Origin of the sequence: Pseudomonas sp. Q12-87 (assembly GCF_001269755.1) — a bacterium.
GTDB classification, from domain to species: domain Bacteria; phylum Pseudomonadota; class Gammaproteobacteria; order Pseudomonadales; family Pseudomonadaceae; genus Aquipseudomonas; species Aquipseudomonas fluorescens_S.
Map to the genome: position 1 here is coordinate 114,494 of NZ_LHVI01000034.1, position 115,343 is coordinate 229,836.

At 61.7% G+C, this 115,343-nt stretch carries 98 protein-coding genes, 2 tRNA genes, 1 pseudogene and 1 riboswitch (1 of these 102 cut by a window edge); of the genes and pseudogenes, 28 read left to right on the forward strand and 73 right to left on the reverse strand.

Features of this window, described 5'->3' with window-relative positions; translation table 11 throughout:
* The first annotated feature begins 174 nt into the window (after nt 1–174).
* The 5 genes from ureE to AD663_RS24995 all read left to right on the forward strand — a co-directional run bounded on the left by ureE (nt 175) and on the right by AD663_RS24995 (nt 3,924).
* Nucleotides 175–675, forward strand: a complete 501-nt coding sequence (gene ureE, locus AD663_RS24975; protein WP_003186336.1) for an urease accessory protein UreE — start codon at nt 175–177, stop codon at nt 673–675.
* Complete coding sequence (locus tag AD663_RS24980) at nt 672–1,346, forward strand: urease accessory protein UreF (protein ID WP_003186338.1); 675 nt, start codon at nt 672–674, stop codon at nt 1,344–1,346. The genes ureE and AD663_RS24980 overlap by 4 nt, the downstream gene beginning before the upstream one ends.
* A gap of 9 nt (nt 1,347–1,355) precedes the next feature.
* On the forward strand, nt 1,356–1,970 hold the full coding sequence (ureG, locus tag AD663_RS24985; RefSeq protein ID WP_003186339.1) for an urease accessory protein UreG: 615 nt from the start codon (nt 1,356–1,358) through the stop codon (nt 1,968–1,970).
* Between the two features lie 32 nt (nt 1,971–2,002).
* Complete coding sequence (locus AD663_RS24990; RefSeq protein ID WP_003186341.1) at nt 2,003–2,575, forward strand: HupE/UreJ family protein; 573 nt, start codon at nt 2,003–2,005, stop codon at nt 2,573–2,575.
* 173 nt (nt 2,576–2,748) lie between these two features.
* Complete coding sequence (locus AD663_RS24995) at nt 2,749–3,924, forward strand: AGE family epimerase/isomerase (RefSeq protein WP_003186344.1); 1,176 nt, start codon at nt 2,749–2,751, stop codon at nt 3,922–3,924.
* A gap of 54 nt (nt 3,925–3,978) precedes the next feature.
* Here the strand turns inward: AD663_RS24995 and AD663_RS25000 are convergent, their stop codons facing one another.
* The 8 genes from AD663_RS25000 to AD663_RS25035 form a co-directional block, all read right to left on the reverse strand.
* Nucleotides 3,979–4,743, reverse strand: a complete 765-nt coding sequence (locus tag AD663_RS25000; protein ID WP_003186346.1) for an SDR family oxidoreductase — start codon at nt 4,741–4,743, stop codon at nt 3,979–3,981.
* A gap of 783 nt (nt 4,744–5,526) precedes the next feature.
* Nucleotides 5,527–6,243: an ABC transporter ATP-binding protein gene (locus AD663_RS25005; protein ID WP_003186348.1), complete on the reverse strand. Its 717-nt coding sequence runs from the start codon at nt 6,241–6,243 to the stop codon at nt 5,527–5,529.
* Nucleotides 6,240–7,112, reverse strand: a complete 873-nt coding sequence (locus tag AD663_RS25010; protein ID WP_003186350.1) for an ABC transporter ATP-binding protein — start codon at nt 7,110–7,112, stop codon at nt 6,240–6,242. The genes AD663_RS25005 and AD663_RS25010 overlap by 4 nt, the downstream gene beginning before the upstream one ends.
* Nucleotides 7,109–8,392 carry a high-affinity branched-chain amino acid ABC transporter permease LivM gene (gene livM, locus AD663_RS25015; RefSeq protein WP_003186352.1) on the reverse strand — a complete coding sequence of 428 codons (1,284 nt, stop codon included), beginning with the start codon at nt 8,390–8,392 and terminating at the stop codon, nt 7,109–7,111. The genes AD663_RS25010 and livM overlap by 4 nt, the downstream gene beginning before the upstream one ends.
* Before the next feature lie 3 nt (nt 8,393–8,395).
* Entirely contained in the window at nt 8,396–9,310 is a 915-nt protein-coding gene (locus tag AD663_RS25020) for a branched-chain amino acid ABC transporter permease (RefSeq protein WP_003186354.1), read from the reverse strand.
* 222 nt (nt 9,311–9,532) lie between these two features.
* A complete protein-coding gene (locus tag AD663_RS25025) occupies nt 9,533–10,666 on the reverse strand; it encodes a branched-chain amino acid ABC transporter substrate-binding protein (protein ID WP_003186356.1) in 1,134 nt (377 codons plus the stop codon).
* A gap of 370 nt (nt 10,667–11,036) precedes the next feature.
* Nucleotides 11,037–12,320, reverse strand: coding sequence for an FAD-binding oxidoreductase (locus tag AD663_RS25030; protein ID WP_003186358.1), 1,284 nt, complete (start codon nt 12,318–12,320; stop codon nt 11,037–11,039).
* 157 nt (nt 12,321–12,477) lie between these two features.
* The gene (locus tag AD663_RS25035) at nt 12,478–13,968 is read right to left on the reverse strand and encodes an aldehyde dehydrogenase family protein (protein WP_003186360.1); all 1,491 of its coding nucleotides are present in this window, start codon (nt 13,966–13,968) and stop codon (nt 12,478–12,480) included.
* A gap of 175 nt (nt 13,969–14,143) precedes the next feature.
* Here AD663_RS25035 and AD663_RS25040 point away from each other — a divergent pair, with 175 nt between their 5' ends.
* The 3 genes from AD663_RS25040 to nadE all read left to right on the forward strand — a co-directional run bounded on the left by AD663_RS25040 (nt 14,144) and on the right by nadE (nt 17,342).
* A complete protein-coding gene (locus tag AD663_RS25040) occupies nt 14,144–15,049 on the forward strand; it encodes a LysR family transcriptional regulator (protein ID WP_003186362.1) in 906 nt (301 codons plus the stop codon).
* A 234-nt stretch (nt 15,050–15,283) separates the two neighbouring features.
* The gene (pncB, locus tag AD663_RS25045) at nt 15,284–16,510 is read left to right on the forward strand and encodes a nicotinate phosphoribosyltransferase (RefSeq protein WP_003186363.1); all 1,227 of its coding nucleotides are present in this window, start codon (nt 15,284–15,286) and stop codon (nt 16,508–16,510) included.
* 4 nt (nt 16,511–16,514) lie between these two features.
* Nucleotides 16,515–17,342 (forward strand): ammonia-dependent NAD(+) synthetase, encoded by an 828-nt coding sequence (nadE, locus tag AD663_RS25050; RefSeq protein ID WP_003186365.1) that lies wholly within the window; start codon nt 16,515–16,517, stop codon nt 17,340–17,342.
* A 170-nt stretch (nt 17,343–17,512) separates the two neighbouring features.
* Here nadE and azu read toward each other — a convergent pair whose 3' ends face one another.
* A complete protein-coding gene (gene azu / locus AD663_RS25055; protein WP_003186366.1) occupies nt 17,513–17,959 on the reverse strand; it encodes an azurin in 447 nt (148 codons plus the stop codon).
* 341 nt (nt 17,960–18,300) lie between these two features.
* Between azu and AD663_RS25060 the strand changes: the two genes are divergently transcribed.
* Together AD663_RS25060 and AD663_RS25065 are read left to right on the forward strand one after the other, a co-directional pair.
* Nucleotides 18,301–18,888 (forward strand): TIGR00730 family Rossman fold protein, encoded by a 588-nt coding sequence (locus AD663_RS25060; RefSeq protein WP_003186369.1) that lies wholly within the window; start codon nt 18,301–18,303, stop codon nt 18,886–18,888.
* 68 nt (nt 18,889–18,956) lie between these two features.
* Nucleotides 18,957–19,145: a hypothetical protein gene (locus AD663_RS25065; RefSeq protein WP_003186370.1), complete on the forward strand. Its 189-nt coding sequence runs from the start codon at nt 18,957–18,959 to the stop codon at nt 19,143–19,145.
* Nucleotides 19,146–19,218: 73 nt separating this feature from the next.
* Here AD663_RS25065 and AD663_RS25070 read toward each other — a convergent pair whose 3' ends face one another.
* The 14 genes from AD663_RS25070 to rnr all read right to left on the reverse strand — a co-directional run bounded on the left by AD663_RS25070 (nt 19,219) and on the right by rnr (nt 38,087).
* Nucleotides 19,219–19,596: an NUDIX domain-containing protein gene (locus AD663_RS25070; RefSeq protein WP_003186372.1), complete on the reverse strand. Its 378-nt coding sequence runs from the start codon at nt 19,594–19,596 to the stop codon at nt 19,219–19,221.
* Nucleotides 19,597–19,728: 132 nt separating this feature from the next.
* Nucleotides 19,729–20,622, reverse strand: a complete 894-nt coding sequence (locus AD663_RS25075; RefSeq protein ID WP_053214724.1) for a transglutaminase family protein — start codon at nt 20,620–20,622, stop codon at nt 19,729–19,731.
* On the reverse strand, nt 20,622–23,108 hold the full coding sequence (locus AD663_RS25080; RefSeq protein ID WP_003186375.1) for a circularly permuted type 2 ATP-grasp protein: 2,487 nt from the start codon (nt 23,106–23,108) through the stop codon (nt 20,622–20,624). The genes AD663_RS25075 and AD663_RS25080 overlap by 1 nt, the downstream gene beginning before the upstream one ends.
* A gap of 122 nt (nt 23,109–23,230) precedes the next feature.
* Complete coding sequence (locus AD663_RS25085) at nt 23,231–26,524, reverse strand: DUF2126 domain-containing protein (RefSeq protein WP_003186377.1); 3,294 nt, start codon at nt 26,522–26,524, stop codon at nt 23,231–23,233.
* Between the two features lie 175 nt (nt 26,525–26,699).
* Nucleotides 26,700–27,161 carry a hypothetical protein gene (locus tag AD663_RS25090; RefSeq protein WP_003186378.1) on the reverse strand — a complete coding sequence of 154 codons (462 nt, stop codon included), beginning with the start codon at nt 27,159–27,161 and terminating at the stop codon, nt 26,700–26,702.
* The gene (locus tag AD663_RS25095; protein WP_003186380.1) at nt 27,158–28,087 is read right to left on the reverse strand and encodes a hypothetical protein; all 930 of its coding nucleotides are present in this window, start codon (nt 28,085–28,087) and stop codon (nt 27,158–27,160) included. Before AD663_RS25095 ends, AD663_RS25090 begins: the two co-directional genes overlap by 4 nt.
* Before the next feature lie 178 nt (nt 28,088–28,265).
* On the reverse strand, nt 28,266–30,566 hold the full coding sequence (locus tag AD663_RS25100) for a YgiQ family radical SAM protein (protein ID WP_003186382.1): 2,301 nt from the start codon (nt 30,564–30,566) through the stop codon (nt 28,266–28,268).
* A 205-nt stretch (nt 30,567–30,771) separates the two neighbouring features.
* The gene (dnaB, locus tag AD663_RS25105) at nt 30,772–32,169 is read right to left on the reverse strand and encodes a replicative DNA helicase (protein ID WP_003186384.1); all 1,398 of its coding nucleotides are present in this window, start codon (nt 32,167–32,169) and stop codon (nt 30,772–30,774) included.
* Nucleotides 32,170–32,305: 136 nt separating this feature from the next.
* On the reverse strand, nt 32,306–32,752 hold the full coding sequence (rplI, locus tag AD663_RS25110) for a 50S ribosomal protein L9 (protein WP_003186385.1): 447 nt from the start codon (nt 32,750–32,752) through the stop codon (nt 32,306–32,308).
* 18 nt (nt 32,753–32,770) lie between these two features.
* Nucleotides 32,771–33,661, reverse strand: a complete 891-nt coding sequence (locus AD663_RS25115) for a hypothetical protein (protein ID WP_003186386.1) — start codon at nt 33,659–33,661, stop codon at nt 32,771–32,773.
* Nucleotides 33,662–33,697: 36 nt separating this feature from the next.
* Complete coding sequence (gene rpsR, locus AD663_RS25120; RefSeq protein WP_002551829.1) at nt 33,698–33,928, reverse strand: 30S ribosomal protein S18; 231 nt, start codon at nt 33,926–33,928, stop codon at nt 33,698–33,700.
* A gap of 28 nt (nt 33,929–33,956) precedes the next feature.
* On the reverse strand, nt 33,957–34,385 hold the full coding sequence (rpsF, locus tag AD663_RS25125; RefSeq protein ID WP_003186395.1) for a 30S ribosomal protein S6: 429 nt from the start codon (nt 34,383–34,385) through the stop codon (nt 33,957–33,959).
* Between the two features lie 307 nt (nt 34,386–34,692).
* Nucleotides 34,693–35,454 carry a 23S rRNA (guanosine(2251)-2'-O)-methyltransferase RlmB gene (rlmB, locus tag AD663_RS25130; protein WP_003186397.1) on the reverse strand — a complete coding sequence of 254 codons (762 nt, stop codon included), beginning with the start codon at nt 35,452–35,454 and terminating at the stop codon, nt 34,693–34,695.
* Nucleotides 35,451–38,087 (reverse strand): ribonuclease R, encoded by a 2,637-nt coding sequence (gene rnr, locus AD663_RS25135; protein ID WP_003186399.1) that lies wholly within the window; start codon nt 38,085–38,087, stop codon nt 35,451–35,453. Before rnr ends, rlmB begins: the two co-directional genes overlap by 4 nt.
* A 226-nt stretch (nt 38,088–38,313) precedes the next feature.
* Here rnr and AD663_RS25140 point away from each other — a divergent pair.
* The 4 genes from AD663_RS25140 to AD663_RS25155 all read left to right on the forward strand — a co-directional run bounded on the left by AD663_RS25140 (nt 38,314) and on the right by AD663_RS25155 (nt 41,437).
* Nucleotides 38,314–38,400 (forward strand) — tRNA-Leu (locus tag AD663_RS25140).
* A gap of 176 nt (nt 38,401–38,576) precedes the next feature.
* Nucleotides 38,577–38,663: transfer RNA gene (locus tag AD663_RS25145), tRNA-Leu, on the forward strand.
* Nucleotides 38,664–38,861: 198 nt separating this feature from the next.
* Nucleotides 38,862–39,872 carry an iron ABC transporter substrate-binding protein gene (locus AD663_RS25150; RefSeq protein ID WP_003186401.1) on the forward strand — a complete coding sequence of 337 codons (1,011 nt, stop codon included), beginning with the start codon at nt 38,862–38,864 and terminating at the stop codon, nt 39,870–39,872.
* Entirely contained in the window at nt 39,872–41,437 is a 1,566-nt protein-coding gene (locus AD663_RS25155) for an iron ABC transporter permease (protein ID WP_003186402.1), read from the forward strand. Before AD663_RS25150 ends, AD663_RS25155 begins: the two co-directional genes overlap by 1 nt.
* Nucleotides 41,438–41,536: 99 nt before the next feature.
* Here the strand turns inward: AD663_RS25155 and AD663_RS29730 are convergent, their stop codons facing one another.
* The 13 genes and pseudogenes from AD663_RS29730 to AD663_RS25215 all read right to left on the reverse strand — a co-directional run bounded on the left by AD663_RS29730 (nt 41,537) and on the right by AD663_RS25215 (nt 56,544).
* Nucleotides 41,537–42,421, reverse strand: a complete 885-nt coding sequence (locus tag AD663_RS29730; protein WP_371261245.1) for a methyl-accepting chemotaxis protein — start codon at nt 42,419–42,421, stop codon at nt 41,537–41,539.
* Between the two features lie 21 nt (nt 42,422–42,442).
* Nucleotides 42,443–43,135, reverse strand: a pseudogene (locus AD663_RS29735) (methyl-accepting chemotaxis protein); the annotation flags it as partial.
* 486 nt (nt 43,136–43,621) lie between these two features.
* The gene (locus AD663_RS25165; protein WP_003186407.1) at nt 43,622–44,914 is read right to left on the reverse strand and encodes an adenylosuccinate synthase; all 1,293 of its coding nucleotides are present in this window, start codon (nt 44,912–44,914) and stop codon (nt 43,622–43,624) included.
* 54 nt (nt 44,915–44,968) lie between these two features.
* A complete protein-coding gene (locus AD663_RS25170; RefSeq protein WP_003186409.1) occupies nt 44,969–46,156 on the reverse strand; it encodes an ATP phosphoribosyltransferase regulatory subunit in 1,188 nt (395 codons plus the stop codon).
* Between the two features lie 325 nt (nt 46,157–46,481).
* On the reverse strand, nt 46,482–47,351 hold the full coding sequence (gene hflC / locus AD663_RS25175; protein ID WP_003186411.1) for a protease modulator HflC: 870 nt from the start codon (nt 47,349–47,351) through the stop codon (nt 46,482–46,484).
* The gene (gene hflK, locus AD663_RS25180; RefSeq protein ID WP_003186413.1) at nt 47,351–48,523 is read right to left on the reverse strand and encodes an FtsH protease activity modulator HflK; all 1,173 of its coding nucleotides are present in this window, start codon (nt 48,521–48,523) and stop codon (nt 47,351–47,353) included. Before hflK ends, hflC begins: the two co-directional genes overlap by 1 nt.
* Before the next feature lie 85 nt (nt 48,524–48,608).
* Complete coding sequence (gene hflX / locus AD663_RS25185; RefSeq protein ID WP_003186415.1) at nt 48,609–49,910, reverse strand: ribosome rescue GTPase HflX; 1,302 nt, start codon at nt 49,908–49,910, stop codon at nt 48,609–48,611.
* Nucleotides 49,911–49,922: 12 nt separating this feature from the next.
* The gene (gene hfq / locus AD663_RS25190; RefSeq protein ID WP_003186419.1) at nt 49,923–50,183 is read right to left on the reverse strand and encodes an RNA chaperone Hfq; all 261 of its coding nucleotides are present in this window, start codon (nt 50,181–50,183) and stop codon (nt 49,923–49,925) included.
* A gap of 91 nt (nt 50,184–50,274) precedes the next feature.
* The gene (gene miaA, locus AD663_RS25195; protein WP_003186420.1) at nt 50,275–51,246 is read right to left on the reverse strand and encodes a tRNA (adenosine(37)-N6)-dimethylallyltransferase MiaA; all 972 of its coding nucleotides are present in this window, start codon (nt 51,244–51,246) and stop codon (nt 50,275–50,277) included.
* Nucleotides 51,246–53,159, reverse strand: a complete 1,914-nt coding sequence (gene mutL / locus AD663_RS25200) for a DNA mismatch repair endonuclease MutL (RefSeq protein ID WP_003186422.1) — start codon at nt 53,157–53,159, stop codon at nt 51,246–51,248. Before mutL ends, miaA begins: the two co-directional genes overlap by 1 nt.
* The gene (locus AD663_RS25205; protein WP_033046319.1) at nt 53,156–54,586 is read right to left on the reverse strand and encodes an N-acetylmuramoyl-L-alanine amidase; all 1,431 of its coding nucleotides are present in this window, start codon (nt 54,584–54,586) and stop codon (nt 53,156–53,158) included. The genes mutL and AD663_RS25205 overlap by 4 nt, the downstream gene beginning before the upstream one ends.
* 3 nt (nt 54,587–54,589) lie before the next feature.
* Nucleotides 54,590–55,057, reverse strand: coding sequence for a tRNA (adenosine(37)-N6)-threonylcarbamoyltransferase complex ATPase subunit type 1 TsaE (gene tsaE, locus AD663_RS25210; protein WP_003186426.1), 468 nt, complete (start codon nt 55,055–55,057; stop codon nt 54,590–54,592).
* Nucleotides 55,045–56,544, reverse strand: coding sequence for a bifunctional ADP-dependent NAD(P)H-hydrate dehydratase/NAD(P)H-hydrate epimerase (locus AD663_RS25215; protein WP_003186427.1), 1,500 nt, complete (start codon nt 56,542–56,544; stop codon nt 55,045–55,047). The genes tsaE and AD663_RS25215 overlap by 13 nt, the downstream gene beginning before the upstream one ends.
* A 63-nt stretch (nt 56,545–56,607) precedes the next feature.
* Between AD663_RS25215 and queG the strand changes: the two genes are divergently transcribed.
* Nucleotides 56,608–57,687: a tRNA epoxyqueuosine(34) reductase QueG gene (gene queG, locus AD663_RS25220; RefSeq protein ID WP_003186430.1), complete on the forward strand. Its 1,080-nt coding sequence runs from the start codon at nt 56,608–56,610 to the stop codon at nt 57,685–57,687.
* Here the strand turns inward: queG and AD663_RS25225 are convergent.
* A complete protein-coding gene (locus AD663_RS25225; RefSeq protein WP_003186433.1) occupies nt 57,669–58,280 on the reverse strand; it encodes a trimeric intracellular cation channel family protein in 612 nt (203 codons plus the stop codon). The genes queG and AD663_RS25225 overlap by 19 nt on opposite strands.
* A 139-nt stretch (nt 58,281–58,419) precedes the next feature.
* Nucleotides 58,420–58,962, reverse strand: a complete 543-nt coding sequence (gene orn / locus AD663_RS25230; protein ID WP_003186435.1) for an oligoribonuclease — start codon at nt 58,960–58,962, stop codon at nt 58,420–58,422.
* Between the two features lie 106 nt (nt 58,963–59,068).
* Between orn and rsgA the strand changes: the two genes are divergently transcribed.
* Nucleotides 59,069–60,100 (forward strand): small ribosomal subunit biogenesis GTPase RsgA, encoded by a 1,032-nt coding sequence (gene rsgA, locus AD663_RS25235; protein WP_003186437.1) that lies wholly within the window; start codon nt 59,069–59,071, stop codon nt 60,098–60,100.
* A 229-nt stretch (nt 60,101–60,329) separates the two neighbouring features.
* Here rsgA and motB read toward each other — a convergent pair whose 3' ends face one another.
* Nucleotides 60,330–61,367 (reverse strand): flagellar motor protein MotB, encoded by a 1,038-nt coding sequence (motB, locus tag AD663_RS25240; RefSeq protein ID WP_003186440.1) that lies wholly within the window; start codon nt 61,365–61,367, stop codon nt 60,330–60,332.
* 3 nt (nt 61,368–61,370) lie between these two features.
* Nucleotides 61,371–62,222, reverse strand: a complete 852-nt coding sequence (motA, locus tag AD663_RS25245; RefSeq protein ID WP_003186442.1) for a flagellar motor stator protein MotA — start codon at nt 62,220–62,222, stop codon at nt 61,371–61,373.
* Nucleotides 62,223–62,388: 166 nt separating this feature from the next.
* Between motA and AD663_RS25250 the strand changes: the two genes are divergently transcribed.
* From AD663_RS25250 to AD663_RS25265, 4 genes are all read left to right on the forward strand, one after another.
* Complete coding sequence (locus tag AD663_RS25250; protein ID WP_003186444.1) at nt 62,389–63,927, forward strand: HDOD domain-containing protein; 1,539 nt, start codon at nt 62,389–62,391, stop codon at nt 63,925–63,927.
* 42 nt (nt 63,928–63,969) lie between these two features.
* The gene (locus AD663_RS25255; protein ID WP_003186446.1) at nt 63,970–64,785 is read left to right on the forward strand and encodes a rhodanese-like domain-containing protein; all 816 of its coding nucleotides are present in this window, start codon (nt 63,970–63,972) and stop codon (nt 64,783–64,785) included.
* Nucleotides 64,786–64,804: 19 nt separating this feature from the next.
* Entirely contained in the window at nt 64,805–65,665 is an 861-nt protein-coding gene (asd, locus tag AD663_RS25260) for an archaetidylserine decarboxylase (RefSeq protein WP_003186449.1), read from the forward strand.
* Between the two features lie 142 nt (nt 65,666–65,807).
* Nucleotides 65,808–67,568, forward strand: coding sequence for a hypothetical protein (locus AD663_RS25265; RefSeq protein WP_003186451.1), 1,761 nt, complete (start codon nt 65,808–65,810; stop codon nt 67,566–67,568).
* A 168-nt stretch (nt 67,569–67,736) separates the two neighbouring features.
* Here the strand turns inward: AD663_RS25265 and serB are convergent, their stop codons facing one another.
* A complete protein-coding gene (serB, locus tag AD663_RS25270) occupies nt 67,737–68,951 on the reverse strand; it encodes a phosphoserine phosphatase SerB (RefSeq protein ID WP_003186453.1) in 1,215 nt (404 codons plus the stop codon).
* Nucleotides 68,952–69,084: 133 nt separating this feature from the next.
* Here serB and AD663_RS25275 point away from each other — a divergent pair, with 133 nt between their 5' ends.
* Entirely contained in the window at nt 69,085–70,602 is a 1,518-nt protein-coding gene (locus AD663_RS25275) for an AhpA/YtjB family protein (RefSeq protein WP_003186454.1), read from the forward strand.
* Nucleotides 70,603–70,859: 257 nt separating this feature from the next.
* Here the strand turns inward: AD663_RS25275 and AD663_RS25280 are convergent, their stop codons facing one another.
* From AD663_RS25280 to AD663_RS25325, 10 genes are all read right to left on the reverse strand, one after another.
* The gene (locus AD663_RS25280) at nt 70,860–71,564 is read right to left on the reverse strand and encodes a membrane integrity-associated transporter subunit PqiC (RefSeq protein ID WP_003186455.1); all 705 of its coding nucleotides are present in this window, start codon (nt 71,562–71,564) and stop codon (nt 70,860–70,862) included.
* A gap of 178 nt (nt 71,565–71,742) precedes the next feature.
* Nucleotides 71,743–74,007, reverse strand: coding sequence for a DNA topoisomerase IV subunit A (parC, locus tag AD663_RS25285; RefSeq protein WP_003186456.1), 2,265 nt, complete (start codon nt 74,005–74,007; stop codon nt 71,743–71,745).
* 10 nt (nt 74,008–74,017) lie between these two features.
* Nucleotides 74,018–74,497 carry a TIGR02281 family clan AA aspartic protease gene (locus AD663_RS25290; protein WP_050551608.1) on the reverse strand — a complete coding sequence of 160 codons (480 nt, stop codon included), beginning with the start codon at nt 74,495–74,497 and terminating at the stop codon, nt 74,018–74,020.
* Nucleotides 74,498–74,532: 35 nt separating this feature from the next.
* Entirely contained in the window at nt 74,533–75,519 is a 987-nt protein-coding gene (locus AD663_RS25295; protein ID WP_003186461.1) for an esterase-like activity of phytase family protein, read from the reverse strand.
* Nucleotides 75,519–77,423, reverse strand: a complete 1,905-nt coding sequence (parE, locus tag AD663_RS25300) for a DNA topoisomerase IV subunit B (RefSeq protein ID WP_003186463.1) — start codon at nt 77,421–77,423, stop codon at nt 75,519–75,521. Before parE ends, AD663_RS25295 begins: the two co-directional genes overlap by 1 nt.
* 41 nt (nt 77,424–77,464) lie before the next feature.
* Nucleotides 77,465–78,073: a YqiA/YcfP family alpha/beta fold hydrolase gene (locus AD663_RS25305; protein ID WP_003186465.1), complete on the reverse strand. Its 609-nt coding sequence runs from the start codon at nt 78,071–78,073 to the stop codon at nt 77,465–77,467.
* A 515-nt stretch (nt 78,074–78,588) separates the two neighbouring features.
* Entirely contained in the window at nt 78,589–78,948 is a 360-nt protein-coding gene (locus tag AD663_RS25310; protein WP_003186467.1) for a DUF6124 family protein, read from the reverse strand.
* Nucleotides 78,949–80,139: 1,191 nt separating this feature from the next.
* A complete protein-coding gene (cpdA, locus tag AD663_RS25315) occupies nt 80,140–80,955 on the reverse strand; it encodes a 3',5'-cyclic-AMP phosphodiesterase (RefSeq protein ID WP_003186469.1) in 816 nt (271 codons plus the stop codon).
* A gap of 123 nt (nt 80,956–81,078) precedes the next feature.
* The gene (locus AD663_RS25320; protein ID WP_003186471.1) at nt 81,079–81,531 is read right to left on the reverse strand and encodes a DUF1249 domain-containing protein; all 453 of its coding nucleotides are present in this window, start codon (nt 81,529–81,531) and stop codon (nt 81,079–81,081) included.
* A complete protein-coding gene (locus tag AD663_RS25325) occupies nt 81,522–82,139 on the reverse strand; it encodes an NUDIX domain-containing protein (protein ID WP_003186473.1) in 618 nt (205 codons plus the stop codon). The genes AD663_RS25320 and AD663_RS25325 overlap by 10 nt, the downstream gene beginning before the upstream one ends.
* 213 nt (nt 82,140–82,352) lie before the next feature.
* On the opposite strand from AD663_RS25325, the gene AD663_RS25330 reads away from it, so the two are divergent.
* Nucleotides 82,353–83,099 (forward strand): DUF3298 domain-containing protein, encoded by a 747-nt coding sequence (locus AD663_RS25330; RefSeq protein WP_003186475.1) that lies wholly within the window; start codon nt 82,353–82,355, stop codon nt 83,097–83,099.
* On the opposite strand, the gene cytX is transcribed toward AD663_RS25330, so the two are convergent.
* A complete protein-coding gene (gene cytX, locus AD663_RS25335; protein WP_053214725.1) occupies nt 83,068–84,360 on the reverse strand; it encodes a putative hydroxymethylpyrimidine transporter CytX in 1,293 nt (430 codons plus the stop codon). The two genes, AD663_RS25330 and cytX, sit on opposite strands and share 32 nt — an antisense overlap.
* Nucleotides 84,361–84,531: 171 nt before the next feature.
* The gene (gene thiC / locus AD663_RS25340; protein WP_053214726.1) at nt 84,532–86,421 is read right to left on the reverse strand and encodes a phosphomethylpyrimidine synthase ThiC; all 1,890 of its coding nucleotides are present in this window, start codon (nt 86,419–86,421) and stop codon (nt 84,532–84,534) included.
* A gap of 175 nt (nt 86,422–86,596) precedes the next feature.
* A riboswitch (TPP riboswitch) is annotated at nt 86,597–86,702 on the reverse strand.
* Between the two features lie 157 nt (nt 86,703–86,859).
* Between thiC and AD663_RS25345 the strand changes: the two genes are divergently transcribed.
* Nucleotides 86,860–88,299 carry a TolC family outer membrane protein gene (locus AD663_RS25345; protein ID WP_003186483.1) on the forward strand — a complete coding sequence of 480 codons (1,440 nt, stop codon included), beginning with the start codon at nt 86,860–86,862 and terminating at the stop codon, nt 88,297–88,299.
* Nucleotides 88,300–88,446: 147 nt separating this feature from the next.
* On the opposite strand, the gene waaA is transcribed toward AD663_RS25345, so the two are convergent.
* A complete protein-coding gene (waaA, locus tag AD663_RS25350) occupies nt 88,447–89,721 on the reverse strand; it encodes a lipid IV(A) 3-deoxy-D-manno-octulosonic acid transferase (protein WP_003186485.1) in 1,275 nt (424 codons plus the stop codon).
* 22 nt (nt 89,722–89,743) lie between these two features.
* Nucleotides 89,744–90,634, reverse strand: coding sequence for a LysR family transcriptional regulator (locus AD663_RS25355; protein ID WP_003186486.1), 891 nt, complete (start codon nt 90,632–90,634; stop codon nt 89,744–89,746).
* Nucleotides 90,635–90,737: 103 nt separating this feature from the next.
* Here AD663_RS25355 and AD663_RS25360 point away from each other — a divergent pair, with 103 nt between their 5' ends.
* From AD663_RS25360 to AD663_RS25375, 4 genes are all read left to right on the forward strand, one after another.
* Complete coding sequence (locus AD663_RS25360) at nt 90,738–91,070, forward strand: multidrug efflux SMR transporter (protein WP_053214727.1); 333 nt, start codon at nt 90,738–90,740, stop codon at nt 91,068–91,070.
* Between the two features lie 221 nt (nt 91,071–91,291).
* A complete protein-coding gene (locus tag AD663_RS25365; RefSeq protein ID WP_053214728.1) occupies nt 91,292–92,467 on the forward strand; it encodes an FAD-binding oxidoreductase in 1,176 nt (391 codons plus the stop codon).
* On the forward strand, nt 92,464–93,276 hold the full coding sequence (locus AD663_RS25370) for an aldo/keto reductase (protein ID WP_003186491.1): 813 nt from the start codon (nt 92,464–92,466) through the stop codon (nt 93,274–93,276). Before AD663_RS25365 ends, AD663_RS25370 begins: the two co-directional genes overlap by 4 nt.
* Before the next feature lie 34 nt (nt 93,277–93,310).
* Nucleotides 93,311–94,276, forward strand: coding sequence for a hypothetical protein (locus AD663_RS25375; protein ID WP_003186493.1), 966 nt, complete (start codon nt 93,311–93,313; stop codon nt 94,274–94,276).
* Nucleotides 94,277–94,413: 137 nt separating this feature from the next.
* Here AD663_RS25375 and hldE read toward each other — a convergent pair whose 3' ends face one another.
* The 4 genes from hldE to AD663_RS25395 all read right to left on the reverse strand — a co-directional run bounded on the left by hldE (nt 94,414) and on the right by AD663_RS25395 (nt 99,627).
* Complete coding sequence (gene hldE / locus AD663_RS25380; protein ID WP_003186495.1) at nt 94,414–95,835, reverse strand: bifunctional D-glycero-beta-D-manno-heptose-7-phosphate kinase/D-glycero-beta-D-manno-heptose 1-phosphate adenylyltransferase HldE; 1,422 nt, start codon at nt 95,833–95,835, stop codon at nt 94,414–94,416.
* 99 nt (nt 95,836–95,934) lie between these two features.
* The gene (gene cysC, locus AD663_RS25385) at nt 95,935–96,543 is read right to left on the reverse strand and encodes an adenylyl-sulfate kinase (protein WP_003186497.1); all 609 of its coding nucleotides are present in this window, start codon (nt 96,541–96,543) and stop codon (nt 95,935–95,937) included.
* Between the two features lie 90 nt (nt 96,544–96,633).
* Nucleotides 96,634–98,439, reverse strand: a complete 1,806-nt coding sequence (gene msbA, locus AD663_RS25390) for a lipid A export permease/ATP-binding protein MsbA (protein WP_003186500.1) — start codon at nt 98,437–98,439, stop codon at nt 96,634–96,636.
* A 15-nt stretch (nt 98,440–98,454) separates the two neighbouring features.
* Complete coding sequence (locus tag AD663_RS25395) at nt 98,455–99,627, reverse strand: O-antigen ligase (RefSeq protein ID WP_003186502.1); 1,173 nt, start codon at nt 99,625–99,627, stop codon at nt 98,455–98,457.
* Between the two features lie 107 nt (nt 99,628–99,734).
* Here AD663_RS25395 and AD663_RS25400 point away from each other — a divergent pair, with 107 nt between their 5' ends.
* Nucleotides 99,735–100,340, forward strand: a complete 606-nt coding sequence (locus tag AD663_RS25400; RefSeq protein WP_003186504.1) for a hypothetical protein — start codon at nt 99,735–99,737, stop codon at nt 100,338–100,340.
* Here the strand turns inward: AD663_RS25400 and AD663_RS25405 are convergent.
* The 14 genes from AD663_RS25405 to waaF all read right to left on the reverse strand — a co-directional run.
* A complete protein-coding gene (locus tag AD663_RS25405) occupies nt 100,326–101,429 on the reverse strand; it encodes a glycosyltransferase (RefSeq protein WP_003186506.1) in 1,104 nt (367 codons plus the stop codon). The two genes, AD663_RS25400 and AD663_RS25405, sit on opposite strands and share 15 nt — an antisense overlap.
* 48 nt (nt 101,430–101,477) lie before the next feature.
* On the reverse strand, nt 101,478–102,242 hold the full coding sequence (locus AD663_RS25410) for a hypothetical protein (RefSeq protein ID WP_003186509.1): 765 nt from the start codon (nt 102,240–102,242) through the stop codon (nt 101,478–101,480).
* 57 nt (nt 102,243–102,299) lie between these two features.
* Entirely contained in the window at nt 102,300–103,256 is a 957-nt protein-coding gene (locus AD663_RS25415; protein ID WP_003186512.1) for a glycosyltransferase, read from the reverse strand.
* Nucleotides 103,257–103,340: 84 nt separating this feature from the next.
* Complete coding sequence (locus AD663_RS25420; RefSeq protein ID WP_053214745.1) at nt 103,341–104,744, reverse strand: PIG-L deacetylase family protein; 1,404 nt, start codon at nt 104,742–104,744, stop codon at nt 103,341–103,343.
* Between the two features lie 8 nt (nt 104,745–104,752).
* Entirely contained in the window at nt 104,753–105,649 is an 897-nt protein-coding gene (locus tag AD663_RS25425; protein ID WP_003186516.1) for an antimicrobial resistance protein Mig-14, read from the reverse strand.
* Nucleotides 105,649–106,779 (reverse strand): glycosyltransferase, encoded by a 1,131-nt coding sequence (locus AD663_RS25430; RefSeq protein ID WP_053214729.1) that lies wholly within the window; start codon nt 106,777–106,779, stop codon nt 105,649–105,651. The genes AD663_RS25425 and AD663_RS25430 overlap by 1 nt, the downstream gene beginning before the upstream one ends.
* Nucleotides 106,763–108,520 carry a carbamoyltransferase gene (locus AD663_RS25435; protein WP_053214730.1) on the reverse strand — a complete coding sequence of 586 codons (1,758 nt, stop codon included), beginning with the start codon at nt 108,518–108,520 and terminating at the stop codon, nt 106,763–106,765. The genes AD663_RS25430 and AD663_RS25435 overlap by 17 nt, the downstream gene beginning before the upstream one ends.
* Before the next feature lie 345 nt (nt 108,521–108,865).
* The gene (locus AD663_RS25440) at nt 108,866–110,314 is read right to left on the reverse strand and encodes a lipopolysaccharide kinase InaA family protein (RefSeq protein ID WP_053214731.1); all 1,449 of its coding nucleotides are present in this window, start codon (nt 110,312–110,314) and stop codon (nt 108,866–108,868) included.
* Entirely contained in the window at nt 110,314–111,066 is a 753-nt protein-coding gene (locus AD663_RS25445) for a lipopolysaccharide kinase InaA family protein (protein WP_003186523.1), read from the reverse strand. The genes AD663_RS25440 and AD663_RS25445 overlap by 1 nt, the downstream gene beginning before the upstream one ends.
* The gene (locus AD663_RS25450) at nt 111,063–111,797 is read right to left on the reverse strand and encodes a lipopolysaccharide kinase InaA family protein (RefSeq protein ID WP_003186524.1); all 735 of its coding nucleotides are present in this window, start codon (nt 111,795–111,797) and stop codon (nt 111,063–111,065) included. The genes AD663_RS25445 and AD663_RS25450 overlap by 4 nt, the downstream gene beginning before the upstream one ends.
* Nucleotides 111,797–112,603, reverse strand: coding sequence for a lipopolysaccharide core heptose(I) kinase RfaP (rfaP, locus tag AD663_RS25455; RefSeq protein WP_003186525.1), 807 nt, complete (start codon nt 112,601–112,603; stop codon nt 111,797–111,799). The genes AD663_RS25450 and rfaP overlap by 1 nt, the downstream gene beginning before the upstream one ends.
* The gene (locus tag AD663_RS25460) at nt 112,600–113,724 is read right to left on the reverse strand and encodes a glycosyltransferase family 4 protein (RefSeq protein ID WP_003186526.1); all 1,125 of its coding nucleotides are present in this window, start codon (nt 113,722–113,724) and stop codon (nt 112,600–112,602) included. Before AD663_RS25460 ends, rfaP begins: the two co-directional genes overlap by 4 nt.
* Nucleotides 113,724–114,782, reverse strand: coding sequence for a lipopolysaccharide heptosyltransferase I (waaC, locus tag AD663_RS25465; protein ID WP_053214732.1), 1,059 nt, complete (start codon nt 114,780–114,782; stop codon nt 113,724–113,726). Before waaC ends, AD663_RS25460 begins: the two co-directional genes overlap by 1 nt.
* A gap of 1 nt (nt 114,783) precedes the next feature.
* On the reverse strand, nt 114,784–115,343 hold the 3' portion of the coding sequence (gene waaF / locus AD663_RS25470; protein WP_053214733.1) for a lipopolysaccharide heptosyltransferase II. Its footprint extends 475 nt past the window's final position; only the last 560 of its 1,035 coding nucleotides appear in the window; its start codon lies off the right edge, out of view — the gene reads right to left on this strand; the stop codon is at nt 114,784–114,786.

The following is a 115,343-nucleotide window of genomic DNA, read 5'->3' on the forward strand; positions in this document are numbered from 1 at the left end:
TTTTTCAACAGACACAAAACAGTGCGCAGCGTTGTGACGCGCACCAAAGTGGGACGCGACATCTCACTTCTGCTAAACACTTTTCACAGCATTCCCACCGCTATTCCTACATCCCCTTCGATTGGCAAGCCCCTTGCTCTAAACACAGCACCGTTTATTGCTGGAAGCACTCCGATGCTGGTGATTCATCGCAGAATCGACACTCAACCCCGCTGGGACGCCGAGCTGCACCTGACCTTCGACGCCCGCAGCAAAAGCCGCCTGCGCTGTTTCAGTGCCGAAGGTGAAGACGTGGGGTTGTTTCTGGAGCGAGGCCAACCCCCCTTGCATGACGGCGAATGCCTGCAGGCCGAAGACGGTCGCATCGTGCGTATCTGCGCCCGCCCCGAACAATTGCTGCATGTCACCTGCACCAATGCTTTCGAACTGACTCGCGCCGCCTATCACCTGGGCAATCGCCACGTCGCCCTGCAAGTGGGCGATGGCTGGTTGCGCCTGCTGGACGACTACGTGCTCAAGGCCATGCTCGAACAACTGGGCGCCCGCGCCGAATCCATCGAAGCCCCGTTCCAACCAGAACACGGCGCTTATGGCGGGGGGCACCACCATTCCCGGCACGGCGAGGAAGCTTTCAACTATGCGCCGCGCCTGCATCAATTCGGCGTGCGCACATGAACCCGGCCTGGGCGCTGCTGCGCCTGGCCAGCCCGCAGTTGCCGATTGGCGGCTACAGCTATTCCCAAGGGCTGGAAATGGCGGTGGACAACGGCCAGGTGAAAAATCCCGACGACGCGCGGCGCTGGATCAGCGATCAACTCCTGCTGAACCTGGCACGCTTCGAAGCGCCCCTGCTATTGGCCCATTGCAGCGCCGCCGCCTCGGACGACTGGGACGCCCTGCTACAACATTGCGAAGCACATCGCGCCAGCAGGGAAACCCGCGAGCTGTACCAGGAGAGCCGGCAGATGGGCTATTCGTTGCAGCAATTACTCGCTGGCCTGCCGGAACTCGACAGCGCCGCACGGGAATTTCTCACCGAGCGCAGCGAACCGCACTTGGCCCTGGGCTGGGCCCTGGCCGCCCGCGCCTGGCACATCGCGCCTCAGGATGCCCTCGCCGCCTGGCTATGGAGTTGGCTGGAAAATCAATTGGCGGTGCTGATGAAAACCCTGCCCCTGGGCCAGCAAGCCGCCCAGCGCCTGACCAGCGAACTGCTGCCGCTGCTGCAACAGGCCCAGCACAACGCCTCGAATATCGACCCCGATCATCACGGCAGCGCCGCGTTTGGCCTGTCCTTGGCGTGCATGGCCCATGAGCGCCAGTACAGCCGTCTGTTCCGTTCCTAGGAGACACACATGAATACACAACCTTTGCGCGTCGGTATTGGGGGCCCGGTGGGCTCCGGCAAGACCGCCCTGACCCTGGCCCTGTGCCTGGCCCTGCGCGAGCGCTACAACCTGGCGGTGGTCACCAATGACATCTACACCCGCGAAGATGCCGACTTCCTCGTGCGCAACGAGGCCCTGGCGCCGGAGCGGATCATCGGCGTGGAAACCGGCGGCTGCCCACACACCGCGATTCGCGAAGACGCCTCCATAAACCTTGAGGCGGTGGACCAGTTGAACCGGCGTTTCCCGGGGCTCGACCTGATCCTGGTGGAGTCGGGTGGCGACAACCTCTCCGCGACCTTCAGCCCGGAGCTGTCGGACCTGACCCTCTATGTGATCGACGTCTCGGCCGGTGACAAGCTGCCGCGCAAGGGCGGGCCGGGCATCTGCAAATCCGACCTGCTGGTAATCAACAAGATCGACCTGGCGCCGCTGGTGGGCGCGTCCCTGGAACTAATGGACAGCGACACCCGGCGGATGCGCAACGGCAAGCCCTTCGTATTCAGCAACCAGAAGACCGGCCAGGGCCTGGAGGAGATCATCGCCTTCATCGAGCGTCAGGGCCTGCTGACTGCTGCCTGATTTTTCTGACTTTCAACAAGGAAGCTTATCCAATGACATCTAAACGCATCCTGGGCGTGCTCGCCCTGCTGCTGGCCCCGGCTGTAGCCTTCGCCCACCCCGGTCATGGTGACAATGGCTTGATCGCCGGCCTCGGTCACCCTATCGGCGGGCTCGATCATTTGCTGGCAATGCTGGCGGTCGGCTTGTGGGCTGCGCAACAGCAAGGCGCGGCACGTTGGGCGCTGCCGTGCACCTTCGTCGGTACGATGTTGCTCGGCGGCTTGCTGGGTTTCGAAGGCCTGGACCTGCCCGCACTGGAAAGCGGGATCGCCGCCTCGGTATTGGCCCTGGGGCTGGCGGTGGCGCTGGCGGTGCGTCCGCCCTTGAGCCTGGCGGTTGGCGCGACGGCATTGTTTGCGCTGTTCCATGGCGTGGCCCATGGCCTGGAACTGCCGGACATGTCGAGTCCGTGGGCTTATGCGGCCGGGTTTGTCGCGGCCACGGCGGCGCTGCATGGTGCCGGTTTTGCGCTGGTGCGTGTGCTGCCACGAGCGGCGGCGCCGTTGGTGCGGTTGGCCGGGGCGGCTTCGGCGGCGGCTGGGGTGTGGTTGTTGGCGGGTTGATTCTTTAGCGCCTTCAATGACCCCTTCGCGAGCAAGCCCGCTCCCACAGTTTGATTGATCCCTGTGGGAACGGGCTTGCTCGCGAAGGCGGCCTGTCAGCCGCCCCATCTCCCCAGGCCTGCCACTCTGCTACCATGTCGCGCAATCGCCCCCAGCCGTGACGACGTCCGCCAATGCCTGATGCTTCCCGCCCCGCCCCCCAGCCAGAATTGACCGCCCTGTTCGCAGCGGTGCGCCAGCATTTTCACGACGTGATCGTGCCGATGTGGCAAGGCCCGGGCTGGAACACCGAACTGGCGTTGCCTTATGAGTCCCTGGATGCCGGACATACGCCACTGCCGCCCCAGCGCTACCGCGCCATGGCCTGCGCCCGGCAGTTGTACGTTTTCGCCAGCCTGATCGGCCAAGTGCCTCAGGCCGAAGAGCGGGCCAGCGCTTTGTTCCGTTCGTTACAGCGGCATTTTCACGATGCCGAACACGGCGGCTGGTTCTACAGCATCGACCCTCAAGGCGCACCGCTGGACACCGGCAAGGACCTCTATACCCACGCCTTCATCCTGTTCGCCTGCGCCCATTATTGGGAGAAGGTCCGCGAACCGCTGGTGGAATCGGTGCTCAATGCTGCCTTGGAAGTCATCGCCCGACGCTTTGCCACGGGCGATGGCCTCTATGAAGCCAGCCTCAAGCGCGATTGGTCGACGCTCGGATCCGGCCCGCTGCAGAACCCTTTGATGCACCTGGCCGAAGCCTTCCTCGCCACCCTCTCGGTGCGCGAAGACGCCCACGTCCGCCAGGCGCTGTTGAGCCTGTGCGACGGCATGTTCCAGCGCTTCATCGACCCGCAGCGCGGCGTCATGCTGGAGAAACCACTCAAGGCTGTGGATAACTGGTTCGAACCGGGGCACCAGTTCGAGTGGTACTTCCTGCTGGCGAGCTCCCCCCTGCTGCGCAACGGCAAGTTGCACACGGCGCTGGAGCGAAGCTTCGGTTATACCGAGCAACAGGGCGTAGCCCCGCAGTCCGGCGCGGTGTGCGCCATGCGGGTCCTGGAACCGCAGGCAGCCCCACGGGACGCGACCCAGCGCATCTGGGCCCAGGCCGAGTACCTGCGGGCGCTGACCTTGCGCCCAGGGAGTGAGCAGCTCTTGCTGCGCCAGTTGCAGGCGCTGCAGCAACATTTCCTGCACGACAAAGGCTGGAACGAATGCCTGGACGCCGAAGGCACCGTCAGCCGTCGGGACATGCCATCCACCACGCCGTATCACCTGCTGACTTGCTACCGCGGGCTGGCCGATTATGTGGCGAGGGAGCTTGCTCCCGCTGGGTCGCGCAGCGGCCCCCAAAGCTAGCGACTGCTTCGCAGCCGAACGGGAGCAAGCTCCCTCGCCACGGGATGTCAGTCATCAAGTCTTGTTGCGCTCGATGGCAAACCCTGCCCAGGTCTGGCTCACCGGCATCAGTTCCAGGCTGTTGATGTTGATGTGCGCCGGCGTGTTGAGCACCCAGAAGATGGTATCGGCGATGTCCTGTGGCTGGATCGGCTCGGCCCCGGCGTAAGTCGCGTTGTAGCGCTCCTGATCGCCGCCGAAACGCACCAGGGAGAACTCACTCTCGCACAGGCCTGGCTCGATGTTAGTGACCCGCACACCGGTGCCTTGCAGGTCGCAGCGCAGGTTCAGCGAGAATTGTCTGACGAATGCCTTGCTCGCGCCGTACACGTGGCTGCCCGGGTACGGGTAGTTACCGGCGATGGAGCCCAAATTGATGATCCCGGCCCCACGACCATGGGCGATCAGGCGCGGCAGCAGCAGCCGGGTGCTGTAAAGCAGACCTTTGACGTTGGTATCGACCATGGTGTCCCAGTCATCGAGGTCGCATTTGGGGGCCGGGTCGACGCCCAGGGCCAGGCCGGCATTGTTGATCAGCCCTCGCAGCTTGGCGAAGGACGGCGGCAGATTGGCGATGGCCTCTTCCATGGCCTTGCGATCACGCACATCCAACACCAGGCCATGGACCTCGGTCTGCTTCGACAACTCGGCACACAGGGCATTGAGGCGCTCTTCACGACGACCGGTCAGCACCAGCTTCCAACCAGCCTCGGCAAAACGACGGGCGCAGGCTTCACCAAAACCGGACGTCGCGCCGGTGATAAACAGGGTGTTGGACATCGTGTTCTCCTTGCTAAAGCTTGAAACAACCATTAATGGAAATCGGCCAACAGCATGCCCGGCCTGGTACGGCAGGGGCAAGGCCCCTGGCGCAGGCTTTCGCCTGAACACTGCTCATAAAACAACCAATCTGCCCCAGGCCTTGCGGAACAAGGCTCGCAGCCGGTTGCCCGCACCTTATCCACAGGCGCGTCCACAGTAATCGGGGGCAAGTACAAACAGCGCAGGCCGCTGTGTATAAGGCTTTGCGAGGTTTTTCGGAATTTTTTTTGCTTGACCGCGCAAGTGACCTTGTGCAGATCAAATCCTCTGCTATAAGCCGACGCCCACAGAGCGATGGCGCCAAGCCAGCAACGACGGCCCTCAGCGCGGTCTTTCCAGAGTTTAGTCACAGACTTATCCACAGGCTTAGCCCCTGGATTTCCAGCCTTGGATAAACCTCATCAAGGGCTTGACAACCACCGCTCACACTTGACCTGAAACGCCTGATCAAAAATTGATCACCCTCGTAGAGGCCACGTATTTAAAGGCTTGCAGCCAGCTACACCCACGTTACCCACAGCCAGTTCCACAGCAAACGGGGACAACTCAAAACCGAGACAAAACAACTGTTTGCGGCGACTTTATGTCGCGGTTTCACAGAGGGCTGGGATTGTTGTCCACAATTCTGGAGCCCCTGCAAAACCCCGGTGAGAGCGAGCTCGCTCCCACCAAGGGACAGTGGTGTTCCGGAGAGAAAAAAACCGGCGATCACTCGCCGGTTTTCTTATTGCTGCAGCCGCCTCAATGCCCGCCCAGATACGCGTTGCGCACCTCTTCGTTGGCGAGCAGTTCCTTGCCGGTGCCGGTCAGGCGGATTTCACCGTTGACCATCACATAGGCCCGGTCCGACAACTTGAGGGCGTGGTTGGCGTTCTGTTCCACCAGGAAGATCGTCATCCCGGTGGATGCCAACTCGCGCAGGGTAGCGAAGATCTGTTTCACCACGATCGGCGCCAAGCCCAGGCTCGGCTCATCGAGCAGCAACAGCTTGGGACGGCTCATCAATGCCCGGGCGATGGCGAGCATTTGCTGCTCGCCGCCGGACATGGTCATGGCCCGCTGGTTGCGCCGCTCCTTGAGCCGGGGAAACAGATCGAACATGCGCTGCATGTCTTCGCCGGCGAACTTGTCGCCGATGGGAATGGTGCCCATCAGCAGGTTTTCCTCGACCGTCATGTCGGGGAATACCCGCCGTCCTTCCGGCGACTGCGCAATGCCATTGGAGGCGATGTAGTGAGACGATTTGTGGGTAATGTCCACACCCTGGTAAAGAATCTGCCCGCCCGCTGCGCGCGGCTGGCCGAAGATCGACATCAGCAGCGTGGACTTGCCGGCACCGTTGGAGCCAATCAGGCTCACGGTCTCGCCTTCGTCAATGTGCATCGAGACTTTCTTCAGGGCCTGGATCGGCCCGTAGAACACGTCCAGCGCCTTGAGCTCGAGGATAGGCCCACTCATACCAGCTCCTCTTCATCGGCACCCAGGTAGGCCGCGATCACCTTCGGATCGTTGCGAATCGCCTCGGGACCGCCTTCGGCGATCACGTTGCCGTGGTCCAGCACCACGATGTGGTCGGAAATGCTCATTACCATGCCCATGTCGTGTTCGATCAGCACCACGGTCAGATCATGCTCGTCGCGTAGCAGCCGGATCATCGCGCTCAGCGCTTCGGTTTCCTGAGGGTTGAGGCCGGCCGCCGGTTCGTCGAGGCAGATGATCTGCGGACGGGTGCACATGGCCCGGGCAATTTCCAGGCGCCGTTGCTGGCCGTAGGAAAGCTCACCCGCCAGGCGGTTGGCACAATCCACCAGGTCCACCACTTCCAGCCAGTAGAAGGCGTGGTCCAGGGCATCGCTTTCGGCCTTGCGGTAGCCCTTGGTGTTGAGGATGCCCGCCACCAGGCTGCGGTTGACCCACATATGCTGGGCCACCAGCAGGTTTTCCAGCACCGACATTTCCTTGAACAGGCGAATGTTCTGAAAGGTACGCGCCAAACCGGCGCGGTTCACCAGGTGGGTGCCGCCAAACATCTTGTAATACAGCCGGCTGGCGAAGGATTTCGGCGACACGAAGTCGGTTGGGCGAAACGCTTCGCCCAACAGCTTGATGACGTTGGTCCGCTCGCCGCGCACGTTGAGTTCGATCTTGCCGCCGGTGGCCTTGTAGAACCCGGTCAGGCAGTTGAACACCGTGGTCTTGCCCGCACCGTTGGGGCCGATCAGGGCGAAGATCGAGTTGCGCTTGACCTGCAGGCTGACGTCGCTGAGGGCCTTGATCCCGCCGAATTGCATCATCAGGTTTTCAACCTGGAGTACGACTTCGCTCATGGCGCGACTCCTTTACGCGGCGTCACACCGGTACGGCTGATGCGAATCAGGCCGCGGGGGCGCCAGATCATCATCAACACCATCAGTATGCCGAACAGTAATACACGGTACTCGGCGAAACCGCGCAGCAGTTCCGGCGCCACGGTCAGCACGAAGGCCGCTATCACCACGCCGATGGTCGAGCCCATGCCGCCCAGCACCACGATGGCGAGGATCAGGGCCGACTCGAAGAAGGTGAACGATGTCGGGTTGACGAAACCTTGGTACGTGGCGAAGAACACGCCGGCCAGGCCGGCCGTCGAAGCGCCAATGGTGAACGCCGAGAGCTTGACCAGTACATGGTTCAGGCCCATCGAGCGGCAGGCGATTTCATCTTCGCGCAAGGCTTCCCAGGCGCGGCCGACCGGCATGCGGGTCAAGCGATGCTTGATGTACAGCACGGCCAGCACGACAAGGAACAACACGGCATAGATGAAGTAGTACTTCACGTCCGGGTTGTAGGCGATGCCGAAAAACTCATGGAAGGGGACGCCGCCATCCTTTGCCCTTTTACCGAACTCCAGACCGAAAAAGGTAGGCAATGGTGCCGGCATACCGTTCGGCCCGCCGGTCAGGCTCAGCCAGTTATTCAGGATCAGCCGGATGATTTCACCGAAACCCAGGGTCACGATCGCCAGGTAGTCGCCATGCAGGCGCAGCACCGGGAAACCGAGGATGCAACCGGCCAGCCCCGCCGTGATAGCCGCCAGGGGCAACACCGTCCAGAACCCCAGCCCCAGGTATTGATAACCGAGCGCCAGGCCATAGGCACCGATGGCGTAGAACGCCACGTAGCCCAGGTCGAGCAAGCCGGCCAGGCCGACCACGATGTTCAAGCCCAGGCCCAGCAGCACGTAGATCAGCCCAAGGATGACCACGCCCAGCAGGTACGAATTGGAAAAAAACGGGAACACCACGGCGATGACGATCACCAGGGGGATGATCCAGCGCAACCGGGTTTTGTAGTCAGGTGGCAGTACATGCACCCCGGAGCCGGTGCTTTCGAAGCCATCAAGAATCTTCAGGCCCTTGGGCGTTTGCAGGAACAGGCCCAGGGCAAAGCGACCGGCCATGACGATGGCGACAATCCATGCCACGCGGGTCGGTTGCAGGTTGAAGCCGTAGCCGTCCAGGACCACGCCGACAATCGGACCGAACACAATGAGGGCCACCAGACCGGCAAGAATCGCGTCAACCAGGCTTCTTTTGATATCAGTGGTTTTTTTAGTGGTTGAAGACATCGCTTACACCTTCGACACAAGAGGACGGCCAAGCAGGCCTTGGGGCCGAAAGACCAGAACGAGAACGAGCAGCGAGAAGCTGAAGACGTCTTTGTAGTCCGAGTTGACCAGGCCCGAGAACAGCGACTCGGAGATCCCGAGAATGATCCCGCCAAGCATCGCGCCAGGCAGTGAGCCGATCCCGCCGAGTACCGCGGCGGTGAATGCCTTGATGCCGATGATGAAGCCGGCATAGAAGTCGAACGTGCCGTAGTTCATGGTGATCAGCACGCCAGCCAGGGCTGCCATCGCTGCACCAATGATGAAGACGTAGGAAATCACCCGGTCGGTGTTGATCCCCAGGATCGAGGCCATCTTGCGGTCTTGCTGGGTCGCGCGGCACATGCGGCCGAGCTTGGTGTACTTGATGACGTAGGTCAGCAGGCCCATCCCAACAAACGCAGCGACAAGGATGAAGACCTTGGTGTAGGTCAGTTGCACGAATCCGCTGCCGACTTCGACGCGCCAGGCGCCTGTCAGCAAGGTCGGAACACCTTGTTGCTTCGCACCCTGGGCGATCTGTGCATAGTTTTGCAGGATCAGCGAAATACCGATGGCGCTGATCAGCGGTGCCAATCGGGTGGAGTTACGCAGGGGTTTGTAGGCGACACGCTCGATGACCCAGCCATACACCGCCGTAACGACGATGGTGAAGACCAGCGTGCCAAGCATCAGCAGGGGAAAGGATTCAATACCGAAGTATGCCAGCAGAGCCAGACTGATCGCCGCGAGGTACGCAGAGATCATGTAAACCTCGCCATGGGCGAAGTTGATCATGCCAATGATGCCATAGACCATTGTGTAGCCGATGGCGATCAGGCCATAGACCGACCCGAGGGTCAGGCCGTTGACCAGTTGCTGCAGGAAAATACCATCCATAACGCAATCTCACGCAGTGAGAACCTGCACACCCGTGAGTGTGCGGTTCTTCTAAGGAAAATACAGATTTACGTCGGAGCAATGTCAGTCAAAACACTACCCCCCTTATGGAGCTGGCCTGACGCGATAACGGACAGACATTCAACAACGATGTCGCCTGTCAGTCCGCCATCGCGAGCAAGCTCGCTCCCATATGGAATCGGGGGATCTAGCCGATCGCGTTTACTTCTGTTTTTCCAACTGGTGGTATTTGCCGTCCTTGTCCCACTCGTAGACCACGTAGTCGGAGACTTTCAGGTCGCCCTTGCTGTCCCAGGCTTTCTCGCCCATGACGGTCTTGACCGGGTTTTTCTTCAACCAGGCAGCGGCTTCTTCGCCTTTGTTGGACTTGGCCCCGTTGAAGGCCGCAGCCAACGTTTGCACCGACGCGTAGGCATACAGGGTGTAGCCTTCCGGCTCAGTGCCCTTGGCGCGGAACGCATCCACTACGGCCTTGCTGTCTGGCAGCAGGCGCGGGTCGGCACCGAAGGTCATCAGCACGCCGTCGACAAATTGCGGGCCGCCAGCGGTGGTGACCAATTCGTCGGTCACGATGCCGTCGTCGGACATGAACTTGACGTCCTTCAGGCCCTGCTCACGCAGTTGACGAACCAGGGGCCCGGCTTCCGGGTGCAGGCCGCCAAAGTAGACGACATCGGCGCCAGCGCCGCGGATCTTGGTAACAATGGTGCTGAAGTCTTTTTCGCCACGGGTCAGGCCTTCGTACAGCACAGGCGTCACGCCACGCTTGACGAGCTGGGCCTTGGTGGCATCCGCCAGGCCCTGGCCGTAGGTATCCTTGTCGTGCAGCACGACGACTTTCTTACCTTTGAGCACGTCGACGATGTAGTCACCGGCGACGATGCCTTGCTGGTCGTCACGACCGCACATACGAAACATGGCGCTCAAGCCGCGCTCGGTAACCTGTGGGTTGGTAGAACCCGGCGTGATCGCGATGATGCCGGCTTCGTCGTAGATCTCGGAGGCCGGGATGGTCGACGAGGAGCAGAAGTGACCGACAACGCCGGCCACTTTCTGGTTGGTCAGGTCCTTGGCTACCGTAACGGCCTGTTTCGGTTCGCAGGCGTCATCGCCCTTGACCAGCAGGATTTTTTCCCCGTTCACGCCGCCCTTGGCATTGATTTCGTCTGCCGCGGCCTGTGCACCCTTCATGTACTGCTCGCCAAATGCTGCGTTGGCGCCTGTCATGGGACCCGCCACGCCGATCTTGATGTCGGCCTGGGCAAACGCAGAAACACCCAGCGCAGCTGCCACTGCGAGGGCCAGGAAACCTTTCTTGTAAAACGTCTGGGACATGAGGTGGTGCTCCAAGGTTTTTTTTAGTTGGCACTGCGACTTCATTTCACTGAGAAGCTGAGAGCAAGGGCCGTGCCATCGGTTTTTCATTCTGAAAAAAGTCGCTGCTTTATTGTTATTTCGACTGTTTCGGGCCCTTTTTCATAGGGCGTGCAACCGTCTAAACCGCGCGAGGTGCAACCTTTTATTCGAATGGGTGAAACCCTCCATGAGCCATCATTGCAACCATCCGACGAAACGGCGTGCAACCACTCTGTAACAACCTGCGTCACCGAACTGCACACTAGCGGTGCGCGACTGCTACAACCCGCACCATAACAGGCTAGACGCTAAGCGGGAAAACGCGGCTTCCGGCAACATTTTTCAACACTCAAATGACGATGCGCAGGCACTGGCCCGCGTGATACAGCGAGAAGCCCGCCTCGTACAGGCAACTGCGCACACCCGCTGCGGCCAATGGCTGCATGGGGGCGAAGGGAATCGGCAGCGCCTTGGCATCACCATGGCACAGGTAATCGGCGAAGGCCTTGCCCACCACGGTACCGGTGGTCACGCCCCGGCCGTTGTAGCCGGTCACGGCCACCAGCCCGGGGGCAGGTTCGAACAGGCGCATCAGGTGATCGGGTGTGAAGGCAATGCACCCTGTCCAGGTGCACTCCCATTCCACCGCCTTGAGGTAGGGGAAATAGTGTTGCTGCACACGGTCCGCCCAAGCCTTGAGGAACCAGCCCGGCTTGCGGTTGCCGTTGCCAAGGCTGCCCAGCAGCAGGCGGCCGTCCTTGTCACGGCGGATGCTGCTCAACACCTGGCGGGTGTCCCATGAACCCTGCCCGCCGGGCAAAATCCGTTGAGCTGCTTCGTCCGTCAGCGGGACGGAGGCGACCTGATAGTAATAGCCAGGGAAAAAGTTGCGCCGCAGCTCGGTCCAGTCGCCCTCGGTATAGGCGTTGGAGGCAATCACCACCTGCTCGGCCAGCACCGACCCGTGGGCGGTCTGGACCGACCAGCGCTGGCCCTGGCGTTCCAGGCGCGTCACAGGCGAGTGATCGAAAAGCTGGCCGCCCAAGTCCTTGGCAGCCTTCGCCAGTCCGCTGGTGTAGGCCATCGGATTGAGGGTGCCGGCGCGTCGGTCAAGCAACGCTGCGGCAATCTTTGGGGTGCCAGTGGCGTCGAAGCAGGCCTGGCCGGTGAGCAATTCCACCGGGGCGCCGCGGCGTTTCCATTGCGCTTCGCGACTGCGCAGGTCCGCCTCGCCACGGGCGTTATGGGCCATGTGCAAGGTGCCTTCGCGGCGCAACTGGCAATCGATGTTGTATTTGTCGACGAGGCTGAACACCAAGGCCGGCGCGGCGCCCAGCATGCGATTGAGCTGGCTGCCCACCGCCTCACCGAACCCCGCCTCGATGTCATCCGGCGGGATCCACAGGCCGGCGTTGACCAGGCCGACGTTGCGTCCCGACCCACCATGCCCGGCCCGATGGGCTTCCAATACTGCAACGCGCTTGCCTTGTTCCAACAAGTGCACCGCCGCCGACAGCCCGGTGAAACCTGCGCCGATGACGCAGACATCTACCGTGATTTCTGCGCTGAGCGAGCTGTTTTCAGGCCTTTGTGGCGTCAGTTTTTCCCACAGACATTCTTCGCGTAACGGCATTGCCAGACTCCGGAAATGAAACCCAACCACTACACATTCAATTGTGGGAGCGGGCTTGCTCGCGAAAGCGGACGGTCAATCAACATTGTTGTCGCCTGATATACCGTTTTCGCGAGCAAGCCCGCTCCCACAGGGGGGTCGCCGCTTGGCTCAAGCCTTAATCAAAGGTGATGCCTTGCGCCAACGGCAATTCCAGCGAGTAGTTCACGGTGTTGGTCTGGCGACGCATGTAGCCGCGCCATGCGTCGGAGCCGGATTCGCGACCGCCGCCGGTTTCTTTCTCACCGCCAAACGCACCGCCGATTTCCGCCCCGCTCGGGCCAATGTTGACGTTGGCGATGCCACAGTCGCTGCCCACCGCCGACATGAACTGCTCGGCCTCGCGCACGTCCGTGGTAAAGATGCAGGACGACAGGCCTTGGGGCACCGAGTTGTTCAGGTGCAGGGCTTCGCTGAAGTCCTTGTAGCCAACCACGTAGAGAATCGGCGCGAAGGTCTCGTGGCGCACGACGTCGCTCTGCTCGGGCATCTCGACGATGGCTGGCGAGACGTAATAGGCATTCGGGAATTGGTCTTCGAGCTGGCGCTTGCCGCCGAATACCCGGCCACCTTCACTCAAGGCCTGCTCCAGCGCGTCCTGCATGTTGTCGAAGCTGTGTTTGTCGATCAGTGGCCCGACCAGATTGCCTTCCAGCGGATGGCCGATGCGCACTTTCGAATAGGCGGCCTTGAGGCGGGTGACGATCTCTTCTTTCACCGATTCATGGGCGATCAGGCGGCGCAGGGTGGTGCAACGCTGGCCGGCAGTGCCGACGGCGCTGAACAGGATGGCGCGCACGGCCATGTCCAGATCCGCGCTTGGCGCAAGGATCATGGCGTTGTTGCCGCCCAGTTCCAGGATGCTGCGGGCGAAACGCGCGGCGACTTTTGGCGCCACCTCACGGCCCATGCGGGTGCTGCCGGTGGCGCTGATCAAGGCCACGCGGGGATCGTCCACCAGCGCCTCGCCGGCGTCGCGACCGCCAATGATCACTTGCGTCAGGTACGGCGGCGCATCGCTGAAATTCTTCAGCACACGGTCGAACAGCGCCTGGCACGCCAGGGCGGTGAGCGGGGTCTTTTCCGACGGTTTCCAGATCACCGAGTTACCGCACACCAAGGCCAGCGTGGTGTTCCAGGCCCAGACCGCCACGGGGAAGTTGAAGGCGCTGATCACCCCGACCACACCCAGCGGATGCCAGGATTCACGCATGTGATGGCCGGGGCGCTCGGAGGCGATGGTCAGGCCGTACAGCTGACGGGACAAGCCCACGGCGAAGTCGCAGATATCGATCATCTCTTGCACTTCACCCAGGCCTTCCTGGGTGATCTTGCCCGCCTCCCATGACACCAACTCACCGAGGTCGGCCTTGTATTCGCGCAACAGGTCGCCAAATTGACGCACCAGCTCACCGCGACGCGGGGCAGGCACTTGGCGCCACAGGTCGAACGCATGCTCGGCACGACTGACCTGCTGTTCCACTTCAGCCGCGCCTTCCCAATTCACGGCGCCGATACGGCTGCCATCGATGGGCGAATGCACCGGTTGTGTGCCGTTCTGGTACAGGGTCGAGTCGACGCCCAGACGATCAAGCAATGCAGCAACCATGGAATTTTCCTCAAACGTAAGACAAGTAGTGGCAGCCGCAAATGTCGGCTGAGCAGACCTGTAGTTGTAGCTGGCCTGAGACTTGCCAACAAACGACCTTTAAGCGAGATATCATTCCGTTTATTCATGCTGGCCATGACCGGATAAGCAGCGCCACAAGAAATAAGGCCTCATCATGCTCAATAAACGCTATTTGCCGTCGATCACGGCGCTGCAATGCTTCGAAGCGGTGACCCGCCACCTGAGCTTCACCCGTGCCGCCGAAGAGCTGAACCTGACCCAGAGTGCCGTCAGCAAGCAGGTCGCGCAATTGGAGGAACTGCTGCAGCACTTATTGTTCCGGCGCGTACGTCGACGCTTGCAACTGACACCGGCCGGGGATTTGTACTTGGGGGAAGTGCGAAAAATTCTTTCCCAGGTGGAGATGTCTACCCATTACCTGCGTTCCTACGGCGGCGACACCGAAGTCCTGCGCGTTTCCACACCTCCGACGTTCGGCGCCCGCTGGCTGGTCCCACGCTTGAAGGGGTGGCGTTTGCGCCACCCCACGATTCACCTGGATCTGTGCAGTGAGCAAGAGGCCGATGACTTGGTGCAGGGGCGCAGCGACCTGGCGTTTTACTTCGGCCACGGCTCACGGCCCGGCACCGAATCCCTGAAGCTGTTCGGCGAAGAGCTGGTGCCGGTCTGCGCACCCGGCAGCCTGCCGGAACACCCCTTCACCGACCCGACCCAACTGGCCGAACTGGTGCTGCTGCAAAACGCATCGCGTCCCCAGGCCTGGCACGACTGGTTCGACAGCCAGGGCTACCACACCGAACACAGCTACCACGGGCCGCGCTTCGAAACGTTCTATATGTGCATCCGAGCCGCCCAGGTCGGCTGCGGCGTTGCCTTGCTCCCGCGCTTCCTGGTGGAAGAAGAACTGGCCGACGGCAAGCTCATCATTCCCTGGGCCCATGCGATGCCCAGCACCAGCGCCTATTACCTGGCCTACCCGGAACATTCGGCGGAAGTGCCCAAGGTCCGGCTGTTCGTGGAATGGATGCTAGAGCAGGTCGAGAACCCGGATACGCTGTAATAGCAACTGCCCACCCTGTGGCGAGGGAGCTTGCTCCCGCTCGGTTGCGCAGCAACCGCTCAAGTACCTGGGGCCGCAGCGCGACCCAGCGGGAGCAAGCTCCCTCGCCACAACGGCCTTCGGACGTTAAAAAATCACTGGCAATACCCACCCAGGTTATGCGCCACTAACCCCTTCACCCCAAACCGCTGTACGCCGCTGCCCAGCACAGCGGCCTGCCTGGAGATTCCCGCCATGAGCGAGAGTGTATTTGCCGATCGTATCGTGCAGAACCTGCTCGACACCGACTTCTACAAACTGACGATGATGCAGGCGGTGCTGCACAACTATCCCAACGTTGAAGTCGAGTGGGAATTTCGTTGCCGCAACAGTGAAGACCTGCGCCCGTACCTGGCGGAGATCCGCTTTCAGATCGAACGCCTGGCCGAGCTGAACCTGAGCGCCGACCAATTAAGTTTCCTTGAGCGCATCAGCTTTATGAAGCCGGACTTCCTGCGTTTCCTGGGCCTGTTTCGCTTCAACCTGCGCTACGTCCACACCGGCATCGACAACGGCGAGCTGTTCATCCGCCTGCGTGGGCCCTGGCTACACGTGATTCTGTTCGAAGTACCGCTGCTGGCCATCGTCAGCGAAGTGCGCAATCGCTATCGCTACCGCGAAATTGTCCTGGAACAGGCACGGGAACAGTTGTATCGCAAGTTCGACTGGCTGAGCGCCAACGCCAGCGCCGACGAATTATCCGAACTGCAGGTAGCGGACTTCGGCACCCGCCGTCGGTTTTCCTACCGAGTCCAGGAAGAAGTGGTGAACGTGCTCAAGCACGATTTCCCCGGGCGTTTTGTCGGCACCAGCAACGTGCACCTGTCCCGGGAACTGGACATGAAGCCCCTGGGCACCATGGCCCACGAGTGGATCATGGCTCACCAGCAACTGGGGCCACGACTGATCGATAGCCAGATCGCCGCCCTCGATTGCTGGGTGCGTGAATACCGGGGCCTGCTGGGGATCGCCCTGACCGATTGCATCACCATGGACGCCTTCCTGAAGGACTTCGACCTGTTCTTCGCCAAGCTCTTCGACGGTTTGCGCCATGACTCCGGCGACCCGGTGCTCTGGGCCGAAAAAGCCATCGCCCACTACCACAAGCTCGGCATCGACCCGATGAGCAAGACCCTGGTGTTCTCCGACAGTCTGACATTGCCTAAATGCCTGGAGATTTTTCGGGCATTGCGCGGTCGCATTAATGTCAGCTTCGGTATCGGCACCAACCTGACCTGTGACATACCGGGTGTAGAGCCAATGAGCATCGTGCTTAAAATGATCAGCTGTGACGGGCAACCCGTGGCCAAGATTTCAGACGAGCCCGGCAAGACCCACTGCAAGGATCCGAACTTCGTCGCCTACATGCGACATGTTTTCCAAGTACCTGCCACCCTTTCAGACACATCAAGCAAGGAGTGAATTCATGCAAGCCGTACAGCGTGAGATTGCTGAACAGCTCAAGGTCCAGCCACCGTTCGCCGATGACGCCGCCCTCAAGGCCGAAGTCGCCCGGCGCGTGAGCTTTATCCAGGATTGCCTGGTCAATTCCGGCCTCAAATCCCTGGTGCTGGGCATCAGCGGTGGCGTCGACTCGTTGACCGCCGGGCTGCTGGCCCAACGTGCCGTGCGCGAACTACGGGAAAAAACCGGCAACGCGGCCTACAAGTTCGTAGCCGTTCGCCTGCCGTATGAAACCCAGTTCGACGAGCACGAAGCACAAGCCTGCGTGGACTTCATCGAGCCGGACGAGCGCCACACCGTCAACATCGGCCCGGCGGTCAAGGCACTGGCCAAGGAAGTCCTGGCCTTCGAGGGCAAGACACCGGGCTCGCGGGATTTCGTATTGGGCAATACCAAGGCGCGCATGCGTATGGTGGCGCAGTACACCATCGCCGGAGCCGAGCAGGGCCTGGTGATCGGCACCGACCACGCGGCCGAGGCGGTCATGGGATTCTTCACCAAGTTCGGTGACGGCGCCTGCGACCTGGCCCCGCTCAGCGGTCTGGTGAAGAACCAGGTCAGGGCCATCGCCCGGGACTTCGGCGCGCCGGAATCGCTGGTGGAAAAGGTTCCCACCGCCGACCTCGAAGACCTGTCCCCCGGCAAACCCGACGAGGCCGCCCATGGCGTGACCTACGGTGAGATCGATGCCTTCCTGCATGGCCAGCCGATCCGCGAAGAAGCCGCCCGGATCATCTGCGAGACCTATCGCAAGACCGAGCACAAGCGAGTAATGCCTTACGCCCCCTGATTGGATTGCTCACCCTGTGGGAGCGGGCTTGCTCGCGAAAACGTCGGCACAGTCAACATCAATGTCGACTGGCAGACCCTCTTCGCGAGCAAGCCCGCTCCACAGGATTTAGCCATTTACGAGACAAAAAAACGCCCTGCACGAGGGCGCTTTTTTTACGCAACAAGCGATTACTTCAGGGTCACGGTGCCTTTCATCATCGAGATGTGGCCTGGGAACGAGCAGAAGAAACCGTATTTTTCCGTGGCATCAAGTTTCGACACATCGAAGGTCACCGAGTCCGTCTCGCCGGCACCGATGACTTTGGTATGGGCGATGATGCGCGCGTCACCCTCTTTCAGGTAGTTCTTGTCGATACCGGCGCCCAGGCCATCGGTGGCGATTGGCTGCATGTCTGTCTCTTTGCTCAGCACCCAGTTATGGCCCATGACGTTTTTTGGCAGGCTGCCCGAATGGGTCAGCTCAACGGTGAATGTCTTGCAGCTCTTGTCGATTTCGATGGCCTTGGTGTTGAAGGACATCTGATCGGTCGAGTCGATGGTGGTCTTGCACTCCGCTGCCATCAGTTGGCTGCTGGCCAGCGTCAACAGGGATACTGCAACAAGTTTGGCGAACATCGTGAATCTCCAAGGCATGGTTAACAAAATTCCTTAAAGGGGAAGACTGCCTGAATTTGAGACAAGTTCCTATGACCTGAATCAAAAGTTGTATACAACTTAAGGCTATCAGCCTGATGGACACAATCAACCAGCCAGACGTATGACCCTTCTCTATGATCGGCCCCATCACCTCTCTGGAGCGCCCGTCATGAACCTCAACAGCCTCTTATGCAGTCTGCTCGCCGCCTACGCCTGTGGCGCCAGCGGCACCTATGAAAAACCCCGGCGCGAGGCTTAAGTGCTTTGCGCAACCCGGGCCAGGCTTTACTCTGGAGAGGTTACTGATCACGGAGTAAAGCATGTCCATTGCGTCTGTTTGTGTATTTTGCGGCGCCAGCACCGGCACCCATCCAGCCTATCGTGAAGCGGCGCAAGCCTTGGGGCGAGCGTTGGCGGAGCGAGAGCTGACCTTGGTCTATGGCGGTGGTGCGGTGGGCCTGATGGGCATCGTTGCCGACGCGGCCCTGGCGGCCGGCGGCGAGGTCATTGGCATCATCCCGCAAAGCTTGAAAGACAAGGAAATCGGCCACAGCGGCCTGACACGCCTGGAAGTGGTGGACGGCATGCATGCCCGCAAGGCGCGCATGGCCGAACTGAGCGATGCCTTCATCGCCCTGCCCGGCGGCCTCGGCACCCTGGAAGAGCTGTTCGAAGTCTGGACCTGGGGCCAGCTCGGCTATCACGGCAAGCCGCTGGGGCTGCTGGAGGTGAACGGCTTCTACAGCAAACTCACCGGTTTTCTCGATCATATCGTCGGCGAAGGCTTCGTCCGCGCGCCGCATCGTGACATGCTGCAAGTGAGTGAATCACCGCATAACCTGCTCGATGCGCTGGACGAATGGCAACCGTCGGTGCAGCCAAAGTGGGCCGAACAAAAACCCAGCTAACGGCTCGACCCCGATACAGGGCAGAATACGCGCCGCTCAACCTCACCTTCGACCCCAGAGGATCGCCCATGGCCAAACCCAATTATTCCTTCGCCAAACGTCAGAGAGACTTGGCCAAGGAGCAGAAGAAAGAGGAAAAACTTCAGCGCAAGAAAGCCACTGCTGAAGAAGAAGCAACACTGACCCCGGATACCGAGGGCGAAGTGGCCGCAGAAGACGATGTCGATACCACGAAAGATCAGGCACCCGACGCCTGATACCCCCAGGGCCTGATGATCCGATCCGGCCCCCCGGTTTTGTGTCCAGGGCCGGCAGCCCCGCTGCCGGCCCTCACAACTCCAGCGCCTTGATAATCGACTCGCGATAACCCACTGGCAGATTTGCCGGCAACCGGCCCGGCTCGAACAGCCCGATTTCCTTGTGTTCATGACTGACCGTCGGCACGAAACCGCCCAGCAACTGGCAGCGGTACGTGGAGATGAAGACGTGTTTGCCGGGAATGACCTCAAACAGATATGAATCCAGCGGCTCTCCCACGCTCACTTCAACCGCCAGCTCTTCGGCAATTTCCCGTGCCAGGCATTGCGGCGCCGTTTCGCCCAGCTCGATCCGCCCACCGGGCAGTTCCCATTCGTCCCGCTCGTTGAGCATCAGCACGACCAGGCCTTCGGGGGATTGCAGCACGCCTTTGATGGAAACCGGGAACATGAAACCTTCCTCGTCAATTCAATGCATACCCTGTGGGAGCGGGCTTGCTCGCGAAAGCGGTGGTTCAGTCGACATCAATGTTGAATGTCAGTCCGCTTTCGCGAGCAAGCCCGCTCCCACCAAGGGATTTTTTTACGATTCCAGCGGCATCACCGTCACGCGCACCTCGGGATCATGACTACCGCCCCCCAGGATCACCCCGCGCAACGGCGATACATCGGAAAAATCCCTGCCCCAGGCCAGAGTGATGTGCTCCAGGGCCGGTTGCACATTATTGGTCGGATCGAAATCCACCCACCCCAGCATCGGACAATACACCGAGACCCAGGCGTGAGACGCATCGGCGCCAATCAACCGTGGCTGGCCGGGCGGTGGCTGGGTCAGGAGATAACCACTGACGTAACGGGCCGCCAGCCCGCGCGAGCGCACGCAGGCCAGCATCAGGTGGGCAAAGTCCTGGCACACCCCTCGACGTCGCTCCAGCACCTCCACCAGCGGCGTCGCCACCTGGGTCGCCTCGGCATCGAAGGTGAATTCCTCGAAAATCTTTTCCATCAGGGCGCGCACGCCCATCATCAATGGGCGCCCCGGCGGGAAGCAGCTTTCGGAAAACTCGACGAAACTGCGCTTGAGGTGCACGTAGGGTGACTCGAAACGATAACGGCACGCTTCCAACAACGGCGCGGCCACTGGCCGACCGCTATAGGTCAATGCGTCACGCGTCGTCTCCCAGGCCGGGGACGCGTTGAAATCCAGCTCAGGCCGGGCCAGCACCTCGACGCTCAAGCGGGCGTTGACCAGCAACTCGTCGTGAGGCCGTTCGAAGGCCAGGCGGGTCAGCGGGTTGCCGAACACATCCTGCTCGTCGCGACGGCTGGTCGGCTGCGGGCTGATCAGCAACTGTTGCTCGGTGCAACGCTGCCAGTCACAGGGCCGCGGCCACAGATGCGCAAGCTGCTGGGCCAGGGAAACCGGGCTGTCATAGTGATAGTGGGTGTCGTGGAGGATCTGGTAACGAGCGTTCATCAGACGGACACCGTACGCTGGCTGACGTCATCGACGTGGGCAAAATGGCGCAAGGCCAGGCGATCGGAAACCTGGCCGCTGACATCAGCCACTTCCTGCAACAGATCGGCCAGCCCATCGAGCGCCGCGCGCAGGCTGGTTTCGCCGAACAGTGGGTTTTCCAGGCAGCGCAAGTCAAAGCGCGAAAGGCGCATCACCAGTTCTGGCAAGGCGGTTTCCCGGGGCGCACCAAAATCATCGTTCAGGCGCTTGAGCGTACGGGCCACCAGTTTCAATTGAAAGAGCACGGCGTGAGGGTTCTGCTCGTCCAACAGCAACAGGTCAAGCACCGGGATCAACTGCGCCACCGCCAGGTAACGCGAGCGGTAAGTGATGCTGCTGTTGCCCAGCTCCAGCAGCCACTCCAGACCGGCCTGGTCGAATACCGCCTCGCTGCGCAGGAACGCCGCCAGGCTGCTGCTGAGAAATTGCAGGCGTTCCAGGCGCCGGCCAATCATCAAAAAGCGCCACCCCTCATCACGGGTCATGTCGTCCAGGGCGAATCCGGACAACGCCGCCAGGGACATGACCAACCGGTTGAGGAAATCCAGCAACTCGCCGAAATCCGGTTCGGCGGTTTCCAGCTCCATGGCTTCGCGCTGCAACTCTACCAGCGCCTGCCAGTTCTCCCGGGACAGCTTGCCGCGAACCTGCGAGGCGGCCCATTGCAAGCGTTGCAGGTTGGAACGAAGGCTGAACGACCAGTCCTCCCCCAGCAGCGCGGCCAACAGGCGCTCCGGCAGCTCACCTTCGTCAGGCAGCAGCATCAGGCTTTCGCCAAGGGCCACAGCCGATTGCAGCGCCTGGGGATCGTCACCGTCGACATAGCGCGCCAGCATGATGCGCAGCAACCGGGCGCTGTCGTCGCAACGTTCGCAGTAGCGGCCGAACCAGAACAGGTTCTCCACCACCCGCGAAGGCAAGTACGGGTCACGCCGCACCAGGTCGTGGACGCCGACGGTTCGCTGGGCCGTCCATTGTTCGCCGCCAGGCGCCTGTTCGCCGAGCACCCAGGTGTCCTTGCTGGCGCCACCGCGTTGCATCGACACCACCTCGGCGTCAGCCTCGGCGGCCACGCGGGTCAGGCCACCGGACAGAATTCGATAATCGTCCTTCCCGGACACGGCATACACGCGCATGCCGATGGCCCGGGGCTGGATCTGGCCGTCTTCGGCCTGCCAGACAGGCGCCTGGGACAACTGCGCCAGTTCCTGGGCGACATAGGCATAGGGCCGCGCCTGCATGCGCGCCGCCAGTTGGCCGCGCTGCTCCTCGCTCAGGTCGCGACCGAACACCGGCGCAAAACTCTGGGAAGGAAATGCCGGTTTGATCAGCAGCTGCGGCAGTTTTTCCAGGGCCTGGGCCAGCACCGGCGGCTCACCGCACCACCAGGTGGCGATCGAGGGCAGCATCAGTTCCTCACCGAACAAAAACTGATTGATCTTCGGCAGGAACCCCAGCAGGCCTGGCGATTCCAGCACGCCGCTGCCCAGGGCGTTGGCCACCAGAACCCGACCCTGGCGCACCGCTTCCAGCAAGCCCGGCACGCCCAGGGCCGAATCGGTGCGCAATTCCAGCGGGTCGCAAAAATCGTCGTCGAGCCGGCGCATGATGGCATGGACCCGGCGCAGCCCACTGAGGGTTTTCAAGTACACCGTGGCGTCCCGAACGGTCAGGTCGCCGCCTTCCACCAGCGGGTAACCGAGCTGGCGTGCCAGGTAGAGATGCTCGAAATAACTTTCGTTGAAGCGACCCGGCGTCAACAGCACCACCAACGGTGGCTCGCCGTCGCTGGGTGCTTGCCGTGCGAGGGTTTCCTGCAAGGTACGGAAGAAACCGGACAGGTGCCGCACCTTCAAATCGCGATACAGGTCGGGAAATGCGCGGGAAACGATCATGCGGTTTTCCAGCGCATAACCGGACCCGGAAGGCGCCTGGGTCCGATCCGCCGTCACCCACCAGCGGCCGTCGGGCGTGCGCGCCAGATCCACTGCATACATGTGCAGGAAGATGCCGTCCGGCGGTGCGATGCCCTGGCAGGGCCAGAGAAAATTGTTGTGCCCGAACACCAGCTCCGGCGGCAGAAGTCCTTCGCTGATCAACCGCTGCGGCCCGTACAAGTCGGCCAGCACCGCATTGAGCAGCCGTGCACGCTGGGCGATGCCGGCCGAAAGTTGCCGCCACTCCTGTGCGTCGATGATGTGCGGCAGCAAGTCCAGCTCCCAGGGCCGGTCCGCGCCCTTCGGGTCCGCATAGACGTTATAAGTGACACCGTTTTCCTGGATCTGCCGGGCCAGGAGGGTTTGGCGCTGGAGCAACTGGGCCGGCGTGCTGCGCTGCAACTGGTCGAACAGCGGCTGCCAGTGCACACGCACCGCGCCGCTGTTATCCAGCAATTCGTGATAGGTGCCCGTCGTCAGCGGGTAACGGTCAAGCAGGTCAGGCATGGAAAGCTCGGCAGAGGGCAATGAAAGGTGAGACTAGCGCAGCACGTCACGCCCGGATAGCTGTGTTTGGACCCGGACATGACGACTGTGGCGAGGGAGCTTGCTCCCGCCACAGGGTTCACTTACACCTTGGGTGCCCCTTGAAAACGGCGCAGATCGAGCGTGAGGGGAAACTCGTCATCCATTGCCAAGCTGGGTATCGGAAGTTTTCCTGGCGTGTGGCCGAGGCGGAAGAAGCGCGCCATTCGCCGGCTTTCGGCCTCGTTGGCGTTCACCGGCAGGCTGTCATAGTTGCGCCCGCCCGGATGGGCAACGTGATATTGGCAGCCGCCCACCGAGCGTTGCATCCAAGTGTCGAGCAGATCGAAGACCAGCGGCGCATGCACCGGGATGGTTGGTTGCAGGCAGTTGGCCGGTTGCCAGGCACGGAAACGTACACCAGCGACGAATTCGCCAACCCGGCCGGTGGGTTGCAAGGGCACCGGCACGCCATTGCAGGTCAGCAGGTAGCGTTGCGGCGCCAAGCCGCTGAGCTTGACCTGCAAGCGCTCCAGGGAGGAATCCACGTAGCGCACGGTGCCACCCACCGCGCCCTCTTCCCCCAGCACATGCCAGGGCTCGAGGGCCTGGCGCAGTTGCAGCTCGATACCACTGACGGCGTAATCGCCCACCTTGGGGAAACGAAACTCCAGGTGCGCGGCGAACCACTCGGCCCGCAGCGGGTAACCGGCGGCGTTCAGGTCATGGATGACATCAGCGAAATCCTGCTCGATAAAGTGCGGCAGCAGGAAGCGGTCATGCAGCTCGGTGCCCCAGCGCGCCAGCTTCGCCGGTGCATAGGGCTCGCGCCAGAATCGCGCCACCAGCGCCCGCAGCAATAACTGTTGGGCCAGGCTCATGCGAGCGTGGGGCGGCATCTCGAACGCACGCAGCTCCAGCAGACCGAGGCGCCCGGTGGCACCGTCCGGCGAATAGAGTTTGTCGATGCAGAATTCGGCACGATGGGTATTGCCGGTCACGTCGATCAACAAGTTGCGCAACAACCGGTCGACCAGCCAAGGCGGGCATTCCTCGCCCGGCTGCGGCATCTGGGCGAAGGCGATTTCCAGCTCGTACAACGCGTCATTGCGCGCCTCATCCACCCGTGGCGCCTGGGAGGTCGGGCCGATAAACAGCCCGGAAAACAGGTAGGACAACGACGGGTGGTTATGCCAGTAACTGATCAGGCTGCGCAGCAGGTCGGGACGCCGCAGGAATGGTGAGTCAGCCGGCGTCGCACCACCCAATACGAAATGGTTACCGCCGCCTGTGCCGGTGTGCCGGCCATCGATCATGAATTTTTCAGTGGTCAGCCGGGTCTGTCGTGCCTGCTCATAGAGAAATTCGGTGCGCTCGACCAGCTCATCCCACGTCGCCGACGGCTGCACGTTGACCTCGATCACGCCCGGATCGGGGGTGATGCGAAAGTTGCCCAGGCGCGGGTCGCTCGGCGGCTCATAACCTTCCAGCAGCACCGGGCAATGCAGCTCCTGAGCCGTGGCTTCGATGGCGCTGACCAGTTCCAGGTAATCCTCGACCCGTTCCAGCGGTGGCATGAACAAGTACAGCCGGCCTTCCCGTGCCTCGGCACAGAACGCGGTGCGCGTCAGCCAGTCGGCGGACTCGTCGATTTGTGGGGCGCGATCCTGCCCGTCCGCTGACTCGCCGTGACGCGCCAGTTGCTCGGTGTCGGGCAGCTCGGGCAAATCCTGGTTCGGGTCGGTGGGGTGGATGAACGGGTACTCAGCCGCCGTCACCCACGGCTGGGACGCCAATGGCAGGCGATAGCCCAGGGGCGAATCCCCCGGTACCAACCGGCAATGGTTGTCCCGCAGGTACCAGCGGCCACTCTGCCACTGGTCACCCTTGGCGGTACGGGCCAGCGGCAAGACCTGACCGATCACTTTATCCAGGCCCTGGCTGAAGACCTTGCGCAACCGTGCCCGCTCAAGGGCGTCTTCCAGGCGTGGATCTTCGGCCGTGACATTCGAGGGCAACGCACCTTCGCGCCAGAGGTAATAGAAATTGTCTTCATAGGCTGGAAACACGAATCGCGCCGGGATGTCCAGGCGCTCGGCGACACTCGCCAAAAAGCGCCCCGCCAGTTCGCCATCGGCGCCATAGTCTTGCTGTTCGTCGGCAATCAACGCAGCGTTGTGCCAGATCGGCACCCCGTCACGCCGCCAATAGCAGTTCAAGGACCAGCGCGGCAGTTGCTCGCCGGGGTACCACTTGCCCTGGCCGAAATGCACCAGCCCCTTGGGCGCGTAGTGGCTGCGCATGCGCTGGAACAGTTCAGCGGAGAGCCGACGCTTGTCCGGTCCGAGCGCCGCGGTGTTCCATTCGGCGCCGTCCGGGTCATCGATGGACACGAAGGTCGGTTCGCCGCCCATGGTCAGGCGCACGTCGCCCTCCAGCAGGTCGGCATCGATCTGGCGGCCCAACGCCTGGATCGCCAGCCATTGTGCGTCGGTGTAGGGCTTGGTGACCCGCGGCGCCTCCCAGACCCGCTCCACGGACATCTCATGATTGAATTCGCATTCGCAAGGCTCCACCAAACCGCTGATGGGCGCGGCCGAGGAAGGATCAGGACTACACGCCAACGGGATGTGTCCTTCGCCAGCGAACAACCCCGACGTCGCATCCAGGCCGATCCAGCCGGCACCGGGCAGGTAAACCTCGCACCAGGCGTGCAGGTCGGTGAAGTCCACCTCGGTACCGGACGGGCCATCGAGGCTTTTCACATCGGCGGTCAACTGGATCAGGTAACCGGACACAAAACGCGCGGCCAAGCCGAGGTTGCGCAATAGCTGCACCAGCAGCCAGGCCGAATCGCGGCAGGAACCGGACGCGTGCTCAAGCGTATGCTCCGGCGTCTGCACGCCGGGCTCCATGCGGATCAGGTAGTTGATGTCCTCGCTCAAGCGTTGGTTGAGCGCCACCAGAAAATCCACCGCCGGCAATGGCGTGCGGTCGATGCCGTCCAGATAAGCCTGGAACCTGGGCGTCAACGGCAAGGTTTCAAGGTACGGCGCCAGCTCCTTGCGCTCGTCGGCGGCGTAGGCGAACGGAATCTTTTCGGCGTAGGGCTCGAGAAAAAAATCGAACGGGTTGAACACCGCCATTTCCGCCAGCAGATCGACTTCGATCCGCAGCTCCCGAGTTTTCTCGGGAAACACCAACCGCGCCAGGTAATTGCCCTGAGGGTCCTGTTGCCAGTTGATAAAGTGCTGGTCGGGGGAGACTTTCAGTGAATAGGAAAGAATGCGCGTGCGGCTATGGGCCGCCGGGCGCAGGCGAACGATCTGCGGGCCGAGTTCGACAGCGCGGTCGTAACGGTAATGCGTGACGTGATGCAATGCGACATGAATCGACACGGCGTGCCTCCTGCGAACCTGGGCGTTATCGAAAGCGGCGCAAGACTTATGCCATGCAGGCAGGCCGGACACTTTCCTCATCTACTCAAGGCAGTAGAGCACTAAAACCGCGCGATGCCTGTATTGATCTGCAGGCGGTCGCACATAAATGCGGCGCCGACGGCAGGGAATCGGCTCAGCGACGGGGGCGAGAGGTCTTGGCAGCCTGGATGATGAGTTCACGCTGGCGGCGGATTTCCACGAGTTTGCTGCGCATCTCGCGGTGGCGTTTGCTGTTGATCAACAGCAACCCCAGCAGTGGCAGCAGCACAGCGAATACGTAGACGCCTTGATGCGGACGGTAGGCGAGCATCGGCAATACCGCTGCCAGGCATGCCAGGAAATAACCCGCCACGCACCAGACCGCCCAAGCACGCCCGCGGGCAATCATGAGATTGCCCAACACCAGGACGCAGACCAGAGCCAAGGTCCCGAACCCCACATAATCAGTCCTGATTGAAGGCTCCAGGGCGCGCCAATAGGTAGTCCCGGCCAGAACGAGCAACGTTGATCCCGAAAAGCAGCCCAGCAGAATGGTGCCCATGAACACCGGAAAATACCGGGCGAGGAAGCTCTTCAATGACCCGCCGCCGATCATTCCGTAAACTCCTCGTACAATCCGACAGCAACCGTTTTCACATGGCCGCCCCCCGTGTAACTGCCGATAACGCCCAGGGCGCCGCCCAGGGAGTCCTTGATTTGAGTCAGCGTCGCGTGCCGGATCTCAGCAGATGAATAACGCTTGGGCAGGGCCCCGGCTCGTTGTTCAAGCTTGAGCAATTTTGCAGTCAGGCTCGGGTCCTTCAGCGTCAACAGCTCCTTGGTCAACTTGCTTCGTTCCTGCCGACTCAGGCCCTTGAGCAACTGATACCAACTCTTCCCGGTGCCGGCCGCTTTGTTGGCCTTGAGCAGCCGGACAGTCGTCAGGGCCGAGCCACCGACACCCACCAGGGAGACCCCGTCAAGGATCGGCGACACAATGTTGTACCAATCAGCGTCATTCATCTCGTCGTTGCCGGTGGGGTTGGTCAGCTCATTCGCCACCCGCATTCCGCCGATGACACATTGCGCGGTACTGGCCGTCGCGGCAGCAGCACCCAGCGCAACGACAAAAGCACTTGCACCGGCCGTAAAGGGCACCGCGACACTTCCACTGAACACCACCACCCAACCAATCACCGCGGCGACACAGGACAGGCCGGCATTGGTTGCTTCAAGCCCGAGCTTGGACTCGCGCGGGCTGCTCTTAACCTGATCGATGAATTGCTGCGGTGCGATGTATTTTTTTGCCTCGCGCAGGATGATGCGCTTGGGCGCAATGCTGCAAATCGGCTTGAATTCGCGCAGGGTCACGACGTTGTATTCGGAGTCGATGTACACCACTCCCGCCCCCGCAACACCCGGATCAGCATCAATGGCTGCAAACAGGCGTGGCAGGTTGACCTGGCTTTCGATGCGCTGGCGAGCCATGTATTGCGAGAACGTGAAGTCCATGCCAAGAGTCGGTGAAGGGGCGCTGCTCATGTGAATCGTCCTTGAGAATTGGGAGTGAGATTTTATCCACACTGAACCTTGTGGCGAGGGAGCCTGCTGTATTGGAGTGGCGCGCATCGGCGGCCGCCACGATAACAAACGGCCAGCACTGCCGCTAGAAAGCAAAACGCCAGCACTGAGGCTGGCGTTTTGCGTAGCAGTTTTACAATCAGCGTGGCACGACAGGCTTGCGCGCAGGCTTCGGTCCTTTGCCCTTGGCCGCATCCTTGCGCTCCTTGGCGGCCTGCTGGTTGCGGGCGAACGCGGCTGCCTTGGCTTGCTCGCGCTTGTCCCAAGGGTTGCCGCCATCGCTGGCACGCGGCGGCAAGCCGGTGTGCTGGGTCAGGATCTTGGTCGTTTCCTTGGCCACCTTGTGGCTGCCGGCCGGTGTCGAGTTCTTGCGACGGGCGCTCTGGTAGCTGTCGGTAGCCGGTTGGTGCAGCGGAATCAACTGGTCCTTGCCCGGCCCGATCAGGTCGGCGCGGCCCATGCGGGTCAGTGCTTCACGCAGCATCGGCCAGCCTTTCGGGTCGTGATAGCGCAGGAAGGCCTTGTGCAGGCGGCGTTGCTCTTCGCTCTTGACGATGGTCACCGAGTCGCTCTTGTAGGTGACCTTGCGCAGCGGGTTCTTGCCCGAGTGGTACATGGCGGTCGCCGTGGCCATCGGCGACGGATAGAACGCCTGGACCTGATCGGCGCGGAAGCCGTTGCCCTTGAGCCACAGCGCCAGGTTCATCATGTCTTCGTCGGTGGTGCCCGGGTGGGCCGCGATGAAGTACGGAATCAGGTACTGTTCTTTCCCGGCTTCCTTGGTGTACTTCTCGAACATCCGCTTGAATTTGTCATAGCTGCCGATGCCCGGCTTCATCATCTGGTTGAGCGGGCCTTCCTCAGTGTGCTCCGGGGCGATCTTCAAGTAACCGCCGACGTGGTGGGTCACCAGTTCCTTGACGTATTCCGGCGACTCGACCGCCAGGTCGTAACGCAGGCCGGAGGCGATGAGGATCTTCTTCACGCCAGGCAATGCCCGGGCGCTGCGGTACAACTGGATCAGCGAAGAGTGGTCAGTGTTCAGGTTCGGGCAGATGCCAGGGAACACGCAGGACGGCTTGCGGCACGCGGACTCGATTTCCGGGCTCTTGCAGGCAATACGGTACATGTTCGCGGTCGGGCCGCCGAGGTCGGAAATCACCCCGGTGAAGCCTGGAACCTTGTCGCGGATCTCTTCGATCTCGCGAATGATCGACTCTTCGGAGCGGTTCTGGATGATCCGGCCTTCGTGCTCGGTGATCGAGCAGAAGGTGCAGCCGCCAAAGCAGCCGCGCATGATGTTCACCGAGAAACGGATCATCTCGTAGGCCGGGATCTTCTCCTTGCCGTACGCCGGATGGGGAACACGTGCGTAAGGCATGCCAAACACGTAGTCCATTTCTTCGGTGGTCATCGGAATGGGCGGCGGGTTGAACCAGACGTCCACTTCCCCGTGCTTCTGCACCAAGGCACGGGCGTTGCCCGGGTTGGTTTCCAGGTGAAGCACGCGGTTGGCGTGGGCGTAGAGCACCGCGTCACCACGGACCTTTTCCACCGATGGCAGGCGAATCACGGTTTTATCGCGAGTCATCTTCGGGCTCGCCAGGATCTGTACGACCTTGGCTTCGCTCGGATCTTCAACCGGACCCTTTTCCTGTTCAATGGCGCAGGCTTGAGTGTCCTGGGTGTTCACGTACGGGTTGATGATCTTGTCGATCTTGCCCGGCCGGTCGATGCGCGTGGAATCGACTTCGTACCAGCCTTGTGGCGTGTCGCGGCGGATGAAAGCCGTGCCGCGCACATCGGTAATGTCTTCGATCTTGTGGCCGTAGGACAGGCGCTGGGCGACTTCGACAATCGCCCGCTCGGCATTGCCGTAGAGCAGGATGTCGGCGCAGGCGTCGATCAGGATCGAGTTGCGCACGCGGTCCTGCCAGTAATCGTAATGGGCGATGCGGCGCAGGGACGCTTCGATACCGCCGAGCACGATAGGCACGTGCTTGTAGGCTTCCTTGCAGCGCTGGCTGTAGACCAGGCTCGCACGGTCCGGCCGCTTGCCCGCCAGGCCGCCCGGCGTGTAGGCGTCATCGGAACGGATTTTCTTGTCGGCGGTGTAGCGGTTGATCATCGAGTCCATGTTGCCGGCCGCGACGCCGAAGAACAGATTGGGCTCGCCCAGCTTCATGAAATCGTCTTTGGACTGCCAGTTCGGCTGGGCAATGATCCCGACGCGAAAGCCCTGGGCTTCCAGCAGCCGGCCGATGATCGCCATGCCGAACGACGGGTGATCGACGTAGGCATCACCGGTCACGATGATGATGTCGCACGAATCCCAGCCGAGCTGATCCATCTCCTCCCTGCTCATGGGCAGGAACGGCGCCGGGCCGAAACATTCGGCCCAGTACTTGGGATAGTCAAATAACGGCTTGGCTGCTTGCATGTCGATGACCGGTATAAAAGAAGAAAAATCGCGGGCGCGGAATATAGCACAAAAAATAACCAATTGTGGCGAGGGAGCTTGCTCCCGTCCGGCTGCGCAGCAGTCGGATATCCCACACCCCCTTGATTACAAGGGCAACTGGGGTCTGCTGCGCAGCCCAGCGGGAGCAAGCTCCCTCGCCACAAAGGCGGATTAAGCGAACAGGTTACTCGTCGTCGTCAAAATTGTAGCTGCCCGGCGCCAGGTTCTCGAATCGGGTGTACTTACCGATAAACGCCAGGCGAATGAAGCCGATTGGACCGTTCCGCTGCTTGCCGATGATGATTTCGGCGATGCCCTTGTGTTCCGTCTCGGGGTGATACACCTCGTCGCGGTAGACGAACATGATCACGTCGGCGTCCTGCTCGATCGCTCCGGATTCCCGTAAGTCAGAGTTCACCGGCCGCTTGTTCGGGCGCTGCTCCAGGGAGCGGTTCAACTGGGAAAGCGCCACCACCGGGCAGTTGAATTCCTTGGCGAGGGCCTTGAGGGAACGGGAGATTTCGGAAATCTCGTTGGTCCGGTTATCACCGCTGGAACCGGGGATCTGCATCAACTGCAGGTAGTCGATCATGATCAACCCGACCTCACCGTGCTCACGCACCAGTCGACGGGTTCGGGCGCGCATTTCCGACGGACTGATACCGGCCGTATCGTCGATGAACAGCTTGCGATCGTTGAGCAGGTTGACCGCCGACGTCAGGCGCGGCCAATCGTCATCTTCCAGCTGACCGGAACGGACCTTGGTCTGGTCGATACGCCCCAGGGACGAGAGCATACGCATGATCAGCGATTCGCCTGGCATCTCGAGGGAGTACACCAGGACAGCCTTTTCGCTGCGCAGCACGGCGTTTTCCACCAGGTTCATCGCAAAGGTGGTCTTACCCATGGACGGACGGCCGGCGACGATGATCAAGTCGGACGGTTGCAGGCCGCTGGTCTTCTCGTCGAGGTCGGTGTAGCCGGTGGACAGGCCGGTGATGGCGTTGTCGGTGTTGAACAACGTATCGATGCGGTCGATGGCCTTGGTCAGCAGGTCGTTGACGCTCACCGGACCACCGGTCTTCGGCCGGGCCTCGGCGATCTGGAAGATCTGCCGCTCGGCTTCGTCGAGGATTTCGGCGGCGGTTCGGCCTTCCGGGTTGAACGCGCTGTCGGCGATTTCGGTACTGATGCCGATCAGTTGGCGCAAGGTCGCCCGCTCGCGGACGATCTGGGCGTAGGCCTTGATGTTGGCGACCGACGGCGTGTTTTTCGCCAGTTCACCCAAGTAACCGAGGCCGCCGACCTGGGATGTCTGGCCTTCCTTGTCCAATTGCTCGGACAGGGTCACGACGTCGATCGGCATGTTCTGATCGGCGAGCTTGGCGATCGCACGGAAAATCAGACGGTGGTCATGTCGGTAGAAATCGCCGTCGGAGACTTGATCGAGCACGCGTTCCCAGGCGTTGTTGTCCAGCATCAGGCCACCGAGTACAGCCTGTTCGGCCTCGATGGAATGCGGCGGCACCTTCAGGGCTGCGGTTTGCAGATCGTATTGCTCGGGAGCGGTGATTTCGTTCATGGCCACTTGATTCTTTGGGAAACGCAGGGGGTTATGAAAATCGGGCATTGCAGAAAGACAAAGGGCACGACCTGTAAACAGGATCGTGCCCGATGTTACCGGCTAGCACCCGAGGGTGCCAGCCGACAGATATTGCTTAGGCTGCTACCACGACAACGCGTACGGTGGCTTCAACTTCGGCGTGCAGGTGCACGGCTACGTCGAATTCACCCACGTTGCGGATGGTGCCGTTCGGCAGACGAACTTCGCTTTTCGCAACTTCAACGCCGGAGGCGGTCAGTGCGTCAGCGATGTCGTGAGTACCGATCGAACCGAACAGCTTGCCTTCGTCGCCAGCGGTGGCAGTGATGGTCACTTCCAGCTCGGCCAGTTGGGCAGCACGGCTTTCAGCCGATGCTTTACGGTCTGCGGCGGCTTTTTCCAGCTCAGCGCGACGCTCTTCGAACGCAGCCAGGTTGGCAGCGGTCGCAGCGGTGGCTTTGCCGAAAGGCAGCAGGTAGTTACGGCCGTAACCGGCCTTAACGTTTACTTTGTCGCCCAGGTTGCCCAGGTTGGCGATTTTTTCCAGAAGGATCAGTTGCATGTGAAAATCCTCTAACTTTTAACCTTCACCGTTCGCGTTGTCGGCGTCTTTCGACGCCATACGACCGCGAAAATCAATCAGGCTGTCGACGATGGCCAAGACCACGAGCAACGGACCGAGCAAGTGCATGAAAGGCAACAACGTCACGTACATCCCCACCAGCCAGAACATGGCCAGCCGTTTCTGCGCCACCAGCCCGTGAACCAGGGCCAGGCCGGCGAAGACCAGCGGTACACTGCACAACGGCAACAGGATCAGTGCATGCAGCCCAAGGAACGGGGCAACACACATGACGGCCAGCAGTGACAGCGCCACGCTCTTGGGGAATCGGATAGCGCGAAATTCGCGCCCGAAACCACCGGGGTTATACAACGACGCCTGCCAATAGCGCCCAAGAATCAGGCACAGCACGCTAAAGATCTGCACCGAAGACGCTATCGAAATGATCATCAGCGGAGTGGTCAGAGCAGTGACTAACGCCTTCTGGTCTGCCGAGAATGTCTCGTAGACCCCACCCATCGCCAGCGGCAGGACGTTTTCGAACGTCTGCGCCAGTGACTCGATGAAGGAGCTGAATACAGCTCCCAGGCTCACCGCACTTAACAACCCCACGGCCACGCTGCAAAGCAGCACGCGGTTCCAGGTATGCCCGGCGCGCAAAATCAACGCCAGGCCGCTAGCCCCGAGCAACACCAGGAGTGTCGTCGGGTCTTTCAGGAAGTACCAGCTCACCAACGCTGACAACATTCCGATACCCAGGACGCTCAGGGCGTCCGAACCGCGCCGCAGGAGCACAAGGCAACCAGCGGCGGCACTCAACCAGAACAACAGCGGCAATGCCGCGGATCCGGCCACAACCAACGTGGCCTGCACACGTCCCCGCATGATGAAGTCAGCTAAGGCGCGCATGCATTCAATCCCTTACTACTCGTCGACTGCCCGGTCTCAGCGGCCGTGGCTGTCGGTGTAGGCCAGCAGGGCCAGGAAGCGGGCGCGCTTGATAGCGGTGGCCAGCTGACGCTGATAACGAGCTTTGGTACCGGTGATACGGCTTGGAACGATTTTGCCGGTCTCGGATACGTAGGCTTTCAGAGTGTTGAGATCTTTGTAATCGATCTCTTTCACGTCTTCAGCGGTGAAGCGGCAGAATTTACGACGACGGAAGAAACGTGCCATGTGATTGGCTCCTTAAAAGGTCCGTGGATTACTCGTCAGCGTTATCGCTGTTGTCGCTGTCGCTATCGCTGTCATCGCCATCGGCGCTGTCAGAGTGCTCAGGACGGTCGCGACGCTCACGGCGCTCACTGCGGTTTTCTTCAGCCTTGAGCATCTCGGATTGGCCGGTGACGGCTTCTTCGCGACGGATGACCAGGTTACGGATCACTGCATCGTTGTAGCGGAAGTTGTCTTCCAGCTCGGCCAGGGCCTTGCCAGTGCACTCAACGTTCAGCATCACATAGTGAGCCTTGTGAACATTGTTGATTGCGTAGGCCAGTTGACGACGGCCCCAATCTTCCAGACGGTGGATTTTGCCGCCGTCTTCTTCGATCAGCTTGGTGTAACGCTCAACCATGCCGCCGACTTGCTCGCTTTGATCCGGGTGGACCAAAAAGATGATTTCGTAATGACGCATGAATGCTCCTTACGGGTTGTAGCCTGCCGCTCAAAAACGGTCAGACAAGGAGTGAATGACACTTATGGACTTGAGGACGCTAGACACATAAGTGCCTGCCATCACAGCAAGGGGCGCAATTGTAGAGAAGGGTCGAGGGAGGCGCAAGGCAATTGGTGATTATTTGAACAACCCCCAATCTTTACCCAAACACAAAACACTGTGGGAGCGGGCTTGCTCGCGAAAGCGCCGTGTCAGTCAACATCGATATCAACTGATCCAACGCTTTCGCGAGCAAGCCCGCTCCCACATTTGACTTGCGTCTGACTTAAGGCTTCTTGGCGGTAGCCTTGACGCTCCGCTGGCGCAGGGCCTCGAACAGGCAGACGCCGGTCGCCACCGAGACGTTGAGGCTGCTGACGCTGCCTGCCATCGGCAATTTGACCAGGTAATCGCAATGTTCGCGGGTCAGGCGACGCATGCCCTTGCCTTCGGCGCCCATGATCAGGATGGTGGGGCCTGTCAGGTCCTGGTCATAAATATTGACCTCGGCCTCGCCCGCCGTACCCACGACCCACAAGCCGCGCTGCTGGAGTTTCTCCAGGGTGCGCGCCAGGTTGGTCACCGCCACCAGCGGAATCACTTCCGCCGCACCGCAGGCAACTTTGCGCACCACCGGCGTCAAGGTCGCCGATTTGTCTTTAGGCACGATGACCGCCAACGCACCGGCCGCATCCGCGGAACGCAGGCAAGCGCCGAGGTTATGCGGATCGGTCACGCCGTCCAGCACCAGCAACAAGGGAGCGCCTTCGGTACGATCGAGCAACTCGTCGAGCATCGCCTCGCCCCAGACCTGGCTCGGGCTGACTTCAGCCACGACGCCCTGGTGGACGCCTTCGACCCAGGCATCCATCTCGCGCCGCTCGGCCTGGCCGACCGCGACACGGCTTTCGTTGGCCAACTCGACCAGGGTCTGGACCCGCGGATCGCTACGACCTTCCGCCAACCAGATCTGCTTGACCCGCTTGGGGTGGTGACGCAGCAACGCTTCCACGGCGTGCACGCCGTAGATTTTTTCCAACTGACTCATGACTTGGCCTTGGGTTTACGCGCCCCGCCACTTTTGGCTGGGGCCGAGCCCGCTTTGGGCGGGCCTTTACGGTGCTTGCTCGGTTTGCTGGTCGCCTTGTCCGGGGCCGACCGTCCGGCCTTTCCCCCAGACGCCGCTTTACCACCGCTTTTGGCTTCGGCCAGCAACGCCTGCTTCATTTCACGACTTTTGCGCAGCTCGGCGTTTTTCGCCGCTGCGTCGCTGGGGCGGTAGGCTTCGGGAGCCTTGTCCTTGGCAGACGAACGGCGACCGGCCTTGGCTGGCTCCGACTCTACGGTTTTTGCAGGAGCGCCTTTACCCTTGGTCGCAGGCGCTGCGGCCTCGCCACCACGCTTTTTACGGCCAGTCGGTGCTTCGGCGGGCTTGTCAGACATTCCGAAGTCGATCTTGCGCTCATCGAGGTCGACGCGCATGACCTGCACTTCCACGGTGTCACCCAGACGGAAGCTGCGACCGGTGCGCTCGCCCGCCAGGCGGTGATGCACAGGGTCGAAGTGGTAGTAATCACCCGGCAAGGCGGTGACGTGCACCAAGCCCTCGACGTAGATATCGGTCAGCTCGACAAACAAACCAAAGCCGGTCACAGCCGTGATCACGCCTGGGAACGACTCGCCCACGCGGTCTTTCATGAACTCGCACTTGAGCCAGTTCACCACGTCGCGGGTGGCTTCGTCGGCGCGGCGCTCACTCATGGAACACTGCTCGCCCAACTGTTCCAAGGCCGCCTCGTCGTACGGATAGATCCGTGCTTTCGGAATGGTCATGGCACCGGCGCGCTTGACGTGCGGGGTGTTCTGCTTGGAATGGATCACGCTGCGGATCGCGCGGTGCGTGAGCAGGTCCGGGTAACGACGGATCGGCGAGGTGAAGTGGGTGTACGCCTCGTAATTCAGACCAAAGTGGCCCTGGTTGTCGGCGCTGTACACCGCCTGGCTCAGGGAGCGCAGCATCACGGTCTGGATCACATGGTAATCCGGACGGTCCTTGATGCTGGCCAGCAGCGCCTGGTAGTCCTTCGGCGTCGGGCCGTCCTTGCCTTTGTGCAGGGACAGGCCGAGCTCGCCGAGGAAGGCACGCAGTTTTTCCAGACGCTCCGGCGGCGGGCCGTCATGCACGCGGTACAGCGCAGGAATCTCGTGCTTCTTGAGGAATTCGGCGGTGGCCACGTTGGCCGCCAGCATGCACTCTTCGATCAGCTTGTGCGCATCGTTACGGGTGGTCGGGGTGATTGCGGCGATCTTGCGCTCGGAACCGAAGACAATCCGGGTTTCCTGGGTCTCGAAATCGATCGCGCCACGCACGTGACGGGCCCCCAGCAACACCTTGTACAGCGAGTACAGTTGCTTGAGGTGCGGCACCACGCCAGCGTATTCGGTACGCAGGGCCTTGGCTTCATTGGTCTTCGGCGTTTCCAGAATGGTGCTGACCTTGTTGTAGGTCAGGCGCGCCTGGGAGTGGATCACCGCTTCGTAAAACTGGTAGTCGGTCATTTCGCCGGTCTTGGAGATGGTCATCTCGCACACCATGGCCAAACGGTCGACTTTCGGGTTCAGCGAGCACAGGCCGTTGGACAGCTGCTCAGGCAGCATCGGGATCACGCGCTCAGGGAAATACACGGAGTTGCCGCGCACCTGGGCTTCGTTATCCAGGGCCGAACCGATCTTCACATAGCTGGACACGTCGGCAATGGCGACGAACAGCTTCCAGCCGCCGGAGAACAGGCGCAGCTTGCCGGGCTTGGCTTCGCAGTAGACCGCATCGTCGAAGTCGCGGGCATCTTCGCCGTCGATGGTGACGAACGGCAGATGGCGCAGGTCGATACGTTTTTCTTTATCTTTCTCTTCGACTTCCGGCTTGAGCTTGGCGGCTTCCTTGAGCACAGCCTCGGGCCATACGTGAGGAATATCGTAGGTGCGCAGCGCAACGTCGATCTCCATGCCCGGCGCCATGTAGTTGCCGACCACTTCAACGATATCGCCCTGTGGCTGGAAGCGCGCAGTGGGCCAGTGGGTGATTTTCACCTCGACGAACTGGCCGACCTTGGCAGCGCCATTACGGCCCGGGGTAATCAGCACTTCCTGCTGAACCTTCGGGTTATCCGGCACAACAAAACCGATACCACCTTCTTCGAAGTAACGGCCGACGATGCTTTCGTGGGCACGGGACACCACTTCGACGATCACGCCTTCACGCCGACCACGGCGATCCAGGCCGGACACGCGGGCCAGGGCCCGGTCGCCATCGAACACCAGGCGCATTTGCGCCGGGCTCATGAACAGGTCGTCGCTGCCGTCGTCAGGGATCAGGAAACCGAAGCCGTCACGGTGACCGGCGATGCGGCCCAGGATCAAATCGAGCTTGTCCACCGGCGCATAGGTGCCGCGCCGGGTGTAGATCAGTTGAGCGTCGCGCTCCATGGCGCGCAGACGGCGGCGCAGGGCTTCGAGTTGGTCTTCGGTGGTCAGACCGAACTCTTCGACCAACTGCTCGCGGCTAGCAGGCGAACCCCGATCGGCGAGATGCGCCAGGATCAGTTCGCGGCTAGGAATAGGGTTTTCATATTTTTCCGCTTCACGAGCGGCCTCGGGATCGAGGGACTGCCAATCGGCCATTAGAGAGTTTTCACCTTGTCTATATGCGGGTTAGTTTGGCATAGGCTTAATGAAACGGGAAATTTCAAGCACCCAATGCCTTTTCTAAAGTCTTTTGCCTCACCTTTGAAGCCCCGGAATGCACCGCTCGTGAAATTTAGCGGTTTTTTTACCAAGAGGGGTTTACAGTTAAAAACACGCTCCGTATAGTGCGCGCCATCGACGACGTACACACGTTGACGATATTGCCCAGATGGTGAAATTGGTAGACACGCCAGCTTCAGGTGCTGGTGACCGCAAGGTCGTGGAAGTTCGAGTCTTCTTCTGGGCACCAATTTCAAGCAGCAGATCAACGGTCTGCCTGCTTCACAAAAACCCGCGAAAGCGGGTTTTTGCATTTCTCCCCCTCGCCATTTCGTTTGGCAATTACTAAAACAAAAACAGGGGTTTACAGATCAAAACGCGCTCCGTATAGTGCGCCACATCGACAGCGGCAACGCTGAAGATGCTGCCCAGATGGTGAAATTGGTAGACACGCCAGCTTCAGGTGCTGGTGACCGCAAGGTCGTGGAAGTTCGAGTCTTCTTCTGGGCACCAATTCAAGGTTCAAGGTTCATGACCTTGGATCTCACAGAAACCCGCGAAAGCGGGTTTTTGCGTTTCAGTGGTTCGGAAACCATAAACATTCTTTCACCGCTTGTATCAGAACCTCAATTCCCTCAAGCCGCACATGAGAAACAATATCGTTTATCATTGCGACATGTTTTTGCTACACGACAGTGAGGAACCCTGCGAATGATGTTTCGAACCACCCTGCACCGCGCACTGGCCTGCACCCTGCTCGGCCTGACCCTCGCAACGCCCCTCACCCACGCCGCCGACAAAGTCGAACTGACCCTCTATAACGGCCAGCACAAGGAAGTCGGCGACGAATTAGCCAAGGCCTTCGAAGCCAAGACCGGCATCCACGTCAACGTGCGCAAGGGCAGCAGCAACCAACTCGCCAGCCAGATCGTCGAAGAAGGCGACCGCTCCCCGGCCGATGTCATCTACACCGAAGAATCGCCGCCCCTGAACAAACTGGGCGAACAGGGCCTGCTGGCAAAAATCGACGATGCCACCCTGAATGTCCTACCCAAGGATTATGTCGCCGGCAACGGTACCTGGATGGGCGTCACCGCCCGGGTGCGTGTCGTGGCCTACAACCCGAAACTGATCGACGAAAAAGACCTGCCCAAGACCGTCCTCGATTTTGCCCAGCCGCAATGGCAAGGCAAGGTCGGCTTCGTACCGAGCAGCGGCGCCTTCCAGGAGCAGGCCGTCGCCATCATCAAGCTGCACGGGATGGAAGCGGCCGAAGAATGGCTCACCGGGCTGCGCGCTTTCGGCAAGGTCTACAGCAACAACATGGTTGCCCTGAAAGCAGTGGAAAACGGTGAAGTGGCGACCGTCCTGGTGAACAACTATTACTGGTTCGCCTTGCAGCGGGAGAAAGGCCAGCTCGACTCCAGATTGCACTATTTCACTGGTGGCGACGCCGGTGGCTTGGTGACCGTGTCCAGCGCCGCCGCGCTGAAATCCAGCAAGCACCCTGAAGAAGCCCAGCAATTGCTCGCCTATATGGCCAGCGAAGAAGGCCAACGGGTCATCACCCGGACGTCCGCCGAATATCCGCTGCACAAGGGTATGGTTTCGGACCGCGGCCTCAAGCCTTTCAATGAGCTGGAGCCACCGAAGGTCACCCCCGCCGACCTTGGCAACGCCGAAGAAGCGCTGGACTTGGAACGCGAGGTCGGCCTGAACTGATGACGCCGTCGCTGAGCACACCACACCCGAGCGGGGGCTACGTGCCCCGGCGCAGGCGCCCCTCCATCGGGGTGTTGCTCCCTGTGTTGCTGCTGGTGCTGCTGAGCCTGCTGCCACTGCTCTATGTGGTCGCGAAGGCGTGGCAGGCCGGGTGGGCCGAGGCACTGCACCTGCTGTGGCGCCCCTACGTGTTCGGGCTCTTGCGCAATACCCTGGCACTGATGGTCGGCGTCACGCTGGCCTGTGGAGTGATCGGCCTCTCCCTGGCCTGGCTGCTGGAGCGCAGCAATTTGCCGGGACGCCGGGTATGGGGAGTCATCCTGTGCCTGCCATTCGCGGTGCCGGCCTTTGTCAGCAGCTTCACCTGGGTTTCCCTCAGCGCGCAATTCGAAGGCCTGGGCGGGGCGATTCTGGTGATGACCCTGTCGAAATACCCGCTGATTTTTCTGCCAGTGGCGGCGACGTTGCGCAACCTGGACCCCTCGCTCGAAGAATCCGCCCGCACCCTGGGGCAAAACCGCTGGGGCGTGTTCTTTCGCGTCACGCTGCCGCTGCTCTGGCCATCGTTGCTGGCCGGCTCGCTGCTGATCGCGCTGCACATGCTGGTGGAGTTCGGCGCGCTGTCGATCATCGGCCTGCAAACCTTCACCACCGCGATCTATCAGCAGTTCGAACTGGAATTCAGTAACGCCAATGCCGCCATGCTGTCGGCGGTGTTGCTGGTCTTGTGCCTGGTGTTGCTGTGGCTGGAACTGAGGGTGCGCGGCAAGGGCCGTCACGTGCGCACTGGCCAAGGGGCGGCGCGGCGGGCCGAACAGGTCCGACTGGGCTCCTGGGCGCCTCTCGGCCAGGTGTATTGCTTGGCGCTGGCGGTCATTGGCAGTGGCGTCCCCCTGGGCATGCTCGTGTATTGGCTGGCGGTGGGCACATCCGCCGCATTCCCGATGGGCGAAATCGGCGAGGCGCTGCTATCGTCGCTGGCGCTCTCACTTGGGGGCGCCGCACTCTGCCTGGTGCTGGCCGTGCCGGTCGGTCTGCTGGTGGTGCGTTACAAGGGTCGCCTGGCGCTGTGGGCCGAACGTTTGCCATACCTGCTGCACGCGTTGCCCGGACTGGTGATCGCCCTGAGCCTGGTGTATTTCGCGCTGCACTATGTACCAGTGCTGTACCAGACCTCGGCCCTGCTGCTGATCGCCTATGCGTTGCTGTTCCTGCCACTGGCCCAGGCACCGGTGCGTACCGCGCTGAACAAGGCAGCGCCGCAACTCGAAGAGGCGGCGCGAACGCTGGGGGCTTCGTCATTCAGTGCTTTTTGCCGGGTGACCTTGCCGATCATCTTCCCGGCGCTGGGCGCGGCGTTTGCGCTGGTGTTCCTGGATGCGATGAAGGAATTGACGGCCACGCTGCTGCTGAGCCCAACCGGGCTCAATACCTTGGCGACGGCGGTCTGGGCCCATACGTCGAACGTGGAGTTCGCGGCGGCAGCGCCTTATGCGGCGCTGCTGATCGTGGTGTCGGGGTTGCCGGTGTATTTGCTGACGACGCGGATGTATCTGAGCCGTTGAAATCGCTATCGCGAACAAGCTCGTTCTCACGTTGGCCCGCTTGAATACTCGGGTTCAACTGTGGAAGCGAGCTTGCTCGCGATGAGACCTCCCCAGGCATCAAGCCCTGAACTGCCCCAGGCTTGCCTTCAATTGCGCCGCCAGACTGTCCAGCACCTTGCCGCTGGCCGTGGTCTCGACCACGGCTTGGGCCGCTTTTTCGGCCTGGACGTGAATGGTTTCCACCCGACCGCGCACCGCTTGCGCGCCTTGGGCCTGATGCGCCGCTGCCTGGGTCGCCAGGCCGATGGCTGCATGCACTTGCTCCACCGACACCTGGACTGACTGCTGCAGGCGGGCACTGTCACGCAGCACCAATAACCCCTCGCTGGCCTGGCGCCCGGCCTGGCCGATAGCCGCCACCGCCTCTCGCGCGCCTTGCTGCAAGGCCACGATATGAGCCTGGATGTCCCCCGTCGAGCTCTGGGTCTTGCTCGCCAATGCCCGCACCTCATCCGCCACCACCGCAAACCCGCGCCCGGTTTCGCCGGCACGCGCCGCTTCGATGGCCGCGTTCAACGCCAGCAAGTTAGTTTGCTCGGCGATGCCATGGATCACGGTCAGCACCACTTCGATCTGCTCGCTCTGCTGCGCCAGCCGCTCGATCACTTTCGCCCCGGTGTCCACCTGCCCCGCCAGCGCCTCGATCAAACCGCTGACCTTGGCCGAAGTCCGAGTGTTCTCATCGGTGGCCTGGCGGATCTCCACCACTTGCTGCAGGGCCGCTTGCATCGCCTGGCTTTCCGACTGCGCTTCGTCCGCCATTTGCGACAGCGCCCGCAGACTCTCGGCCACTTCATCACGCTGCATTCCGGCAGCGGCATCGGCACCCGAGTTACGCAACGTCATCGCACCAATCTCCACACCGGTACGCTGGGCCACATCTCCAGCCTCGCGCACGATGGGTTGCAACTTATCCACAAAGCGATTGACCGCCGAGGCCATGTCGCCGATTTCGTCCTTGCTGCTGATTTGTACGCGCTTGGTCAAGTCGCCCTCGCCCGCCGCCAGGTCATTCATTGCCGCGATCAACAGCTTCAAGCGATTGACCACCCGACGCCCCAGCACCACGGCCAGCAGCAACAGCACACCAAAGCCAACCAGCGCCAGGCCCAGGCCGATGCGCCAGCGCAAGGTGCTCGCAGCTTCTTGCACGGTGGTTGAAGTGTTGGTCTGCATTTGCGTAGCAGTGGCCTGGGCCGACTCCAAGCGACCGCGCATGGCGGTAGCGCTGTCAGCCGCCGCCCCCTTGAGGCTGTCGCCGACCAACTGGTCGCTGCTGGCGATCAAGGCCGAGAAACGCTGGTCCAGCGCCTTCAGGTCGGTTTCAACCGAAGCTGTGGAAACCCCCATCAACACCTTGCCGATCTCCACGCCATTGGGGTTGATGGAGGCTTCGAGGTAATAGACTGATGGATCGTTCTTCGCCGCATCCAACACCTTGTCCAACGCCCGCTCGCCCTTGCCTTTTTCCAGCAGCGCCTTGTTGATCGGGTTTTCCCGGTTCAGGTAGCGAGTCAGGTGCTCACCGGCTGCGTCGTCATAAATGACGAACAGCACGTTGGGATTGCGTTGGGCCCGGCGGGCAAATTCGGAAAGGGTCGGCACGTCGCTGTCCCACATCGCCCGGGGAGCGACGGACGCCAGGAGCTGCGCCATATCATTGGCGGAATCCCTTAAGTCCTTTTCCAGCGTCCCACGCAATTGGACCTGCTCATCCTTCAGACGCGCAGATAATCCGGCGTTCAGCCGCTGGCGGGTATTGGTGGACAAACTGTCCAGGCTCGAGGTGACTTCGCGCCCGGCCTGCTCCAGCTCGCCGGAAAGTTTCTGGCTGTCCGCCCCCAGACGCGCGCCCAGGTCGGCTTCCAGCGCCGTCACGGTGCTTCGGGTCAGCGCAACAGCCACCAGCACCTGCACCAAAAGGGCGATACCGAGGGTAACGAACACAGGCCGCAATAAACGGCTTTGTAACAGTGAGAGAACGGCCGACACGTGAAATCCCTCTACCAAACGCCATTAAATTGATAGCACTCATGGAAGCGGTGCCTTAATGGAGATGCATAGCAAGTGTCGTGCCGTCGGGTAGGCAGAAACGACAAAGGCCCCAAACGAGGGGCCTTTGTGTTTTACATCAACGAGTTATCAGGCGAACGGATGACGCAGAACGATGGTTTCGTTGCGGTCCGGCCCCGTCGAAATAATGTCGATCGGCGCACCGACCAACTCTTCGACGCGCTTGATGTAGTTGCGAGCCGCCACTGGCAACTCTTCCAGGGTCTTGGCACCCACGGTCGACTCGGTCCAGCCAGGCATCTGCTCGTACACCGGCTCCAGGCCGATGTAGCTGTCGGCGTCGGTCGGGGCGTCGATGACAGCGCCGTCCTGGTTCTTGTAGCCCACGCAGATGTTGATGGTTTCCAGGCCGTCCAGCACGTCCAGCTTGGTCAGGCACAGGCCCGAGATGCTGTTGACGTCGATGGCGCGACGCAGGATGACGGCATCGAACCAGCCGCAACGACGGGCACGACCGGTGGTGGCACCGAATTCATGGCCACGCTTGGCCAGGAACGCACCGACATCGTCGAACAGCTCCGTCGGGAATGGACCCGAGCCGACGCGAGTGGTGTAGGCCTTGGTAATACCGAGGATGTAATCCAGGTACATCGGGCCAAAACCCGAACCCGTGGCGATGCCGCCTGCGGTGGTGTTGGAGCTGGTGACGTACGGGTAGGTACCGTGGTCGATGTCCAGCAGCGAACCCTGGGCGCCTTCGAACATGATGTCCTTGCCGGCGCGACGCAGCTCGTGCAGCTCGGCGGTGACGTCGAGCATCATCGGCTTGAGCAGCTCCGCGTACTCCATGCACTCGTCCAGGGTCTTCTGGAAATCGATGGCCGGTTCTTTGTAGTAATTGACCAGGACGAAGTTGTGGTAGTCCAGCAACTCGCCCAGCTTGGCGGCGAAACGCTCGCGGTGGAACAGGTCACCGATGCGCAGGCCACGACGGGCGACTTTATCTTCGTAGGCCGGGCCGATGCCGCGACCGGTGGTGCCGATCTTCAGCTCGCCACGGGCCTTTTCACGGGCCTGGTCCAGCGCAACGTGATAGGACAGGATCAGCGGGCAGGACGGGCTGATGCGCAGGCGCTCGCGCACCGGTACGCCTTTTTCTTCCAGCTTGATGATTTCCCGCAGCAACGCGTCGGGAGCGACCACCACACCGTTGCCGATCAGGCATTGCACGCCTTCGCGCAGCACGCCCGACGGAATCAGGTGCAGTACGGTTTTTTCACCGTCGATCACCAAGGTGTGGCCTGCGTTGTGACCACCCTGGTAGCGCACTACGGCGGCAGCATGTTCGGTCAGCAGATCAACGATCTTGCCTTTGCCCTCATCACCCCACTGGGTGCCCAGGACTACGACATTCTTACCCATAACACTTGTCCTCATTCGCGCAAACTTGGTGCCGGCTGCAGCCGGCAGGAAAACTCAAGAAGCCAGCGGCAATACTTGCCAAAGCCCGTTCTGCTGAATCAATTGCCGGTCGCAGTCCGCTTCACGGGCGGCGGCCAAAGGTTGCCCAGGCAAGGCCTGGACGACACGCTGACCCTCACTGCGCAACTGGCAGACCGCCTGCCAGAGTGCCGCATCCGTACTGTCAGGCATCCAGATACCGCCAGACGGTAGCTCGATTTCAGCACGCCCCAGGGTCACCAGGGTTTTCAAATCGGTAGAGAAGCCAGTTGCCGGACGGGCACGACCGAAGTCGGCACCGATATCGTCATAACGGCCGCCCTGGGCGATGGACTGCCCCACACCGGGAACGAACACCGCGAACACCACACCGGTGTGGTAGTGATAACCGCGCAACTCACCCAGGTCGAAATACAGCGGCAGCTCGGGGAAACGCACCGACAACCGCTCGGCAATCGCCAGCAAATCGTCCAGCGCCGCCAGCACAGGCGCCGGAGCATTGGCCAGGCGCTCGCGGGCTGCCGCCAGCACGTCACGACCGCCGCACAGATCAACCAGGGCCCGCAGCATGCCCGACAGGTCTGCTGGCAGGCCTTCGGTCAGGCTGATGACTTCGTCGATGGCCTTGCGTTGCAACGCATCGAACAGTTGTTGCTCCACTTCGCCAGACAAACCGGCCGCACGGGCCAGGCCGCGATAAATGCCGACATGCCCCAGGTCCATGTGGACATCCGGCACGTCGGCCAGTTGCAGCATGGCCAACATCAGGCTGATGACTTCTACGTCGCTGCTCGGGCTGGCGTCGCCATACAGCTCCGCACCCAGCTGGATCGGGCTGCGCGAAGATGACAAGGCGCGCGGCTGGGCGTGCAGCACACTGCCGGCGTAGCACAGGCGGCTAGGGCCTTCGCGGCGCAGGGTGTGGGCGTCGATGCGCGCCACTTGCGGCGTAATGTCTGCACGAAAGCCCATCTGCCGACCCGATTGCGGGTCGATGACCTTGAAGGTGCGCAAGTCCAGGTCCTGGCCCGCGCCGGTCAGCAGGGATTCCAGGTACTCGATATGCGGGGTGACGACGAACTCGTACCCCCAGCTCTGGAACAGATCCAACACCTGCCGACGCGCAACTTCAATACGCGCAGCTTCCGGTGGCAGTACTTCTTCGATGCCATCTGGCAGCAGCCAGCGGTCTACCGTTGCCATTACGCCATTCCCCTATGGTCCGGGCGGCCAGCTTTCGGGCTGGCCTTGAGTGAAGCAGAAAATGCCTGCGCCGTACGCGCATCATGGGCAAAAGACGCGCAAGAGCGACGTGACGAATGGCCCATCGTCGGCCTCGCCCGGCACTTTCCTCGAAAAACCTGTCGAGTCGTTCAACTCGACGCCTGCATCGTGAAACCGCAATCGAACGTGCAGACGCAAAAAAGCCGGGAATTTCCCGGCTGCCGCATCATACACACGTTTTCCGAAAGGATCACCCCGCCCGACGTTTTAGCCGCCGGGCGGAATGCTTCAGGTCAACGTCGTATCAAGGCTTGGCCTTTTCCAGGTAATGGAAGAAGTCGCTGCTTGGGTCCAGGACCATGACGTCGGATTTGTTCGCAAAGCTTTCGCGGTAGGCGCGCAGGCTACGGTAGAACGCGTAGAACTCCTGGTCCTGGCCGTAGGCCTTGGCGTAGATCGAAGCGGCCTGGGCATCACCATCACCACGGACCTCTTCCGATTCACGGTAGGCTTCGGCCAGCAGCACACGGCGTTGGCGATCGGCGTCGGCACGGATGCCTTCGGCCAGCTCGTTACCCTTGGCGCGGTGCTCGCGGGCTTCACGCTCACGTTCGGTGCTCATGCGCTCGAACACGCTGCGGTTCACTTCCTTCGGCAAGTCGATGGCCTTGACCCGGACATCGACCACTTCGATACCCAGCTCTTTCTCCGCCATCGTATTCAGCGAACGGGTGATGTCGGCCATGAGCGCATCACGCTCACCGGATACCACCTCATGCAACGTGCGCTTACCGAACTGGTCACGCAGGCCCGACTCCAGGCGACGGGACAGACGCTCGTCGGCGATCTGCTTGAGACCGGACGTCGCGGTGTAGAAGCGCTCGGCGTCCTTGACGCGCCACTTGGCGTAGGCGTCGACCATCACGGCTTTCTTTTCCAGCGTCAGGAAGCGTTGCGTCGGTGCATCCAGCGTCATCAGGCGAGCATCGAACTTGCGCACCTTGTTGACGTACGGCACCTTCACATGCAGCCCCGGCTGGACATCAGCCTGGACCACGCGACCGAATTGCAGCAACACCGCGCGCTCGGTCTGAGCCACGATGTAGAAGCAGTTCCAGGCAGCGATCGCCACGACGACACCGACAATAAGGGCGATCAGCGATTTATTGCTCATCAGCGACTCTCCCTGGTACGTGCTTGCTGTTGCTGCAAGTCCGCCGCCGCACGGGCATTGGCTTCATTGCTGGCGGCTGCCGCGCTGGTCGGCGGCGTGCTGGTGTTGCGACCGCTCTCGACCATCTTGTCCAGCGGCAAGTACAGCAGATTGCTCTGGCCGTTCTTGTTGCCGGTCACGAGGACCTTGCTGGTATTGCTGAAGACTTCCTGCATGGTGTCCAGGTACAGACGTTGGCGGGTCACTTCAGGGGCCTTGCGATACTCGACCACCAGCTTGGTGAAGCGGTCAGCCTCACCCTTGGCACGGGAAACGACTTCGTCGCGGTAACCATTGGCATCTTCGATGATGCGCTGGGCCTGGCCACGGGCTTCCGGCACGACGCCGTTGGCATAGGTTTCGGCCTGGTTGCGCGAGCGCTGCTCGTCTTCACGGGCACGGATCACGTCGTCGAAGGCTTCCTGGACCTCACGCGGTGCAGCAGCGCTCTGGACGTTGACCTGGGTAACGGTGATACCGGTGCGATAGGTATCGAGGAAACGCTGCAGGCGCTCCTTGATTTCGCTGGCCATCAGTTCCCGGCCTTCGGTCAGCACCTGGTCCATGGCAGTGGAACCCACCACATGGCGCAAGGCGCTTTCAGTTGCATGCTGCAGGCTGACTTCCGGCTGGTCGACGTTCAGCACGAAGTCCTGCAGGTTGGTGATCTTGTATTGCACGGTCAGCGGCACCTCGACGATGTTCTCGTCTTCGGTCAGCATCTGGCCTTGCTTGGTATACGCCCGCTCACGCGTGACGTTTTCCATGTACTTCTGGTCGATCGGCGGGAAATAGATATTCAGGCCCGGACCAACCGTCTCGTAGTACTTGCCGAAGCGCAGCACCACGGCCTGCTCCTGCTCGTCCACGACATATACCGCGCTGTACAGCCAAATAGCCGCGAGCACGACGAGACCGATGCCGAGCAGGCCGAAACCGCCGCCCTTGCCCGGACGACCGCTGCCATCGTCACCGCGTTTCTTACCACCACCGAACAAACCGTTCAGGCTTTCCTGCAGCTTTCGGAAGGCCTCGTCGAGATCGGGCGGCCCCTTGCGGTCGCCGTTGTTACGACGCTTGCCACCCCAGGGATCCTGATTATTCGAGTTGCCACCCGGCTCATTCCAAGCCATAGCGCTCTCCATCTGATAAAGCAAAGACGCACCCACGGCGCGCCGACCAATGCTACAGAATGCCTGACACAGCTTGCTCAGGCTTTTATTGCAAAGTGTGTTGCTCGATGAATTCCATCGGCTGCAGCCCTTCGCGACTGACCAGTCGGTTCAACTCCGACCGTGGCAGGCGAACAGCCAGCAGACAGACGCCTTCGTCGTCGTGCTCTTCTTTTTGCACCGCCCCCAGCTCAAAGAACTGGGCACGCAGCCGGGCGAAACGCTGCGGCAACTTCAGGGTGCCAACAAACAGATCATTGCCAAGAAGCTCGGCCACGGCCTGCTTGAGCAGGTCCAGGCCGGTACCGTCGCGGGCAGACAACCAGACCCGTTGCGGCTTGCCGTCGGCATCGCGCTGGATCTGCGGCTCCACCCCTTCGAGCAAATCGAGTTTGTTGTATACCTCCAGGATCGGCAAGTCCTGGGCACCGATCTCGCCCAGCACCACCATCACCTGCTCGATCTGCAGCATACGGTCCGGCTCGGCGGCATCGATCACGTGCAGCAGCAGGTCGGAATTGCTCGACTCTTCGAGCGTAGCCCGGAAAGCCTCGACCAGTTTGTGCGGCAAGTGACGGATGAAGCCCACGGTGTCGGCCAGCACGATCGGCCCGAGGTCATCCAGGTCGAGCCGGCGCAGGGTCGGGTCGAGCGTGGCGAACAACTGGTCGGCGGCGTAGACGTCCGATTGGGTGACGTTATTGAACAGGGTCGATTTGCCGGCGTTGGTATAGCCCACCAGTGAAACCGTAGGAATATCCGCACGCTTGCGCCCGCGCCGCGATTGTTCGCGCTGGCTGCGGACCTTCTCCAGGCGCCCCTTGATCTGGCGCAGGCGAACCCGCAACAGGCGCCGGTCGGTTTCCAGCTGGGTTTCACCTGGGCCGCGCAGGCCGATACCGCCTTTCTGCCGCTCAAGGTGAGTCCAGCCGCGAACCAGCCGCGTGCTCATGTGTTCAAGCTGGGCCAGTTCGACCTGGAGCTTGCCTTCATGGGTACGGGCGCGTTGCGCGAAGATATCGAGGATCAGGCCCGTGCGGTCGATCACGCGACACTCGAAAACACGTTCGAGGTTACGCTCCTGACTGGGCGTGAGGATGTGATTGAAAATCACCAGATCGACCTGTTCGGCCTTGACCAGGTCGCGCAACTCCTCGACCTTGCCGCTGCCGATCAGGAACTTGGCGGTTGGCCGATGACGCGGCACGTTGAAGAACGCGACGGTCTCGGCGCCGGCCGAAAGTGCCAATTCCTGGAACTCCTGCGGATCTTCGCGCGCCTCAGGGTCCTGTCCATCCAAGTGAACGAGAATGGCCCGTTCACCACCACCGTGGCGCTCAAAGAACAAAGGAGACTCCTATCAGGCGTTACCCGGTTCAGCGTCGCCGCCTTCGGATTCGGTTGCGCTAGGCAGACGAATCGGACGAACTGGCACCACTGTCGAGATCGCGTGCTTGTAGACCATCTGGCTGACGGTGTTCTTCAGCAGGATGACGAACTGGTCGAAAGACTCGATCGTGCCTTGCAGTTTGATCCCGTTGACCAGATAGATGGACACCCCAACTTTTTCTTTACGTAAAGTGTTCAAGTAAGGGTCTTGTAGCGAATGCCCTTTTGACATGTGCCGCACTCCTTTAAGGATCAATAATAAAAATCGGAATCAGATGGCTTGGGCCGTCACACCCCCAAGGATAGACGGCAATTGCAAGGACTCAGCTCAATATGGAGATGGTCCCGAGGTATTTCAAGGCGCGTGGCAGATTGTCGCAATCGAGACTGTCGAGCCAATGCAAGTCAGTCCAGCTGCGCAGCCAGGTGAACTGGCGCTTCGCCAATTGGCGCGTGGCAATGATCCCACGCTCCTGCATCTCGGCTGACGTCAGCTTGCCGTCCAGGTAGTCCCAGACTTGTCGATAACCCACCGCACGTATAGACGGCAACCCGGCATGCAGGTCACTTCGCTCACGCAGGGCTACGACCTCGTCGATGAATCCCTGTTCCAACATCAATGTGAATCTTTGTTCAATTCGCTGGTGCAGCACTTGCCGGTTCGCCGGGGCGATGGCCAGATTCGCGACAGTATAGGGCAATTGTTGCAGTCCCGAAGCGGCTGCTTCAGTACTTTGCGCAGATTGTCGCTGCCTCAGGGCCGTCATGCTCTGGCCGCTGACCCGGTAAACCTCCAGCGCCCGGCTGAGCCGCTGCGGGTCGTTGGGGTGAATCCGCGCCGCCGACTCCGGGTCGATGATCGCCAATTGTTCATGCAGGGCCTGCCAGCCAAGGCGCGCGGCTTCTTCTTCGATCTGCGCGCGCACCTCCGGATCGGCGGCGGGCATGTCCGCCAGGCCATCGACCAGGGCCTTGTAGTACAGCATTGTGCCGCCCACCAGCAGCGGGATCTTGCCTCGCGCGGTGATCTCGGCCATGGCCTGGAGGGCATCGCGACGAAAATCCGCCGCAGAATAAGCCTCGGCCGGGTCAAGGATGTCGATCAGACGGTGAGGAAATTCGGCCAGCAGCGCTTTCGACGGCTTGGCGGTACCGATGTCCATGCCCCGGTAAACCAGCGCCGAATCGACGCTGATCAGCTCGCAGGGCAGGACCTTGGTCAGTTCGATCGCCAGGTCGGTCTTGCCGGCGGCGGTCGGCCCCATCAGGAAAATCGCGGGTGGCAACTGGCTCATCAGCGACCGCGCAGGAACAGTTTGTCCAGGTCGTCCAGGCCCAATTGGGTCCAGGTCGGCCGGCCATGGTTGCATTGACCGCTGCGCTCGGTATTTTCCATGTCCCGCAGCAGGCCGTTCATTTCCGGCAGGGCCAGGCGCCGGTTGGCGCGGATCGCGCCATGGCAGGCCATGGTGCCGAGCAGTTCGTTCAGGTGCGCCTGGATCCGGTCGCTGGTGCCGTATTCCATCAGGTCTGCCAATACGTCGCTGACCAGGCGATTGGCCTCGGCTTGCTTCAATAACGCCGGGATCTGCCGGATCGCCAGGGTTTCCGGGCCCAGGCGCTGCAACTCAAAGCCCAGGCGCTGGAACCAGCTCACATGTTCCTCGGCACAATCGGCTTCGCGCTGGCTGACGGCCAGGGATTCGGGCACCAGCAGCGGCTGGCCACTCAGGCCTTCACTGGCCATGGCAATTTTCAGCCGCTCGTACATGATCCGCTCGTGGGCGGCATGCATGTCCACCAAGACCAGGCCCTGGGCGTTTTCCGAAAGGATATAGATGCCTTTGAGCTGCGCCAGGGCATAACCCAGCGGCGGAATGTCGCCCTGGCCGTCGGGCAGTGCCGCCGCGCCGGTTTCAGGCAACGGCTTGAAGAACTCGCGATAGGCCGCCTGGGCCTCGGCCGCCGGCACATTCGATTGCGGTCGCGGGGTGTATTGATACTGGTAACCGCTGCCGGCGCCAGTCCCCGCCGTGTTGTAGCTCGGCGGCGGCTGGGGCTGTTCCAGCAGTGCGTTGGCCGCCAGGCGCATTTCGCCCTGGGGACCGAATTCGCCGGCTTCCAGCCCCGTTGGCCGGACCATGCCAGCCACTGCCGCCGGAGCTGCCAGTTGATCTTCCGGGCGCACATCGCCCAACGCGCGGTGCAAGGTACCGTAAAGGAAATCATGGACCATGCGTCCATCACGGAAACGGACTTCGTGCTTGGTCGGGTGCACGTTGACGTCTACGACCGCCGGATCGACTTCGAAAAACAGCACGAAGGTCGGATGCCGTCCATTGAACAGCACGTCGCGATAGGCCTGGCGCACCGCGTGGGCCACCAGCTTGTCGCGCACGGCGCGGCCATTCACATAGAAATACTGCAGGTCTGCCTGGCTGCGGGAAAACGTCGGCAACCCGACCCAACCCCACAGGTGCAGGCCATTGCGCTCCACCTCGATGGGCAATGCCTGCTCGAGGAAACCCGCGCCGCAGACCGCACCCACCCGCCGCGCACGGGCCGCATCGTCATGGGCCTCGTGCAGGCTGAGAATGGTCTTGCCGTTGTGGCGCAAATGGAACGCCACGTCAAAACGCGCCAGGGCCAGACGCTTGATGACTTCCTGCAGGTGATCGAATTCGGTCTTCTCGGCCTTGAGGAACTTGCGTCGGGCCGGGGTGTTGAAGAACAGGTCGCGCACTTCCACCGAAGTGCCCACCGGATGGGCCGCGGGCTGGACGTGGGAGGCCATGTCTCGGCCTTCGGTCTCGACCTGCCAGGCCTGCTCGGCGTCGCGGGTACGGGAGGTCAGCGTCAGGCGCGACACCGAACTGATGGACGCCAGCGCCTCGCCCCGAAACCCCAGGCTCATGACTCGCTCAAGGTCTTCCAAGTCGCGAATCTTGCTGGTGGCATGACGCGCCAGGGCCAGCGGCAGGTCGTCGGAAGAAATGCCGCCACCGTCATCGCGCACCCGCAGCAGCTTGACGCCGCCCTGCTCGACATCCACATCGATGCGCCTGGCGCCGGAATCGAGACTGTTCTCCAGCAATTCCTTGATGACCGACGCCGGGCGCTCGACCACTTCACCGGCGGCGATCTGGTTTGCCAGCCGCGGGCTGAGCAGCTCGATGCGAGCAGTGCTGCCGATCACTTCATCACTCATTGCTGGACCGCCACTTCATTTCCGGGGATGGTCAGGGTCTGGCCGATCTTGAGCTCGTCACTCTTGAGATTGTTGGCACTGCGCAAGGTAGCGGGCGATACCTGGTAGCGCACGGCGATCATCGCCAGGGTTTCGCCGGGGCTGACCCGATGGTCCCGCGGGCCTTGGGCGATCTTGCCGGAATCGCGCAGCCACGCAATGTAGGTGCCTGGCGGCGGGTTCTGCTGGAAGAACTGCCGTACACCGCTGCTGATGGAACGGGCCAGTGCCTGCTGGTGGTTGGCGGACGACAGCTTGGACGCCTCGTTGGCGTTGGAGATGAAGCCGGTCTCCACCAGGATCGACGGGATGTCCGGCGACTTGAGCACCATGAACCCGGCCTGCTCGACGCGCTGCTTGTGCAGCGGCGTGACGCGACCGATGTTGCTCAGGACTTTCTGGCCGACGTTCAAACTGGAGGTCAGCGAGGCGGTCATCGACAAATCGAGCAACACACCGGCAAGCATGCGGTCCTTGTCGTCGAGGCTGACGTTGCCGGCACCGCCGATCAGGTCAGAACGGTTTTCACTGTCGGCCAGCCAGCGAGCGGTCTCGGACGTGGCGCCACGGTCGGACAAGGCGAATACCGAAGCCCCGAAGGCTGCCGCCGAAGGTGCCGCGTCAGCGTGAATGGAAACGAACAGGTCGGCGCCTTTTTTGCGGGCGATTTCGGTACGGCCGCGCAGTGGGATGAAGTAGTCGCCGGTACGGGTGAGTTCGGCGCGGAAGCCCTTCATGCCGTTGACCTGACGCTGCAGCTCGCGGGCAATGGACAGCACCACGTCTTTCTCACGCTGCCCGCGCGAACCCGAGGCCCCTGGGTCTTCGCCGCCGTGACCGGCGTCGATCACCACGATGATGTCGCGCTTGCCGGCCGGGGCCGGTGGCAGCTTGATCGCAGGTTCGGTCGGCGTAACCGGTACCGCCGGCACCGTGGCGACGTTGGTCGGAGGCGGTGGAGGCGGCGCGGCGTCGGCCGGATTGTCGAACAGGTCCACCACCAACCGGTTGCCGTACTGGGCGTTCGGGGCCAGGGTAAAGCTCTTCGGCGTCACGGCTTTTTTCAGGTCGATGACCACCCGCAAATCGGTCGGCGTACGCTGGGCCGAACGCATCGCGGTAATCGGCGTGTTGGCGGTGGCCACGTTCAATGGCGCGCCCAGGGACGCGCCATTGATGTCGATCACCAGGCGATCCGGCGCGGTCAGGGTGAATACGCTGTGCTGCACCGGACCCGTCAGGTCGAACACCAGCCGCGTGTTGTCCGGCGCCCGCCAGAGGCGAACGCTGTTGACCTTTGTCTCAGCCACAGCATCGACGGCCAGTGCCGTAAGCAACAGTCCTACGACAGCAACCACCGCGCGAAAGCGCATACCAAACCCCATCATCAATTAGTTTTCCAATGCCAAAGCGGCACACCACGACTCGCCACGCGAGCCTTGCGGCGTCAGTTTCAGCGAACGCCCGCCGTTCTGCGCGCCAATGGTAATGGTCAGGTCAGGCTTTGGCAAAAAGCCTGCACCCTTCTGGGGCCATTCGATCAGGCACAAGGCATCGTCTTCGAAATAATCGCGGATCCCGAGGAATTCCAGCTCCTCGGGGTCCACCAGCCGATACAGGTCGAAATGAAAGGCGCGGATGTCGCCGATCTCGTAGGGCTCGACCAAGGTGAACGTAGGACTCTTTACCGAGCCGACATGCCCGAGGCCGCGAATGATGCCACGGGACAGGGTGGTTTTTCCCGCGCCGAGGTCCCCTTCGAGAAAAATCAGGCCATGGCCTGCGGTGGTACGCGCAATGCGCGCACCAAGCTCCGTCATGGCCTGTTCATCGGCCACGTACAGGGTTACTTCAGACACGGTGAATGCTCCTCCAATAACTGACGAATGGCCGGAATCAGATCGGTTGCCGCCAGCCCCCGGCCCGACCGACCGGCTTGGGTGCCGGCATTGGCGTGCAGCCAGACTGCCAGGCACGCCGCCTCGAAACCCTCCAAGCCCTGGGCCAGCAAAGCGCCAACCACACCGGCCAGCACATCCCCGAGGCCCGCCGTGGCCATTGCCGGATGGCCCTGGGCGCAAACCGCCAGGCGACCGTCCGGGCTGGCGATCAGGCTTCCGGCGCCCTTGAGGACCACCGTAGCTGTGTATTTTTTGCTCAATGCATGGGCCGCCGCCGGACGATCGGCCTGGACCTGGACCGTGGATATTCCCAGCAGGCGCGCCGCCTCGCCCGGGTGCGGAGTGATCACACACTGCTCGGGCAAGCTGACAGCGCCTTCGCTCAACAGATTCAGCGCGTCGGCATCCCACACTTGCGGCAGCGTTGCATTGGCCGCCGCCGATAACAGGCTACGACCCCATGCCGCCTGGCCCAGGCCCGGCCCGACCACCAACACGCTGGCCTGCTGGAGCAGGCCCATCAATTGGTTGGCCGAATGGGTGCCTTGCACCATGACCTCCGGCAAACGCGTCAGTGCAGCGGATACGTGTTCGCTGCGGGTCGCCATCGAAACCATTCCCGCGCCGCAGCGCAGGGCGCTCTCGGCGCTCATCTGGATCGCGCCGCCAAAGCCGCGGTCGCCGCCGATCAGCAGCACATGACCGAACTTGCCTTTGTGAGAGGTGGCCGCGCGTGGCGCCAGGCGTGGCAGATGATCGGGCAACAGCAGCCGAGCGCTGGCCGGGGTCACTTCGACGATGTCGGGGTCCGCGTGCAGATCATTGAAAATCAATTCACCGACCCGATCCGCCGCATCCCCTGTGAACAAGCCCAGCTTCAAGCCAATGAACGTCACGGTCAGGTCCGCCGCCACCGCAGTGCCCAGCACCCGGCCGGTATCGGCACACAGCCCGGAAGGAATATCCACCGCCACGACCGGCAGACCACTGACATTGATCGTGTCGATGGCACGGATGTAAGGCTCGCGAACTTCGCCACTCAACCCTGTACCCAGCAACGCGTCCAACAGCACGCCACGCAGTTCGGATTCGTCCGACCACGGTTCCACCGGCACACCCACCGCTACGGCCTCGGCGTGGGCATTGGCGGCATCGCCCTGCAAGCGCCGGGGCTCGCCCACGGTCAGCACCCGCACCGACCAGCCGGCGCGCCGGGCCAGGGTCGCAACCAGGTAGCCGTCACCGGCGTTATTGCCATGGCCGGTCAGGACGGTCAGCTCGACGGCATCAGGCCAGCGACGCACGATCGCTCGCCAGATGGCGCGGGCGGCGCGCTGCATCAATTCGAACCCGGTGGTACCTGCCGCGATCAGGCGTGCATCGAGGGCCCGGACTTGCGCGGCGCTGTACAGCGCGTCGGGAAAATCATCTTTAGTGTGCGGCATGCGTCTTCGGGCTCCGATGTCTGGCAGAATTATACGCATCTCAGCTCCGGTTTCTCTCGCCTCATGCCTGCCATTACCACAGACCTGCCCGCCCTCGCCCAATCCATCAAGGAATGGGGCCGCGAGCTGGGTTTCCAGCAGGTCGGCATCAGCGGCGTGGACCTGGCCGAGCACGAGCAGCACCTGCAACGTTGGCTCGAAGCGGGCTACCACGGCGAAATGGACTACATGGGTGCCCATGGCAGCAAACGCTCGCACCCGGAGGAACTGGTACCCGGCACGTTACGCGTGGTGTCCCTGCGCATGGACTACCTGCCGGGCGACACGCAAATGGCGCAAATGCTCGGCCAACCGGAAAAAGCCTACGTCTCGCGCTATGCGTTGGGCCGCGATTACCACAAATTGATCCGTAAACGCGTGCAGCAACTGGCAGAAAAAATTCAGGCGGTGATCGGTCCCTTCGGCTACCGCGCCTTCGTCGACAGCGCACCGGTGTTGGAAAAAGCCATCGCGCAGCAGGCCGGGCTGGGCTGGATCGGCAAAAACACCCTGGTACTGAATCGCAAGGCCGGCAGCTACTTCTTCCTGAGCGAATTGTTTGTCGACCTGCCGCTGCCCGTGGACCCACCCCACGCCAGCGAACATTGCGGAAAATGCACCGCTTGCTTGGACATCTGTCCTACAAATGCCTTCGTCGGCCCCTACGTGCTGGACGCACGCCGGTGCATTTCCTACCTGACCATCGAACTGAAAAGCGCCATTCCCGAAGAATTGCGGCCGCTGATCGGTAACCGCGTGTTCGGGTGTGACGATTGCCAGATCGTCTGTCCGTGGAACCGCTTTGCCCGGCCATCCCGGGAAAGCGACTTCAAGCCGCGACACAGCCTGGACAATGCCGGACTCGCCGAGCTGTTCCTGTGGGATGAAGACACCTTCCTGAGCCGCACCGAAGGCTCGCCGCTGCGCCGCGCCGGTTATGAGCGCTGGCTACGCAACCTGGCGGTGGGGCTTGGCAATGCCCCCTCAACGATTCCGGTGCTGCAAGCGCTGCAAGCGCGGCGCGACCATCCTTCAGAACTGGTGCGCGAACATGTGGAATGGGCGTTGCGCCAACACGCCGAGCGTCAGACCTCGTCGTTGTAAACGAACTTCGGCATTTCCCAGTGAAAGCGGATCGCCAGGAGCCGCAGCAGGAAACCGCCGAACAAGGTGATGAGTATGGCCTGTTCATTAGGCAGTTGCAGGTAGACACAGAGCAGATAGCACCACGCCGCTGCAAACGAGACGCTGGCGTAGAGCTCACGGCGAAAGATCAGCGGAATATCGTTGCAGAAAATGTCCCGCAGGATGCCGCCGAACACGCCGGTGATCACTCCGCTGACCGACGCCACCAGCATGCCGTGGCCCATTTCCAGGGCGGTCATGCAGCCAATCAACGTGAACGCCACCAGGCCCACCGCATCGAGGACCAGGAACAACGAGCGCAGATGGCGCATCCAGCGCGCCAGGAACACCGTCAACATCGCCGCCGCTGTGGTCAGCACCAGGTATTCCGGGTGCTTGACCCAGGTAAGCGGGTAATGACCGAGCAGCACGTCGCGCACCGAGCCGCCACCCAGGGCCGTGATGCAGGCGATCAGCACCACGCCGAACCAGTCCATGCCACGGCGCCCGGCAGACAAGGCACCGGTCATGGCTTCGGCGGTGATGGCGATCAGATAAAGCATCAGCAACATGTTGGCGGTCCCTACAGGAAGGCGCGCAGTCTAGCCAGTTTGGGCCGGCACCAAAAGAGGGCATGGCAGCGGCCTTAGCCCGGGCACCGTCCCGTGGAGAGCAAGCGTGCTCCCTCTCCACATAGAACACGCCGGGCAATCAGAACTTGATGAAATGCTTGCGGTAGTGCTGCAACTCGGCAATGGACTCGCGAATGTCGTCCAGGGCCAGGTGGCTGCCGCCCTTCTTGAAGCTGTCACGCACGTCGGGAGCCCAGCGCGCGGCGAGTTCCTTGAGGGTGGAGACATCCAGGTTGCGGTAGTGGAAATAGCTTTCCAGGGCTTTCATGTGGGTATAAAGAAAGCGCCGGTCCTGGCAGATGCTGTTGCCGCAGATCGGCGATTTGCCCTTGGGCACCCACTGCTCCAGAAAAGCGATGGTCTGGGCCTCGGCCTCGGCCATGCTGATTTTGCTGTCGCGTACTCGCTGGGTCAGGCCGGAGCCGCCGTGCTGGCGAGTGTTCCACTCGTCCATGCCAGCCAGGATTTCATCACTGTGATGTATGGCAATCACCGGGCCTTCGGCCAAGGTGTTCAGTTCACTGTCGGTGACGATGGTGGCCATTTCGATGATGACGTCGGTGTCCGGGTTCAGACCGGTCATTTCCAGGTCGATCCAGATCAGGTTCTGCGGGTTTTGCATGGGGAGCTCCTCAGCGTAGCTGCGCAGTTTAGCCTAGGCAGGCCCTTGGGCGTGCTAAACTCGCGACCGTTTTACCTAATCGCTGCACTCTTCATACGGAACACCCATGGCCAAACGCCAACTCAATCGTCGTCAAAACTGGCGCATCGAAAAGATCCAGGGCGAGCGCGCAGCCCGCGCCGCCAAACGCGAATCCAGTGCCGTCGAGGCGCTCGAGGGCGGCGACTTGGGGCCGGAACAAACCGGCCTGGTGATCGCCCACTTCGGTGTGCAGGTCGAGGTCGAGGCCCGCGAAGGCGAGCTGACCGGCCAGGTGTTCCGCTGCCACTTGCGCGCCAACCTGCCCGCGCTGGTCACCGGCGACCAGGTCGTCTGGCGTGCCGGCAACCAGGGCATCGGCGTGATCGTGGCGCAACTGCCGCGCCACACGGAACTGTGCCGTCCGGACAGCCGTGGCCAGCTCAAGCCCGTGGCTGCCAACGTCGACATGATCGTCATCGTGTTCGCCCCGCTGCCCGAGCCCCACGCCAACCTGATCGACCGCTACCTGGTGGCAGCCGAACACGCGGGCATCCGCCCATTGCTGCTGCTCAATAAATTCGACCTGATCGACGAGCACAACGCCCCGGCGCTGAACGCCCTGCTGTCGGTCTATCGGGACCTGGGTTACCCGGTATTGGAAGTTTCGGCCCACCACGGCAACGGCATGGAACAGTTGCAACAGCAGTTGGACGGACGCATCAGCGTGTTCGTCGGCCAGTCCGGTGTCGGCAAGTCTTCGCTGGTCAACAGCCTCCTGCCGGAAGTCGAGACCCGTGTCGGGCCGTTGTCCGAGCTGTCCGGGCAAGGCACCCACACCACCACTACCGCACGGTTGTTCCACTTTCCCGGTGGCGGCGAGCTGATCGACTCCCCGGGCATCCGTGAATTCGGCCTGGGCCATGTCAGCCGGGCCGATGTCGAAGCCGGGTTCATCGAGTTCAACGAGCTGATCGGCACCTGCCGTTTCCGCGACTGCAAGCACGACCGCGAACCTGGTTGCGCCCTGCTCAAGGCCTTGGAAGAAGGCCGCGTGCACCAGCAACGAATGAACAGCTACCGCTCGATCATCGCCAGCTTGCCGGAAAGCACTTACTGACCTGCATGCCATGTGAAGCCGATCACTATTGTGGCGAGGGAGCTTGCTCCCGCTGGGCTGCGAGCAGCCCCAAAATCTGCCAAATGCGGAGCATCAGACACACCGCGCCCGCCGGTTTACGACTGCTTCGCAGCCGAGCGGGAGCAAGCTCCCTCGCCACAAAGGCAGGCACGCCTCACTGAACAGCGATTCACAAAAAAGCCGACAATGATGTCGGCTTTTTTGTGGCTCACTGCCCAGGCGTTCCGGCAGGCTTGGGCGCGGCATCGTCGAACAGGTTCAGCCGCTCGCGCAACTCATGGGCCGGCACCGGCTGTTGGTCAGCCGGCAAGGCGTTCGGATCGGCCGCAGCGCCAGGGGTCGCCGGCGCCTCGCCCGGAGCACCCTGGCCCTGGGCAGGGTCGGGCGCCGGATCATTGGTTTGCGAACCTTCGATGGCCTGCTGAGCCTTCTTGGTCAGCACCACGATATCGATACGCCGATTGACCGGGTTGAACGGGTCCTTGCGATCGAACAGCGCCGAGGAGGCATAACCCACCACCCGCGCTACCTGCTCGTCCGGATAACTGCCAGCCACCAACGCACGACGTGCCGCGTTGGCGCGGTTGGCGGACAACTCCCAATTACCGAAATCGCCCTTGCCGATATAAGGCTTGGCATCGGTATGGCCACTGATGCTGATCTTGTTCGGCACCGCCTTGATGGTATCGGCCATGGCCAGCAGGATGTCTTCGAAATAAGGCTTGAGACGGGCGCTGCCGGAGTCGAACATCGGCCGATTCTCGGCGTCCATGATTTGGATGCGCAGGCCGTTCGGCGTGATTTCGAACAGGATCTGGTCCTTGAATTTCTGCAGTTGCGGGTTCTCTTCGACCTTGTTCTGCAATTCTTGCAGCAGCAACTCCAGACGCTCGCGCTCGACCTGCTCGGCCATGCCTTCGACCTGCTCGGTATCCACCGTGACCTTGTCGGGCTGGGGCTGGGACTTGACCTCCGGGTTGAGGGTCGTGTCCGGCGCCAGGGTCGGCGAGCCGCCCAGGTCAATGATGTAAGGCGTGCCGCTTTCGGAGAAGCCGACCGGATCCTTGAAGTAACCGGCAATGGCGATTTTTTGTTCCGGGGTCGCGGTGGACAGCAGCCACAGCACCAGGAAGAACGCCATCATTGCCGTCGCGAAGTCGGCGAACGCAATTTTCCAGGCGCCACCATGGTGCCCGCCCGCTATGCGCTTGACGCGCTTGATGATGATCGGCTGGTTATTTTCCATAACTTAACGACCGCGAACTGCTTGTTCCAACTCGGCGAAGCTTGGACGGTGCGCCGGGTACAGGACCTTGCGACCGAACTCCACCGCCAGGGACGGCGGCATGCCCGAGGCCGAGGCCACCAGGGAAGCCTTGATGGCCTCGTAGACGTTGAGTTCTTCCTTGGCATCATGGGCCAGGGAATGGGCCAGCGGGCCGAAAAAGCCATACGCGGCCAAAATACCGAAGAAGGTACCGACCAGTGCCGCGCCCACGTGCAGGCCGATGGATTTCTGGTCGCCCTCGCCCAGGGAAGCCATGGTGACCACGATCCCCAGTACCGCCGCGACGATACCGAAACCGGGCATGGCGTCGGCGATGCCGTTGACCGCGTGAGAAGGGTGTTCCAAGTCTTCCTTGAGGCTGTAGAGCTCCATGTCGAACAGGCCTTCAAGCTCATGGGGAGCCATGTTGCCGGACGACATGATGCGCAGGTAGTCGCAGATGAACGCCGTCATGCGGGCGTCCTTGAGCACCGTGGGGTACTTGGCGAAGATCGGGCTGGCGGCAGCGTCTTCGATATCGCCCTCAATCGCCATCATGCCTTCGCGACGGCTTTTATTGAGGATCTCGTAGATCAGCCCCAACACCTCGAGGTAGAAGGTGTGGCTGAAGCGCGAACTGAACATGCTCAGGGATTTCTTGAGCACGTGCATCGTCATATAGCCGGGGTTGGCCTGCAAGAATGCGCCGAGGGCCGCACCGCCGATGATCATCACCTCAAAGGGCTGGATCAAAGCGGCAATCTTGCCATGGGAGAGCACGTATCCGCCGAGCACGCTCGCGAACACGACAATGATGCCGATAATTTTAGCCATAGGTAGAAAGTACTTATTTAAGTCGGGTTCAAGGTCATATTCGGAAGCTGAAAAATCTCTTCTTCTACTTATCGGCAAAACTGCGCCAGACTATAGCCAGTTCAGGCGAAAAGCCAATTTGCCCCGTTCCGGGCGTAGATACCCTATGTGATGATCGCGTCCAGCCATGACATACGAAACGAAGGTTCCAACCCCACGACCGACCACGCTCCAAGGTTGGGTGAAGCTGCTCGACGGCGTGCACCTGCCCGTGCCCCAGGCCAGTCACGACTTGGTTTGCAAGGCCCTCGCCGACAGCCGCCGGTCGCTGCGCGATATCGCCGAGCTGATGCAGGACAGTCCTGCCTTGGCCCTGAGCGTCATCCGCGAAGCCAACCACCACACCCATGGCAGCCTCGCCGAGCCTGCGGAAAACCTCGAAGTCGCCCTCAACCGCCTGGGCCTCAAGCGCACCGAAGAATTGCTCGCCCGCCTGCCCTCGCTGCCGGGGCGGGAAATACCCGTCGCCCTGCGTCAATTGCAACTGATCAGCCAGCACGCCACGCAACAGGCCAATGGTTTTTTCGCGAGCCGCCTGGCGCGACTGTGGCAAGACATCCACTGGGGCAGCCTGTTGTTCCTCTCGCCGCTCTGGCCGCTGGCCCTGACACACCCGCGATTGCTCGGGGAATGGGAATTGCGGGTCATCCACAAAGGCCAGTCCGCCCGCCAGGTAGAGCGCGAACTGTTCGGCGTCAGCCTGCTGAAGATCTGCCTCGCACTGGTGGAGACCTGGCGGCTGCCGATCTGGGTGATGCAAGGCTACCGCCTGTTGATCAATGAGCGCCGCGAACTGGTGCAAGTGCTGCGCATCGCCCGCGACAGCGAACATCCCTTGCGCCAGCAGAATCGGCTGGACGACGACCCAACCCTGCGGCGCTGGCTCAATCAGCCGGCCAACACCGTGCTGTTGGCCAACGGCCTGGCGCTTTCGGCGCAGCAGGCGTGGAATAGCCCCCACTGTCTGCGCTGGCAATACCTGACCAGCTTGTATCTGCAAATGCCCATGGATGAAATCCAGCAGCAAATGCATCAACAGGCCGTCACCAGCGCCCGCAATGACGCTATGCCAGACCTCTGGCACCCGGCCGTGGCGCTGATCTGGCCCTGGAACAGCCACCGCATCCACCCAGGCTTGCTGCCGGCGGCCCCGCCCAGCAGCGAAGACCTGACCCAGTGGCGCAAACAATGCGCTGCGCTGCTGGTGGAACCGAGCCCCTTCAGCAATGCCATGCACTTGACCACCTCGGCCCGGGACACGCTGGTGGCTTGCGGCATGCGCCGGGTGATGATCCTGATGCCCGACCGCAGCCAGACCAGCGTGCGCGTGCACCAGACCGCCGGCCTGCCCCAGGAAGCTGCGGCCATGAGCTTTTCCATCAGCCAGAGCAAGGTCTTGCAGCGATTGCTGGCCCAGCAGGCCCAGGTTCGCCTGAACCCGGACAACAATGCCCAGTTCTCGGCATTGCTGCCACCGGGGCTGCGCGCCCTGTTCCGGGGTGAACATCTGCTGTTGCGCTCGCTGACCTGCAATGGTCGGGTGATCATGCTGGTAGCAGCGGACCAGGGCGGTGGGCCGTTCTCGGACGTGACCGTGCAAGCCTTCGGCAAAACCGTGCAGTGCATCGAACGGGCACTGCATACCTTTACCAACCGCGGTCGCTGAACTTGCTACAATCCTTTCCCTTTGCGCCTCTGGAGACCTCACATGCCTGACTTCTCTGGCTTGCCGTTGGTGATCGAGCCAAGCACGCTGCTGCCGCGCCTCGACGCCCGCGAACTGATTCTGGTGGACCTGACCAGCGCCGCCCGCTACAGCACCGGGCACATCCCTGGCGCACGCTTCGTCGATCCCAAGCGAACCCAGCTGGGCCAACCTCCGGCGCCGGGCCTGCTGCCGGCAAAAGCCGATCTTGAAGCGCTGTTCAGCGAACTCGGGCACCATCCGGATGCGGTCTATGTGGTCTATGACGACGAAGGCGGCGGCTGGGCCGGGCGGTTCATCTGGTTGCTGGACGTGATCGGGCATCGCAACTATCACTACCTCGACGGCGGCCTGCTGTCGTGGCTGGACGAAGGCCTGCCGGTCTCCACTGAAGTGCCGGCGCCCGGCGCAGCCCCGGTGAGCCTGACGCTGCACGACGAACCCACCGCCACCCGCGAATACCTGCAAAGCCGGCTCGGTGCCACCGACCTGGCAATCTGGGATGCCCGTGGTCCGTTGGAATATTCCGGCGAGAAAGTCGTCGCAGCCAGGGGTGGCCACATTCCCGGCGCGGTCAACTTCGAGTGGACGGCGGGCATGGACCCGGCGCGCAACCTGCGCATCCGCCAGGACATGCCGCAGATCCTCGAACGATTGGGCATCACGCCTGACAAAGAAATCATCACCCACTGCCAGACTCACCATCGCTCTGGCTTCACCTATCTGGTGGCCAAGGCGCTCGGTTATCCGCGAGTCAAAGGCTATGCCGGTTCCTGGGGCGAATGGGGCAACCACCCTGACACGCCCATCGAGCTTTGAAGGTTCTTAAGGACAGTTAATGAAAAACCGTTTGTTCATCCTCTCTCAATACCTGCTGCCTCACCACCTGCTGTCGCGGCTGGCCGGCTGCATCGCCGAATGTCGCGTGCGCTGGTTCAAGAATGCCTTTACCGCGTGGTTCGCCAAGCGTTACCAGGTTGACATGTCCCAGGCCTTGGTCGAAGACCTGACAGCCTACGAGCACTTCAACGCGTTCTTCACCCGTGCCTTGAAAGACGGCGCCCGCCCGCTGGACGAAACTCCCGGCGCGATCCTCAGCCCTGCCGACGGCGCCGTCAGCCAGCTCGGCCCGATCGAGCACGGCCGGGTGTTCCAGGCCAAGGGCCACAGTTTCAGTGTGCTGGAACTGCTGGGCGGCGATGCAGCCAACGCAGCGCCGTTCATGGGCGGCGACTTCGCTACGATCTATCTGTCACCCAAGGACTACCACCGCGTACACATGCCGCTGGCCGGCACCTTGCGCGAAATGGTCTACATTCCTGGGCGAATTTTCTCGGTCAACCAGACCACCGCTGAAAATGTTCCGGAGCTGTTCGCCCGCAATGAGCGCGTGGCGTGCATCTTCGACACCGAGCGCGGGCCAATGGCCGTGGTGCTGGTGGGCGCGATGATTGTGGCCTCGATCGAAACCGTCTGGGCCGGACTGGTGACACCGCCCAAGCGCGAACTGAAAACCTTGCGCTACGACGAAGCCGCTCGTGCGCCGATTCATCTGGAAAAAGGCGCCGAACTGGGCCGCTTCAAGCTGGGTTCGACCGCCATCGTGCTGTTCGGGCCGGACCAGGTGAAATGGACCGACGACCTGGTGGCCGGTTCGCCAGTGCAGATGGGCCAGGGGCTGGCACTGCCCAAGGGCTGAATCATCGATTAACTTGTTGGGGGAGCGAGCTTGCTCGCTCCCCCAAGGGGCCACAGCCTCTGGATAGAGCCCTTCGTTTTTGGCTACAGCTGCTAGAGTTGAAAGATCCTTTTCAATTTTTCGGCCGGAGCCCGTCCACGGCATGAATGAGACCAGCCCTCTCCAGCTATTGCGCGTCCTGACCCCGACGCAATCGCGCCTATCGTTCTGCGACGCCACGCCACGCGACCTCAAGCGCTGGATCGCCAACCTGCCCAAGGCCAACATCGGCGAAACCGCCCGGTTGCTGTACCAGGCCCTTGGCGAACTCAACCAACTGCTCACCCCCAGCGACAACCGTCTGCAACTGCTCGAACTGCTGCGTCCCGAGGTGTATTACGTCTGCAAACACCTGGAACGGCATTTTCTGCAACAGGCCATCGTGCTGGATGACCGCTCGCGCAAAATCGCCAACCTGTGCCAGGCCCTGCAAACCCAATTGGCCATGGGCTACAAGCAGATCGTGGCGCGCATCGCTGCGAAGTTCACCAAGGACCGGGCCCGGGTGCTGAGTACCGCATTGCAACGGGCGATCCATGCGCTCAACGGCCCGCTGCTGCGGGCCGGCCAGTTGTACAGTCCCGTGCCTGAAGGGTTGTGGCTCGATTTGCACCAGTTGTACCGGATCGCCTGCCAACTCCGACTTCAGCATTTGAATGTCGGTGACGAACTGGCTAGCCAGGTCCATCAGTTGAACGCCGAGCAAACCTACGCCGTCGCCCTGCTGCTGGGCGCCTCACGCAGTAATCAGTTACGCCAGAACCAGATCGCGCGACTGGCCGAGGCGCTGGAATCCTGGAGCCATTGGGTCAAGCTGGACCCTGCCGCCACGGCCACCAGCCTGTTCGCCGTCGCTCCGCAACTGGATGTCGGGCCACGCTATCGCTCCAAGTTCAGGGCCGAGCAACAGCCAACCTTGCAGGGCTTTGATCCACAGCCGCTGGTGCGTGCCATCGCCATCCACCTGGAACAACCGGCCGACCCCACCCTGCCAGTGCCCGGCGGCATGAGCGCCGACACCTTGCATCACCTGCAAGCCGCCTGGGGCGAAGCGGCCGAACGCAGCTTCCAGCGCACCGAGGGCAACGGCACGCTGACCTTGTGCGTGGGCATGAGCGCGCTGCATTACTACCTTGGCGGCGAGCGTTCTTTCAGTGAACTCCTGAAAACCCCCAACACGCGCAAGGCACGCTTCGAGGCCCGGCCGAGCAAGACCAACGATCAATGGAGCCAGGCCTTCGACGCAGCCCCCAGCGGCGAAAGCGACCTGCTGCCTTATGAGGAAATCGAATATCCGGTGAGCCCGTCCGATGACGACGGCACCACCTCCGACAACCAGCATCATTTTCCCCTCTATGACTTGCCAATCATCAACCACAGCCCCGGCGGCTATTGCCTCGGCTGGCCAAAAGAAGTGCCGGAACAGCTGCAAGCGGGGGAAATGGTCGGCATTCGGGATACCAGCGACGAAGCCTGGAGCATCGCGGTGGTGCGCTGGATTCGACAGGTGCGCAACGGCACCATGCAGATGGGCATCGAACTGGTCGCCCCGCACGCCCAGCCTTGCGGGCTGCAACTGGTTCGCCAGGAAAACGAACAAGGCCACTATCTGCGCGGGTTATTGCTTCCCGAGATCAGCGCCATCGACCTTCCCCCGACCATGATCGCCCCTCGCCTGCCATTCCAGGAGGGCCAGCAGGTGCTGATCAAGACCAACGGCGAAGAACGCCGGGCCGGCCTGGACCGGCGGGTCACCAGCACCCACAGTTTCAACCAGTTTGCCTATCACCCGGAGGATTCAGGCCCCGCCGGGGAGGGCAGCGAGCCTGAGGGAAATTTCGATTCGTTGTGGAGGTCGCTGTAAGCCAAACACCCCCTTGTGGCGAGGGAGCTTGCTCCCGCTGGGCCGCGAAGCGGCCCTAAACCCTCCCCCCCCCAGTGTGTCAGGCTCACCGCATTGGGGCCTGCTGCGCAGGCCAGCGGGAGCAAGCTCCCTCGCCACAAAAACGTTCGCTCCAAATCGGTGGAAGGCTCAGAGCTGCCCATCACGATCCCTGAACCCCAACAGATACAAGACCCCATCCAGCCCCAGGGTCGAGATCGCCTGCCTGGCCGACTGCTTGACCAGCGGCTTGGCCCGGAACGCCACGCCCAGGCCCGCTATCGCCAACATCGGCAAATCATTCGCCCCGTCGCCTACGGCGATGGTCTGCTCCAGGCGCAGGCCTTCCTTGGCCGCCAGTTCACGCAGCAGATCGGCTTTGCGCTGGGCGTCAACGATCGGCTCCACGGCCACGCCGGTCACCTTGCCGTCCACCACTTCCAACTCGTTGGCGAACACGTAATCGATGCCGAGCTTGGCTTGTAGCTGCTTGGCGAAATAGGTGAAGCCGCCGGACAGGATGGCGGTCTTGTAGCCTAGGCGCTTGAGTTCGGCGAACAGGGTCTCGGCGCCTTCGGTCAGGCGCAGGGAGGCGCCGATGGAATCCAGTACGCTGACGTCCAGGCCTTGCAGCAGGGCCAGGCGTTCCTTGAAGCTGGCGCGAAAATCCAGCTCGCCGGCCATGGCCCGCTCGGTGATGGCCGATACCTTGTCGCCCACGCCGGCGGCCTTGGCCAATTCGTCGATCACCTCGGCTTCGATCAACGTCGAATCCATGTCGAACACCGCCAGGCGGCGATTTCGGCGGAACAGCGAATCTTCCTGGAAGGCGATGTCGACGTTCAATTCCTGGGCCACGCTAAGGAACTCGGCCCGCAAAGCCTGGGGATCAGCCGGCTCGCCGCGCACGGAAAACTCAATGCAGCCCTTGCCCTTGTCATCCGGCGTGTCCAGCGGCATGCGCCCGGAGAGCCTGTCGATGTGATCAATGTTCAGGTCATATTTGGCGGTGATCGAACTGACGCGTTGCAATTGCTCGGCGGTGACCTTGCGGGTCAGCAAGGTCACGATGTGGCGCTTCTTGCCCTGGCCGGCCACCCATTGCTGGTAATCGGCTTCGGACACCGGGGTAAAACGCACCTGCTGGTCAAGCTTGTAAGCCGTGAACAGGATGTCCTTGAGCACCGACTTGCTTTGTTCAGCGTCCGGAATTTCAACCAGGATGCCGAACGACAGCGTGTCATGGATCACCGCCTGACCAATGTCGAGAATGTTCACACCACCCTGGGCCAGAACGCCGGTAATGGCCGCAGTCAGACCCGGACGGTCGCTGCCAGTGATGTTTATCAGGACGATTTCGCGCAAGGCGCACCCCCGCAGGTGGAAAAAAACCGCATTCTACCCACATTCAGTGACCATCGGGCACCGCCAGTGCTTTGCCGGTCATGGGCCTGTCGCTATACTGCGCGTCAATTTCACGGACAAAGAGCCGAGCTCAGTGAACCGGCCCACGCCAGTCAAAACCGACAACTTCTTCCTGCTGATCTTCCGTGCACTGCGCCACCGTCGCGTGCCGATTGCATTGCGCATTGCCAGCCATAACGTGATCCTGGTCGCCTTGGCCCTGGTTATCTATGCCTGCGTGATGGGCCTGCAATTCAAACAGGCGATGCATGAGCAGGCCGATGCCCTGGGTGAGAGCCTGACCACCCAGACCGCCACGTCCGCCACCGAGCTGCTGGTCTCCAACGACATCCTCAGTCTCAACGTGCTGCTCAACAATCTGACCAAGAACAAGCTGGTGGCCCACGCGGCCATCTACAGCGTGGACAACCGTATCCTCGCCGAGGCAGGCCAGCGTCCCAAGCCAGGCCTGCTGGGCGAATCCGGTGGCATGTACCAGAGCAAGATCACCTTCCAGGACGTGACCGCCGGGCAACTGCGCATCAGCCTGGACATGGACCAGTTCCAACAGCCGATGACCATCAGCCTGCAAAGCATGGGCATTCTCAGCGCGATACTGCTGGCGCTGGCACTGGCCTTGAGCCTGCGCCTGGGCCGGCACATCTCCACGCCGCTGTTGCAGTTGCGCGTCTGGCTGCGGGACATCGACGAACACACGCCGGCCACCCAGCGCCAGGATGAAATCGGCGACCTGGCCCGGCAACTCCACGCCAGTTTCGCGCCGGAACCTGAACCCGTGCCGGAACCTGAAGACATCGACTACGTTGACGACGATGAGGCCGAGCCAGGCTTCGAGGTGCGCAACCTGCGTGATCCGGGCTTTGATGAAAGCCAGCCAATGCCTGCGTCCAGACCGGCTCCACGCCACGTGGTCCGCACGGTAGAAGACGATGAAGACGACGATGCCTTCGCCGACCTGCGTGACGAGTCCGCTGCCGGCGAGCCGAAACCGCTCGCCAAGCCTGTCGTCTCGAACCTGCCCCAGCACAGCGCCGTGCTGGCCGTGCAACTGGGCGCCCAGGACCAACTGCGCCGCCTGCCCCAAGCGCGCCTGAAGGAGTTGCTCGAACGCTACCGCGACTGCCTCGACCAGGCTGCATCGCTGTACCAGGGCGAATTGCATACATTGAATGATGGCAGCACATTGATGCTGTTTCACACCGAGGACAGCGGTGACGACTACCTCACCAACGCCATTTGCTGTGGCGAGTTGCTCCGGGCGCTGGGTCATCAATTGCAGATCGAGGTCGCCGACAGCGGCATCACCCTGCAACTGCAACTGGGCCTGACCCTGGGCGACGGCCTGTTCGGCATGAGCCAGATCGACTTGTTGTTGACCGAAACCGCCCAGGACGCCCTGGCACTGTCGCAACACAGCCGCAACCTGTTGCTGGTGGAACGCAAGATCAACGACGACGCCCTGATCCGACAGCGCGCCCGCATCCGCCCCATCGCCAGTCCCGAGGGCGCTTGCTGCGTGGAGCGCTTGATGGAACCTTATCCGTCGATGCTCGAGCGGCAACTGGCGCGGATGCATGAGCGCCAGGCCTGATATTCAGTAGTTGAAGCAAACAAAAGCCCGCAGATGAGTGTTTATCTGCGGGCTTTTTTGTTGCCTTCATTGGCCTCTTCGCGAGCAAGCTCGCTCCCACAGGAGATCTTCATGGTCTACAGAGCCTGGGTTCACTGGAGATTGAATGTGGGAGCGGGCTTGCCCGCGAAGAGGCCAGGATAGGCACCGCCAATCCAATCGACAGAAACGACAAAGCCCGCATCAGCGCGGGCTTTGTCTTGTTGGCAGTCCAACCCTCAGAACCTGAACACTTCCATGTCCGTACGAATTGGCAGGGCCATGGGAATCTTGTCCTTTTCCTTCCCTGCCGGCTTGGTTGGGGCAGGAGCAGATTTTCGAGGGACTTCTGCGATAGGAGGCTGGTTGGCCAGAGGTTTGAGCGACACAGACAACTGCTCGGCCAGACGTTGCAGGAGCACGCCCTGGGCCTGGACCTGTGCCGCCGTAGTACCGGCATGCTGCTCTTGCAGGTGCACGATGCGGTTCTCACGCACCTTGCCGCGACGGTCGATCAGCCGCCACTGGGCATCAAGCACCGCTGGTTGCGACTTGCCCGAGTCCAGGCGGGTAATCGACAGCAGTACCTGGACGTCCGGGGTAAAGCCTTGGGTAGCGGGCGCCAGCACGACACGCTGGCTGTCCAGATGCCCGGCGACCTGACGCAACAGCAGTTGATCGATGTCCGACGACAGGCTGCCCGCCCAGCGACCGTCGACAGCGGCTTGCAGGCTACCGTCAGGTTGGCGTTGCAGCAGGGTTTCACGTTGCAGGTAGTCAGCAATCAATACCGGGCCCAGCAGTACTGCCATGCCGGCGCTTTGCGCAGGCTGGGCCGGGGTTCCGCTGTCCAGTTGATACAGCGAAACAGGCTGATTGACGCTGCAGCCCGCCAGGCCAAGCAGGCCAGCGAGCCACAAAATAGGAAGGCGCAGAGCAGTCATCGTCCCGTCCAGGTGGCGGCCACAAGGCTTACCACAGTGAAAAATACTTGGTCATTATGAAGAACGCTCAGCCACGCCGGCGCTTGAAAGGGCCTATCATCCGTGAATATGCGCCGCGACTCCAGCGCGAAAACGCCGGTCTGCGGCATTTAATCGCAGACCAAGCGCTCTAGGACGCCTAATTCAAGTTTTCGACGAGCAGTGCATCGACCCGTTGAAAACCCCTTGGTAGCTTATTACCGCGTCGCCCGCGTTCACCTTTGTAATGCTCAAGATCATCTGCTTTCAACGAAAGCGTACGCTTTCCAGCCTGTAGCACAAGCGTGGCGCCTTCCGGCAACACTGCAATATCCGTGACATATTCCTCACGGCTGGCAACCCGTTCGCCGGGAATACCGATGATTTTGTTGCCCTTGCCTTTGCCAAGCTGCGGCAAGTCACTGATTTTAAAGACCAGTAGCCTGCCTTCCGTCGTCACCGACGCCAGCCAATTATTTTCGCGATCACTGACAGGGCGTGGCGCAATGACCTTGGCGTTGTTCGGCAGGCTCAACAACGCCTTGCCCGCCTTGTTCTTGGCTTGCAGATCCTCACCCTTGACCACGAACCCGTAGCCGGCGTCCGATGCAATTACGTACAGCCCGTCATCATCAGGCATCAGCACGCACTCAAAAGTTGCACCCGGTGGCGGCGTTAATCGACCGGTCAGCGGCTCGCCCTGGCCGCGCGCCGATGGCAGCGTGTGAGCCGGCACCGAATAGCTGCGACCGGTGGAGTCGACGAACACCGCAAACTGGTTGGAGCGCCCGGCCGCCAGGGCCTTGAAGCCGTCGCCAGCCTTGTAGGAAAGCCCCGTGGCGTCGATATCGTGGCCTTTGGCGGAGCGCACCCAGCCTTTTTCCGACAGCACAACCGTCACTTTCTCGTTCGGCAACAGATCATGCTCAGTCAGCGCCTTGGCTTCGGCGCGTTCGACGATTGGCGAGCGGCGATCGTCGCCATAGGTTTCGGCATCCTTGAGCAGTTCGGTGCGCACCAGTTTCTTGAGCTTGGCTTCGCTGCCCAGCAAAGCTTGCAACTTGGCCTGTTCCTTGAGCAGTTCATCCTGCTCGGCCCGCAACTTCATCTCCTCCAGCCGCGCCAACTGCCGCAAGCGCGTATCGAGAATGTAGTCGGCCTGGATTTCGCTCAGGGCAAAGCGCGCGATCAGGCTGGCCTTGGGATGTTCCTCGGTGCGAATGATGTGGATCACTTCATCCAGGTTGAGGTAGGCAATCAGCAAGCCGTCCAACAGATGCAGTCGACGTTCGACCTTGTCCAGGCGGAATTGCAGGCGCCGGCGCACCGTTTTGACCCGGAATTCCAGCCATTCCACCAGCAAGGCCCGCAAGTTCTTCAACTGCGGCTTGCCGTCCAGGCCAATGATATTGATGTTGACCCGGTAGCTGGACTCCAGGTCGGTACTGGCGAACAGGTGCTGCATCAACGCGTCATGGTCGACCCGGCTGTTGACCGGGATGATCACGATACGGCAAGGGTTTTCATGGTCGGACTCGTCGCGCAAGTCTGCAACTTGCGGCGCTTTCGACGGTTTTGCCTGCATCATCGCGGCGATTTGTTCCAGAACCTTCGCACCGGACACCTGATGCGGCAGCGCGGTGACAATGATGTCGCCGTCTTCGATGTGATACACGGCGCGCATGCGCACGGAACCGCGACCGGTCTCGTAGATTTTCAGCAGGTCGGCGCGCGGCGTGATGATTTCCGCTTCGGTCGGGTAGTCCGGACCCTGGATGTGCTCGCAGAGCTGTTCCACCGTGGCTTTTGGCTCATCCAGCAGACGCACGCAAGCGGTGGCCACCTCCCGCAGGTTGTGTGGCGGTACGTCAGTGGCCATGCCCACCGCGATGCCGGTGGTGCCATTGAGCAGGATATTCGGTAAACGTGCCGGCAAAACCAACGGCTCATCGAGGGTACCGTCGAAGTTTGGCCCCCAATCCGCCGTGCCTTGGCCCAATTCGCTCAGCAGGACTTCGGAATAGCGCGACAGACGCGCCTCGGTGTAGCGCATGGCGGCGAAGGACTTGGGATCGTCCGGCGCACCCCAGTTGCCCTGGCCGTCCACCAGGGTGTAGCGATAGCTGAACGGCTGGGCCATGAGCACCATGGCTTCATAGCAGGCCGAGTCACCATGGGGGTGGAATTTACCGAGCACGTCACCGACGGTCCGCGCCGACTTCTTGTGCTTGGAGTCGGCATCCAGCCCCAGCTCACTCATGGCATAGATGATCCGCCGCTGGACCGGCTTCAAGCCGTCGCCGATGTGCGGCAAGGCGCGGTCCATGATCACGTACATGGAGTAATTGAGGTAGGCATTTTCGGTGAAGTCAGCCAGCGATCGGCGTTCTACGCCGTCTAAGCTGTCTGCAAGAATGTCGCTCATGCGGGCCTCATCAGTTCGTTGTCTGGCGCAGCAGCATGGTGCCGTCGCGCTGGGTAAATTCAAGTTTGTTCAGGGCGCTCATGCCCAGCAGCACTTGCGTGCCGCCCAGGCCTGGCGCCACCAGGGCACGGACATCGCGCAACACGATGTCACCCAATTGCAACCGGTCGATGCGGGTGCGATAGCCCTCGCTCAAACCGTTGGCGGTACTCAATGTCACGCCGAAACCTTTTTCCAGCTTGAGGCGCTCGGCCAGCTCCACCGGAATTGCCACGTCGGTGGCCCCCGTGTCGAGCATGAAATCCACCGGTTGGCCATTGATCTGGCCGCTGGCAACAAAATGCCCTTGTTTATTGCCGACCAGCTTTACCTCGATAAATCCTTCGCCTCTTTGCGAATACACCTGGGCATTCGGGTTCTGCTGACGCTGCTCCCATTGAGCAAAGAATCGTGTAGCCAGGAACAACGCCGCACACCAGGCCACAATCATCAGCACCCGGCCGGCACGCTTGCCCGGCGGCTGGCTCACGGCGAGGCGCTCCAGCCACCGTCCGGCGCGGCGAAGCGCCAGATGATCGGCCGCGTTTCGCCGTCGGCGCGGGCGCCGTCGTTGTTGTCCAGGCCGATCCAGGCGCCTGTGGCGTCCACCACCAGCGCTTCGGCCAGCCCGTAGGCCTGCGAGTAGCGGCGATTGTCCTGCAACGCCTCGGCGGCGAACGACCAACACCGCTCCACTTGAGCGGTCTGCGGATCACGCCGACAGATCTGAAAAGCGTTGCGTTCCAGGGTAAATAGCTTGCCATCGAACAACGACAGATCGGCGAAATCCCGCGAAACCGCCTTGGCCTTGGGGAACTGCGCCGGCTGCATCTCCAGCCCCGCTTCGCTCAGCAACACGCAATTGCCCTCGCAGTCCCACACCGTTTGCTGGCGCTTGATCAGCAGCAGCCCACGACGTTCGCGCTCGGCCGCCAGCCACAGCTGGTCGCCGGCCGGGTTGATCGCCAAGCCTTCGAACAGAGCATTGAAATGCAGCAACATACCGCTGGCCCGGGCCTGGCGAATCAACGTCGGGGCGATTTTCAACCACGATGCCTCGCCTGTCGGCGCCACTTGCAACACCGCGGCATGCGACTCGCTGACCACATAGCGATTGCCGGCGCTGTCACAACTGATGCCCTCGAAATCCAACTCGCCACCGCGCAGGAACGAAGCGGCCCAAGTCCGGGAGCGCAAGCCCCAGGGCAAACCATTGTCGGGCACCGCCGGAACGTCGATATCCACCACGTCGGCCTGCCAGACCGGCGCATCGGAAAGCGCGAGGCGATAAATTCGGTCATCGTCGCGATCGGACACCGTCCACATTTCGCCGCCGCACAGCGCCAGCCCGGACAGGTTGCCGCCGCGCATGCCATCCACGGCGTGCTCGGACAGCAACTTCAACTCAGGCGCGGGCCCGGCGACTACCACCCCCGCCCACAGCAATAACGCCAGGGCGAAACCGTTGCGCATCAGGCCAGCACCTCGGCCAGGTCACCTTTGGACTCCAGCCAGGACTTGCGGTCGCCGGCGCGTTTCTTCGCCAGCAGCATGTCCATCATTTCCGAGGTCGCTTCAAAATCATCCAGGGTCAACTGCACCAGGCGACGGGTGTTGGGGTCCATGGTGGTTTCGCGCAGCTGCGGCGGGTTCATTTCGCCCAGGCCCTTGAATCGGGTGACCTGGGGCTTGCCGCGCTTCTTCTCGGCCACCAGGCGGTCGAGGATGCCATCGCGCTCGGCTTCGTCGAGGGCGTAGTAGATTTCCTTGCCCAGGTCGATCCGGTAGAGCGGCGGCATCGCGACGTAGACGTGACCGGCATCCACCAGCGGACGGAAATGCTGGACGAACAAGGCGCAGAGCAACGTGGCGATGTGCAAGCCGTCGGAGTCGGCGTCGGCGAGAATGCAGATCTTGCCGTAGCGCAGTTGACTCATGTCTTCGGCGCCCGGGTCGACCCCGATGGCGACGGCGATGTTATGCACTTCCTGGCTGGCCAGCACTTCACTGCCGTCCACTTCCCAGGTGTTGAGGATCTTGCCCCGCAGCGGCAGGATCGCTTGGAACTCCTTGTCCCGCGCCTGCTTGGCCGAGCCGCCGGCGGAGTCACCTTCCACCAGGAACAGCTCGGAACGCATCGGGTCCTGCCCGGCGCAATCGGCGAGCTTGCCCGGCAAGGCCGGCCCCTGGGTGATGCGCTTGCGCTCGACCTTCTTGCTGGCCTTGAGCCGACGGCCGGCGTTGTTGATCGCCAGCTCCGCCAGGGCCAGGCCGGTTTCCGGGTTGGCGTTGAGCCAAAGGCTGAACGCGTCCTTGACCACTCCGGAAACAAACGCCGCCGCCTCACGGGACGACAGGCGCTCCTTGGTCTGGCCGGAGAACTGTGGCTCCTGCATCTTCATCGACAGCACGAACGCAATGCGTTCCCAGACGTCTTCCGGCGCCAGCTTCACGCCACGGGGCAGCAAGTTGCGGAACTCGCAGAACTCACGCATGGCATCCAGCAGCCCCTGGCGCAAGCCGTTGACGTGGGTGCCGCCCTGGGCCGTGGGGATCAGGTTGACGTAGCTTTCCTGGACACTTTCGCCACCTTCGGGCAGCCACAACAACGCCCAATCCACGGCTTCCTTGTTACCGGCCAGGCTGCCGCAGAACGGCTCGTCGGGCAGGCGTTCGAAACCGTTGACCGCGTCCACCAGGTAAGAGCGCAGGCCGTCTTCGTAATGCCACTCGACTTTCTCGCCGGTGGCCTTGTCCTCGAAACTGACCAGCAGCCCCGGGCACAACACGGCCTTGGCCTTGAGCACATGCTTGAGGCGACTGACGGAGAACTTCGGCGAATCGAAGTACTTCGGGTCCGGCGCGAAATACACGCTGGTCCCGGTGTTGCGCTTGCCGACGGTGCCGACCACTTCCAGCTCGGTGGCCTTGTAGCCGTCGGCGAACGTCATCTGGTATTCGTTGCCGTCACGCTTGACCCGCACCCGGACCTGGGTCGACAAGGCGTTGACCACGGAAATACCCACCCCGTGCAAACCGCCGGAGAACTGATAGTTCTTGTTGGAAAACTTACCGCCGGCGTGGAGCTTGGTAAGAATCAGCTCGACGCCCGACACGCCCTCTTCAGGGTGAATGTCCACCGGCATGCCGCGGCCATCGTCGCTGACTTCCAGGGAATGGTCGGCGTGCAGGATGACCTGCACCGACTTCGCATGCCCGGCCAAGGCTTCGTCGACACTGTTGTCGATGACTTCCTGGGCGAGGTGGTTCGGCCGACTGGTGTCGGTGTACATGCCGGGGCGCTTGCGCACCGGGTCGAGGCCCGAGAGGACTTCGATGGCGTCTGCGTTATAAGAGCTAGCGCTGGGAGTGGCCATGGGGTCTCGTCGTCAGTGTTCAATGAAAAAGGGGCGATGGCTCACAGCGACGTGAAGTCGATCGCCTGGTACAAATCGGCGCCAATACCGGCAAAACTCAGCAGCGCCGGCAACTGCTGGGCAAACCCTTGGAAACTGTGGTCGCCGCCAGCCTGGATGCGCAAGGCACAAGCGCGGTAATACTGCTGGGCGTGGCGATAATCCAGCGTTTCGTCCCCGGTTTGCAACCATACCTGATACCGCTGCGAATCCCGGGGCGCCGGCACTTCCAGTTCGGCCAGGGCCGTGACGTGGTCGTGGGTCAGTTCCCAGGTTTCGTCGGTGTACAAATTCTTCTGCGTGCCCAGGTAGCCGTCGAACATGCGATGCGGGCTGACAGCAGGGTTGATCAGCAGGGCCTTGAGGCCGTGGCGTTCGGCCAAGTGAGTGGCATAGTAGCCGCCGAGCGAGCTGCCGACTAGCAGCGGCCGATCCAGTTGTGCAATCGCCTGTTCCAGCTGACCGATGGCTTGGCGGGGATGGTGGTGCAGGGCTGGAACTTGTAGGTGGTCGCTCAGGCCCAGTTGCGCCATTACGTCGATTAGCTGGCGGGCCTTGGTCGAGGCTGGGGCGCTGTTGAAGCCGTGGATATAAAGGATAGAACCCGACATTGCCGACTCCCTGGGTGTTGGGCAAAGGCCGGAGTTTACAGGGAGTTTATGGGGGTTTGGGGGTGATCTGTTCATACAAGACAACACAAAACCCTGTGGCGAGGGGATTTATCCCCGTTGGGGCGCGAAGCGGCCCCCTACAGCTGGATTGGGTACATATCCATTTCTGCGGTAACGGCCACTTAGGGTTCCGCCCTGACGGCGGGTCACTTTCGAAAAGCGCGAAAGTAACCAAAGCGCTTCATGCCCCACCACTCGGCACCTCGCCTAGGCTCGGTGTGCCCTCACTCCGGCATTGCTCCGTGGGCCCGCTGCGAAGGGCCATCCATGGCCCAGCGCAGCTATCCCGGCATCCATGCCGGGATGCCCACTCCACAATGCCTGCGTTCGGCCAGCGTGGTTAATGGGGCGCTGAAATCAACGTCCGACGCGAGGCGGCCTGAGAGCCGGCCTGGTTTAGGGTGATCGCGTTTCTCCAGTGGGAGCGGGCTTGCTCGCTTTTGCGCGCGGTGTGGTCAGGGTTGTGTGTTGACGTTGTCCAGCATCCGATTTGCCAATAAAGCGCCCAGCTCGATCAGTTGCTGAATGCCAAGGGCAACATGGCGTCGCGAGCCTTCCAGGTCGAAGGCAAGGTCGCTGACCATGGCGTCGGCTGAAGCCAAGGTTTCGCTGAGGTTGGCCAGTAGGCTTTCGGTGTCGACGCCGTTCACGACGGTGAACAGTTGACCTGAGGGCTGTTTCTTTTTGGCTTGAGGTTTGGGGTCGAGATAGTGGTCGATGGCGCGTTTGGCGGCTTCATCAAGCTTCGGGGAAATCTGGCTGGCATCGGAAGAGATGGAATCGTTTTTTGTTGGCCCAGAGTTATCTTCATACATGTTGGCGCTCCATTAAGATTGAAATAAAGCCCCTTTTTTTCAGGTTTCCAGGCCTGGCCGCTGAATTTGCAGCGACGGAAAAAGATTAGCGACAGCCCTTCCCACCCGGCAACCGCCAGAGCTCGTCGGAAAAGTCTGCTCGAATGTCGGACCACTCCCACAAATCTGGCCGGCTGTCAGGCCGCCATCGCGAGCAAGCTCGCTCCCACAATGGACCTCCTGTAACACAAGGTCTGTGTACACCAGCGATCCACTGTGGGAGCGGGCTTGCTCGCGAAAGCGGTGGGTCAGTTTGCATCAGCATTGCATGTGCCGCCGTCTTCGCGAGCAGGCTCGCTCCCACAATGGGGTCGGGGTACGACCATAGAACCAGGTCGGCTGTAAGGCCGTCTTCGCGAGCAAGCCAGCTCCCACAATGGGATCGGAGTACGACAAAAGAGCCAGGCCGGCTCTCAGGCCGCCTCGCGGCGGACGTTGATTTCGGCGCCCCGTTAACCACGCTGGCCGAACGCAGGCATTGCGCAGTGGGCATCCCGGCATGGATGCCGGGATAGCCGCGCTGGGCCATGGATGGCCCTTCGCGGCGGGCCCCACGGAGCAATGCCGGAGTGAGGGCATGCCGAGCCTAGGCGAGGCACCAAGTGGTGGGGCAAAAGCGCTTTGGTTACTTTCGCGCTTTTCGAAAGTGACCCGCCGTCAGGGCGGAACCATAAGTAGCCGTTACCGCAGAAATGGATATGTACTCAATCAGGCCGCCATCGCGAGCAGGCTCGCTCCCACAATGGGGTCGGGGTACGACCATAGAACCAGGTCGGTTGTAAGGCCGTCTTCGCGAGCAAGCCCGCTCCCACAATGGGATCGGAGTACGACAAAAGAGCCAGGCCGGCTCTCAGGCCGCCTCGCGGCGGACGTTGATCTCGGCGCCCCGTTAACCACGCTGGCCGAACGCAGGCATTGTGGAGTGGGCATCCCGGCATGGATGCCGGGATAGCTGCGCTGGGCCATGGATGGCCCTTCGCGGCGGGCCCACGGAGCAATGCCGGAGTGAGGGCATGCCGAGCCTAGGCGAGGCACCAAGTGGTGGGGCATAAAGCGTTTTGCTTACTTTTGCGCTTCTCAAAAGTGAGACGCCGTAAGGGCGGAACCATAAGTAGCCGTTACCGCAGAAATGGATATGTACTCAACCAAACCTCAGTACCCGTCGGACTCATAGTCCGGAGTAAAAGCAAACCCAACCACCCGCTCAACCCCCGTCTCCAACCGCCCATCCGGCCAAAGCCGCAACCACCGATACCCAGGCGCCTGCGAGCCCACCGCAAAATCCTCACTCCCAGGCTCAAACTGAATACAAGTCGAAGGCGAAGCCAACAACCGAACGCCCCCGCGCACCTGGTCAACCTCCTGATGCACATGCCCCCACAACACCGCCCGCACCTGAGGAAACCGATCCAGCACCGCAAACAACGCCTCAGGATTACGCAACCCAATGGGCTCCATCCACGCACACCCAATCGACACCGGATGATGATGCAGACAAACCAGATGATGACGCTCCGGCGCCTCGCTCAAGGCATTGGCCAACAGAATCAACTGTTCCTCAGCCAAAAAACCGGGAACCGAACCCGGCACGGCAGAATCCAGCAGCGTGATTCGCCAGTTGCCAATGTCCACCACCGGCTCGAGCAAGGTGCTCTTGACCGCCGCCTCCAGCATGACCTGCGGCTCATCATGGTTACCCGGAATCCAACGTGCGGGCGCATCGATTCGCCCACTCATCTGCCGAAACGCCTGATAAGACTCCAACGTTCCGTCCTGGGATAAATCCCCAGTGGCAAGTATCAAGTCGATGTTCGGCTGCTGATTGAGCACCAGGTCAATCACCGAGCGCAGGCTGTCACGGGTGTTCATGCCCAGCAACGACCCGTCGGCCTCGGCGAACAGGTGGCTGTCGGACAGTTGAACCAACAGCGCAGCATCAGCAGTGGTCAGGATGGATTCGTTCGGCAAATCGCTCTCTCCCAGGCGCACTCACGCCATTGGATGAAGCCGCAATTATGCTGGGGAAGATCGAAAGGGGAAACCCGCGAACCGGAACCGGTTCACAACCAGGGTCCAGTATTTGAAAGACAACTACCGAACGACTTCGAACTCATGCCCCAGCGCCAGACAATGACTCAGCCACTCGCCGAGGAACAGGTTCAACTGGGCCTTTTCGTCCGGCTGGTGCATCGACGCATTGGGGTAAGGATAGATGCCACGAAAGCGTCGTGCATGTTCGGCGCTGACGACTTCGGCCATGCGCGCATCGTGATAGACCTGAACTTCCAGTTGCGGCACCGGCAACCAGGGCAGGCTGTGCTCCTGGCGCACTTGCAAGGTGGTGGTGTAGGGGCAGGTCTGCAGCACTTCGAGGGCTAGCACGCCGAGCATCTGGTCGCCATGGGTCACGGCGATGCGGCGCGGCGCCGGGTCGTTGCGCATGTCCGGCAACAAGCGCATCAGGCGGGCGTAGTTGGCCTCACAGGCCGCCTGCAGCCCCACCAGATCGACGCGATAACGATCGCGCAGCTTGTTCAGGACCATAGCCCCCTCACTTCATCGCGGTTCAAGGCCAGCCATTGCAAGGCAATAATGCTGGCCGCGTTGCAGATACGTCCGTCGCGTACAGCTTGCAAGGCATCTTCGAAAGCCCAGACCTTCACCCGAATGTCTTCGGCTTCTTCCTCCAGGCCATGCAGACCGCCGGCCCCCGTGCTGTCGCAACGCCCCAGGAACAAATGGACGAACTCATCGCTGCCGCCCGGCGATGGAAAATATTGGGTCATCGGCCAGAGCGCAGCAAAGACAAGCCCAGCTTCCTCCTGCGCTTCGCGATGAGCAACTTCTTCCGGTTGCTCGTCCTTATCGATCAGGCCGGCCACCAGTTCCACCAGCCAAGGGTTGGTCGTCTTGCCCATGGCGCCCACGCGAAACTGCTCGATCAACACCACTTCATCGCGCTGCGGATCGTAGGGCAGCACGCACACCGCGTCATGGCGCACGAACAGTTCACGCCTGATTTCACGGCTCATGCCACCGGCGAACAATTCATGACGCAGGTGGACGCGGTCGAGCTTGTAGAAACCCTGGAAGCAGTTCTCGCGCTTGACGATGTCCACGGTGCTCGGCGTGGCGTTGGTGAAGTCGGTCATGACAGTCCTCGTTGCAATGGATCAATACGAGGTTCCAACCTCGGCTTCGCGCCATCCTAACGCGCTCGTACCGTTTGATGCAGCCCCTTTCCCTTCATCAGGATGGACGGCTGCGCTCAAAATCACTCTAATGAGCTTAGTGGCGAACTGATTGCCCTGCTGACAGTCGAAGCGGGTAACTTTTCGCCTTTCCCTGTTTCATGAAGGACGCCCATGTCGCTTTTCAAAACTGTCTCCGTGGCCGCCATTGCCCTGACCCTGGGTGCTTGCCAAAGCCTGTTCCAACCCAACTATCGCGCCCCGCTCGAGACCACTCGCGATGCTTCTGAGCAGTTGCAGCCCGGCTGCGCCAGTGCCGACTGCCCGCTGGTCAACATCGATACCTTGCATTTTCCCACCGAGCCCGCACTGGACGGCATTGTCGAAAAACGCCTGCTGCAACTGACCCGCACCACCCCGGACGCACCGACGGCGCCAACGCTTTCGGCCTATCGCGAACAGTTTCTGCGCAACGCAGCGCCGCGCAACAGCAGCTATTTGCAGGCCAAGGTACGCGAGCAGCATGACGGCTTGGTGATCATCGAAGTGTCCAGCTACCTGGACACCGGCGGCGCCCACGGTACGCCGGGGCGTGGTTTCATCAACTATTCGCGCCAGCAGCATAAGGTGCTGACCCTGTCGGACATGCTGCTGCCGGGCCAGGAAGAGGCCTTCTGGAAAGCCGCCCAGGTTGCCCACAATAGTTGGCTGATCAGCACCAAGCTGGATCAGGAACCCGAGTTCTTGAAACAGTGGTCCTTCCAGAAGACTCCGCATGTGGCGCTGACTTACGGCGGGGTGATCCTCAAGTACGAAGTGAGTACCATCGCGCCATACGCGTTGGGCCACATCGAACTGAAGATCGCTTACCCACGCCTCAATGGCATTCTCAAGCCCGAGCTGTTCCCCGGCCGTAGCTGAAGGCCCGGCCCAGCAACAACTGCAGCAACCCTGCCAGGACCAGCGACGGCAGGGTAGCGCCGACGTCCGGATAGAGGTTGGCCAGCAGGTGATAAGTGCTCACCCCACCCAGCCAGGCCAACAGTGCCGGCCAGCGCAACGCAGCCGACACCACCTGGCTGCTGCGCTTGCGCAAGATGAAATGGTCCACCAGCACCACGCCGAACAGCGGCGCGAACACCGAGCCGATCAGCAACAGGAAGTTCTGGTACTGGGCCAACGGTGCGAAGCACGCGATCAACGTGCAGATAACGCCGATCGCCAAGGCCAGGTGCTCGACCTTCAGCCCGGACAGCATGCCGCTCGATACCGCCGCCGAATGAATGTCGGCGAAAGCATTTTCCGACTCATCCAGCAGAATCAGCAGCAACGGAATGCCCAACCCGGCGCCAGCCAGGGCCAGCAGCAGCGCGTTGACTTCACCGCTCGGCGCGAACGCCAGGGTGTACGCCACGCCCAGGCTCATCAGCCAGAAGTTACCGATGAAAAACCCAACGGCAGTACCGCCAAAGACGTTTTTCGCGCGTCTGCCGAAGCGTGAATAGTCGGCAATCAGCGGTAACCACGACAGCGGCATGGCAATGGCGATATCAAACCCCACCGCCAGCGGCATCGAGCCATCGCCCGCCTGAGCCCACAATGCGGCCAGGTCAGCCTTGGCGAATAGATTCCAGGTCAGCCAGAGGCACGCCGCCAGCAGCAACCAGATGCCCCACTTGCGCAGGACCTTGCGCACGAACGTCAGCGGCCCGCTGACCGCGAGCAAGGTCGCCAGGGCGCCGAAAAACAACGTCCACAGCAACGGATTCGACCCCAGGCTGCCTTCGCTGAAGGCTCGGGCACCGAGCAGGCTGGCCGCATCACGCATGACGATGATTTCGAACGAGCCCCAGCCGATCAGTTGCAGCAGGTTCAATATCGCCGGCACGCTCGCGCCCTTGGCGCCTAGGCTGAGCTTGAGGGCGGCCATGGCCGACAGGCCGGTGTCGCTGCCAATCACGCCGACGGCCGCCAGCAGCAAAACGCCTACCAGGGTGCCGAGGAAAATCGCCAGCAACGAACCGCTCAGGCCCAGGCCCGGCGCGAGCAAGGCGCCAACCTGCAAGACCATCAGGCCGATGCCAAGGGAGAACCACAGGGAAAACAGATCGCGGGCGCCGAAGACCCGTTTGTCCAGGGGGACCGCGGTGTCCGGGGAATAGGTGCTGGGTTGGATGTTCAAGAGTGTTATCTCAGAGGAATATTTTGTTGTTTTGATGATCGCCTTCGCGAGCAAGCCCGCTCCCACAATGGACCTGCTGTGAACACAAAAGCTGCGTACACCAACGATCTACTGTGGGAGCGGGCTTGCTCGCGAAGGCGGCGGTGAAGTCACCGCCACCTTGGGCTCACATCACACTTTCTTGTAAAGCTGGCTACCTTCCTGCTTGAACCGCTCAGCCTGCTCCGCCAAACCCTGGGCGACGTCCACGTCCACCGTTTCAATGCGCTGATTAGCCGCGTACTCGCGCACTTCCTGGGTGATTTTCATCGAGCAGAATTTCGGCCCGCACATCGAGCAGAAATGCGCGACCTTGGCCGAGTCCTTCGGCAGGGTTTCGTCGTGGTACGAGCGGGCGGTATCCGGGTCCAGGCCGAGGTTGAACTGGTCTTCCCAACGGAATTCGAAGCGCGCCTTGCTCAAGGCATTGTCGCGGATCTGCGCGCCGGGGTGACCTTTGGCCAAGTCGGCCGCGTGGGCAGCAATCTTGTAGGTAATGATCCCGGTCTTGACGTCATCCTTGTTCGGCAGCCCCAAGTGTTCTTTCGGAGTCACGTAGCAAAGCATGGCGCAACCGAACCAGCCGATCATCGCCGCACCGATGCCGGAGGTGATGTGGTCGTAGCCCGGCGCGATGTCGGTGGTCAGTGGGCCGAGGGTGTAGAACGGCGCTTCGTCGCAGCACTCCAGCTGCTTGTCCATGTTCTCTTTGATCAACTGCATCGGCACGTGGCCCGGGCCTTCGATCATGCACTGCACGTCGTGCTTCCAGGCGATCTTGGTCAGCTCGCCGAGGGTTTCCAGCTCACCGAACTGCGCTTCGTCGTTGGCGTCGGCAATCGAGCCCGGACGCAGGCCATCGCCCAGCGAGAAGCTGACGTCGTAGGCCTTCATGATTTCGCAGATGTCTTCGAAGTGGGTGTAGAGGAAGTTTTCCTTATGGTGCGCCAGGCACCACTTGGCCATGATCGAACCACCCCGGCTGACGATGCCGGTGACGCGCTTGGCGGTCAGCGGCACATAGCGCAGCAGCACGCCGGCGTGGATGGTGAAGTAGTCGACACCCTGCTCGGCCTGTTCGATCAGCGTGTCGCGAAACAGCTCCCAAGTCAGGTCTTCGGCCGCGCCGCCGACTTTTTCCAGGGCTTGGTAGATCGGCACGGTGCCAATCGGTACCGGCGAGTTGCGGATAATCCACTCGCGGGTTTCGTGGATATGCTTGCCGGTCGACAGGTCCATGACCGTGTCCGAGCCCCAGCGGATGCCCCAGGTCAGTTTCGCCACTTCTTCTTCGATGGACGAGCCCAGGGCGCTGTTGCCGATGTTGCCGTTGATCTTCACCAGGAAGTTACGGCCGATGATCATCGGTTCCAGTTCGGTGTGGTTGATGTTGGCCGGAATGATCGCGCGGCCACGGGCGATTTCGTCACGCACGAATTCCGGAGTGATGATCTTCGGCACGCTGGCGCCGAAGCTGTGGCCGGCGTGTTGCTGGTCCAGCAGGCCGGCGGCGCGGGCCACTTCCAGCTTCATGTTTTCGCGGATGGCGACGTATTCCATCTCGGCGGTGATGATGCCTTTGCGCGCGTAATGCATCTGGCTGACGTTGGCGCCCGGCTTGGCACGCCGCGGGTTGTTCACATGGGCGAAACGCAGCTTGGTCAGTTCGGGATCGGCCAAGCGCTCCTGGCCGAAGTTGGAGCTCAGGCCCGCCAGGCGCTCAGTGTCGCCACGGGCTTCGATCCACGAAGAGCGCACATCGGCCAAGCCTTTGCGCACGTCGATGCTCACGTTCGGGTCGGTGTACGGACCCGAAGTGTCGTACACCACCACCGGCGCGTTGATCTCGCCGCCGAAGTCGGTAGGCGTCACGTCGAGGCTGATTTCGCGCATGGGTACGCGGATATCCGGGCGGCTGCCCTGGACATAGATTTTTTGCGAGCGGGTAAAGGGCTGAACCGATTGCTCATCGACCTGGGCCGAATCACTGAGGTTGGTCGCGTTTTTTGATTTTGTCGTCATCACGGGCTCTCCAGACACACATCCAGGCAGTGGATTTTTGTCGGAGCGAACCTGTAACGAATGGACGCGTCCCAGCACGAAAGTGCGGACGCTGTGCTTGCTGCTCGAACATGTTCGAAGATCGAAAGTCGATGGTCGAACAACATCCCGGACGAAGCACAAGAGGACTCGCCGGGTGACGAGAAATCTTGTTCCCTACGCAGGCGTTAACCTGATCAGGTTCAACGGGATCCGAAATTATTCGATCTCAGCCTCATAGCAAGGCACCCCGACAAGAACCCGGCCAGTCTAGACACAACCGGCGCAGAACGCCATCGTCCGGGCAAAAGGCTTGATGAATGGCGCATATGCAGGATTGTTGCCGTGCCTGCACGCAACTACACTCGCTACGCCGCGCGCCTGTATTGCGCCTTTATCTTTGAACGTAGGGATCGCCTCATGTTGCGCAAACTCTCACTGGCCCTTGCCGTGTCTTGTGCGTCCAATGGAATGGCTTGGGCTGCCGAAGCTCCGTTATCCACCAAAACCGACCTGGTGAGCGTTTATCAGGAGGCCGTGGATAACAACGCCGACCTGGCTGCTGCCCGCGCCCAGTACGGCGCCCAGAAGGAAGTCGTGCCCCAGGCGCGTGCCGGTTTGCTGCCCAATATTTCAGGCGGTGCCGACCTGAACAACACCCGTACCGAGCTCGACCAACCGGCCCTGACCGCCACCCGCAGCTCCACGGTTTACCAGGCCACGTTGTCCCAACCGATTTTCCGCGCCGACCGCTGGTTCCAGCTCCAGGCAGCCAAATCCGTCAACGAACAAGCGTCGCTGCAGCTGTCGGCTACCGAACAGAACATGATCCTGCAAAGCGCCGAGAGTTATTTCAATGTGCTGCGCAGCCAGGACAACCTGGCCTCGACCAAGGCCGAGGAAGCCGCATTCAAGCGCCAGCTCGACCAGTCCAATGAGCGCTTCGACGTAGGCCTGTCGGACAAGACCGACGTGTTGCAGTCCCAGGCCAGCTACGACACCGCACGGGCCAACCGGATCCTCGCCCAGCGCCAGGTGGAGGATGCGTTCGAAGCACTGATCACCCTGACCAACCGTCAGTACAACTCGCTCCAGGGGATTGTCCACACCCTGCCGATCCTGGCGCCGACACCGAACGACGCCAAGGCTTGGGTCGACACGGCAGCCAAGCAGAACCTGAATCTGCTGGCCAGCAACTACGCCGTCGACGCCGCCGAAGACACCCTGCGCCAACGCAAGGCCGGCCATGCACCGACCCTCGATGCGATCGCGCAGTATAAAAAAGGCGACAACGACGGCCTCGGCTTCACCAACCCGAACCCTACCGGGCAGCGCTACGGTGGCGATGCCGAGCAACGCACCATTGGCTTGCAACTGAGTATCCCGATCTACAGCGGCGGATTGACCAGTTCCCAAGTGCGCGAATCCTACTCGCAGCTCACCCAGACCGAACAGCAGCGCGAAGGCCTGCGCCGCCAAGTGGTGGAAAACACCCGCAACCTGCACCGTGCGGTGAACACCGATGTGGAGCAGGTCCAGGCCCGGCGCCAGTCGATCATCTCCAACCAGAGCGCGGTGGAGGCCACGGAAATCGGCTACCAGGTAGGTACCCGCAACATCGTCGATGTGCTCGATGCACAGCGTCAGCTGTACACCTCGGTGCGCAACTACAACAACGCCCGCTACGACTACATCCTCGACAACCTGCGCCTCAAGCAGGCCGCCGGCACCCTGAGCCCGGCCGATTTGCAGGATCTGTCGCGCTACCTCAAGCCCGACTACAACCCGGACCGCGACTTCCTCCCGCCGGACCTGGCCCAGGCCGCGGCCGCACAGTTGCGCTCGCGGCCGGCACAATAACGACACCCTTGTGGCGAGGAAGCTTGCTCCCGCTGGCCTGCGAAGCAGGCCCAAAACCAGTCACCGCGTTCTGCCAGCCAGAACCGTGATGCCGGTTTTACGGCCGCTTCGCAGCCGAGCGGGAGCAAGCTCCCTCGCCACAAAAGCTCAATCGATCAGCCGCCCCAACCCCTCCAGCAAGCGCTGCAGCGCCCCCTGATTGGTGCGCATCACCTTCAAGCCCGCCTCGGCCATGCGCTGGGCATCACGGGGCAGTTCGAACAGGCGTTGTATCGCCAGGGCCAGGCTTTCGGCATCCTCGACTTCCTGCAACGCACCGGCGGCGCGCAACTGGGCGGCGATTTCGAGGAAGTTGAACAGGTGCGGCCCACTGAGCACCGGTTTTGCCAGCGCCGCCGGCTCCAGCAAATTGTGCCCACCGTTGGGCACCAGGCTGCCACCGACAAAAGCGCTGTCGGCCAGGGCGTAGAGAAACAGCAGTTCGCCCATGGTGTCGCCCAGCAATACCGAAGCCTGGACACCGACCGGTTGTGCGCTGGACCGCCGGACCGTGGCGAAACCTTGCCCCTCACAGAGCTGGTATACGGAGTCGAAGCGCTCGGGGTGCCGCGGCACCAGAATCAGCAACGCATCGGGATAGCTGTCGAGCAGCCGACGGTGGGCAGCCAGCACCACTTCGTCCTCGCCTTCATGGGTGCTGGCGGCGATCCACACCGGGCGCTCCGTGGCTTGCCACTGACGACGCAAGGCACTGGCGCTTTCGAGCAATTGCGGGTCGATGGTCAGGTCGAACTTGATCGAACCGGTGACCTCGACGGTTTCCGCCCGGGCACCCAACTGGCGAAAGCGCTCGGCTTCAGCTTCGGTCTGCACGGCGAACAGGCTCATCTCGGCGAGCATCGGCCGGGTCAGTTTGGGGAATCGCGCATAACCACGGGCCGAGCGCTCCGACAGCCGCGCGTTGGCCAAGGCCACGGGAATGCCACGCCGGGCGCATTGGTGGATGTGGTTGGGCCACAGTTCGGTTTCCATGATCACCGCCAGGATCGGACGAGCCCGGTCGAGGAAACGCTTGGCGGCGCAAGGCAAATCGTAAGGCAGATAACAATGCTGGATGCGCGGCTCGTCGGCGAACAGCGCCTGGATCCGCTCCGAGCCGGTGGGCGTCATGCAAGTGACGGTGATCGGCAGCTGTGGATACCGTTGCAGCAAGGCACGAATCATCGGCGCGGCGGCAATGCTCTCGCCCACCGACACCGAGTGGACCCAGATCCCGCCCGGTACCAGGCTCGGCAGTCCCCAGGAAAAACGTTCGCCGATGCGCCGGGCATAAGCCGGCGCCTTGCGAGCCCGCAGCCACAGCCGAATCGCTACCAGTGGCAGCCCCAGATAAAACAACGCGCTATAGAGAGTTCTGTTCATGGCGGCGGAGTTTATCGGTTTTTCAACCGAGCGCCTGCAACTGCACCGCAAAACGTTCCGCCAGCCAGCGTGCGGCCGGGCCCAGGGGCTCGTCGCGGCGCCAGACCAGTTCCACCACCAGGGCCGGCGGGGTCCATTCGCTCTTGAGCTCGACCATATCGCCCAGGTACGCCGGGTATTGCACCACATGCCGCGGCAGCCAGGCCCAGCCCAAGCCACACCGAAGCCATTCGGCCAGCACGTAGAAACTGTCGGCCCGCCAGACCTGCGGGCTGGCCTGCTCACTGCCGGGATAGACGCTGGACTGGGTTGCCATTAACAACTGCCGGTGCCGGGCCATTTCCAGGCAGGTCACATAACCATGGTTTGCCAACGGATGCTGCCTGCCGCACACCGTGACCATCTCGACGCTGCCCAACACCCGGCGCTCCAGCGCCTCGGGAATCTGGTCGTGATAGAACAGCAACCCCAGATCAGCGCGACGCTCCACCAGTTTGCGCGCCACATCGCCCTGGGCGGCGCTGGCCAGTTGCACTTCGAGGGTGGGGAATCGCTCGGCCAGCGCCGCCAGGCTGTCGATTACGGGTTGATAGGGCATGGCTTCGTCCTGGGCCAAGCGCAGCGACGCTTCCTGTCCACGCATCAGGGCCAGGGCGCGACCGTTGAGGCGCTCGCACTGGCGCAGCACTTCCTTGGCTTCTTCCAGCAGGGCTTCGCCTGCATCGGTGAGCTTGGGCTGACGGCCGCTGCTGCGCTCGAACAGGCTTACACCCAGATCGGTTTCCAACAAGGCAATACCGCTGCTGATGGCCGATTGAGCCTTGCGCTGATCCCGGGCGACGGCCGAAAACGAACGTTTTTCGGCGACACCGACGAACAGCCGCAGTTGCTCCAGATTCCATTGAACATTCATGGCGCGACCTATCTCATAAACAGATAGGTAATGACTTTACCGCATCTGGGATCACTCTAAAATAAGCGACACGAAAGACGGCACATTCAACGAGGAACGGCCTATGAACGCTTACTACTACCTGGGCATCGCAATCTGCGCCGAAGTGATCGCCACCGTTTCGATGAAAGCGATCAAAGGCTTGAGCACACCCCTGCCCTTGCTGCTCGTCATCGCCGGTTATGGCATCGCGTTCTGGATGCTCACCCTGGTGGTGCGCACTGTTCCGGTGGGCGTGGCCTATGCGGTCTGGGCGGGAATGGGAATTGTCTTGGTCAGCGTGGCTGCGCTGTTCATCTACGGGCAGAAGCTGGACGTGCCGGCGATGCTGGGGATGGCGTTGATTGTTCTTGGAGTGGTGGTGATCCAGCTGTTCTCCAAGACCGCTGGACACTGAGAACACACCGATCATCGTGTTGGAACACATGTGTGGCGAGGGAGCTTGCTCCCGCTGGGTTGCGCAGCAACCCCATCTTTAATGGGCGCTTCGCACCCAAGCGGGAGCAAGCTCCCTCGCCACAAAGCTTTCCTCGCCAGCTGCCGACGTTGATCGCCAGCAAATCCCAATAGCATCGAGTCTGTATACTGCGTCCTCGTCTAGAACACTGAGGTCGCCGCATGCCATCCGTTATTTCCACCGACGTCCTGATTGTCGGCGCCGGAGTCGCCGGCCTCTGGTTGAACGCACGCCTGCGTCGCCAGGGTTTTTCGACCGTGCTGGTGGAAAGCGCCACCCTCGGTGGTGGGCAGAGCGTCAAATCCCAGGGCATCATCCATGGCGGCGCCAAATACGCCTTGCATGGCGCCCTGACCGGTGCCTCGGAAGCCATCGCCGACATGCCCCGCCGCTGGCGCGAAGCCCTGAAGGGCGACGGTGAGCTGGACCTGTCCGGCGTGCGCATGCTCTCCGATGCCCATTACCTCTGGTCCCCCGGCACCCTGGCTGGCAACCTGACTAGCTTTTTCGCCAGCAAAGCCGTGCGCGGGCGGGTCGATCAGGTCAAGGGCGAGCAACTGCCGCCAGCCCTGCAAGACAAGCGCTTCAAGGGCAAGGTTTATCGCTTGGCCGAATTGGTGGTAGATGTCCCCAGCCTGATCGCTCGCCTGGCGGAACTGGCTGGCGACAGCCTGCTGGCCGGACAACACATCGAACCACTGCGCGAAGGCGGCGAGCTGACCGGTCTGAAAGTGGACGGCCGCGAGATCCGTGCCCAGCGCATTGTCCTCAGCGCCGGTGGCGGTACTGCCGACCTGCTCGACGCCCTGGGCCTGGACCAGCCGGCCATGCAACGCCGGCCGCTGCACATGGTCCTGGTCAAGGGGCCGAGCCTCAAGCCGCTCTATGCCCATTGCCTGGGCGGCGGGCCGAAGCCGCGCGTCACCGTGACCACTCACCCGGCCGCCGACGGCCAATGGGTCTGGTACCTGGGTGGCGATCTCGCCGAAGGTGACGCTGTGGCCCGCGAGCCTGCCGCACAGATTGCCGCCGCGCAGAAAGAGCTGGGCCAATTACTGCCTTGGATAGACCTGAGCACCGCGCAGTGGGCCACGCTGCGAGTCGATCGCGCCGAGCCCTTGCAATCGGGCCTGACGCGCCCGGACAACGCCTTTCTCGCCGAGCAGGATCGCCTGTTGGTGGGTTGGCCGACCAAACTGGCCTTGGCCCCGGATTTCGCCGATCGGGTGTTCAGTGCGCTGCAACGCGACGGCATCCAGCCCAGCCATCCGACACCACTCCCCGAGTTGCCGAAGCCGCCCATGGGTGTGCCTGCCTGGGATCAATTACTGCCATGAGCCAACCGACCCTGCACGACCTTCATCGTCCGCTGAGCCCTAACGGCCCGTGGGTCTCCCCACTCGGCCTGGGTACCGTCAAGCTCGGCCGCGACCAGGGTGTCAAATACCCCAACGGCTTCCGCATTCCCGATGACGATGAAGCGCGCATGCTGCTCAAGCTGGCGCGCGACCTGGGCATCAACCTGATCGACACCGCGCCGGCCTATGGCCGCAGCGAGGAGCGTCTTGGCCCGCTGCTGCGCGGCCAGCGCCAGGACTGGGTGATTGTCAGCAAGGTCGGGGAAGAGTTCAGCAACGGCGAGTCGCGTCACGATTTCAGCGCCGCTCATACCCGAGTCTCGGTGGAACGCAGCCTCAAGCGCCTGGAAACGGACTATATCGACCTGGTGCTGGTGCACTCTGACGGCAATGATCTGGCGATCCTCAACGACAGCGAAGTCTACCCGACATTGGCCGCGCTCAAGCGTGAGGGCAAGATCGGCGGCTTCGGCTTCTCCGGCAAGACCGTCGAAGGCGGTCTCAGAGCCTTGGAGCAAGGCGACTGCGCGATGGTCACCTACAATCTGAACGAACGAAGCGAGAAAGCTGTCATTGACTACGCTGTCGAACACGGCAAGGCGATCCTGGTGAAAAAAGCCTTGGCCAGCGGTCACGCCTGCCTGAGCCCCGGGGTAGACCCGGTTCGCGCCAGCTTCGAACTGTTGTTTGAGCATCCCGGGGTTGCCAGTGCTATTGTCGGCACCATTAATCCGCTGCACCTCGCCCATAACGTCGCGACCGTAGCCAAGGTCCTGCGTAATAACTGACGCCGCTTTGCGCGGCATTAAGGAAGGAGCCGACATGCCGCGTACGCTCATCAGAAAAAATCCAAGCAACTTCAAGACCCTGCCCCTGTTCGTCGAAGCGACGCCCGAAGGCCTGACTTATCAGAGCGTCGGGATGCCGCTTAACTTTGCGCAAACATTGCAGCGCCGCCGTCCCGTGGCCGTCGCCGATGCTGAGCGTTTCTCGCTGGAGCTCGCCAACCTGGGCGTCTCGGTGCGCCTGACCCTACATTGGCAAAATCGCGACTATTGGGTACTGGTGCGCCAACGCCGACAGGACCGTGGCGATGTGGTGCTCAAGTTGATTTCCGGCTACGTCCCGGCCCATGAACTGAACCTGCCGCTGCTCACCGCCATCAATGAAATCGCTGAAGAGTGCCTGCTGGAAACCCCGGAAGGCTGGCTCGGCGGACGCTTCAACGACACTTGGCTACCGGCACCCTACGCCACGGCGCTGCATTATCGCGAAGCCTTGCCCTTTCGCCTGACGCCGCTGTCGGGCTCGGCCCGCCCCGTTCGCAGCGCCAATCTGCAATTGATCGAGCGGCCACGGGCCTACGTGCACCTGCCGACGGCGTCACTGCAACTGATCTACGACTTGCGCCTGGATGTGCCCAAGGAAGCCAAGTCCCTGAGCCTGTTTCATGTCGATGAGCGACTTGAGGGCGATCAGTTGGTGGCACGCTTGGACCGCAAACGCCCTGATCTTTATCTAATGCCGTTGCATGATGGGCAACCCCTTCCCGAGCTATATACCTTGAAAAAGGATCAACTGTATCCGGCCAGCACGCGCGGGCTGTACCTGGCGGAAAGTTTCGCCAGGCAGGAAGGCTGGCTGGTGCGTGACGAGCGAATTCGCTGGAAGGACTGGCTGCGCCAGCAAGGGTTGACGCCGCCAGGCAAGGAATCGGGCCTGACCCGACTCAAGGGCAAGGCCCGGCAATTGCTCAAGAAGATCGTGCCGCGCAAGGTGGCTCGCTAGTTACAGCAATTGGAACGCTGTTGTGGCGAGGGAGCTTGTTCCCGCTGGGTTGCGCAGCAAGCCTTTTTATGGGCGCTGCGCACCCAAGCGGGAGCAAGCTCCCTCGCCACAACAGTCGCCATACTACAAAGTGCGACTCAGTTATTGCGGATCTTCTCCACAATCGCCGTCGTCGAGCTGTTTTCCACCAGCCCCAGCACTTTCACCGTGCCGCCGTAGGCCGTGACGATGTCCGCTCCAACGACTTGGTCGATGCCATAGTCGCCGCCCTTGACCAGCACATCCGGCTTGACCTGGCGCAGCAGGTTTTCCGGCGTGCCCTCGCTGAAGCTGATCACCCAATCCACCGCGCCAAGGCCGGCGAGGACTGCCATGCGCCGGTCAACGCTGTTGATCGGACGACCCGGCCCCTTGAGACGGCTTACGGAGGCATCGTCATTGACCGCAACGATCAAGCGATCCCCCTGGGCGCGAGCCTGCTCCAGGTAAGTCACGTGGCCGGCGTGGAGGATGTCGAAGCAACCGTTGGTAAAGACGATTCGTTCGTTGTGGGCACGGGCATCGTCAACGGCCAGCAGCAACTGCTCCAGGCCCAGCACGCCCCGCTCGGAACCTTCTTCGCGCTGGATGGCGCGCCGCAGTTCCGGGGCACTGATGGCCGCCGTACCGAGCTTACCAACGACGATGCCCGCCGCCAGGTTCGCCAGGGCCACGGCATGAGGCAGTTCCTCGCCAGCGGCAATAGCGGCGGCCAGCGTGGAAATCACCGTGTCGCCGGCGCCTGTCACGTCGAACACTTCACGGGCACGGGCCGGCAGGTGCAACGCAGGGTGATCGGGGCGCAGCAAGGTCATGCCATGTTCGCCACGGGTCACCAGCAGGGCACCGAGGTCGAGGTCTGCCATCAACTGGGCGCCTTTGCTCACCAGTTCATGCTCATCGACGCAACCGCCGACGATGGTTTCGAACTCGCTGAGGTTCGGCGTGATCAGGCTGGCGCCACGGTAGATGGAAAAATCCTTGCCCTTGGGATCGGCCAACACAGGAATGCCACGGGCACGGGCGGCCTGGATCAACACCTGGTGGTTTTTCAGCGCGCCTTTGCCGTAGTCCGACAGCACCAGCACCTTGATGCCTTCGAGCAGGTTGTCGACTTCGGCGCCAAGAGCCAGGGGATCGGTGGCGAACGGTTCTTCGAAGTCGATGCGCAGCAGTTGCTGGTGGCGACTCATGACCCGCAGCTTGACGATGGTCGGCTGGTGCGCAATGCGCTGGAAAATCGCCCGCACGCCAGCGCCCTTGAGGCTATTGGTCAGGCTGTCGGCGGCTTCGTCGTCACCGGTCACGCCCACCAGGGAAGCCGGCGCGCCGAGGGCGGCAATGTTCAGGGCAACGTTGGCGGCACCACCGGGGCGATCCTCGATGTGCTCGACCTTGACCACCGGTACCGGGGCCTCAGGGGAAATCCGGGAGGTACCGCCATGCCAGTAGCGGTCGAGCATGACATCGCCGACCACCAATACAGGGGCTTGATCGAATCGCGGCATGGACAACTTCATGGAACATCCCACATACAAAATGAACAGGGCCGCGATATTAGCACAGGGTTGGCGCAGGCTTGGCCATGGCAGCGACGCGATGACAGGACGCGTCGCCGGTCAATCCTGCAGCAGCGCCAGCAGGCGCTCACAGGCCTGGGCCAGCTCCACCTCGCTGGTGTCAATCTGGCAATCCGGCGCAAGTGGCGCTTCGTAGGGACTGTCCAGGCCGGTGAAATTCTTGATCCGCCCGGCACGGGCTTCGCGATACAACCCCTTTGGGTCCCGCTGCGCGCAGACTTCAAAAGGTGTGCTGATGTATACCTCGATAAAGGTATCTGCAGGAAACAACTGGCGGGCCGCCTCCCGGTCGGCGCGAAACGGCGAAATGGCCGCGACGATGACGATCAGGCCGGCATCGACCATCAGCCGCGCCACCTCGGCGATGCGCCGAATGTTCTCCTTGCGGGCCTCGGCATCCATGCCCAGGCCCCGGCACAGTCCCTGGCGCAGGTTGTCGCCATCGAGCAGCGACGTATGCAGCCCTTGCCGATTGAGCCGCGCTTCCAAGGCGTTGGCCAGCGTCGACTTGCCAGCCCCCGACAACCCGGTCAGCCAGATGCAGCGTGGCCGCTGGGCCTTGATGGCGGCCCGATCCTGTGGCGTGACCGCCAGCGCATAAGGGCGAACCTGTGCCTGTTGCATCGCTATCCCTGTCGTTTCGTTCATGGCCGGGCATCTCATCGTCACACGGGCACACCCACCGCAGCGGCATTACCGGAGTGTAGCCACTGAACAGGTCCATACGCTCCCACAGACTCAGGCGATATTCTGAGCGGGAGCGTCCAGGCCCATGGCGTGCAGACGCGCATAGTAGCCATTCTGCGCCAGGAGCTCGCCATGGGTGCCCCGTTCGACGATACGGCCCTGGTCCATCACCAGGATCATGTCGGCCTTTTCAATGGTCGACAGCCGGTGGGCGATGACCAAGGTAGTGCGGCCCTTCATGACCTGGTCCAGTGCCGCCTGGATGTGCCGTTCGGACTCGGTATCCAGCGCCGAGGTCGCCTCGTCAAGGATCAGTAACGGTGCGTTTTTCAACAGTGCCCTGGCAATCGCCAGGCGCTGACGCTGGCCGCCGGACAGCAGCACGCCGTTTTCGCCCACTTCGGTGTCCAGGCCGTTGGGCAACTGCGCAATGAAATCCATCGCGTAGGCATCCTGGGCAGCCTTTTCGATGTCGGCCCGTGGCGCGCCGGCCAGATCACCGTAGGCGATGTTGTTGGCCACTGTGTCATTGAACAGCGTGACGTGCTGGGTGACTTGGGCCACATGACGACGCAGGTTGCGCAGCCGGTAGTCTTCGATTTCCACGTCGTCGAGCAGTATCTGGCCGACCTCATGGTGATAGAAACGCGGGATGAGACTCGCCAGGGTCGACTTGCCGCTGCCCGAACGCCCCACCAACGCGATCATCTGCCCGGGTGCCGCCGTGAAACTGATGTCCTTGAGCACCTCGCGGTCAGCGCCGGGGTAGGTAAAGCTCAGGTTACGCACGTCAAGACGGCCGCTGACGCGTTCCTGCTCGACGGTGCCCTTGTCGACTTCAGGCTCGACATCCAATTGCTCGAAGATGCTTTCGGCACCGGCCACGCCTTTCTGGATGGTGGAACTGACTTCCGAGAGCTGGCGAATCGGCTTGGGCAGCAAGCCCGCCGCAGTGATGTAGGCCACCAAGTCACCGGCGGTCGCGTCGCCGCGCAGGAACAGCACCAGGAACATCAGGGCCGCCATGGCGGTGTAGATCACCAGTTGCAGCATGGGCGTATAGACCGCACCGGTGCGAGTCATGCGCAATTGCTTATCGGTATTGCCCTGGCTGGCGCTGGCAAAGCGCTGCTCCTCGTAGGCCTCGCCGCCGAAGCTGCGCACCACGCGGTAGCCCTGGATGGTTTCGGAGGCGACGTGTGTCACGTCGCCCATGGCCACCTGGATTTTCTTGCTTTGCTTGCGAAATTTCTTGCTGGTGCTGCTGACCATGACCGCAATCAGCGGCAGGATCGCCAGCATGACCAGAGTCAGCTTCCAGTTCATCCACACCAGGTAGGCGAAGAGGAACACCACGGTAAGCCCTTCGCGTATCACCACCTTGATCGCATCGGTAGCCGCGCCGGTGACCATGGTCACGTTGAAGGTGATTCGGGAAATCAGGTGCCCGGAATTGTGGGTGTCGAAATAGCGGTTGGGCAGCACCAGCAACTTCTTGAACAACTCGACCCGCAGGTCATGCACCAACCCCAGGGAAACCCTGGCCAGGTAATAGTTGCCCAGGAATGAGCCCAGGCCCTGCCAGGCAGCGATCAGGATGATCAGCAGCGGCACCGCCATCAGCAGTTTCAGGTCCTTGAGGTATGGCACATTGGGAAAGAGCACCGCATCAGGGTTGCTCAAGCCATCGACAAAATATTTGAGGATCCCGGCCAGCATGGGCTGGGTGGAAGCAAATATCACGAAACCCACGATACTCAGCAGGAAAATGCCCGCGTAGGGTTTGACGTATCCCAGCAAGCGAAAATAGATCTTCAGGCTGGAATCCTGTTCCGCTTTTGGCGGTGCGTCACTCATCGTCAGGCTCACTGGTTAGGAAGAACGCGGAATTTTATCACAGCCATCGGAATTGACCCGCGCCCAGGTCAAAACGCTCGCCAGGCCAATCGGCAGCCAGCTGATGAACCACTCGGCGCGGGGGGTTCCAGCCAGGCTGGCGGCATCGAATTGCATCGCCAGGAACGAAAATACCCACATGCCGAGCACGCCCCGGCCCAGCAGGCTGTCCCGGGCCCGCCAGGCTTCGCGCAACACGGCGAACCAGACGACGCACCACAGCAATAGCCCAGGCAACCCGAATTGGATGGCAACATGACTGAACAGATTGTGAGCATGATCAAACGTCAGGCCGTGGCTGGTAATCCGGTAGTCCGCGGCGATTCCAAGGCCGCCCCATGGACGCTCGGCGATCATGTGCAGGCTCGATATGAAAATCTCGGGGCGATAGGAGGCGCCGCGAGCCATTACCAGCGGTTCGAGCAGCCAGAAGGTCAGCATCGCCAGCACCAGCGCCGTGGCGGCGATTATGCGGGCACGCTGGTCCCGGCAGTAGATCGGCATGGCCAATACGCTGAGCAGCAGGGCCAGTGCGGCGCCGCGACTCTGGCTCGCCACCACGAACACCGCCAGCAGCGCCAGGGCGACTACCCAAAGCAGTCGCAGGCCGAAATGGCGCGGCACCCAGTGCAGCATCCAGACAGCCGCCAGACCGATCACGTAACCGCCGAGGATCGGATGGGACAACTCTCCCAGCCCTTCCACGCGCGCATCCCATGGGTTGTTTGCCAAGCCGTAGAAACGGACGATGGCCATCAAGGCAGTCAGCGCCAGCCCCAGGCCACCCCATTGCATGATGCGAATCACTCGATCGGGTTGGCCATTGGCAAGGATCGGGAAAAACAACAGGAACACCAGGATATACAGCAGCCGCTTGATCTCGCGAACAGGTTCGGCGGCTTCGGCCCAGAGCAGCGTGATCAATGCCCAGGCCATCAGCGCCAACAAAGCCGTATAAATCAAACGCTGCGCGCGCCACAACTCCAGCAGTCGTTGACGGGCCGGCCAGGCGAAGATGATCGCCGGCAGCCAGACGAAGGCAACCAAACCTTGTTGATAGACTTTGTTGGTCGGTGCCAGGGCTATTGCCAGCAAAAACCATAACAAGCCAAAGGCCATCCAACATTGTGCCCAACGCGTTGCCTGCATCTATCGCTCCTAAACGGTCTACCTGCCAAACCGGCATGGTGAAAACAAAAACTTTTGGGCATCATGGCCCGCCATGGCACCGGTTCTTTCAACAAGGTTTCCCTACGATGCAATCCTCACGGCTTCCCCAAGCCGCTTTGAATCAATTGATTGAAGGCGCCAACATTCTGGAGGCCGACAGCTACGGCCCAAAAGTCTATCTGCTGCAGGATGGGAACATCCTTAAATTGTTTCGCCGCAAGCGGCTTTTTTCTTCGGCCCTTCTACGGCCATATTCCGCACGATTCATCGATAATGCTGCCCGCCTCCAGGAGCTCGGCGTACCGACGCTTGAAGTGCTGGCCTTTTACAAGCTGCAAAAGCCCGGCATGACCGCTGTACTGTATCGGCCACTCCCAGGAAAAACCCTGCGTCAGTTATCGATTCAGGAAAACTTCAGCTGGCAGCAGGCCCTTCCGGCGCTGGTCGAACTGATTCGCAGCCTGCATGCCAGCGGCATTTATTTTCGTTCGCTGCATTTGGGCAACATCGTCGTCACCCCTGAAAACACGCTGGGACTGATTGACGTTGCTGACATGCGTTTCCTGCGCTCTCCCCTGCCACGCTACCTGGCACGCCGCAATCTACAACATTTCGCTCGTTATATTGCCCGAGAGAACCTGAACGGGAGCTTTCCAATGCAGGCATTGGAAAACGCCTTATTGGCTGCCTGAAATCAGCTGGCGGGCGGTCTGACTGAAACTCAGCCAGGCCTTATCAGGCGCCAGTGCCTGGTATTGCGCCGCAGCGACTGCGTCGGCCGGCGCCTGGGCCGCCCTTGCGATCGCCGCACTCCAGTCACCTTCCGCGTTGACCGGCGCATACCAACCAGTGTCGCCCAATTGTTCGCGAAAGACCGCGAGATCGCTGGCCAGCACCGGAATACCAGCCAGCACAGCCTCCTGAAGGATCAGCCCGAGGCCCTCATTCCTGGACGGGACCAGCACCCAATCAAACGCCCTGTAAAGCGTCGCCGCGTCCTCGATATGTCCTGTCAGCGAGACCTTGCCTAGCAGGTCCGGCTGTTCAATACGTGCTTGTAGCGCCTCGCGACTGGGCCCTTCACCAACAATCACCAGACGCCAATCGGAATGATCGGCCGCTGCCCGACCAAACGCCTCAAGCAGGCTGGCAAACCCCTTGTTGTCCACCAGTCGCCCGACTGCGCCAAATACCCGCCCTTGCGTACAAGGCAAGCCCAATCGGGCTCGCGCCTCTTCACGGGACAAGAGCGCGGTCTGGAAGGCCACTGGATCGAAGGCACTGCGTAACGCGGTCACCGGGATGTCCAGGTCATCCTGGAGCGACGTCGCCAGGGTCTCGGAAACCGCAGCAAGGATCAGGCGTGAAGCCGGGAACCCGCGCAGCAAATCACGCCCCGCACGACTGAGCCGCGTTGCGCCATGGAAAATCACCACCACCCGGATCTGCGGCATGTCCTTGAGAACAGGCAATAAGGTCCGGGCCACACCGGCGCCATCGAGCAACACCACGCGAGCATCGCCGTCGAGCAACGCCTGGCGAAAACGGCTGTGCATGAGGGGTTTGAACAGGCGCCAGACATGCCGGCCCTTGAGTCGCGAAGAGGTCAGATTCCACTCGAGCGCCGGCCCTACGTCGACCTGGCAGGCGGACGCCGAGCCCTGCAAGAGCCAGGTTCTGACAGGCATCGCAGGCTCCATCCGCGAAAGAATCTGTTCATGAACCTTGTGTACCGAAGCGAACGGCGAACCGCCCGCCCACATGACATTGATAATGCTCATCGAGCGGCAAACCTTTTATCGCGAACCGGAACTCGTGCTTCGCGGCATTCAGTAATTGATAAGCCAGCCAATGCAGACTCCGAGCAAGAGAACCAGGGATATCTTGAGTTGCTCGCGGCGCTTGCGACGCGCCTTGCGCCGACGCTCCATGGGCACTTCCACATGGACGCCGAATCCGGTGTGCAAAACAGCATCCCCTTCCAGCATCACCGCCGTCAAGTTCAGCTGTGCATAGCGAAGGGACAGGGCTTTTTCACCACCGAAACCGGCAAAGGGCGCGCAAAGCCGATACTCCTTCAACCGTCGCAACCCCGGGTTGAGAGAAAAACTCTGCCATTCAGGTTTATCTGAAATCAATGGATAACAGGGCACTCCTCCGATGACTTCCCGCTCGCCCAGGTGGATGTAAGGGCTATGGACACTCAAGTCATAGACATAATTGCGCAGCCACACTTGCAGGATCTCGGGACGCTGCTCCAGGACCGTGCGCGAATCCTCCACGAAGGCCGGGCGATAGAACTCCCAGTCATCCTCGCAATGAAAGACGTAGGGCGTCTTCACCTGCCCGTACGCCAGGTCGATCGAGGCCAACTGCCCCAGCTTCGGCCGATTGACGAAAACCGTGGTGCGGTGTTTCCAGCTGGCAGGGACAACGGCGTGGACGCCTTCGTCCCCGGCATCCTCAGTGATGAAGACCTCACGAATCGGCGCGGTATTGAACCGGTCGAAACTCTCCAGCGTTCGCTCGAGCAAATCGAGCCGGCCACAACTGGTCACCACCAGAGTAACGTCACTATCGTCGGAAAACTGCACGTGAAATACCATTTAACCAAACGCCACCCGAACATCAGGATGACGCAACGGTTCCTGTCAAACGCCTAGCTTCAGGCGCAATGTTTCCAGAAGACTCAACGGTGCCCGAGGCCGTAACGGCGGTTCCAGCGCTTGAACGATTTTCTGACCGATGCGCGCGAAGCTGAACTGCGCCAGCGCCAGCTCCTGGCCGTTGCGGGCCACGCTGCGCGCCAGCTCGGGGTCGGCGCGCAGCCTGGACAGTTTTTCCTGAAGTTGCGCGATGTCGCGGTACAGCACCACGTTATGCATGTCCTGCAAACCCAGCGCATGTGCCTCATCGGCACCTTGATCGAACGCCAGCAGCACACAGCCACAGGCCATGGCTTCGAAATTCTTGATCATGAACTCGCCCATACCGACATCGGCACTGACGAAAAAGCGAATACGGTTGAGCGTATCGCAATATTCTTCGCCGGACTTGGTCCGGGTGACGACCAGCGGCTCAACGCGACCCAGCTCATCGAGCAGCGCCTTGCGGCCACTGTAGGCGACACTGTTGGTGCTGCCGACGAAGGCCAGTTCGATATCGCGCTCACGCCCCTGATCCTGCAATAGCGACTGATCGTAGCCCTTGGGCACGAATACCGCATCGAAACCTTCGCCGCGCAGGCGTTCAGTCACCATGAAGCCGGAGCTGATGACACGCACCCACGGCAGGCGACGATAGTGCGCGCTGAACTTGCCGGTGTATTTGCACGGGATGTAGTTCTGGTAGGCGTCGTGCTCTAGGATCACCAGGTTGGGGATCGTGCGGATGAAACCGACCTGGCGGATCTCCTGCTTGAAGCGCAGGAAAAATACGATCCGGTCGTAGCGCGATACATCCACGTGCCGCCTAAAATAGCCACGCAGGTTGCGTTGCTCCTGGCTGTCGAGCCAACGCAGGTCGCATTCGCAGTGAGCAGCCACACCTTCGTAGAGTCGGTCCAGGATGGCCCGCTGCTCTTTCTGCACCAGAAATAGAACTTTCATCGTCTTCCTTGCGGCACCGAACGACTTGATAAATAACCGGGGGCCTTGATGTGCCGTAGCGCAAAGACGCCCCGCCTTGAGCCGTTAAAGCCGCCAGAACAGTTCATGGCGACGCACGGCCTTGCGAAAAAATTCGTTCTCGCCATAAGGCGATCCGGCACGCCCAGCCAGCAAACGTTGGAGACCACGGCGCAGGCGACGCTTGAACGGCGCTCGCGGTTGCAGATCGTGCATCATGCCCAACGCCATGGCCTTGTCGCGCTGGCCGGGCAGTGCCAACGGCAGGCTGACGGGATGCATTGGCCGGCCCGGGTCGAAGTACGGCGGCAACGCAATGCCCGCACCCGCATCGCCCATGGGCCAGCGGTCGTTGTCGTGCAGGTGATTGGCGTAGCCCAACAGGGTGGTGGGTTGCCATGGCAAGCCTTCGAGGGCCTGCAGGACGGCATGGTGTGCGCAGAGATGGTCGGGATGCGGGTCGAGGGTCGGGTGCGGCAACACGATGACCTCGGGACGCGCCTTGAGCAGCAGTTCGCGCAGATCGGCCAGCAGATTGTTCCAGGTCGGCGCGCCATCGGCATCGCCTGGCAGGGAAAACGGGTTCATCTGGCGGAACAGTCGGGTATCGCTCAGGTCCGCCTCCCGGGAGCCCTGGGGCTGGTCGGGCGCGGCCTGCATCGCGGCCAGTTGCAGGCAGAAGTAACCCAGCTGAACACAATGGGCCTCCGGAACCCCGGCCCAGCGCGGCACGGCGATGCTGTCCCAGGCGCGCAAGCGGCCCTTGAGCCGCGCGGCTTCGGCACGATCCAGGCCCATCTGCTGGTAATGCTCGGCTTCGATTTCACCCGCCGTCAGCGTCACGATCCAGGCTTCATCCGCCTGGCTGTACAGCCCATAGGCGGCCAGTTCCGCATCGTCGGCGTGGGGCGCGATGACCATCACCCGCTGACGCTGGACCTGCGGCGAGGTGAAAGACCATAGCGTCGGCTCGCCCTGCAAGCGGCAAAAACGTCCGCGCAGGCGCAGCTCGCCCCGGGACAGCGCCGGGCCCTGCTCGCTCAGGTTGAGGTAGCGCAGGCCGTTGACGCCGCGCTCGAAAGTTTGCCGGTCCGGACATTCACCGCCCGACAACTCGACAGCCGGGTCGATGAAGCGCCCCAGCCAGGTACTTTTCATTCGCAACGCGAGGATCAGCGTCGCGCCATCGTCCAGGATCACCCCTTCGTCCAACCGCAGGTGCCCATTATTCAGGTGCACCTTGGGTTGCTGGGTGAACGGCGGGAAGCTGTATTGGTAGTCGTCGCGAGGCGAATAAAACAAGTGGTCGGCGAACCACGCTTCATGGGCGACCCAGGCCAGTACCGCCAACACCAGCGGCAACCACCAGGCCACCAGGATGCCGAGCAAGACCAGTACGACAAACGCAAGCAACAGCCCGACGCGCTTGTTGCGGCGGTGACGCTTGAGCAATTGCTGCTTTCGACTTATCGGCGGGTTCATACGGTAAACACCGGCACGGGGTTGCACCAACGGTCCTTGTACTCCCGGTCCGCCCGACCGAATGAAAAACGCAACGGTTTGCCGGCGGCACGGGCATGTTCCCAGGCGCTCTGGGTGTTGAGGAAGCTCAACACGCTGCCGGGGCTGAACTCACGGGTCTGCGGGTCGACGCCGCCGTTGATGTACTCGACGCTGATCCATTCCGGCGCTTCGACGCGGTACACCAATTGAATGGCGATCGGCGCATCGTTGAGGAAGATCACCGAACCGATCAGCCATTCGCGCAACAGCTCGATTACTTCGGCCATGCGCTCGGCTCCGGTGGCCGCAAAGCCCCAGCGACGCAGGAAGAGGTCGCAGTAAATCGCAGCCAGCTCCGTACTGGAGAACTCGTCGACCGGCCGTACCACACCGCCCGCTTCTTCCAGCAAGCGCAGCTCACGACGCTGGTTGTAGCGAAACTTCTTCGACAACTCTTCCGGAGTACGGGCCATGGCCAGTTGTTCCTGCTGCAACTTCATGCCACTGAAGCGCCCTTCGTTGAGGGCCGACAGGTAACGTGCGCGGTGGCGCAACGGCGCCTGGGCGTCGGGAGCCGCCGGTAGAATCAACTCGGCGTTCCCCAAGTCGAACAGGCCCTTTTTGCCGTTGCGCTTGAGCACGTCCTTGGATAACGCGAGGTCACGACCCCAGGTCGCAATGGCTGCCTTGAGCTCACCATCTTGTTCGAACGCCAGGTAGCGCACGGGAATCCCGGCCAGGGCCGCCAGACGTTCGATCACCTGCGGATGGGTGGCCACACTGCCGCCATAGCGCTGCCAGGCCTGGGCATACATCGACGCGTCTATGGTTGACCAGCCGCGCTCGCGCCAGCCTTGGAATCGGTTGAGCATCAGGCCCTCGGCGCCAGTTCGGTGACTTGGGGCAAGCGCCAGAATGCCTCGCGAACGGCGCGATCCGAGAACCGCTCGCGCAGGCGGTCGAGCATCAGCTCGGCGCATTGGCGACGCTGCGATTCGTCCATGGCAGCCAGGTGTTGCAGCCCCTGGGCCATATGTTCGGCGTCGCCCAGCGGAAACAGAATGCCCATGCCCTCGACCACTTCCTTCGCACCGCCACAGGCCGTGGCCAGCAGGGGGACCCCGGCGGCCATGGCTTCGAGCAGCACCATGCCGAATGGCTCATGGTCGGAGCTCAGGGCAAATACATCAAAAGCACGGAAGTAACGGCGCGCCTCGGGCACCTGACCGAGAAACAGCACGCGATCGGCAATGCCCAACTCCAGCGCCAACTCACGAAGGTCCTGCTCCAGACGGCCCTTGCCGAGGATCGCCAGTTGGCTATGGACGGGCAGGTACGCCAGTGCCGCGGCAAATCCGCGCAGCAAGGTCGCCTGATCCTTGTCCGGGTGCAGGCGACCGACATTGCCGACAATCCAGGCGTTCGTATCCAGCCCGAGGGTCTGGCGCGCTTCATCCCGAGAAACCAGGCAGGCCTGGGTGGCCTTGAGATCGATGCGATTGTAGAGCGTCTGGATCCTGGCAACCGGCCATTTCGGCAGGCAGCGGCGCATGTCGTCGCGCACCGCGTCGGAGACCCCGAGCAAGCTCAGGCGCTTGCGAAAAAGGTGAGCGAACAGACGGCGGGTACGCCGCTGGTAATCGCCAAAGGCATGGTGCACGCCAATCACCGGCAGGCCGGTGCCAAGCAGGGCGATGTAGATCGGCTTGAAGCGATGGGCGATGCAGAAACTGAAGTTGCGCGAAGCGGCGATCTTGCGCAAATCGCCGATGGCGCCCAGCTTCAGGCCACGAATGGCGCTGGAGCTGTACTCCATGAACAGCACCTCGTCCGAGGCACAACCAGCGGCGACTTGCGCGTCCGCCGCCCCGGTGAGGAACACCGTGGTCACGCGATAGCCAGTCCCCGCGAACAGGCTGGCGTACTGACGGGCACAGTCCAGGAACGGCCCGTCATAACCGTGGCAAAACTGCAGCACATGTCGCTCAGCCGAGCGTGTCATAAGCATCCACGCCGTCTTTGACCACCAGAATGTCTTCCATGATCAGGTACTGCAGGTCGGAGCCGAAGAACATGTTCAGCGCGTCGGTCGGCGAGCAGATCATCGGCTCGCCACGGCGGTTGAGCGAAGTGTTGAGGGACACGCCGTTGCCGGTCAGGACTTCCAGGGCCTTCATCATGTCGTAGTAGCGCGGGTTGTATTCGCGCTTGAGCACCTGGGCCCGGGAAGTGCCGTCTTCATGGACGACTTCCGGCACGCGGGTCTTCCATTCTTCGGCCACTTCGAAGGTGAAGGTCATGAAGGGGGCCGGGTGATCGACCTTGATCATCTGCGGCGCGACGGTGTCGAGCATCGACGGGCAGAAAGGCCTCCAGCGCTCGCGGAACTTGATCTGTTCGTTGATGCGATCAGCCACGCCACTGGCGCTTGGGCAACCAATGATCGAACGACCGCCCAAGGCGCGCGGACCGAATTCCATGCGTCCCTGGAACCAGGCGACCGGGTTGCCGTCGACCATGATCTTGGCAATCCGCTCAGGAGTGTTGTCGATCTTGCGCCAGGCCGGTTTGCTCGGGTGGCGGGCGCACGCGGCGATCACGTCTTCGTTGCTGTAGGCCGGGCCGAGATAGACATGTTCCATCTTCTCCACTGGCACGCCACGGGCATGGGACACATAGGCCGCCGCACCTACTGCGGTGCCGGCGTCGCCGGAAGCCGGTTGCACGAACAGTTCCTTGACGTCGTCACGGGCGATGATTTTCTGGTTCAGCTTGACGTTCAATGCGCAGCCGCCAGCGAACGCCAGCTTGCCGGTTTCCTTGAGCACGTCACCCAGGTAATGGTCGATCATTTGCAGCGCGAGCTTCTCGAACAGCGCCTGCATGCTGGCCGCGTAGTGAATGTACGGCTCGTCAGCGATGTCGCCTTCGCGTTTCGGGCCGAGCCATTCGATCAGCTTCGGCGAGAAGTAGAAGCCCTTGCCCTTTTCTTTATAGCGACGCAAGCCGATCACGTTGGCGTAGTCGGTGTTGATCACCAACTCGCCATTTTCGAACGACGCCAGGCGCGAGAAATCGTACTTGCTGGCATCGCCGTAGGGCGCCATACCCATGACCTTGAATTCGCCGTCGAGCATCTCAAAACCGAGGAACTCGGTGATCGCGCCATACAGGCCGCCCAGGGAGTCCGGATCGAAGAATTCCTTGATCTTGTGGATCTTGCCGTTCTCACCATAACCGAAGAAGGTCGTGGCGTATTCGCCCTTGCCGTCGATGCCCAGGATCGCGGTTTTTTCCTGGAAACCCGAGCAGTGATAGGCGCTGGAGGCGTGGGCCAAGTGGTGCTCGACCGGCTCGATCTTGATTTTTTTCGGATCGAAGCCCAGTTGCTCCAGGCACCAGACGATCTTGCGGTGATAGCGCTTGTAGCGACGGTTGCCCATCAGGATCGCATCGAGGGCACGATCCGGGGCGTACCAGTAACGCTTGGCGTAGTGCCAGCGCGCCTCGCCGAACAGGCTGATCGGGGCGAAAGGAATCGCCACCACATCGACGTCGGACGGCTTGATGCCAGCCTGTTCCAGGCAGAACTTCGCCGATTCATAAGGCATGCGGTTCTTTGCATGTTTATCGCGTACAAAGCGCTCTTCCTCGGCCGCCGCGATCAGCTTGCCGTCAATGTACAGCGCTGCGGAAGGATCATGGCTAAGGGCGCCGGACAGGCCAAGAATCGTCAATGCCACAGGGGTCTAGCCTCTTATGTCTGCATACGGGCGACAAGCGCCTCGAAAAATTGATGTGCCGCTCGCCAAGGGCGCGGGGCAGCTAAAGGGCGGGATTATAGCTTAAAAGCGGCAGCAAGCCTCTAGCGGTGAGTGGCAAGTAGCTTTATTGGCAGCCAGGCATAACCCCGTGGCGAGGGAGCTTGCTCCCGCTCGACTGCGCGGCGGTCGTAAAACCTGCCAACTGTTTTTCACTGGTGCACGGCGTTGAATGGCTTTGGGGCTGCTACGCAGCCCAGCGGGAGCAAGCTCCCTCGCCACGGGGTCATCGATTGCCTCGAGTGAGCGGCACGGTCACAGCAGGGTTCAAGCGTTGTCGACGACCTTGGGCACCCGCTGATCAATCACCCGATACAACGCACTGTCCTCAGGCCAGTTACGCATGAACCGCGCGCGATCCCGGGCGTAGGCCTGGGCGAAGCTGGCGTCGGAGCGGTGCTGGCACATCGAGTCGAGGTCGATCAACGCCCAGCGGTCGTGCTGCCAGAACAGGTTATGGCCCTTGAAGTCGCCGTGGCTGATGCGCTCGCGGATCAGGTCGGTGAACAGCCGGTCCAGCGCAAGCAATTCACGCTCGGGCGCTTCGCCGTTCGCCACATAGGGCGCAAAGCGCTCGATAATGTCCGGCCCCGCCAGGTATTCGGTGACCAGGTAAGCGCCGCGGCGCAGCCACAGGAAACGCTTTTCCATCACCGCCAGGGGCTTGGGCGTGGCGATGCCGAGGAAAGCCAGGCGATGGCCTTCGCGCCAGGAGTGCCAGGCACGGCTCGGGCGCCAGAAGCGCTTGAGCCAATGGGCGAAATTCTTGATGTTGTAGCGCTTGATCACCAGGGGGCGACCGCTTACCTCGACCTTGCCGACGCTCGCCGCGCCACCGGTCTTGTACAGGTGACCCTGGTCGAGCAAGGCGTCCGCCTGTTCCAGCACCGGGAGCATGGCCGCTTCTTCATCGCGACGAATCGCCCGCAGGCCAAACGCCCCGCGCCGCACACTGAACAGGCTGCACTCGCGCCCAATCTTTTCCAGGAAGTCTTTCAGGCGCCAGGCATGAACCTTGTCGATCTGTTTTTGCAGGGCTTCCATGGGCAACGCATGTTCGGCGTTGCCCAGCAGGTAATACACCAGCAGCTCTTCATTGAACGGCTCGAGGGACTTGGGCAATTGGGCGAAAAACACGCCCAGGTTCTCGAGGACTTTTTGTCGAGACAATGGCTGTCCCGGGGTTTCGGCGCGAATGCCAGCCCCATCGATCAAATAGAGCTTGCCATCGTGACGCAGCAGATTGTCCAGGTGCAGGTCTTCCTGCCACAGGCCTTTGCCATGCAATTGCGCGATGGCGCCCAAAGCCTCGGCCAGCACCGCTGTTTGTTCATCTGCCAACAATGGCAACTGCTCGACGTGTCTCCAGGCATCCCCCAGGCTCTCGGCGCCTTCGAGCAACTCGAACAACAACCAGCCACCTTCGCCCTCTTTCAGGCCATCGGCGAGCAATAGCGGAGTCGTCAGCCCTTGTTCCGCCAGCAGGCGCACGCCTTGCAATTCCCGTTGAAAATGCCGGGCGGCCTTGCTGCCTACCAGCAATTTTGCAAGGACCGGGCGACCGCGCCAGACGCCCGCACCGACGTAACGCTGCCCCGGCAGTACCCGCAGCAGCGTCAGCAATTGCAATTGCGCCGGGCCTGCGGCATCGGCCAATGTCAGGCTCAGTGGCAGGCTGGGGCTGCGGCCAGCGCTCTTGAATTCGGACAACTGCATCAACGGGCCTCCTTATGGCTGCGCCGGGCGCTCAGTCGAGTCACCCAGCCATCGACCAGCCCGCTGTCGGGCGGCTGGTCCAGATAGGTAGACAACAGCTGGCGCACATCAGCGTCGCTCCATATGGCGGCGCGACGCAGCAACGGCTCCAAATCCTTGACTCGATCACGCTGGCCGAACAGCAACGGCCGGGTCTTTTCCAAATCGATCAATTGCGCCTGGTAGCCGCTGGCAGTGGCTTGCAGGAAGATGTGCTTGGGATAAAAGCAACCGTGCACCTGGCGCACCTCGTGCAGGCGCCGCGCCAACTGGCCGCAGGCTTCAAGAATGGTGGCATGTTGCGCCGCCGTCAGGGTCGGCCAGCGTTGCAACAGCGAATCCAGGTCATCCCAGCCATCCAGGGCTCGGGTCAGCAGGATCGCCCGCACTTCGCCATCCACCTTGCGCTGGCCGTAGAAGACTGCTTGCAGGGCCGGAATCCCCAGTTGGCGATAACGGCTGATGTTGCGAAACTCCCGGGAAAAACTCGGCTCGCCAAAGGGATGCGACCAAGTCCGGGTCAGGTAATTGCTCTGGCGCTTGAGGTAGTAGCCGCGGCCCTCCAGCTCCAGCCGGAACACGCTGCTCCACCCATCGCCCGAAGTGTTGGGCTCATCCACCGCGTCCAGTTCGCGCGCCCATAAGGCTTCGAAGCTGTCCAGGCCATGACGTTGCAGCAACGCCCGGTCTTCAGCGGCCAGAAAATCAGTCATTCACGCCCCTCGAAAAATCTCACCACGTGGCGGATGCGTTTCTTGTCGCACGCATCGAGCCGATCACGCTGGCGGTATTGCAGGTAAAAGCGCAGTCGCTGGGTGGCCGACAAGTGATACTTGGCCACTTTGTCCAGGCACGCCAGGTCTTTGGTGATCCGGTACTTGAGCCAGAAACCACGCCAGAAATCCCCGTTCGGACAATCGATCAGGAACAGTCGTGACTGGTCATCGATCAGCAGGTTGCGCCATTTCAAATCGTTGTGGGTAAAGCGATGGCCATGCATGGTCCGTGTGTAGTTCGCCAGTTGCTGGCTCACGCCATCGACCCAGGCACGATCCGCCAGCCGCGGATCATGACGTTCGGCCAGGGCCGAGAGATCTTCGGTATCGGGCAGCTCACGGGTGATCATCGCGCCACGTGCGTAGGTCGCGCCGTTGCGCTCCAGGCCCCAGGCAATGATTTCGGCGGTGGGAATGCCCCATTTGGCGAAGCGCTTGAGGTTCTGCCACTCGGACTTTACCCGCGGCTTACCCAAGTAGCGGCGCAAGCCCTTGCCAGCCCCGACGTAGCGCTTGACGTAGTAATTCACGCCGTTGCGCTGCACCCGGACCACCTCCGACAACGGATCACGGGTCAGCCGCTCCCCTTGCAGGGCAAACACCGCGTCGAGACTGCCAAAATCCTGTGCCAGGTCGGCGTAGGCCGGTTCCAGTTTCCAGCCCGACATCAGAGCGCGTCCCCGTACCGCTGTTTGCGGGCATACAACTTGTTGGCCTTGCCTTCGAGCCAGCTCAGCAGCGACGCCTCTTCGGCGAGGATCCGCCGCAGCGGCTGCTGGAAATAGCCCTTGAGAAAGCGCAGCTTGTCGCGGCGGGTCAGGCCGATGTCCAGCGCCGAGAAATACAGCGCCGCCAGGTCCTTGTTGCGCCAGCGAGTGGTGATGGCCGGACGGGTCTGGGCACGGTGCAGGTCAATCACCGAGAGCTTGAAATCTCCAGGCGTCACCGGCTTGTCGGTGTGCAGCAAAAAATGGCAGATGTAGCAGTCACGATGGTTGACCCCGGCACGGTGCATCATGCCCGTCATGCGCGCCACTTCGGCGATCAGGGCACGCTTGAGCGCCGGCTGTGGCGGCTGCTTGACCCAGTCGATGCTGAAGTCTTCAAGGCTGATGGTCGGCGCCAGTTCTTCGGTGACGATGAACGAGTGCTGGTCCGCCGGATTGCTACCCTTCTCGCCATAAGCCACGGCGGTCATGGTCGGCACGCCGACTTCCTGCAAGCGCTGGATCGCTTTCCATTCCTGCCCTGCGCCGAGGACCGGCAATTTGGCGGTGATCAGGTTCTTGAAGATCTCGCCCCAACCGATGCCACGATGGATCTTCACGAAAAAGCCGCGACCGTCCACCTCCGTACGCAACGTGCGCCGGGCTTCCAGTTCGCGATAGACCTCGCCCTTGAGCGCTTCGACTTCGGTGAACGCATCGCGTCCGGCCCAAAGGCTCTTGAACGGTTCGGCCAGCATCAGTTTCATTGTGCGTGCTCCGCCAATATCACATCGGCCGCGTGCTGCGGCATGCTGTAGAGGTCGGCCGTCTCGGCGAAGGCCAGACCGTTGCGACTCCAGGCCGCCCGTGCATCGGCATCGCTCAGCATCCGGCCCAGGTACTCGGTGAGCTGCGCCTGTTCGAATGGCTCATCGAGCACCAGGCCGCTGTCGGCCTCGGCGATGTAATGGGCGTACCCGCACACCGCGCTGACCAGCACCGGCAATCCGGCCACCAGGGCTTCGAGCAGTACCGTACCGGTGTTCTCGTTGTACGCCGGATGGATCAGCAAGTCGGCGCCCAGCAGGAAACGCGGGATGTCGCTGCGGCCCTTGAGGAACCGCACGTTGTCACCGAGCCCAAGGGCGGCGCTCTGCAATTGGAATACTTTGGGGTCGTCCTGGCCGATTACAAATAGGCGGGTGCGTTTTTTCAGCTCCGAGGGCAGCGCGGCCAAGGCCTTGAGGCTGCGATCCACGCCCTTGGTCTTGAACCCGGAACCGATTTGTACCAGCAGCAGATCGTCATCGGCCAATTCGAATTCGGCACGGAACGCGGCGCGGATCTCGTCGGCATCGGCGGGCCGCCGACGGTCCTGGGCGATGCCCGGCGGCAGCAGGTGAAAGCGCTCCAGCGGCGTGTCGTAGTGCTTGATGAACAGCGGCTGCTGGACTTCGGAAATCATCAGCACCTCGGTTTTCGCGTCCTTGGCGAACACCGCCCGCTCGTATTCGGCGAAGTGCCGGTAGCGACCCCAACGCCGGTACAGCGAGTTGCGCAGGTTTTGCGCCTTGTCCTCGAAGCAGCCGTCGGCGGCGTAGTACACGTCCAGGCCAGGCATTTTGTTGAAGCCGATCAAGCGGTCCACCGGGCGCTTCGCCAGGTCGGCCTCCATCCACGCGCTGAGTTTTTCGTTGCGACGATGGTTGAACAGCGCCTTGACCGGCGCCACCAGCACCTCGAAGCCCGGTGGGACGTCGCCTTCCCAGATCAGTGTGTAGACGCGGATCTGGTGACCGCGGCGCTGGCACTCCAGGGCGATGCGCATGAAGTCACGCTGCAAGCCACCGAAGGGGAAGTACTTATAAAGGACAAAAGCCAATTGCATCAGCGCGGCTCCTCAGCCAATAACGTGCTCAAGTGGCTGGCAACACGCTCGGGGTTCAGACGCGTGAAGCACAGAGGCTGTTCGCGTTTCAGGTCAAACCGACGGGCGTCTTCGGCCGTCGGCGGGTAAGTGCATTGTTTCTGCATGCAAGGGGCGCAAGGAAAATCGCTGGCGAGATGAACCTGGCGCTTGCCGTAGGCACCGGTAAGCACCGGGTTGGTAGGGCCGAGCAGCGAAACGGTCGGCACATCCAAGGCCGCGGCCAGGTGGCCGAGTCCCGTGTCGACTGCCACGCAAGCCTGGGCGCCGGCAAGCACCTTGCCCATGCCGCCCAGGTTCAGTTTCGGCAAGACCTCGACATTGCGCAGGCCCTTGGCGATGCGTTCGGCCCGGGCCTTCTCCAGCGGATTGCCCCACGGCAGCTTTACCACCACGCCGAATTGGCCCATGCGCTCGGTGAGCTGGCGCCAGTAGAGCTCAGGCCAGTGCTTGGACTCCCACGTCGTGCCATGCAGGAAAACCACATACGGATATTTGCGTGGCAACTCGACCAGGCGATCGACGTTCAGGCCATAGTTGCCCAGGGTCTTGGGCAAGTCATAACCCAGCGCCACGGCGAACAATTGCCGCACACGCTCAACCGCATGCTGACCGCGCGCCACTGCCAGCCGGCGAGAGTAGAACCGCGCGGCCAGGGGTTCACGGGCAGAGTCTTTGTCCAGGCCTGCCACCGGAGCCTTGACGTAGCGGGTCAGCCAGGCGCTTTTCAGCAGGCCCTGCGCATCGATCACCAGGTCATATTTTTCGGCGCGCACGCTCTGTTTGAAGCGTCGCCATTCGCCGCTCTTGATGGTTTGCCAGAGGTTCTTGCGCCAGCGTCGGATCGCCACCGGGATGACCTTGCCCACGGCCGGGTGCCAGGTAGGGATTTCGGCGAAGCCTTCTTCCACCACCCAATCGAACTTGATCCCGGGAATCGCCCGCGCGGCGTCGGTCAAAGCCGGCAGGGTGTGGACCACATCCCCCAGCGAAGAAGTCTTGATCAGCAATACCCGCAAGTTACCGGACCTCCACGGGTGCGCCCTGCAACCGCTCCAGAGCCTCGTTCACCGACGGCGGCATGAGTTGGCGCAGGCAGTTGTAATGACCGAAGCGGCAGGTACGGTCGAAGCATGGACTGCATTCGATGCCCAGGCGCACGACTTCGACCTTGTCGGCCAACGGCGGCGTGAAGCCTGGCGAGGTGGAACCATAGACCGCGACCAATGGGCGGTTCAGGGCCGCGGCCACGTGCATCAGGCCGGAATCGTTGGACACCACCGAATCAGCGCAGGACAACAGATCGATGGCTTCGGCCAGGGAGGTATCGCCGCTGAGATTCACCGATTCCTCTCGAAGCCCGGGGATCAGCCGCGAGCGGATGTCTTCGCCCACGGGGTGATCTTTTTTCGACCCGAACAGCCAGACTTGCCAGCCTTCGCGAATCTTCGCCTCGGCGACTTGGGCGTAATGTTCCGCTGGCCAACGCTTGGACTCGCCAAACTCGGCGCCCGGACACAACGCCAGCACCGGACGATCCAGGCTCAGGCCGAACTTGGCCAGCGCCGCTTCACGGGTCA

What these genes read in the sequence shown, in the direction of transcription:
- ureE (WP_003186336.1), top strand. Translation starts at nt 175, where the DNA reads ATGCTGGTGATTCATCGCAGAATCGACACTCAACCCCGCTGGGACGCC.
- AD663_RS24980 (WP_003186338.1), top strand. Translation starts at nt 672, where the DNA reads ATGAACCCGGCCTGGGCGCTGCTGCGCCTGGCCAGCCCGCAGTTGCCG.
- ureG (WP_003186339.1), top strand. Translation starts at nt 1,356, where the DNA reads ATGAATACACAACCTTTGCGCGTCGGTATTGGGGGCCCGGTGGGCTCC.
- AD663_RS24990 (WP_003186341.1), top strand. Translation starts at nt 2,003, where the DNA reads ATGACATCTAAACGCATCCTGGGCGTGCTCGCCCTGCTGCTGGCCCCG.
- AD663_RS24995 (WP_003186344.1), top strand. Translation starts at nt 2,749, where the DNA reads ATGCCTGATGCTTCCCGCCCCGCCCCCCAGCCAGAATTGACCGCCCTG.
- AD663_RS25000 (WP_003186346.1), bottom strand. Translation starts at nt 4,743, where the DNA reads ATGTCCAACACCCTGTTTATCACCGGCGCGACGTCCGGTTTTGGTGAA.
- AD663_RS25005 (WP_003186348.1), bottom strand. Translation starts at nt 6,243, where the DNA reads ATGAGTGGGCCTATCCTCGAGCTCAAGGCGCTGGACGTGTTCTACGGG.
- AD663_RS25010 (WP_003186350.1), bottom strand. Translation starts at nt 7,112, where the DNA reads ATGAGCGAAGTCGTACTCCAGGTTGAAAACCTGATGATGCAATTCGGC.
- livM (WP_003186352.1), bottom strand. Translation starts at nt 8,392, where the DNA reads ATGTCTTCAACCACTAAAAAAACCACTGATATCAAAAGAAGCCTGGTT.
- AD663_RS25020 (WP_003186354.1), bottom strand. Translation starts at nt 9,310, where the DNA reads ATGGATGGTATTTTCCTGCAGCAACTGGTCAACGGCCTGACCCTCGGG.
- AD663_RS25025 (WP_003186356.1), bottom strand. Translation starts at nt 10,666, where the DNA reads ATGTCCCAGACGTTTTACAAGAAAGGTTTCCTGGCCCTCGCAGTGGCA.
- AD663_RS25030 (WP_003186358.1), bottom strand. Translation starts at nt 12,320, where the DNA reads ATGCCGTTACGCGAAGAATGTCTGTGGGAAAAACTGACGCCACAAAGG.
- AD663_RS25035 (WP_003186360.1), bottom strand. Translation starts at nt 13,968, where the DNA reads ATGGTTGCTGCATTGCTTGATCGTCTGGGCGTCGACTCGACCCTGTAC.
- AD663_RS25040 (WP_003186362.1), top strand. Translation starts at nt 14,144, where the DNA reads ATGCTCAATAAACGCTATTTGCCGTCGATCACGGCGCTGCAATGCTTC.
- pncB (WP_003186363.1), top strand. Translation starts at nt 15,284, where the DNA reads ATGAGCGAGAGTGTATTTGCCGATCGTATCGTGCAGAACCTGCTCGAC.
- nadE (WP_003186365.1), top strand. Translation starts at nt 16,515, where the DNA reads ATGCAAGCCGTACAGCGTGAGATTGCTGAACAGCTCAAGGTCCAGCCA.
- azu (WP_003186366.1), bottom strand. Translation starts at nt 17,959, where the DNA reads ATGTTCGCCAAACTTGTTGCAGTATCCCTGTTGACGCTGGCCAGCAGC.
- AD663_RS25060 (WP_003186369.1), top strand. Translation starts at nt 18,301, where the DNA reads ATGTCCATTGCGTCTGTTTGTGTATTTTGCGGCGCCAGCACCGGCACC.
- AD663_RS25065 (WP_003186370.1), top strand. Translation starts at nt 18,957, where the DNA reads ATGGCCAAACCCAATTATTCCTTCGCCAAACGTCAGAGAGACTTGGCC.
- AD663_RS25070 (WP_003186372.1), bottom strand. Translation starts at nt 19,596, where the DNA reads ATGTTCCCGGTTTCCATCAAAGGCGTGCTGCAATCCCCCGAAGGCCTG.
- AD663_RS25075 (WP_053214724.1), bottom strand. Translation starts at nt 20,622, where the DNA reads ATGAACGCTCGTTACCAGATCCTCCACGACACCCACTATCACTATGAC.
- AD663_RS25080 (WP_003186375.1), bottom strand. Translation starts at nt 23,108, where the DNA reads ATGCCTGACCTGCTTGACCGTTACCCGCTGACGACGGGCACCTATCAC.
- AD663_RS25090 (WP_003186378.1), bottom strand. Translation starts at nt 27,161, where the DNA reads ATGATCGGCGGCGGGTCATTGAAGAGCTTCCTCGCCCGGTATTTTCCG.
- AD663_RS25095 (WP_003186380.1), bottom strand. Translation starts at nt 28,087, where the DNA reads ATGAGCAGCGCCCCTTCACCGACTCTTGGCATGGACTTCACGTTCTCG.
- AD663_RS25100 (WP_003186382.1), bottom strand. Translation starts at nt 30,566, where the DNA reads ATGCAAGCAGCCAAGCCGTTATTTGACTATCCCAAGTACTGGGCCGAA.
- dnaB (WP_003186384.1), bottom strand. Translation starts at nt 32,169, where the DNA reads ATGAACGAAATCACCGCTCCCGAGCAATACGATCTGCAAACCGCAGCC.
- rplI (WP_003186385.1), bottom strand. Translation starts at nt 32,752, where the DNA reads ATGCAACTGATCCTTCTGGAAAAAATCGCCAACCTGGGCAACCTGGGC.
- AD663_RS25115 (WP_003186386.1), bottom strand. Translation starts at nt 33,661, where the DNA reads ATGCGCGCCTTAGCTGACTTCATCATGCGGGGACGTGTGCAGGCCACG.
- rpsR (WP_002551829.1), bottom strand. Translation starts at nt 33,928, where the DNA reads ATGGCACGTTTCTTCCGTCGTCGTAAATTCTGCCGCTTCACCGCTGAA.
- rpsF (WP_003186395.1), bottom strand. Translation starts at nt 34,385, where the DNA reads ATGCGTCATTACGAAATCATCTTTTTGGTCCACCCGGATCAAAGCGAG.
- rlmB (WP_003186397.1), bottom strand. Translation starts at nt 35,454, where the DNA reads ATGAGTCAGTTGGAAAAAATCTACGGCGTGCACGCCGTGGAAGCGTTG.
- rnr (WP_003186399.1), bottom strand. Translation starts at nt 38,087, where the DNA reads ATGGCCGATTGGCAGTCCCTCGATCCCGAGGCCGCTCGTGAAGCGGAA.
- AD663_RS25150 (WP_003186401.1), top strand. Translation starts at nt 38,862, where the DNA reads ATGATGTTTCGAACCACCCTGCACCGCGCACTGGCCTGCACCCTGCTC.
- AD663_RS25155 (WP_003186402.1), top strand. Translation starts at nt 39,872, where the DNA reads ATGACGCCGTCGCTGAGCACACCACACCCGAGCGGGGGCTACGTGCCC.
- AD663_RS29730 (WP_371261245.1), bottom strand. Translation starts at nt 42,421, where the DNA reads ATGGCCTCGGCGGTCAATCGCTTTGTGGATAAGTTGCAACCCATCGTG.
- AD663_RS25165 (WP_003186407.1), bottom strand. Translation starts at nt 44,914, where the DNA reads ATGGGTAAGAATGTCGTAGTCCTGGGCACCCAGTGGGGTGATGAGGGC.
- AD663_RS25170 (WP_003186409.1), bottom strand. Translation starts at nt 46,156, where the DNA reads ATGGCAACGGTAGACCGCTGGCTGCTGCCAGATGGCATCGAAGAAGTA.
- hflC (WP_003186411.1), bottom strand. Translation starts at nt 47,351, where the DNA reads ATGAGCAATAAATCGCTGATCGCCCTTATTGTCGGTGTCGTCGTGGCG.
- hflK (WP_003186413.1), bottom strand. Translation starts at nt 48,523, where the DNA reads ATGGCTTGGAATGAGCCGGGTGGCAACTCGAATAATCAGGATCCCTGG.
- hfq (WP_003186419.1), bottom strand. Translation starts at nt 50,183, where the DNA reads ATGTCAAAAGGGCATTCGCTACAAGACCCTTACTTGAACACTTTACGT.
- miaA (WP_003186420.1), bottom strand. Translation starts at nt 51,246, where the DNA reads ATGAGCCAGTTGCCACCCGCGATTTTCCTGATGGGGCCGACCGCCGCC.
- mutL (WP_003186422.1), bottom strand. Translation starts at nt 53,159, where the DNA reads ATGAGTGATGAAGTGATCGGCAGCACTGCTCGCATCGAGCTGCTCAGC.
- AD663_RS25205 (WP_033046319.1), bottom strand. Translation starts at nt 54,586, where the DNA reads ATGATGGGGTTTGGTATGCGCTTTCGCGCGGTGGTTGCTGTCGTAGGA.
- AD663_RS25215 (WP_003186427.1), bottom strand. Translation starts at nt 56,544, where the DNA reads ATGCCGCACACTAAAGATGATTTTCCCGACGCGCTGTACAGCGCCGCG.
- queG (WP_003186430.1), top strand. Translation starts at nt 56,608, where the DNA reads ATGCCTGCCATTACCACAGACCTGCCCGCCCTCGCCCAATCCATCAAG.
- AD663_RS25225 (WP_003186433.1), bottom strand. Translation starts at nt 58,280, where the DNA reads ATGTTGCTGATGCTTTATCTGATCGCCATCACCGCCGAAGCCATGACC.
- orn (WP_003186435.1), bottom strand. Translation starts at nt 58,962, where the DNA reads ATGCAAAACCCGCAGAACCTGATCTGGATCGACCTGGAAATGACCGGT.
- rsgA (WP_003186437.1), top strand. Translation starts at nt 59,069, where the DNA reads ATGGCCAAACGCCAACTCAATCGTCGTCAAAACTGGCGCATCGAAAAG.
- motB (WP_003186440.1), bottom strand. Translation starts at nt 61,367, where the DNA reads ATGGAAAATAACCAGCCGATCATCATCAAGCGCGTCAAGCGCATAGCG.
- motA (WP_003186442.1), bottom strand. Translation starts at nt 62,222, where the DNA reads ATGGCTAAAATTATCGGCATCATTGTCGTGTTCGCGAGCGTGCTCGGC.
- AD663_RS25250 (WP_003186444.1), top strand. Translation starts at nt 62,389, where the DNA reads ATGACATACGAAACGAAGGTTCCAACCCCACGACCGACCACGCTCCAA.
- AD663_RS25255 (WP_003186446.1), top strand. Translation starts at nt 63,970, where the DNA reads ATGCCTGACTTCTCTGGCTTGCCGTTGGTGATCGAGCCAAGCACGCTG.
- asd (WP_003186449.1), top strand. Translation starts at nt 64,805, where the DNA reads ATGAAAAACCGTTTGTTCATCCTCTCTCAATACCTGCTGCCTCACCAC.
- AD663_RS25265 (WP_003186451.1), top strand. Translation starts at nt 65,808, where the DNA reads ATGAATGAGACCAGCCCTCTCCAGCTATTGCGCGTCCTGACCCCGACG.
- AD663_RS25280 (WP_003186455.1), bottom strand. Translation starts at nt 71,564, where the DNA reads ATGACTGCTCTGCGCCTTCCTATTTTGTGGCTCGCTGGCCTGCTTGGC.
- parC (WP_003186456.1), bottom strand. Translation starts at nt 74,007, where the DNA reads ATGAGCGACATTCTTGCAGACAGCTTAGACGGCGTAGAACGCCGATCG.
- AD663_RS25290 (WP_050551608.1), bottom strand. Translation starts at nt 74,497, where the DNA reads ATGATTGTGGCCTGGTGTGCGGCGTTGTTCCTGGCTACACGATTCTTT.
- AD663_RS25295 (WP_003186461.1), bottom strand. Translation starts at nt 75,519, where the DNA reads ATGCGCAACGGTTTCGCCCTGGCGTTATTGCTGTGGGCGGGGGTGGTA.
- parE (WP_003186463.1), bottom strand. Translation starts at nt 77,423, where the DNA reads ATGGCCACTCCCAGCGCTAGCTCTTATAACGCAGACGCCATCGAAGTC.
- AD663_RS25305 (WP_003186465.1), bottom strand. Translation starts at nt 78,073, where the DNA reads ATGTCGGGTTCTATCCTTTATATCCACGGCTTCAACAGCGCCCCAGCC.
- AD663_RS25310 (WP_003186467.1), bottom strand. Translation starts at nt 78,948, where the DNA reads ATGTATGAAGATAACTCTGGGCCAACAAAAAACGATTCCATCTCTTCC.
- AD663_RS25320 (WP_003186471.1), bottom strand. Translation starts at nt 81,531, where the DNA reads ATGGTCCTGAACAAGCTGCGCGATCGTTATCGCGTCGATCTGGTGGGG.
- AD663_RS25325 (WP_003186473.1), bottom strand. Translation starts at nt 82,139, where the DNA reads ATGACCGACTTCACCAACGCCACGCCGAGCACCGTGGACATCGTCAAG.
- AD663_RS25330 (WP_003186475.1), top strand. Translation starts at nt 82,353, where the DNA reads ATGTCGCTTTTCAAAACTGTCTCCGTGGCCGCCATTGCCCTGACCCTG.
- thiC (WP_053214726.1), bottom strand. Translation starts at nt 86,421, where the DNA reads ATGACGACAAAATCAAAAAACGCGACCAACCTCAGTGATTCGGCCCAG.
- AD663_RS25345 (WP_003186483.1), top strand. Translation starts at nt 86,860, where the DNA reads ATGTTGCGCAAACTCTCACTGGCCCTTGCCGTGTCTTGTGCGTCCAAT.
- waaA (WP_003186485.1), bottom strand. Translation starts at nt 89,721, where the DNA reads ATGAACAGAACTCTCTATAGCGCGTTGTTTTATCTGGGGCTGCCACTG.
- AD663_RS25355 (WP_003186486.1), bottom strand. Translation starts at nt 90,634, where the DNA reads ATGAATGTTCAATGGAATCTGGAGCAACTGCGGCTGTTCGTCGGTGTC.
- AD663_RS25360 (WP_053214727.1), top strand. Translation starts at nt 90,738, where the DNA reads ATGAACGCTTACTACTACCTGGGCATCGCAATCTGCGCCGAAGTGATC.
- AD663_RS25365 (WP_053214728.1), top strand. Translation starts at nt 91,292, where the DNA reads ATGCCATCCGTTATTTCCACCGACGTCCTGATTGTCGGCGCCGGAGTC.
- AD663_RS25370 (WP_003186491.1), top strand. Translation starts at nt 92,464, where the DNA reads ATGAGCCAACCGACCCTGCACGACCTTCATCGTCCGCTGAGCCCTAAC.
- AD663_RS25375 (WP_003186493.1), top strand. Translation starts at nt 93,311, where the DNA reads ATGCCGCGTACGCTCATCAGAAAAAATCCAAGCAACTTCAAGACCCTG.
- hldE (WP_003186495.1), bottom strand. Translation starts at nt 95,835, where the DNA reads ATGAAGTTGTCCATGCCGCGATTCGATCAAGCCCCTGTATTGGTGGTC.
- cysC (WP_003186497.1), bottom strand. Translation starts at nt 96,543, where the DNA reads ATGAACGAAACGACAGGGATAGCGATGCAACAGGCACAGGTTCGCCCT.
- msbA (WP_003186500.1), bottom strand. Translation starts at nt 98,439, where the DNA reads ATGAGTGACGCACCGCCAAAAGCGGAACAGGATTCCAGCCTGAAGATC.
- AD663_RS25395 (WP_003186502.1), bottom strand. Translation starts at nt 99,627, where the DNA reads ATGCAGGCAACGCGTTGGGCACAATGTTGGATGGCCTTTGGCTTGTTA.
- AD663_RS25400 (WP_003186504.1), top strand. Translation starts at nt 99,735, where the DNA reads ATGCAATCCTCACGGCTTCCCCAAGCCGCTTTGAATCAATTGATTGAA.
- AD663_RS25405 (WP_003186506.1), bottom strand. Translation starts at nt 101,429, where the DNA reads ATGAGCATTATCAATGTCATGTGGGCGGGCGGTTCGCCGTTCGCTTCG.
- AD663_RS25415 (WP_003186512.1), bottom strand. Translation starts at nt 103,256, where the DNA reads ATGAAAGTTCTATTTCTGGTGCAGAAAGAGCAGCGGGCCATCCTGGAC.
- AD663_RS25425 (WP_003186516.1), bottom strand. Translation starts at nt 105,649, where the DNA reads ATGCTCAACCGATTCCAAGGCTGGCGCGAGCGCGGCTGGTCAACCATA.
- AD663_RS25430 (WP_053214729.1), bottom strand. Translation starts at nt 106,779, where the DNA reads ATGACACGCTCGGCTGAGCGACATGTGCTGCAGTTTTGCCACGGTTAT.
- AD663_RS25440 (WP_053214731.1), bottom strand. Translation starts at nt 110,314, where the DNA reads ATGCAGTTGTCCGAATTCAAGAGCGCTGGCCGCAGCCCCAGCCTGCCA.
- AD663_RS25445 (WP_003186523.1), bottom strand. Translation starts at nt 111,066, where the DNA reads ATGACTGATTTTCTGGCCGCTGAAGACCGGGCGTTGCTGCAACGTCAT.
- AD663_RS25450 (WP_003186524.1), bottom strand. Translation starts at nt 111,797, where the DNA reads ATGTCGGGCTGGAAACTGGAACCGGCCTACGCCGACCTGGCACAGGAT.
- rfaP (WP_003186525.1), bottom strand. Translation starts at nt 112,603, where the DNA reads ATGAAACTGATGCTGGCCGAACCGTTCAAGAGCCTTTGGGCCGGACGC.
- AD663_RS25460 (WP_003186526.1), bottom strand. Translation starts at nt 113,724, where the DNA reads ATGCAATTGGCTTTTGTCCTTTATAAGTACTTCCCCTTCGGTGGCTTG.